The sequence below is a fragment of the Photobacterium sp. DNB22_13_2 genome, assembly GCF_052873915.1.
Genome location: NZ_JBNNXU010000001.1, coordinates 461,371 through 576,713 on the forward strand (window position 1 = coordinate 461,371; position 115,343 = coordinate 576,713).

At 47.9% G+C, this 115,343-nt stretch carries 92 protein-coding genes and 1 tRNA gene (1 of these 93 running past the window's edge); 47 read left to right on the forward strand and 46 right to left on the reverse strand.

The genetic code is table 11. The features are described 5' to 3' along the window. Nucleotides 1-263: the 3' end of a VolA/Pla-1 family phospholipase gene (locus tag ACVA58_RS01985; RefSeq protein WP_446508781.1), read on the forward strand. It extends 2,137 nt beyond the left edge of the window; the window shows 263 of its 2,400 coding nt (coding positions 2,138-2,400); the start codon falls outside the window, past its left edge; the stop codon is at nucleotides 261-263. A gap of 113 nt (nucleotides 264-376) precedes the next feature. On the opposite strand, the gene ACVA58_RS01990 is transcribed toward ACVA58_RS01985, so the two are convergent. Then, a complete protein-coding gene (locus ACVA58_RS01990) occupies nucleotides 377-982 on the reverse strand; it encodes a peroxiredoxin C (RefSeq protein WP_446508782.1) in 606 nt (201 codons plus the stop codon). Nucleotides 983-1,297: 315 nt separating this feature from the next. Between ACVA58_RS01990 and ACVA58_RS01995 the strand changes: the two genes are divergently transcribed. The 3 genes from ACVA58_RS01995 (at nucleotide 1,298) to ACVA58_RS02005 (ending at nucleotide 8,477) form a co-directional block, all read left to right on the forward strand. Next, entirely contained in the window at nucleotides 1,298-2,620 is a 1,323-nt protein-coding gene (locus ACVA58_RS01995; protein WP_255042025.1) for a Na+/H+ antiporter family protein, read from the forward strand. Nucleotides 2,621-2,776: 156 nt separating this feature from the next. Further along, nucleotides 2,777-4,129: a response regulator gene (locus tag ACVA58_RS02000; protein WP_446508783.1), complete on the forward strand. Its 1,353-nt coding sequence runs from the start codon at nucleotides 2,777-2,779 to the stop codon at nucleotides 4,127-4,129. A gap of 46 nt (nucleotides 4,130-4,175) precedes the next feature. Further along, nucleotides 4,176-8,477, forward strand: a complete 4,302-nt coding sequence (locus ACVA58_RS02005) for a transporter substrate-binding domain-containing protein (protein ID WP_446508784.1) — start codon at nucleotides 4,176-4,178, stop codon at nucleotides 8,475-8,477. 128 nt (nucleotides 8,478-8,605) lie between these two features. Here the strand turns inward: ACVA58_RS02005 and ACVA58_RS02010 are convergent, their stop codons facing one another. After that, nucleotides 8,606-8,947, reverse strand: a complete 342-nt coding sequence (locus tag ACVA58_RS02010) for a Grx4 family monothiol glutaredoxin (protein ID WP_107350132.1) — start codon at nucleotides 8,945-8,947, stop codon at nucleotides 8,606-8,608. A 297-nt stretch (nucleotides 8,948-9,244) separates the two neighbouring features. Here ACVA58_RS02010 and sodB point away from each other — a divergent pair, with 297 nt between their 5' ends. The 3 genes from sodB (at nucleotide 9,245) to ACVA58_RS02025 (ending at nucleotide 14,288) form a co-directional block, all read left to right on the forward strand. Beyond that, the gene (gene sodB / locus ACVA58_RS02015; RefSeq protein WP_446508785.1) at nucleotides 9,245-9,829 is read left to right on the forward strand and encodes a superoxide dismutase [Fe]; all 585 of its coding nucleotides are present in this window, start codon (nucleotides 9,245-9,247) and stop codon (nucleotides 9,827-9,829) included. 251 nt (nucleotides 9,830-10,080) lie between these two features. Continuing rightward, a complete protein-coding gene (locus tag ACVA58_RS02020; protein ID WP_446508786.1) occupies nucleotides 10,081-11,199 on the forward strand; it encodes an efflux RND transporter periplasmic adaptor subunit in 1,119 nt (372 codons plus the stop codon). After that, a complete protein-coding gene (locus ACVA58_RS02025; RefSeq protein WP_446508787.1) occupies nucleotides 11,199-14,288 on the forward strand; it encodes an efflux RND transporter permease subunit in 3,090 nt (1,029 codons plus the stop codon). The genes ACVA58_RS02020 and ACVA58_RS02025 overlap by 1 nt, the downstream gene beginning before the upstream one ends. 105 nt (nucleotides 14,289-14,393) lie before the next feature. On the opposite strand, the gene asd is transcribed toward ACVA58_RS02025, so the two are convergent. Then, nucleotides 14,394-15,515, reverse strand: coding sequence for an aspartate-semialdehyde dehydrogenase (asd, locus tag ACVA58_RS02030; RefSeq protein ID WP_446508989.1), 1,122 nt, complete (start codon nucleotides 15,513-15,515; stop codon nucleotides 14,394-14,396). A gap of 674 nt (nucleotides 15,516-16,189) precedes the next feature. On the opposite strand from asd, the gene nhaC reads away from it, so the two are divergent. The 7 genes from nhaC (at nucleotide 16,190) to fldA (ending at nucleotide 26,687) form a co-directional block, all read left to right on the forward strand. Next, nucleotides 16,190-17,767 (forward strand): Na+/H+ antiporter NhaC, encoded by a 1,578-nt coding sequence (gene nhaC, locus ACVA58_RS02035; RefSeq protein WP_446508788.1) that lies wholly within the window; start codon nucleotides 16,190-16,192, stop codon nucleotides 17,765-17,767. A 486-nt stretch (nucleotides 17,768-18,253) separates the two neighbouring features. After that, nucleotides 18,254-18,973: a nucleoside recognition domain-containing protein gene (locus tag ACVA58_RS02040; RefSeq protein ID WP_446508789.1), complete on the forward strand. Its 720-nt coding sequence runs from the start codon at nucleotides 18,254-18,256 to the stop codon at nucleotides 18,971-18,973. Then, complete coding sequence (locus ACVA58_RS02045) at nucleotides 18,973-19,437, forward strand: YjiG family protein (RefSeq protein WP_044622888.1); 465 nt, start codon at nucleotides 18,973-18,975, stop codon at nucleotides 19,435-19,437. Before ACVA58_RS02040 ends, ACVA58_RS02045 begins: the two co-directional genes overlap by 1 nt. A gap of 76 nt (nucleotides 19,438-19,513) precedes the next feature. Continuing rightward, complete coding sequence (locus tag ACVA58_RS02050) at nucleotides 19,514-20,635, forward strand: M20 family metallopeptidase (protein ID WP_446508790.1); 1,122 nt, start codon at nucleotides 19,514-19,516, stop codon at nucleotides 20,633-20,635. 414 nt (nucleotides 20,636-21,049) lie between these two features. Beyond that, a complete protein-coding gene (gene hcp / locus ACVA58_RS02055) occupies nucleotides 21,050-22,399 on the forward strand; it encodes a hydroxylamine reductase (protein WP_446508791.1) in 1,350 nt (449 codons plus the stop codon). A 134-nt stretch (nucleotides 22,400-22,533) separates the two neighbouring features. Continuing rightward, nucleotides 22,534-26,106: a pyruvate:ferredoxin (flavodoxin) oxidoreductase gene (nifJ, locus tag ACVA58_RS02060; RefSeq protein ID WP_446508792.1), complete on the forward strand. Its 3,573-nt coding sequence runs from the start codon at nucleotides 22,534-22,536 to the stop codon at nucleotides 26,104-26,106. A 92-nt stretch (nucleotides 26,107-26,198) separates the two neighbouring features. Then, complete coding sequence (fldA, locus tag ACVA58_RS02065) at nucleotides 26,199-26,687, forward strand: flavodoxin FldA (protein WP_446508793.1); 489 nt, start codon at nucleotides 26,199-26,201, stop codon at nucleotides 26,685-26,687. Nucleotides 26,688-26,800: 113 nt separating this feature from the next. Here fldA and ACVA58_RS02070 read toward each other — a convergent pair whose 3' ends face one another. The 3 genes from ACVA58_RS02070 to yejK all read right to left on the reverse strand — a co-directional run bounded on the left by ACVA58_RS02070 (nucleotide 26,801) and on the right by yejK (nucleotide 29,769). Beyond that, nucleotides 26,801-27,163 (reverse strand): nitrous oxide-stimulated promoter family protein, encoded by a 363-nt coding sequence (locus tag ACVA58_RS02070; protein WP_446508794.1) that lies wholly within the window; start codon nucleotides 27,161-27,163, stop codon nucleotides 26,801-26,803. 134 nt (nucleotides 27,164-27,297) lie between these two features. Continuing rightward, on the reverse strand, nucleotides 27,298-28,548 hold the full coding sequence (locus tag ACVA58_RS02075) for an Hpt domain-containing protein (RefSeq protein ID WP_446508795.1): 1,251 nt from the start codon (nucleotides 28,546-28,548) through the stop codon (nucleotides 27,298-27,300). Between the two features lie 207 nt (nucleotides 28,549-28,755). Then, nucleotides 28,756-29,769: a nucleoid-associated protein YejK gene (gene yejK, locus ACVA58_RS02080; RefSeq protein WP_446508796.1), complete on the reverse strand. Its 1,014-nt coding sequence runs from the start codon at nucleotides 29,767-29,769 to the stop codon at nucleotides 28,756-28,758. 84 nt (nucleotides 29,770-29,853) lie between these two features. On the opposite strand from yejK, the gene ACVA58_RS02085 reads away from it, so the two are divergent. Then, nucleotides 29,854-30,072: a DUF1414 domain-containing protein gene (locus ACVA58_RS02085; RefSeq protein WP_446508797.1), complete on the forward strand. Its 219-nt coding sequence runs from the start codon at nucleotides 29,854-29,856 to the stop codon at nucleotides 30,070-30,072. 49 nt (nucleotides 30,073-30,121) lie between these two features. Continuing rightward, complete coding sequence (locus ACVA58_RS02090; RefSeq protein ID WP_446508798.1) at nucleotides 30,122-31,966, forward strand: DUF3413 domain-containing protein; 1,845 nt, start codon at nucleotides 30,122-30,124, stop codon at nucleotides 31,964-31,966. A 70-nt stretch (nucleotides 31,967-32,036) separates the two neighbouring features. Here the strand turns inward: ACVA58_RS02090 and ACVA58_RS02095 are convergent, their stop codons facing one another. Next, on the reverse strand, nucleotides 32,037-32,312 hold the full coding sequence (locus tag ACVA58_RS02095; RefSeq protein ID WP_446508799.1) for a hypothetical protein: 276 nt from the start codon (nucleotides 32,310-32,312) through the stop codon (nucleotides 32,037-32,039). A gap of 118 nt (nucleotides 32,313-32,430) precedes the next feature. On the opposite strand from ACVA58_RS02095, the gene ACVA58_RS02100 reads away from it, so the two are divergent. After that, complete coding sequence (locus ACVA58_RS02100; RefSeq protein WP_446508800.1) at nucleotides 32,431-33,126, forward strand: SDR family oxidoreductase; 696 nt, start codon at nucleotides 32,431-32,433, stop codon at nucleotides 33,124-33,126. Nucleotides 33,127-33,474: 348 nt separating this feature from the next. Further along, complete coding sequence (locus ACVA58_RS02105; RefSeq protein ID WP_446508801.1) at nucleotides 33,475-35,124, forward strand: GGDEF domain-containing protein; 1,650 nt, start codon at nucleotides 33,475-33,477, stop codon at nucleotides 35,122-35,124. A 3-nt stretch (nucleotides 35,125-35,127) separates the two neighbouring features. Here ACVA58_RS02105 and ACVA58_RS02110 read toward each other — a convergent pair whose 3' ends face one another. The 5 genes from ACVA58_RS02110 to ACVA58_RS02130 all read right to left on the reverse strand — a co-directional run bounded on the left by ACVA58_RS02110 (nucleotide 35,128) and on the right by ACVA58_RS02130 (nucleotide 42,316). Continuing rightward, on the reverse strand, nucleotides 35,128-37,146 hold the full coding sequence (locus ACVA58_RS02110; protein ID WP_446508802.1) for a DNA topoisomerase III: 2,019 nt from the start codon (nucleotides 37,144-37,146) through the stop codon (nucleotides 35,128-35,130). Between the two features lie 153 nt (nucleotides 37,147-37,299). Then, nucleotides 37,300-38,394, reverse strand: coding sequence for a tRNA 2-selenouridine(34) synthase MnmH (mnmH, locus tag ACVA58_RS02115; protein WP_446508803.1), 1,095 nt, complete (start codon nucleotides 38,392-38,394; stop codon nucleotides 37,300-37,302). A gap of 2 nt (nucleotides 38,395-38,396) precedes the next feature. Further along, nucleotides 38,397-39,437: a selenide, water dikinase SelD gene (gene selD / locus ACVA58_RS02120; protein ID WP_446508804.1), complete on the reverse strand. Its 1,041-nt coding sequence runs from the start codon at nucleotides 39,435-39,437 to the stop codon at nucleotides 38,397-38,399. Nucleotides 39,438-39,558: 121 nt separating this feature from the next. Then, on the reverse strand, nucleotides 39,559-40,122 hold the full coding sequence (locus ACVA58_RS02125; protein WP_446508805.1) for an NAD(P)H nitroreductase: 564 nt from the start codon (nucleotides 40,120-40,122) through the stop codon (nucleotides 39,559-39,561). A gap of 181 nt (nucleotides 40,123-40,303) precedes the next feature. Beyond that, complete coding sequence (locus tag ACVA58_RS02130; protein WP_446508806.1) at nucleotides 40,304-42,316, reverse strand: NADPH-dependent 2,4-dienoyl-CoA reductase; 2,013 nt, start codon at nucleotides 42,314-42,316, stop codon at nucleotides 40,304-40,306. 311 nt (nucleotides 42,317-42,627) lie between these two features. On the opposite strand from ACVA58_RS02130, the gene sppA reads away from it, so the two are divergent. The 3 genes from sppA (at nucleotide 42,628) to ACVA58_RS02145 (ending at nucleotide 46,377) form a co-directional block, all read left to right on the forward strand. Then, entirely contained in the window at nucleotides 42,628-44,478 is a 1,851-nt protein-coding gene (gene sppA, locus ACVA58_RS02135; protein WP_446508807.1) for a signal peptide peptidase SppA, read from the forward strand. Between the two features lie 89 nt (nucleotides 44,479-44,567). Beyond that, nucleotides 44,568-45,578, forward strand: coding sequence for an asparaginase (ansA, locus tag ACVA58_RS02140; protein WP_446508808.1), 1,011 nt, complete (start codon nucleotides 44,568-44,570; stop codon nucleotides 45,576-45,578). Nucleotides 45,579-45,708: 130 nt separating this feature from the next. Further along, the gene (locus ACVA58_RS02145) at nucleotides 45,709-46,377 is read left to right on the forward strand and encodes a glutathione S-transferase family protein (RefSeq protein ID WP_446508809.1); all 669 of its coding nucleotides are present in this window, start codon (nucleotides 45,709-45,711) and stop codon (nucleotides 46,375-46,377) included. A 25-nt stretch (nucleotides 46,378-46,402) separates the two neighbouring features. On the opposite strand, the gene ACVA58_RS02150 is transcribed toward ACVA58_RS02145, so the two are convergent. Next, nucleotides 46,403-46,711 carry a YeaC family protein gene (locus tag ACVA58_RS02150; protein WP_446508810.1) on the reverse strand — a complete coding sequence of 103 codons (309 nt, stop codon included), beginning with the start codon at nucleotides 46,709-46,711 and terminating at the stop codon, nucleotides 46,403-46,405. A gap of 196 nt (nucleotides 46,712-46,907) precedes the next feature. Between ACVA58_RS02150 and ACVA58_RS02155 the strand changes: the two genes are divergently transcribed. Continuing rightward, nucleotides 46,908-47,720, forward strand: a complete 813-nt coding sequence (locus ACVA58_RS02155; protein WP_446508811.1) for a DUF2989 domain-containing protein — start codon at nucleotides 46,908-46,910, stop codon at nucleotides 47,718-47,720. Between the two features lie 98 nt (nucleotides 47,721-47,818). Here the strand turns inward: ACVA58_RS02155 and msrB are convergent, their stop codons facing one another. Beyond that, nucleotides 47,819-48,232, reverse strand: coding sequence for a peptide-methionine (R)-S-oxide reductase MsrB (gene msrB / locus ACVA58_RS02160; protein ID WP_446508812.1), 414 nt, complete (start codon nucleotides 48,230-48,232; stop codon nucleotides 47,819-47,821). A gap of 347 nt (nucleotides 48,233-48,579) precedes the next feature. Between msrB and gap the strand changes: the two genes are divergently transcribed. Both gap and ACVA58_RS02170 read left to right on the forward strand, forming a co-directional pair. Then, on the forward strand, nucleotides 48,580-49,575 hold the full coding sequence (gene gap / locus ACVA58_RS02165; RefSeq protein ID WP_446508813.1) for a type I glyceraldehyde-3-phosphate dehydrogenase: 996 nt from the start codon (nucleotides 48,580-48,582) through the stop codon (nucleotides 49,573-49,575). A 400-nt stretch (nucleotides 49,576-49,975) separates the two neighbouring features. After that, nucleotides 49,976-50,851, forward strand: a complete 876-nt coding sequence (locus ACVA58_RS02170; protein WP_446508814.1) for a D-hexose-6-phosphate mutarotase — start codon at nucleotides 49,976-49,978, stop codon at nucleotides 50,849-50,851. 99 nt (nucleotides 50,852-50,950) lie between these two features. Here the strand turns inward: ACVA58_RS02170 and ACVA58_RS02175 are convergent, their stop codons facing one another. Next, nucleotides 50,951-51,331 (reverse strand): VOC family protein, encoded by a 381-nt coding sequence (locus tag ACVA58_RS02175; RefSeq protein WP_446504814.1) that lies wholly within the window; start codon nucleotides 51,329-51,331, stop codon nucleotides 50,951-50,953. 575 nt (nucleotides 51,332-51,906) lie between these two features. On the opposite strand from ACVA58_RS02175, the gene ACVA58_RS02180 reads away from it, so the two are divergent. Genes ACVA58_RS02180 through ACVA58_RS02190 form a run of 3 tightly spaced genes read left to right on the forward strand, consistent with a single transcriptional unit; the run spans nucleotide 51,907 to nucleotide 56,699 of the window. After that, a complete protein-coding gene (locus tag ACVA58_RS02180; RefSeq protein WP_255040057.1) occupies nucleotides 51,907-53,841 on the forward strand; it encodes a PrkA family serine protein kinase in 1,935 nt (644 codons plus the stop codon). A 33-nt stretch (nucleotides 53,842-53,874) separates the two neighbouring features. Continuing rightward, nucleotides 53,875-55,146 carry a YeaH/YhbH family protein gene (locus tag ACVA58_RS02185; RefSeq protein WP_446508815.1) on the forward strand — a complete coding sequence of 424 codons (1,272 nt, stop codon included), beginning with the start codon at nucleotides 53,875-53,877 and terminating at the stop codon, nucleotides 55,144-55,146. A 23-nt stretch (nucleotides 55,147-55,169) separates the two neighbouring features. Continuing rightward, a complete protein-coding gene (locus ACVA58_RS02190; protein WP_446508816.1) occupies nucleotides 55,170-56,699 on the forward strand; it encodes a SpoVR family protein in 1,530 nt (509 codons plus the stop codon). 113 nt (nucleotides 56,700-56,812) lie between these two features. Here the strand turns inward: ACVA58_RS02190 and fadR are convergent, their stop codons facing one another. Beyond that, nucleotides 56,813-57,664 (reverse strand): fatty acid metabolism transcriptional regulator FadR, encoded by an 852-nt coding sequence (gene fadR / locus ACVA58_RS02195; RefSeq protein ID WP_446508817.1) that lies wholly within the window; start codon nucleotides 57,662-57,664, stop codon nucleotides 56,813-56,815. Between the two features lie 557 nt (nucleotides 57,665-58,221). Between fadR and nhaB the strand changes: the two genes are divergently transcribed. Together nhaB and dsbB are read left to right on the forward strand one after the other, a co-directional pair. Beyond that, complete coding sequence (gene nhaB, locus ACVA58_RS02200; protein ID WP_446508818.1) at nucleotides 58,222-59,814, forward strand: Na(+)/H(+) antiporter NhaB; 1,593 nt, start codon at nucleotides 58,222-58,224, stop codon at nucleotides 59,812-59,814. A 244-nt stretch (nucleotides 59,815-60,058) separates the two neighbouring features. After that, a complete protein-coding gene (gene dsbB, locus ACVA58_RS02205; RefSeq protein ID WP_446508819.1) occupies nucleotides 60,059-60,577 on the forward strand; it encodes a disulfide bond formation protein DsbB in 519 nt (172 codons plus the stop codon). A gap of 10 nt (nucleotides 60,578-60,587) precedes the next feature. Here dsbB and ACVA58_RS02210 read toward each other — a convergent pair whose 3' ends face one another. Next, complete coding sequence (locus ACVA58_RS02210; RefSeq protein ID WP_446508820.1) at nucleotides 60,588-61,319, reverse strand: PHP domain-containing protein; 732 nt, start codon at nucleotides 61,317-61,319, stop codon at nucleotides 60,588-60,590. Between the two features lie 161 nt (nucleotides 61,320-61,480). On the opposite strand from ACVA58_RS02210, the gene ACVA58_RS02215 reads away from it, so the two are divergent. Next, the gene (locus ACVA58_RS02215; protein ID WP_446508821.1) at nucleotides 61,481-63,970 is read left to right on the forward strand and encodes a Lon protease family protein; all 2,490 of its coding nucleotides are present in this window, start codon (nucleotides 61,481-61,483) and stop codon (nucleotides 63,968-63,970) included. Nucleotides 63,971-64,087: 117 nt separating this feature from the next. On the opposite strand, the gene ACVA58_RS02220 is transcribed toward ACVA58_RS02215, so the two are convergent. Next, nucleotides 64,088-64,175, reverse strand: a tRNA-Ser gene (locus tag ACVA58_RS02220). Nucleotides 64,176-64,422: 247 nt separating this feature from the next. Between ACVA58_RS02220 and ACVA58_RS02225 the strand changes: the two genes are divergently transcribed. Further along, the gene (locus tag ACVA58_RS02225) at nucleotides 64,423-65,010 is read left to right on the forward strand and encodes a UPF0149 family protein (RefSeq protein ID WP_446508822.1); all 588 of its coding nucleotides are present in this window, start codon (nucleotides 64,423-64,425) and stop codon (nucleotides 65,008-65,010) included. 67 nt (nucleotides 65,011-65,077) lie between these two features. On the opposite strand, the gene ACVA58_RS02230 is transcribed toward ACVA58_RS02225, so the two are convergent. The 17 genes from ACVA58_RS02230 to ACVA58_RS02310 all read right to left on the reverse strand — a co-directional run bounded on the left by ACVA58_RS02230 (nucleotide 65,078) and on the right by ACVA58_RS02310 (nucleotide 80,621). Continuing rightward, the gene (locus ACVA58_RS02230) at nucleotides 65,078-65,941 is read right to left on the reverse strand and encodes a bile acid:sodium symporter family protein (RefSeq protein WP_446508823.1); all 864 of its coding nucleotides are present in this window, start codon (nucleotides 65,939-65,941) and stop codon (nucleotides 65,078-65,080) included. A gap of 105 nt (nucleotides 65,942-66,046) precedes the next feature. After that, nucleotides 66,047-67,108 carry a quinolinate synthase NadA gene (gene nadA, locus ACVA58_RS02235; RefSeq protein ID WP_446508824.1) on the reverse strand — a complete coding sequence of 354 codons (1,062 nt, stop codon included), beginning with the start codon at nucleotides 67,106-67,108 and terminating at the stop codon, nucleotides 66,047-66,049. 120 nt (nucleotides 67,109-67,228) lie between these two features. Beyond that, complete coding sequence (gene ybgF / locus ACVA58_RS02240; RefSeq protein WP_446508825.1) at nucleotides 67,229-67,975, reverse strand: tol-pal system protein YbgF; 747 nt, start codon at nucleotides 67,973-67,975, stop codon at nucleotides 67,229-67,231. A 19-nt stretch (nucleotides 67,976-67,994) separates the two neighbouring features. Continuing rightward, a complete protein-coding gene (gene pal / locus ACVA58_RS02245; protein WP_187462083.1) occupies nucleotides 67,995-68,525 on the reverse strand; it encodes a peptidoglycan-associated lipoprotein Pal in 531 nt (176 codons plus the stop codon). A 35-nt stretch (nucleotides 68,526-68,560) separates the two neighbouring features. Further along, a complete protein-coding gene (gene tolB / locus ACVA58_RS02250; protein WP_446508826.1) occupies nucleotides 68,561-69,910 on the reverse strand; it encodes a Tol-Pal system beta propeller repeat protein TolB in 1,350 nt (449 codons plus the stop codon). Nucleotides 69,911-69,920: 10 nt separating this feature from the next. Further along, entirely contained in the window at nucleotides 69,921-70,964 is a 1,044-nt protein-coding gene (gene tolA / locus ACVA58_RS02255; RefSeq protein ID WP_446508827.1) for a cell envelope integrity protein TolA, read from the reverse strand. Nucleotides 70,965-70,977: 13 nt separating this feature from the next. Continuing rightward, entirely contained in the window at nucleotides 70,978-71,424 is a 447-nt protein-coding gene (tolR, locus tag ACVA58_RS02260) for a protein TolR (protein ID WP_446508828.1), read from the reverse strand. Between the two features lie 5 nt (nucleotides 71,425-71,429). Beyond that, entirely contained in the window at nucleotides 71,430-72,116 is a 687-nt protein-coding gene (gene tolQ, locus ACVA58_RS02265) for a protein TolQ (protein ID WP_446508829.1), read from the reverse strand. Continuing rightward, the gene (gene ybgC, locus ACVA58_RS02270) at nucleotides 72,113-72,520 is read right to left on the reverse strand and encodes a tol-pal system-associated acyl-CoA thioesterase (RefSeq protein WP_446508830.1); all 408 of its coding nucleotides are present in this window, start codon (nucleotides 72,518-72,520) and stop codon (nucleotides 72,113-72,115) included. The genes tolQ and ybgC overlap by 4 nt, the downstream gene beginning before the upstream one ends. Before the next feature lie 266 nt (nucleotides 72,521-72,786). After that, nucleotides 72,787-73,089 (reverse strand): cyd operon YbgE family protein, encoded by a 303-nt coding sequence (locus ACVA58_RS02275; protein WP_446508831.1) that lies wholly within the window; start codon nucleotides 73,087-73,089, stop codon nucleotides 72,787-72,789. Continuing rightward, on the reverse strand, nucleotides 73,082-73,195 hold the full coding sequence (cydX, locus tag ACVA58_RS02280; protein ID WP_317523376.1) for a cytochrome bd-I oxidase subunit CydX: 114 nt from the start codon (nucleotides 73,193-73,195) through the stop codon (nucleotides 73,082-73,084). Before cydX ends, ACVA58_RS02275 begins: the two co-directional genes overlap by 8 nt. 11 nt (nucleotides 73,196-73,206) lie before the next feature. Then, nucleotides 73,207-74,343, reverse strand: coding sequence for a cytochrome d ubiquinol oxidase subunit II (gene cydB, locus ACVA58_RS02285; protein ID WP_446508832.1), 1,137 nt, complete (start codon nucleotides 74,341-74,343; stop codon nucleotides 73,207-73,209). 17 nt (nucleotides 74,344-74,360) lie between these two features. Then, nucleotides 74,361-75,947, reverse strand: coding sequence for a cytochrome ubiquinol oxidase subunit I (gene cydA / locus ACVA58_RS02290; RefSeq protein WP_446508833.1), 1,587 nt, complete (start codon nucleotides 75,945-75,947; stop codon nucleotides 74,361-74,363). A 996-nt stretch (nucleotides 75,948-76,943) separates the two neighbouring features. Beyond that, the gene (gene nanQ, locus ACVA58_RS02295; RefSeq protein WP_446508834.1) at nucleotides 76,944-77,429 is read right to left on the reverse strand and encodes an N-acetylneuraminate anomerase; all 486 of its coding nucleotides are present in this window, start codon (nucleotides 77,427-77,429) and stop codon (nucleotides 76,944-76,946) included. A 68-nt stretch (nucleotides 77,430-77,497) separates the two neighbouring features. Further along, entirely contained in the window at nucleotides 77,498-78,979 is a 1,482-nt protein-coding gene (locus ACVA58_RS02300) for a sodium:solute symporter (RefSeq protein ID WP_446508835.1), read from the reverse strand. 56 nt (nucleotides 78,980-79,035) lie between these two features. Next, nucleotides 79,036-79,911, reverse strand: coding sequence for an N-acetylmannosamine kinase (locus ACVA58_RS02305; protein WP_446508836.1), 876 nt, complete (start codon nucleotides 79,909-79,911; stop codon nucleotides 79,036-79,038). Continuing rightward, nucleotides 79,908-80,621, reverse strand: a complete 714-nt coding sequence (locus ACVA58_RS02310; RefSeq protein ID WP_446508837.1) for an N-acetylmannosamine-6-phosphate 2-epimerase — start codon at nucleotides 80,619-80,621, stop codon at nucleotides 79,908-79,910. The genes ACVA58_RS02305 and ACVA58_RS02310 overlap by 4 nt, the downstream gene beginning before the upstream one ends. 273 nt (nucleotides 80,622-80,894) lie before the next feature. Here ACVA58_RS02310 and nagA point away from each other — a divergent pair, with 273 nt between their 5' ends. Next, a complete protein-coding gene (gene nagA / locus ACVA58_RS02315) occupies nucleotides 80,895-82,049 on the forward strand; it encodes an N-acetylglucosamine-6-phosphate deacetylase (RefSeq protein WP_446508990.1) in 1,155 nt (384 codons plus the stop codon). A 94-nt stretch (nucleotides 82,050-82,143) separates the two neighbouring features. Here the strand turns inward: nagA and ACVA58_RS02320 are convergent, their stop codons facing one another. Continuing rightward, nucleotides 82,144-83,016: a MurR/RpiR family transcriptional regulator gene (locus ACVA58_RS02320; RefSeq protein WP_446508838.1), complete on the reverse strand. Its 873-nt coding sequence runs from the start codon at nucleotides 83,014-83,016 to the stop codon at nucleotides 82,144-82,146. A 327-nt stretch (nucleotides 83,017-83,343) separates the two neighbouring features. Between ACVA58_RS02320 and ACVA58_RS02325 the strand changes: the two genes are divergently transcribed. Next, on the forward strand, nucleotides 83,344-84,240 hold the full coding sequence (locus ACVA58_RS02325; protein WP_446508839.1) for a dihydrodipicolinate synthase family protein: 897 nt from the start codon (nucleotides 83,344-83,346) through the stop codon (nucleotides 84,238-84,240). A 74-nt stretch (nucleotides 84,241-84,314) separates the two neighbouring features. Here the strand turns inward: ACVA58_RS02325 and ruvB are convergent, their stop codons facing one another. From ruvB to aspS, 6 genes are all read right to left on the reverse strand, one after another. Next, nucleotides 84,315-85,331, reverse strand: a complete 1,017-nt coding sequence (ruvB, locus tag ACVA58_RS02330; RefSeq protein WP_446508840.1) for a Holliday junction branch migration DNA helicase RuvB — start codon at nucleotides 85,329-85,331, stop codon at nucleotides 84,315-84,317. Between the two features lie 48 nt (nucleotides 85,332-85,379). Further along, nucleotides 85,380-86,003, reverse strand: a complete 624-nt coding sequence (ruvA, locus tag ACVA58_RS02335; RefSeq protein ID WP_446508991.1) for a Holliday junction branch migration protein RuvA — start codon at nucleotides 86,001-86,003, stop codon at nucleotides 85,380-85,382. Between the two features lie 105 nt (nucleotides 86,004-86,108). Continuing rightward, nucleotides 86,109-87,572 (reverse strand): methyl-accepting chemotaxis protein, encoded by a 1,464-nt coding sequence (locus ACVA58_RS02340; RefSeq protein ID WP_446508841.1) that lies wholly within the window; start codon nucleotides 87,570-87,572, stop codon nucleotides 86,109-86,111. Nucleotides 87,573-87,800: 228 nt separating this feature from the next. After that, nucleotides 87,801-88,322: a crossover junction endodeoxyribonuclease RuvC gene (gene ruvC, locus ACVA58_RS02345; protein WP_107350185.1), complete on the reverse strand. Its 522-nt coding sequence runs from the start codon at nucleotides 88,320-88,322 to the stop codon at nucleotides 87,801-87,803. Nucleotides 88,323-88,334: 12 nt separating this feature from the next. Continuing rightward, on the reverse strand, nucleotides 88,335-89,078 hold the full coding sequence (locus ACVA58_RS02350; protein WP_446508842.1) for a YebC/PmpR family DNA-binding transcriptional regulator: 744 nt from the start codon (nucleotides 89,076-89,078) through the stop codon (nucleotides 88,335-88,337). A 226-nt stretch (nucleotides 89,079-89,304) separates the two neighbouring features. Beyond that, nucleotides 89,305-91,089 carry an aspartate--tRNA ligase gene (gene aspS, locus ACVA58_RS02355; protein ID WP_446508843.1) on the reverse strand — a complete coding sequence of 595 codons (1,785 nt, stop codon included), beginning with the start codon at nucleotides 91,087-91,089 and terminating at the stop codon, nucleotides 89,305-89,307. Between the two features lie 416 nt (nucleotides 91,090-91,505). Between aspS and ACVA58_RS02360 the strand changes: the two genes are divergently transcribed. After that, on the forward strand, nucleotides 91,506-92,390 hold the full coding sequence (locus ACVA58_RS02360) for a DUF72 domain-containing protein (RefSeq protein ID WP_446508844.1): 885 nt from the start codon (nucleotides 91,506-91,508) through the stop codon (nucleotides 92,388-92,390). A 97-nt stretch (nucleotides 92,391-92,487) separates the two neighbouring features. Here the strand turns inward: ACVA58_RS02360 and ACVA58_RS02365 are convergent, their stop codons facing one another. Beyond that, entirely contained in the window at nucleotides 92,488-93,885 is a 1,398-nt protein-coding gene (locus ACVA58_RS02365) for a cytochrome-c peroxidase (protein ID WP_446508845.1), read from the reverse strand. A gap of 441 nt (nucleotides 93,886-94,326) precedes the next feature. On the opposite strand from ACVA58_RS02365, the gene cmoA reads away from it, so the two are divergent. The 8 genes from cmoA (at nucleotide 94,327) to ACVA58_RS02405 (ending at nucleotide 102,285) form a co-directional block, all read left to right on the forward strand. Then, the gene (gene cmoA / locus ACVA58_RS02370) at nucleotides 94,327-95,055 is read left to right on the forward strand and encodes a carboxy-S-adenosyl-L-methionine synthase CmoA (RefSeq protein WP_255040092.1); all 729 of its coding nucleotides are present in this window, start codon (nucleotides 94,327-94,329) and stop codon (nucleotides 95,053-95,055) included. A 14-nt stretch (nucleotides 95,056-95,069) separates the two neighbouring features. Beyond that, entirely contained in the window at nucleotides 95,070-96,044 is a 975-nt protein-coding gene (gene cmoB / locus ACVA58_RS02375) for a tRNA 5-methoxyuridine(34)/uridine 5-oxyacetic acid(34) synthase CmoB (RefSeq protein WP_446508846.1), read from the forward strand. An 87-nt stretch (nucleotides 96,045-96,131) separates the two neighbouring features. Next, on the forward strand, nucleotides 96,132-96,899 hold the full coding sequence (locus ACVA58_RS02380; protein WP_446508847.1) for an ATP-dependent zinc protease family protein: 768 nt from the start codon (nucleotides 96,132-96,134) through the stop codon (nucleotides 96,897-96,899). 20 nt (nucleotides 96,900-96,919) lie between these two features. Further along, entirely contained in the window at nucleotides 96,920-98,425 is a 1,506-nt protein-coding gene (locus ACVA58_RS02385) for an inactive transglutaminase family protein (protein WP_446508848.1), read from the forward strand. Between the two features lie 9 nt (nucleotides 98,426-98,434). Beyond that, on the forward strand, nucleotides 98,435-99,403 hold the full coding sequence (locus tag ACVA58_RS02390; protein WP_446508992.1) for an alpha-L-glutamate ligase-like protein: 969 nt from the start codon (nucleotides 98,435-98,437) through the stop codon (nucleotides 99,401-99,403). A gap of 111 nt (nucleotides 99,404-99,514) precedes the next feature. Further along, the gene (locus tag ACVA58_RS02395) at nucleotides 99,515-100,696 is read left to right on the forward strand and encodes a MalY/PatB family protein (protein ID WP_446508849.1); all 1,182 of its coding nucleotides are present in this window, start codon (nucleotides 99,515-99,517) and stop codon (nucleotides 100,694-100,696) included. 97 nt (nucleotides 100,697-100,793) lie between these two features. Continuing rightward, nucleotides 100,794-101,300, forward strand: coding sequence for a VC2046/SO_2500 family protein (locus ACVA58_RS02400; RefSeq protein WP_446508850.1), 507 nt, complete (start codon nucleotides 100,794-100,796; stop codon nucleotides 101,298-101,300). Between the two features lie 298 nt (nucleotides 101,301-101,598). Beyond that, complete coding sequence (locus ACVA58_RS02405; RefSeq protein WP_446508851.1) at nucleotides 101,599-102,285, forward strand: SDR family oxidoreductase; 687 nt, start codon at nucleotides 101,599-101,601, stop codon at nucleotides 102,283-102,285. Between the two features lie 123 nt (nucleotides 102,286-102,408). Here ACVA58_RS02405 and adhE read toward each other — a convergent pair whose 3' ends face one another. After that, nucleotides 102,409-105,108, reverse strand: coding sequence for a bifunctional acetaldehyde-CoA/alcohol dehydrogenase (adhE, locus tag ACVA58_RS02410; RefSeq protein WP_446508852.1), 2,700 nt, complete (start codon nucleotides 105,106-105,108; stop codon nucleotides 102,409-102,411). 709 nt (nucleotides 105,109-105,817) lie between these two features. Here adhE and ACVA58_RS02415 point away from each other — a divergent pair. The 3 genes from ACVA58_RS02415 (at nucleotide 105,818) to ACVA58_RS02425 (ending at nucleotide 110,879) form a co-directional block, all read left to right on the forward strand. Beyond that, nucleotides 105,818-106,456 carry a YchE family NAAT transporter gene (locus ACVA58_RS02415; protein WP_446508993.1) on the forward strand — a complete coding sequence of 213 codons (639 nt, stop codon included), beginning with the start codon at nucleotides 105,818-105,820 and terminating at the stop codon, nucleotides 106,454-106,456. 219 nt (nucleotides 106,457-106,675) lie between these two features. Beyond that, nucleotides 106,676-107,494, forward strand: coding sequence for an ion transporter (locus tag ACVA58_RS02420; protein WP_446508853.1), 819 nt, complete (start codon nucleotides 106,676-106,678; stop codon nucleotides 107,492-107,494). Between the two features lie 286 nt (nucleotides 107,495-107,780). Continuing rightward, nucleotides 107,781-110,879, forward strand: a complete 3,099-nt coding sequence (locus tag ACVA58_RS02425; protein WP_446508854.1) for a hypothetical protein — start codon at nucleotides 107,781-107,783, stop codon at nucleotides 110,877-110,879. A gap of 75 nt (nucleotides 110,880-110,954) precedes the next feature. Here the strand turns inward: ACVA58_RS02425 and glpQ are convergent, their stop codons facing one another. Further along, entirely contained in the window at nucleotides 110,955-112,040 is a 1,086-nt protein-coding gene (gene glpQ, locus ACVA58_RS02430; protein ID WP_446508855.1) for a glycerophosphodiester phosphodiesterase, read from the reverse strand. A 260-nt stretch (nucleotides 112,041-112,300) separates the two neighbouring features. Continuing rightward, entirely contained in the window at nucleotides 112,301-113,683 is a 1,383-nt protein-coding gene (cysS, locus tag ACVA58_RS02435) for a cysteine--tRNA ligase (protein ID WP_446508856.1), read from the reverse strand. Between the two features lie 318 nt (nucleotides 113,684-114,001). Here cysS and ACVA58_RS02440 point away from each other — a divergent pair, with 318 nt between their 5' ends. Beyond that, nucleotides 114,002-114,499: a peptidylprolyl isomerase gene (locus tag ACVA58_RS02440; RefSeq protein WP_255040108.1), complete on the forward strand. Its 498-nt coding sequence runs from the start codon at nucleotides 114,002-114,004 to the stop codon at nucleotides 114,497-114,499. 40 nt (nucleotides 114,500-114,539) lie between these two features. Continuing rightward, nucleotides 114,540-115,271: a UDP-2,3-diacylglucosamine diphosphatase gene (gene lpxH / locus ACVA58_RS02445; RefSeq protein ID WP_446508994.1), complete on the forward strand. Its 732-nt coding sequence runs from the start codon at nucleotides 114,540-114,542 to the stop codon at nucleotides 115,269-115,271. The last annotated feature ends 72 nt before the right edge of the window (nucleotides 115,272-115,343 follow it).

The window sequence follows — 115,343 nt, forward strand, 5'->3', positions numbered from 1 at the left end:
AGCCACTAGTGAAGCAGCTAGATCTGACCGCGTTAGCAGGGAGTGTTACAGGGGAAGTTAAACACATCGCCCGTTTCAATGCTGATGTTTCAAAAGCCCAGCACAGTACGGTAATTGGTCCACAACTTGTAGACGGTGAAGGTAACCCTATTTCACCTTCTGAAGCTCAAGCTGCAACTAATGAAGCTCAACTACAAGTCGCCACCTTCTCAGCGAACGCGGGACAAGGCGTGGTGGTCGGTAATGACACGCTGATAAAATAACTCGATTGACATAAGTCTCAACCAAAAAGGCTAGCCATTCGGCTAGCCTTCTTTTTATCTACCCTCACCACCAAACCGAATTAATGCTCAGCAGCAAGTCAGCGCACACGAACTTATAGGTCGTCGGTGTGCTCAGACAGGTACGCCGCTACACCCTGTGGAGACGCGTCCATACCCTCTTTACCTTTCTCCCACTGCGCAGGACACACTTCGCCGTGCTCTTCGTGGAACTGAAGGGCATCAACCATACGCAGCATCTCATCGATATTACGGCCCAGTGGTAGGTCATTAACGACCTGATGGCGAACCAAACCTTCTTTATCAATCAGGAACGAGCCTCGGAATGCAACACCCGCTTCTGGATGCTCAACATCGTAAGCTTGGCAGATTTCATGCTTAGTATCGGCAATCAGCGGGTACTGAACAGGGCCGATACCACCGTCTTCTACGGCTGTATTACGCCATGCATTGTGAGAGAACTGAGAGTCAATGGATACCCCAATCACTTCCACACCTTTAGCTTGGAAATCAGCTAAACGCTTGTCAAAGGCGATCAGCTCCGATGGGCATACAAAAGTGAAATCAAGTGGATAGAAGAACAGCACTGCAGGCTTGCCTGCAATATGGCTGTGTAGGTTGAAGGCATCAACAATTTCACCGTTACCAAGTACTGCCGCTGCAGTAAAGTCCGGAGCCGGACGGCCAACTAGAACACTCATAACAAACTCCATGTTGTTGGTTTGGGTTATCTTTGATCCGAAACCCAAAACCAAGATAAGATCACGCCGTAATACTTATGTACTACTGCCGAATATTCATACCAAAATGGCGAAACCAGTATAGACAGGGTAATGTGACAAGGCTTAGACCTGCTGCACAATAAAAGAAAATTCCCTCACAACATGAATTTTTATTCTACATGTTGTAAATTGATTTACTTTGAGCAAAACAGCCAAAATAAATAAGAAATATTGCGCATAACGTGCAAGCTTCAAGCAATTCACGACATAACACAATGGACGGATCTTAAGTTTATGAACCCAGTAGTAATTTCGGTATGCGTCATGCTTTTACTCGCATTATTGCGAGTAAACGTTGTTGTAGCGCTTACCTTCAGTGCCATTATTGGTGGCCTGATTGGCGGGATGCCTCTTTCGGAAACCATTTCAGCTTTCGAAGGCGGTTTGGGTGGCGGTGCCACCACAGCATTGAGCTATGCCATGCTAGGTACTTTTGCTGTTGCGATTTCTCGCTCTGGCATTACCGATGTCCTAGCGCAAAAAGTGATCAAGCGAATCAGTGGCCATGACAATGCAGCTGCTGCCACGGGCGTTAAGTATTCTGTTTTAATCATTCTTGTGCTTCTAGCCATTTCTTCTCAGAATGCGATCCCTGTTCACATTGCGTTTATCCCAATTGTGATCCCCCCCCTACTTCACGTTTTCGCCAAGCTAAAAATTGACCGCCGACTAATTGCCTGTGTGCTGACATTTGGTTTGGTGACACCTTATATGGTTCTGCCTGTTGGCTTTGGTGGTATTTTCCTTAACAATATCTTGTTGAAGAACTTACACGATAACGGCCTAGACGTTACCGCTGGCCAAGTGCCAGTTGCTATGTTGCTGCCTGCATTAGGAATGGTATTCGGCTTGCTGCTGGCAACATTCTTCACCTACCGTAAACCTCGTGAGTACTCGGAAGAGAAAATCCTCGCGTCAGAGCCAGAACACAAAACAATCAACATGCAGCATGTTTACATCGCTGTAGGCGCAATTGTCGCGGCTCTCGGTGCCCAGCTATATAGCGGCTCGATGATCGTTGGTGGCCTTGTCGGCTTTATGGTTTTCACCTTCGGTGGTGTGATCAAGTGGAAAGAAACCCACGATGTATTCACCAAAGGTGTTCACATGATGGCGATGATCGGCTTTATCATGATTGCCGCAGCGGGTTTTGCTTCTGTAATGAAAGCGACTGGCGGTGTAGAAACACTGGTTAACTCACTGGCTGATATTATCGGTGACAACAAGCCTCTGGCTTCACTACTAATGCTTGTTGTTGGGCTTCTTGTAACCATGGGTATCGGTTCTTCGTTCTCGACTATCCCAATTCTGGCTACCATTTACGTACCGCTATGTCTGACCTTTGGATTCTCTCCACTGGCCACAGTTGCACTGGTCGGTACCGCAGCAGCACTGGGTGACGCCGGCTCGCCAGCCTCTGACTCCACACTCGGTCCAACAGCGGGCTTGAACGCAGACGGACAACACGAACACGTATGGGACTCGGTTGTCCCAACATTCCTGCACTACAACCTACCGCTTATTGCATTTGGTTGGCTTGCTTCTATGGTGCTGTAGCACAAGTAAATCAGGTTCTACACCTAACAATTACATAGGCCAGCCGGTTTTCCGGCTGGCTTTTTTTTCACCTAATAAAACCAGTTAAATTAAATGGTTATTTAGACATTTCCTGTTCTATAGTTTATACAAGGAGTTTTATATCAAGGATGAAATATGGAGATTATTGCGCAGTCCTCTTATCTGATTATTGATGACAGCAACATAATTCAAACTACAACGCGAGCGCTGCTGATGAAGCTGGGCGTACCAATGAATAACATCATTAGTACCGCCAATGCCAAAGGAGCAGTGATCGCATGTAGTAAACGCAAATTTGACATTCTGCTGATTGATCATAATCTGGGTACAGGTAGTACTGGGTTGCAACTGCTGGAATATCTCCATCATAAAAAACTAATTTCGCGTCGTACACTGGTCTTCATCGTTACAGGTGATGACAGCCAAGAAGTCTTCTTCGGTTACTCGCAACATGAGCCCGATGGTTACCTGATCAAGCCGATTCGATCTGGAGATATAATCAAACGAGTCTCAGCGGGATTATTGAAACGTGAATATTGCGATACTCTGCAACAAGTCTATGTCAACAATGGCCTTCCTAGCGTCAAACCTTTATTTGCCAAAGCACCGGATACTGCAGCGTTAAAAAGCGGCATTTTATTTGTCGCTGATCTACTGACCGAACAAAAACAATTCGATGATGCGCAAGCCATGTTGGCCGGCCTATTACAGGTTCATGACGTCCTACAGGCGAAAGTCAAACAAGCAGAAATCTATGTTGCACAACAGCAATACAAGCAAGCATTAGAACAAGTAAACCGCCTAATCAAAACAAACCCTTTTAATGTTCGCTTGCTAAAGCTCAAAACCACCATCAGCATCTTAACCGAGCAGTGGGATGAAGTAGAGGAATCAATCCAGCGCCACATCCAGTTGCACAGCGGTAATATCGAGCAAACGTTAACCCTCATCTGGGTTCATCTTGCTCATCAAGAGTTAGATAAAGCAAGCCCTTTACTGATCAAAACAGCGCAGCTCTTGCCTCATTCAATGTGGGATAACCCCGGTCGTCGCGGGATGATTTTGCTTGCCGACCTAATGGCATTAAAGAAAAAGAATGACAGCAGCGGACTAAAAAATTGGCGAATCGATGGCGCTTGGAGCAGGCTGTGTAAAGACCCTAAAAGTAGACTTCGTGGCAAAGGTGCGCAAAAAGCGCTACTGGCAATCCAAGCACAATTGATTGAACAAACAGAGAAAGCACAGAGCATACTTGCGTTGATCGAAGATAAAGAAGTCATTGATACCGAGACAGCCTTTCTGGTTTGCTGGGCCTATAGCCAACTGGGGGAGCAAGAGAAAATCTCGCGTTACCAACAGCTACCCCAACATAGCCAGACACCTATCAGCGAAGAGCTTGCCAATCTCCAGCGCATCGCCGTGACGAACATGACCAAACTCAGGGCGACTAACGAGCAAACAGATATTGTATTAGACGAAGCCACATAACAGGATCTTACCGAACTACTTTCACTTCTTTACAAGGACGTAAAGTATGCCGCCCAATACATTGGCAAAAATTGTTTATCATATCGTGCTAGCTTTTTGTTTTTTCTTCAGTTCGTTAAGCGTAACGGCTAGCCAGGCGACGGTTGAAAGTAAAGAGACAATCGCCAGTAAAGCTGACATTAACTCCCCCCTCATACCACAGGAAGCACAACCGATGGTACGCATCGGTTTTCCTGGATTCAATCTCCCCCCCTACATTTATATCGATCCGGCGATAGAGCAACATATCACAGCCGCTGGCTACCGAGCTTCACCGGATAGCTATAGCGGGTTACTCATGGATGTGCTCAAACAGGTCTCACGTCTAGCTGAATTTGAGTACCAGGTCGTGTTCTACCCGACCTTTGAAGATGTTACCAACGCATTTAAAGCTGGCGAGCTTGAATTATTAGCAGGGGTCACATCAACTTACAGCCGGCAAGAGTTTATGTCGTTCAGTGAGCCGATATTTTCATTGCGCCGTGGTGTCATCACCCTAAACAAGCCTATTAACCACTATCAAGAACTCGACAACGAAATCATTGCCATTGAGCAGGGGTTTGCCTTGCAAGAATTGCTACCCACAATTCTACCTTGGGCACAACTACTCCCAGTCCCTGACAGTGCCGTTGCCCTAACCAGCATTTTGCAAAGAGAAGCCAAGGGCTATATTGGCGATGCTGTAGTTTTATCAAACCTCATGAAGCAAATTGGTGATAGACAGCTGACCTTATCCATCTTGCCCGATTTACCGACCAATCATCTTCACTTTGCTACCCAGAAAGGCAAGCATCGGTTACTCAACCGGATTAATTTTGCACTCGAAGACATCAAAGATGACAGCATCAAGTCTATCTACAACCAGTGGCTTACCCCCGATCAGCACAATATGTTTGCCCAGTACGGACACCTCAATTTAAGCCAAGAGGAAAGAAGCTGGCTTGAGGCTAACCCGACCATTTCAGTAGGTGTTCACCAAGATTGGGCCCCCTACGATTTCATCAACGAACAAACACACCACGCAGGACTTACCGCCGATCTGTTGAAGATCATTGCCAATGAGTTGGGGGTTAAATTTGAAGTCATTTCGAAACCGTCATTCGCTGCCTTGCAAGAAGCCTTCATCGAGGGTGATATCATGATGTTATCTGCATTAGCGGAGACCCCTGAAGATGCACTGCAAATGCATTTTTCCACTCCCTATGCAAATGAACCTTGGGTGCTTTTTAGTAATGCCAGTTCAACATTCACCCAACTGCTAAGCCAAGGTACACCCCAAGTTGGTATCATCAGTGGAACCTCTGGTGATAGCTTGCTCTCGTCACTATGTAAAGGTTGTGAAGTGACATCCTTCCCCCACCAGCAGGCGGCTTTTCGGGCATTACAAGCAGAAGAGATCGATCAGGTACTCACGTCCTTGCACCATGCTTCCCCAATGCTGCAAAGTGACTACATTGGCCAGTTCAGAATGCAGGGGCAGATACAGCAGGAAAACCTACTTCCATTGCGCTTTGCTATCAACTACCGCCATCCTATATTGTTGAATATTATCAACAAGGCGCTTGCCTCTATTCCTCCGAAAGAGTACTCGAGACTGGAACACCAATGGCTCACCTTTGACTACCAAGAAGGGTTAGCCCCATTGGAAGTTGCCAAGTGGGCCGGCTTGCTCTCAACGTTAGGAATTGTGGTAATCGCCAGCATCATAGGCTGGAACCGCAAGATGGCTAAAGAGATCCTGCAAAGAAAAGCCGCCGAGCACCGGGCCAAAAAAGCCGAACAGCGCTTACAACACCTAGCCGATAACTTGGATGGAATTGTACTGCAGCATATCCAGCCCGACCCAGCCAAACCACTCCAATTTCAGTTCACTTTTGTCAGTGCCAGCATCCAGGATTTACTGCAGGTCTCGGCCAGCCAACTATTTCAGGCCCCACAAGTGTTATTCGATAAAATGGCGATTGAAAATATCAAAGAACTGGAGCAAAGCATGCTCAATGCCTGCCAGCAAGGTCATTGGGATCATGAACAAGCCATCGACACCACCAAACCAGCCCCTATGTGGGTACAGTTCAAAAGCCGAATTACGCCCCATGAAACGAAAGGGTTCTACTGGAATACCGTCATCACTGACATTTCGCTGCTCAAGCAACAGCAACTTGCACTCGACATCGCAAGGCAAAAAGCAGAGAGCGCCACCGAGGCTAAATCCCAGTTTCTGGCCACTATCAGCCATGAAGTGCGCACCCCTATCAGCGGCATTCTCGGCCTGCTCGAGTTAATGGCAGATCAACCGCTCAACGAGGAAACCAAAAACTTGCATGACGGTCTGACCCAATCTGCGAGGAATATGCTGCATATCGTCAATGATGTACTGGATTTTTCAAAAATCGAAGCCGGAAAACTAGATCTCAGCCCAGTAGAAATAGAGCTCGGCACTGTCCTACCGCGTATCATCCAGCCGCAGTCAATCCATGCTCAGCAAAAATCACTGGCATTCCACTACTGGCAAGACCCTGCATTGGCACAATGCCATTTCCTTGATGATATTCGCCTGCAGCAAATCCTGAATAACTTCCTCAACAACGCGATTAAATTCACCCAGCAAGGCACTATCTCCCTTAAAGTCGATGTCATCGAAAGCCATAAGGCCAGTCAATATCAACGCTGCCAAACAGTCCGGTTCAGCGTCAAAGATACCGGTATTGGCATATCAAGAGAAAAGCAACAGGCGCTGTTCCAGCCATTTGCCCAAGCAGACCAATCCACCAGTCGGCAGTTTGGTGGTACCGGGTTGGGACTAGCCATTGCACGAAAACTCGTTGAACAGATGAATGGCAGTGTTGATTTAGACAGTGAAGAAGGCAAAGGCAGTACTTTCAGTGTCACCCTTCCCTTACCTGTTGTGACACATAACGACAATACTGCTGTCCAACCATTTGGCATGAAGACTGCTGGCGTTTTCGGCTATTTCTTGCAACGGGAAGAGCTATGCCAATACCTTGAAAGCCTAGGCATTAAGCCTGATATCGCAACCCTCGATAACCCATCGACAGTGCGTGAAAAAATTCGCCAATCTCAACCTGATTTTGCCTTCTTAACCCTGTCGCTCTGGCAGCAACTGACGCGACCAGAAATCTGGTTTGCCCAGTATGCCCCTGCGACCAAGGTGGTCATCATAAACCAGAACCCGATGTTGTCACCGGAGCCACTGGATGAACATTGGTGTCTGTCGGTCAACCCGCTATTTCCTGATAATTTACGTCACGTTATGACTCAAAAGGTCACGCCACTTATTCCCCCATCAGAAGAGGCATTACATGACGAAGTCACCGCAGAGACCCGAGAGTATGCCGAGCAAACTGGTCGACTCGTTTTAGTTGCTGAAGACCACCCCATTAACCAGCAAGTGATTGCCAAACAACTAGAAAAACTAGGCGTTGTGGCCGATATTGTCGACAACGGCATTCAGGCATTACAAGCCCTAGAACAACACCGGTATGGCTTGTTACTCTCTGACTGCCATATGCCAGAGATGGACGGCTATACGCTAGCCGCTACCATCCGCCAAAAAGAACAACATGCCCGTGAGTTGTATACCCAATTCGAACAATATGATGAAAGTACTGAAGATGTGATGAAGCGTTTGGCATCCACGGCCGGAACGGCAATTGCCCATTCCTGCCTGGAGCAAGGTTTACCTATCATTGCGCTAACCGCCAATGCGGTTCAGGGTGAAGATAGTCGCTGTTTTGCCGCAGGCATGAGTGACTTTGTGGTTAAGCCCGTATCGATAGAACAACTCAAAGAGAGGATTGAGAAGTGGTTACCGTCAAAGAGTGAACCTTCGTCCACGCCAGAAGCAGACTTGCTGGCCGATGAGTTTGGAGCATTGTTTGGTGGTATTACTGCAGCGCTAGAGGTGGAAGTTCAAGACGAGGAAGCTAAAGGGCTAAGTACCCCAAAGACCAATGATCTATTGGTTAAGCCTGATCACGATACCTCAAACCTGCTCGATATAAAGAAACTAATCGAAATGTTTGACGATCAAGTACTAGCTGAACAATTAATTGCCGAGTTCAAGGAAACGCATCAGCGAGATATGGCCTTATTGGAGTCAGCACTGAGCGCAAAAGATCAACCGCTTACCGCTGATATTGCCCACCGAATGAAAGGGGCGTCCAAAATGTTGGAGTGTGAGGCCCTTGCCAAGCCCTTAGCCGATATCGAACGCCATGCTAATTTGAAGACGGTCGAACAAGCACAGACATCGATTGAAACACTGAGGGCGCTGAGCGAACAGCTTTAGTCCTTAATATCTCGTTACCTTCATACAAAAACACCCCGGCGATGAAGAATCCCCGGGGTGTTTCAAAAAAGTGGTCAATAGCAACAAGGCCACAGCCTTCTTCTATAAGCCAACTTTATCTTTAACGATTACTCTGCAGATGCTTCGCCGTCGCGACGCTCAGCCGCTTCTTTAACCAATGGCTGAAGTTCACCTTTCTGGAACATCTCGATGATGATGTCACAGCCGCCAACTAGCTCACCTTCAACCCATAATTGAGGGAAAGTAGGCCATTGTGCGTAGGCTGGAAGCTCAGCGCGGATATCTGGGTTTTGCAGGATATCGACGTAAGCAAATTTTTCACCACATCCCATCAGCGCTTGAGCCGCCTGAGAAGAAAAGCCACAGCTTGGTAGTTTTGGTGAGCCTTTCATGTACAACAGAATAGCGTTTTCAGAAATCTGTTGTTTAATTTTGTCGATGGTTTCCATAGCTTCCTCTTACGACTTTGCTTATAAGTTGACTATCACAGACATCATTCTACTTGGTCACGCGCCGGAAAAAAACGCCTAAAGAAAATAAGGATATTATTTTTCACTTCTTTTTGGCCTTCAGATCTTTTAATAAAGAAAAAACTTGCTAAAATGATTTCACTGTCACAATTTGGACCAATACCTAGCGGTATAGTAATTCAGTGACGATAGTCAGTTTCAAATAATAAGTTGGCCTTAGCCAACTGGAAGCAATGTCAAGGGAAACGCCCCTTAACCAAAATGGAGAATCGAGCAATGGCATTCGAACTACCAGCTCTACCTTACGAAAAAAATGCTCTTGAGCCACACATCTCTCAGGAAACTCTAGAGTTTCACCACGGCAAACACCACAATACTTACGTGGTTAAGCTAAACGGTCTTATCGAAGGTACTGAGCTTGAAGAAAAATCACTAGAAGAAATCGTTAAGACTTCAACTGGTGGCGTATTCAACAATGCAGCTCAAATCTGGAACCACACTTTCTACTGGCACTGCCTAGCACCAAACGCAGGTGGCGAACCAACAGGTGAAGTGGCTGATGCTATCAATGCAGCTTTCGGTTCTTTCGAAGCATTCAAAGCGAAGTTCACTGATTCAGCAATCAACAACTTCGGTTCATCTTGGACTTGGCTTGTTAAGAAAGCTGACGGCTCTCTAGACATCGTTAACACGTCTAATGCTGCCACTCCACTAACAGAAGAAGGTGTAACTCCTCTTCTAACTGTTGACCTGTGGGAACACGCTTACTACATCGATTACCGTAACGTTCGTCCAGACTACATGAACGGTTTCTGGGCACTGGTTAACTGGGACTTCGTTGCGAAGAACCTAGCAGCCTAATCGAGCTAGCAATCCCCCCTAATTCAGCTCAACAAGTTGTCTTAAGTTTGATAGAAACGCCTGCATTTGCAGGCGTTTTTTTATTTTCCACCTTCAGATTTTTTAAGTAATTGCCTCATTCCTGATTTGTGCTAAAAAGCTATAAAAAATATAAAATCTCTTTTTTTCATAAGCTTGATTGACGCTTACCTGACAATTCCCTGAACACATAACAGTAAAAATGCGGGAGTATTCAGCAAGAAGATACCCTTATGACCAGATATTCAACCTGCAAAATGATTGCCTCGACTGTCCTTTGTTTAGCTCCAAACATAGCGATGGCCAATGCTGTTGAATCTTCAACGATCCCAGTTACCGTGGAGCCCGTGTCCACCCAAAGCATCGCGCAAAAAATCGAGGAAGTGGGAAAAATCACCGCACTTGATAATGCCAACCTTACATTCAGTGCAGGGGCAAAGATTGAAAAGATCGCCTTCAATGATGGGGATGCCGTTAATAAAGGCGATGTCATTGCCGAACTCGATAGCACCAAAGCCAAAGCGGACTTGGACAAAGCTCGCAGCACACTCAACTTGGCAAAAACCAAACTCCAACGAACCCGTGATCTACTCGCCAAGCAACCTGACGCCCTATCGCCGCAAGATGTCGACGAGCTACAAGAACAAGTTAACCTAGCCGCTGCCGACTTCCGCCAGCAAGAAGCAACCCTCAAAGACTACACCATTGTTGCACCATTTGATGGCAGGCTAACAACCTTTAGCCACTCCATTGGCAGCCATATCGATGCCTCTACGGCACTGGTGAGCCTTTACAAGTTAGATCCAGTTAATGTTACTTATGCCATCAGCCAGGAAGATCTTGGTACTGCCCAGATTGGCCAAACCGTGACGGTTAGCGTCTCGGCATTTCCCAACCAGACGTTCACGGGTGAAGTGAACTATATTGCACCAGCTGTTGATGAAAGTTCAGGCCGAGTTGAAGTTCATGCCACTATAGAGAACCAAGAGCTGATACTGGCACCGGGCATGTTTGCCAACGTCAGCCAGCAGCTGCAAAGGGGACAATCTCAGCTTGTCGTACCACAAAACGCCATTTTGGCTAACAACGAACAACGCTATCTTTGGGTTGTTGAAGGCGACAAACCACTACGCCGCCAGGTTGAATTAGGTGCCAATACCAATGATGGTTATGTCATCATTAAAAGCGGGCTGAGAAAAGGCGAACAGATTGTCACGACAGGGCAACAGAAATTAAATGATGGTCACACGGTCAATGTTCTATCGTCTCAACCTTCTGGACAGCCAATTTCTAAAGAAACAAGAACGATAGAAACAGGCTCAGAACAGACTAACAACAAGGAGGCAGGATAATGCGCTTACCTGAAGTTTGTATTCGCCACCCTGTTTTTGCGTCGGTACTCAGCATTGCTCTCGTGTTGCTGGGGATCTTGTCATTCCAGAAACTCTCCATCCAGTATTTTCCTGAGCACCAGACAGCCACCGCCACAGTTAGCGCCAGTATCACCGGTGCCAGTGCCGAGTTTATGTCTCGCAATGTCGCCGACAAACTGATCGATGCCGCAACCGGCCTAGACAGCGTCGATACCATGACTACCGACTGTGTCGAGGGTAGCTGTACCCTGAAAATAAACTTCAGCGACGATGTCGATGATGTTGAATACACCAACCTGATGAACAAACTGCGCAGCAGTGTCGAAGCGGTGACTGATTTCCCACCGAGTATGACTGACAAGCCGACAGTCACGGACAACTCGTCAGATACCAGCACTACCAGTAATGTCATCTCTTTCGTCAATACCGGAGGTCTTGAGCAGCAGGAGATGTATGACTACATCAGCCAGCAACTTGTCCCGCAGTTCCGTCATATCCAAGGTGTTGGCAGTGTCTGGGGACCATACGGTGGCTCTTCCAAAGCAGTTCGGGTGTGGCTCAAACCTGAACGGATGAAGGCGCTGAATATCAAGACCGCCGACGTTGTCGGTACCTTGAGCACCTATAACAGCACATTCACAGCCGGTACCATCAAAGGCGAAGCGCGAGATTTTTCTATTAACCCTGTCAGTCAGGTCACTTCGCTAGAAGATGTCCAGGAACTAGTGATTAGGGTTGAAAATGGCCAAATCATCCGGGTCAAAGACATTGCTGATGTGGTTATGGGTGAAGAGAGCCTGACTCCAAGCAGGTTGACGGTTAATGGCAACCAAGCCATGTCGCTACAAGTCCTGCCGTTGAAAACCGAAAATCCGGTCGTGGTTGCCGAGCGAGTTAAGGCGGCCATTGCGTCGATGGAGGACAAACTGCCTAACGGCATTGAAATGAAGATGGTTTACAACCAAGCCGACTTCATTCAATCAGCCATAGATGAGGGCTTTGCGACATTGGTCGAAGCGGTTGTATTGGTATCTATCGTGGTGATGTTGTTCCTTGGCTCTTTTCGTGTCGCCTCTGTGCCTATCATTACCATACCTGTTTGTGTCATCGGGGTGTTCTCTGTCATGGCACTGCTCGGTTTTAGTCTCAATGTGCTAACTATCCTCGCTATTATTCTAGCCATTGGACTGGTAGTTGATGACGCTATTGTGGTGGTCGAGAACTGCTACCGCCATATTGAACAAGGAGAAACACCTTTCAATGCCGCACTGAAAGGCAGCAAGGAGATCATCTTCCCGGTTATTGCGATGACACTCACCCTAGCCGTTGTCTATCTGCCAATTGGTTTGATGTCTGGCTTAACCGCCGATCTTTTTCGTCAGTTTGCTTTTACCCTCGCTGCAGCCGTGATCATTTCCGGCATGGTTGCTCTTACCCTTTCGCCAATGATGAGTGCATACCTGATCAAACCAATCAGCCAACACCCCAAATGGTTTGCTCGTATTGACCATCAACTTAACAGTCTGGCCGATAGATATACCCTTGAACTTGCTAAGTGGATGAATCGTAAAACGGTCATGGCAGGTTTGTCCTGTCTTTTACTGTTGCTATCGGGCTTTGCCTTTGTCAGCATACCGCAGGTTCTGCTGCCAACCGAAGACTCCGGTTTTATCGAAGTTACCTCAACCTCGCCGACAGGCGTCGGCCGCCAATATCACCAGTCTCATAATGATGAGCTAAACAGTGTGATGACAGGGCAACGCGCTATCGAAGCTAACCTATCTTATATTGAAGGGACGCCAACCAACCATGTATTGCTCAAGCCATGGGGTGAGCGCCAGCAAACCGCAGATGAGGTGATTGCCACGCTTAGCGACAAAGCAAGTCGCACCGTATCGGCTTATGACATGTCCTTTGCCGTCCGATCTGCCGATAACCTTGGGATTGCATCGAACTTGGTCCTTGAGTTGACCACCGTAGACCGAAATACCGACGCCTTGGCGAAAACTGCCGAACAGGTCACCACCCTGCTCAAGCAATACCCAGGGGTCACCAATGTGAAGAACTCTACCCTTCGCGATCAGCTCACTTACGATCTGGAAATCGACAGAAATGCCATTATCTTATCAGGGGTGAATTACAGCGACGTCACCGATGCACTATCAACGTTCATGGGTTCAGTCAAAGCAGCTGATTTGCAAGCCGATGACGGGTTTACCTACCCTATTCAGGTACAGGTTAACCGCCAGGATTTGGGCAGCTTCAATGTCCTCGATAAACTTTATGTCAGTTCAGACTCCGGACAAAGCTTACCGCTGTCCCAGTTTGTCAATATCAAGCAGACAACGGCGGAATCGAGCTTCAAGACTTATATGTGGAAAGACAGTGCAGAAATCACCGCAGATTTGATGCCGGGCTACACAGCCAGTGACATCAAAGCCTATATCGATCTGGAAGTGCCTTCCCTGTTGAGCAGTGCGCAAGGTTATGCTTTCAATGGAACAGTAAAATTGCTGGACGACTCGCAAGCCGGAACGCAATTACTTTTCCTGCTGGCCTTAATTTTCGTTTACCTGATTTTGGCAGCACAGTTTGAAAGCTTTATCGATCCACTGGTCATTATGCTGACGGTTCCGTTATGTATTGTCGGGGCTCTATTGACGCTGTCGCTGTTTGATCAAAGCCTAAATATCTACTCGAAAATCGGCTTGCTGACATTAGTCGGCTTGGTGACTAAACACGGCATCTTGCTGGTTCAATTCGCCAACGAACAACGCCGGCATGGCGCCACAGCTATTACTGCTGCACTGGAAAGTGCCCGCTCCCGCCTGAGGCCAATTCTGATGACCTCACTGACGATGATCCTCGGTTCGCTGCCGCTAGCATTTGCCTCTGGGCCGGGCTCTCTGGGTCGGGTAAATATCGGCTTGGTGCTCGTTGGCGGTCTGGTTGCCGGTACTTTCTTCTCGCTGTTCGTGGTACCTGTCGCCTATGTGGCCATGGCTAAGTTAAAAGAGAAAGATGTACTGGCCATCTGGCGTCGTACCCGCCAAGCACCGGTAAGCTAGGCCTTGAAGCTAAAGAGTTTAAGCTAATAAACAACACCATAAAAAAACACCTGCCCCTCTGTTAACCAGAGTGAGCAGGCGTTTTATATCAGTGGTTATTCTTAATTAAACTGATTGCTTCTCAGCCAAGATGATACGCAAAGTACGGCGAAGCGGCTCAGCAGCACCCCACAACAACTGGTCACCCACAGTGAACGCATTGAGGTAGTCATCACCCATCGCCAGTTTACGCAAACGACCAACAGGGACAGAAAGAGTACCGGTTACTTTAGTTGGGCTCAGCTCCTGGGCTGTCACATCACGATCATTCGGGATCACTTTCACCCAATCGTTATGTGATGCAATGATTTCTTCCACTTCGTCCATTGGAACAGCTTTCTTCAACTTCAGAGTCAACGCCTGACTATGACAGCGCATTGCACCGATACGTACACATGTACCGTCGATTGGAATAGGCTTGCTATCAAGACCGAGGATCTTGTTGGTTTCCACCGACGCTTTCCATTCTTCCTTGCTTTGGCCATTATCGCGCTTCACGTCAATCCAAGGGATCAATGAACCTGCTAGCGGTACACCAAACTCTTGAGACGGGAAGCTATCGGAGCGCATGGTTTCAGCCACCTTGCGGTCGATATCCAAAATAGAAGTAGAAGGATCAGCCAGTTCACTAGAAACAGCGTCGTTGATCACGCCCATCTGACTGATTAGCTCACGCATGTTTTTCGCTCCGGCACCAGATGCCGCCTGGTAGGTTTGAGAGGTCATCCACTCAACCAAGCCTGCTTGGTACAAGCCACCGACAGCCATAAGCATTAGGCTCACGGTACAGTTACCACCAGCGAAAGTACTCACACCCTTGTGCAGACCTTGTTTCATCTGTTCGTAATTCACAGGATCAAGGGCAATAATGGAGTCTTCTTTCATGCGCAAGGTTGATGCCGCATCAATCCAATAGCCTTTCCAACCTGCTTGACGTAGTGCTGGGTATACTTTCTCGGTGTAACTACCACCCTGACAGGTGATAATCGCATCCAACTGTTTCAGGCGCTCAATATCAAACGCATCCTGAAGGACGCCGGCATCCTTACCAAAATTCGGGGCTGGGATCCCAATTTGGGACGTAGAGAAGAAAACTGGCTCGATGACATTAAAATCACCTTCTTCCACCATACGCTGCATCAGGACAGAGCCCACCATGCCTCGCCAACCCACTAATCCTACTTTCATCATCTGCACTACTCTCCCTGATCATTGTTCTATCGGTATAACTATCGATACTTCTGGTATGACCATTTCAGTAGAAACAAGCGATAGTTATAACGACAGACAGACCCCCATCTATAGTAATTTCAGCCCCGAAACTCAAGCATAAGTTGCAAAAAACCTGTAAAAAAAATCACCACACTGTGAACAAAACCAGCAAACAATATTACACCTTACGATACTGAATGATAAATCCCCACATTATCTTTGGTGAAATTTCGGGCTAGAAGACAAACAAACATCGCTCAAATTGCACTCCAAGTGTTAAATAATGGTCAATAATAAGACTGAAAGATGAAATCTTAATTAAATCTTCACAACCAATAATCATTACTTATTTTGATCATTTCGCGACACATTGATAACCTACCATAGCTCGATATGGCAAAACTTAATTCTAAATTACCACCATAAGTGCGGTTGTATCATCTATCTATTAATGGAATATCACACATGGAAACAATATGAAAAGCAGTCAAAAAACATACAACACACAAATCAAGTACGCTAATTTAACAAAAATTCAAAATACAAACGTACTTTTTCAAAGGGTTTAGACTTCATTTTGCATCAGATCACATCTATAGACATTTTCTATCGTGAGCATGAAATCTATCCGCTAGAGTAGCAGCAAATCAATGCTAGCACTCTTTAACTGGCCATTTTGGTCATCAAAATTATTAAAAAATAATCCCTTGGGGCGAAAATACACCGCTCAAAGGAATAATCATTATTTACAGGCTCGAACTTACAAGGTTAGAAGTATGAACAAACAGACTGTAAAACTACCGTCGCTGACTCAGGTCTTTATCGCTCTCGGTATTTTTCTTGCGCTGGCTTTCTCTTTTACTGCGAAACTCGATTTACCTATCCAGTTAGCGCTTTACATCGGCTGGTTCGTGATCATGGCTCTGGGCATTAAGCTTGGCCATGATTATAAGTCGTTAGAAACAGCAGCAACCAAAGGCATCGCTAACGGCTTGGGGGCCGTGCTCATTTTGCTGGCGGTGGGTGCGCTTGTCGGTACTTGGATTGCAGGTGGTATTGTTCCAACCATCATTTATTACGGCCTAAAAGCCATCCACCCTTCCATCTTCCTGTTGGCAACAATGTTGATCTGTTCAATGACTGCATTGGCAACCGGTACTTCTTGGGGTGCGGCAGGTACTGCCGGTATTGCGATGATGGGTATTGGCCAAGGCTTGGGGATCCCTGCTCCAATGACAGCTGGTGCAGTGCTGTCCGGCTGTTACTTTGGTGACAAGTTGTCACCACTATCAGACTCGGTAATTCTGGCTTCATCGATGTCTAATGTTGAAGTTGTCGAGCATATCAAAGGTATGCTGCCAATTGCTCTTATCAGCTACATAATTACCGGTATCCTCTTTACCGGTGTTGGCATCCACTACGCCGGCAATGTCGATATGTCTCAGGTTGAGTCTGTTATCATCGCGATGGAGCAGCAGTTCGTGATCTCGCCATTCTCATTCGTACCTGTGATCATAGTTCTTGCTCTACTGGCTTTACGTCTGCCTTCTTTCCCAGTTATTTCTCTTGGTTCACTGCTGGGCATCATCTGGGCAGTAATGATTCAGGATATGGACCCACTGGTTGCATTTAACACTGCTTGGGCACCGTTCTCTATCGACTCTGGGGTCGACTTCATCGATGCAATCCTTAATCGTGGCGGTATGTCATCGATGCTGGGCTCGGTAGCAGTCATCATCTTCGGTCTTGGCTTCGGTGGCCTGCTGGACAAAGTTGGCGTATTGCAGACCATTGCTAAGATATTCGAGAAACGTGTTAACTCGGCGGGCAGCCTGTCTGTATCGACGATTGCCACCGCCTTCCTGGGTAACGTCTTCGGTTCAGCGATGTATGTATCACTGATCCTAACGCCAAAAATTTGTGCCAAGAACTATGACCGCCTCGGTTACCAGCGTAAGAACCTCTCTCGAAATGCAGAGTTCGGCGGTACCCTAACATCAGGTATGGTCCCTTGGAGTGATAACGGTATCTACATGGCAAGTATTCTGGGTGTAGCCACCTTCTCCTATGCACCGTTCATGTGGTTGAGCTTTGTGTGCATTATCGTCACTATTGTCTCGTCGTATATGGGTTGGTTCGTTGATCGCTGCCCTCCAACAGTAACCACCGACGAAGCTGAAGAAGATAGCCCGTTACAAGCGACTCAGAGTCCACAACAAACAGCTTAAATTTCTTCTATATAAAATTGTAAGGGCGCCATAGCGGCGCCTTTTTTGCACCTAGTCAAGAATATAGTTGTAAACAAATATTAATTGAACTTATACTAACCAACCAGCAACAACACGCAGAATTATCATTCCTATCCTGCCCAAAAAACACTTATCACACACTAAAAACACACCATGGAAATGATTAATTAATAATAAAAAAACAATCAATCATGATTAAAAACATCCACTATGAATGTTATGTTTTGTGAATAGGATATTAATGTAGATCACGATCACAAATACCAGCCATTAGCCCTATCGGGTTAGCATTCAGTAGCACATATTGACCCCCGTCAATTATTTCCCCGATAAATCATGGACAATGACCTCGTTTCTTATTTTGAGGACTCTGTAACAGCTCAATTTGCAGTGAAAACCTGTGAAGAATTGTTACAGATTCCTTATTTTGGCCAATCGGCCTTTTTGATTCCTAAGAGGTTACATATGAGCAATCCAGCAGAGAAAAACCAAAAGGTAACGATAGGTGCATACATTGCCCTAGCGTTCGCTTTTGTGTTCTTTTCAGGTTTACTACAAACCAACGAGTGGTACGGTGTTTTTGATTTCAATACCCTGAACGGTTCTTTCGGTACCATGGCGAACACTGTCACGACAGCTGCTGACGGTGCTGTAGAAGTGACAAAAACAACTATGCGCGGTACTGGCGGTAGCGGTGCACGTGACGGCTTCCTTTTTGCCCTAACGCTTGTACCTACTGTTATGTTCGCACTGGGCATGATCAACGTTCTTGAGCACTACGGTGCTCTAGACGCTGCTCGTAAGCTACTGACTCCACTACTACGTCCACTTGTTGGCCTACCTGGTGATACTGGTCTGGCGCTTATCGCTTCTCTACAGAATACTGACTCAGGCGCTTCTATGACACGCCAGCTTCAGGAAGCAGGCCACATCAACCAGCGCGAAACCGATGTGTTCGCGATGTTCCAGTTCTCTGCCGGTGCCACCATTGTTAACTTCTTCTCTTCTGGCGCGGTATTGTTCACCCTAACCTACGCTGACGGTAGCAATGCAGTTACCTCTTCAATTGGTCTGGCTGTTGTCATCATGTTCGTGATGAAAATTGTAGGCGCGAACATCTTCCGCCTATACCTGAAAGCCACTGATAAGAAAAACAACGTTTCTACTGAGAAGGAGACCGCATAATGTCTCAAGCAACTAAAAAACCAATGGTTACTGATATCTTCGTAGAAGGCGCGAAGAAAGGCTGGGCTATCTCAACAAGCTCTACGATTCCAAACGTACTGATGGCATTCGTGATCATCAAAGTACTTTCTCTTACTGGTGCACTTGACGCTATGGGCGTTTTGTTCTCACCTATCATGGGTGTCTTCGGCCTGCCAGGTGAAGCCGCAGCGGTATTGATCGGTGCGTGGATGTCGATGGGTGGTGCGGTTGGTGTGGTAATCACTCTGTTTGACAGTGGTATCCTTGACGGTAACCACATCGCAATCCTTGCCCCTGCTATCTACCTAATGGGCTCTCAGGTTCAGTACCTTGGCCGTATCCTCGGTGTTATCGGCACAGAAGGCCGCCACATCCCTGTGATGGTTGCAATTTCGGTCCTGAATGCATTCGTTGCCATGTTCGTAATGAACATCCTTGTGTAAATATCTTTAAGGGGGCTTTGCCCCCTTTTTCCTGTCGCTATTCATACCCCTTATAGGGTTTCTCTCAGGAGCTAATATGAGTTTCTCACTGCAAGATTACTTGGAAGAACTACGCCCGCTAATCGATGTCGACTGCGGTACGCTAACCAAAGAAGGCATTGAAGTTATTGCCAACCAGATGGAACAAAAATACGTTGATCTGGGCTGGAATGTGAAGCGTGTAGATTGCGGTATTGCCGGAACCGGCCTTGAAGTTCGCAATAAGCCTGACGCTGAACACATTGACGTGATGCTTATTGGCCACATGGACACCGTTTTCCCTGTTGGCACAGTGGCAGCTCGCCCAATGACATTTGATGACAAACGCGCTTACGGTCCAGGCGTATCTGACATGAAATCTGGCCTGCTGAACGTTGTTTACACCTTACGCGGCATGGATCAGGAAACACTAGATAAACTGTCTATCTGTGTATGCATGAACCCAGACGAAGAAATTGGTTCGCTACACTCAGAAAAATGGCTAAAGAGCGTTGCCGTTAATGCTAAAAATGTATTGGTGGCAGAAGCTGCCCGTGCTGACGGTTCTTTGGTTAAAGCTCGTAAGGGTATGGCTCGCTACCGCCTGACATTTGCAGGTAAAGCTGCACACGCAGGTAACGAACCGCAAAATGGCCGCAGTGCAATCACTGAGATGGCAAACTGGATTCTGGCGATCAACAACCTAACTAACTTTGAGTCAGGTACTACCCTGAACGTGGGTGTGGTTAAAGGTGGTGCCGGTGCCAACATCGTTCCTGATCATGCAGAAGCCGTGGTTGATGTACGTTTCTGGGACAACGACGAATACGCCGATGCCGACGCGAAAATTCGTGCAATGGCTGAAACACCATTTGTTGACGGTGTTGCTATTACTATCGACCGTGAAGCTCACAAACCATCAATGGTTCCTTCTGAAAAGACTGAATCTCTGATGGCCTTGGTTGAAGAAGCGGGCCAAGAAGTAGGCATCAACATCACATGGCAAGAAGTCGGTGGCGGCTCAGATGCAAACCTAACTGCAGTGCTAGGTATTCCAACACTGGATGGCCTTGGCCCTGCCGGTGCTGGTTTCCACAGTGCTGATGAATACCTTGAGCTTGAAACTATCGAGCCGCGTATCCAGCTACTGAAAAAAGTACTGACCAAAATCGCTGGCTAATTAACAATAGATTAGCTCGAATCGAGAAAAGGGCGCAGAAGCGCCCTTTTTTGTGCCTATCCGGTGACTCCTTAGCTATCCCTGTCAGCGCGCCCGACCCTTTTCATTCGCTCGGTATGCCGCTAGATATTTTTTTCGCACTTTATCCAAATGTGCCTGAGCCCTCAGGGATATACTCATATCCAATCCATAATAGTTAACTGACTATATATAGGCTACATAGATACAAAACACTGTTCAATAGTGCGGGGGCAATCCATACATTCCGATACAATCCATAAACCTACCTCTCATAAGTAGTATTTTATATGGTGGTTACTGGCAGAAATGATCTCGATCAATGACGTTGCTTCGCTTTCCTCGTATGCTCGCACCATAAGTTGCAAAACAAATACACCTTTAAGGAATGCAATAATGTCGAACTTAGCAATGTTTTGTCATCAGTGCTCGATGGCCCAAACTGGCGGCTGTGGTAGCACAGGAAAAACCCAAGGCACTTGTGGTAAAGACGAAAACCTTTCGCGCCTACAAGATATTATGATTTTCGGCCTGAAAGGCCTTTCTGCTTACCGTACTCACGCCGATGATCTAGGTGCAGATACTAAATCTGTTGATGACGTAATTGCCGAAACCCTATATTTCACGCTAACTAACGTTAACTTCAGCTTTGACCAGCACATTGCCCAATTGATGAAAATTGGTGGTGCCGGTAGCGAGATGATGTCTCGCTTGGGTGAGGCCCACCATGGCCGCTTAGGGATCCCTACTCCTGTATGCGTGCCACAAAACAAAGCTGAAGGTAAAGGTATCCTAGTTACCGGTCACGACCTTGAACTGCTTGAGCGCCTGCTTATTGCGACCGAAGGTAAAGGTATCAATATCTATACCCACTCAGAGATGCTACCTGCACACGGCTATCCTGAACTACGCAAATACAGCCACCTAAAAGGTAACGTTGGTAAAGCGTGGTTCGACCAAAAGCAGCTATTCCAAAAGTGGAACGGTACCATTATCGTGACCACTAACTGTATTGTTCCACCAACAGGCCGTGCAGATTATGCCGACCGTCTATACAGCTACGGTATTGTCGGCATCGATAACTGCCGCCAGCTTGAAGACGACTTTGGCCCACTGATCGAGCAAACATTGAGCCTACCGGATATCGAAGGCTTCAACAGTGAAGACACCCTGATGACCGGCCACAACTACAAGACGATTCTTGGTTTGGCACCGCAGATCCTAGAAGCGGTTAACGAAGGCAAGATCAAGCAGTTCTTCGTCGTAGCAGGTTGTGATAAACCAGGCAAACCGAACGATTACTTCCGTGAGTTGGCTCTGTCTATCCCTGACGATTGCATCATCCTGACGTCTTCATGCGGTAAATTCCGTTTCAACGACCATGACTTCGGTACGGTTCCGGGCACGGAGATCCCACGCTACCTTGACCTTGGCCAATGTAATGACAGCTACGGTGCGGTAATGATCGCATTGGCACTGAGCGATGCGATGGGTGTTGCCGTTAACGATCTGCCGGTGAACATCGTTCTGTCTTGGATGGAGCAAAAAGCGGTGCTTATCCTACTGGCACTGTTCAACTTGGGTATCCAGAATATTTACCTGGGTCCAAACCCACCAGAGTTCGTCAACGAAGATATCTTTGCCTTCCTACAGCAGCAGTTCAACCTGCAGCTAACGGGCAATGCCAAAGATGATTTGGCCCGCATGCTAAACCCTCAACCGCAGCTAGATGTGGTTGAAGTGTAAATCGCAGTAATGCCCTCGGGCCGGCCCTCTGCTACCCACTAGGGGTCGGCCCACCCTATTTAAAAAATCAAAAAACGCAGCAACCTGTTTGCCTGTGTCGATTACCTGTACCTGTTAGCCCGATGGAGCTACTCATGTCTACTCATCAAAAAAACCAATCGCAGTTTGTTACCATGGACGGCAATGAAGCCGCCGCGTCTATTGCTTACCGCTGCAATGAAGTGATCGGTATTTACCCTATCACTCCATCTTCTCCGATGTCGGAAGCCTGCGAGACATGGGAATCCCAACAGAAAGAAAATATCTGGGGCCAAGTTCCTCGTGTTATCGAGATGCAATCAGAAGGTGGCGCTGTCGGTGCGGTTCACGGCGCCCTGATGGCCGGCGCGATGTCGACGACCTTTACCTCTTCACAGGGGTTACTGCTTAAAATCCCCAACATGTACAAAATTGCCGGGGAGCTTACCCCGTTTGTCATGCATGTTGCCGCCCGTACCCTTGCCACCCATGCATTATCGATTTTCGGTGATCACTCAGATGTTATGGCTGTACGCCAAACAGGTTTTGCCATGCTGGCAGCTGGTAGTGTCCAGCAAGCCCATGACTTTGCTCTTATTAGCCAAGCGGCAACATTAGAAAGCCGAGTACCCTTCGTGCACTTCTTCGATGGTTTCCGTACCTCGCATGAAATCAATAAAATCAAACTGATTGATGATACGACACTGCACACCATGGTGGACAACGAGCAGGTCAATGCCTTCCGAGAACGCGGGTTGACCCCAGATGCACCGAGCATTCGTGGTACTGCGCAAAACCCAGACACCTTCTTCCAAGCCCGTGAAGCATCAAACCTGTTTTATCAGGCGTGTCCTGATATTGTCGCTAACAAAATGGCACAATTTGCCGAGTTGACTGGCCGCGAATACCGCCCGTTTGACTACTACGGCCACCCGCAGGCCAATAGCGTTATAGTGGTGATGGGTTCAGCCTCTTCGACGGTAAAACAAGCCGTTGACCACCAGCTGGCCCTGGGCCAAAAAGTCGGCGTAATCACCGTACACCTATACCGTCCGTTCTCTTTAGCGCATTTGATAGAAGTGCTACCTACTTCGGTCACAAATATTGCCGTACTTGATCGCACCAAAGAGCCAGGCGCCGTAGGTGAACCGCTGTACTTGGATGTCATGGCAGCCTTGCAGCAAGCCGTAGCCAACCAGCAGTACCCGCAAATGCCAGCAATTGTGGGCGGCCGTTATGGGCTTTCTTCCAAGGAGTTTACCCCATCCCATGCCGCGGGTATTTTCAATACCATGCGTGAACAGCAACTCAAGCATTCATTTACCGTAGGGATCGTTGACGATATCACCCATTTGTCACTGCCGCAGCCAGCCTCTATCGATGTAGAGCCCGCAAGCCGTTTACGTGCATTGTTCTATGGTATTGGTGCCGACGGTACGGTCAGCGCCAATAAAAACACCATCAAGATCCTCGGTGAAAATACTCCTCTTCACACCCAGGGGTACTTTGTCTATGATTCAAAAAAATCAGGTGGCATCACTACCTCGCACTTGCGAATCGATCCTCAGCCGGTTGAAGCCCCATACCTGATTGAACAAGCAGACTTTATTGCCTGCCACCAATTCCAGTTCATCAACAAATTGGAAATGTTCGAAAAAGCCGCGCCTAAAGCTACCCTGCTTCTCAATAGCCCGCATGATGCCGATACGATTTGGCAGCATCTGCCGTGTGAAGTCCAACAGGTCATCATCAGCCGTCAACTAAAACTGTATGTCATCGATGCGGTAAAACTGGCCCGCAAACTTGGGCTGAAAAACCGCATTAATACCATCATGCAGGCAGGATTTTTTGCACTTAGCAACCTGATGCCACTTGAAGATACACTCGGGCAATTAAAAACCGCCATTGAGAAAAGCTACAGCAAACGCGGACCAGCCATTGTCGAGGCTAACCATGCTGCGGTTGATGCAGCCGTCGAACACCTCCAGGCTGTCGCAATTCCAGATGAAGTCACCAGCATCTTCCGTCGTCCGCCGGTAGTGAGCGAAAATGCACCAGAGCTCGTCAAACGTGTCAGCGCGATGATGATGGCCGATAAGGGTGATCAACTACCGGTCAGCGCCTTCCCGGTCGATGGGGCATGGCCAACCGCAACAACCCAATGGGAAAAACGCAACATTGCCCAGGAAGTACCTGTTTGGGAGGAAGACCTCTGTACCCAGTGTAATATCTGTACCTTAGTGTGCCCGCATGCCGCGATCAGGGCCAAGACTATTGCACCGGGTGAGCTTGTCGATGCGCCTGACGGCTTCAAGCATACCGACTACAAACAGCGGGACTTCAAAGGCCAAGCATACACCTTGCAGGTGTCGCCGATGGATTGTACCGGTTGTAACCTGTGTACCACGGCATGTCCGGCCAGTGACAAAGATAATTCGGCCCGCAAGGCCATCAATATGGTACCGAAGCAGCAAGTCATTGAGCAGCAAAGCACCAATTACGATTACTTCCTGCAACTGCCGGAAGTCGAGCGTATCGATATCAAACGTATCGATGCCCGTACCAGCCAGCTTCTCCAGCCGCTATTTGAATACTCTGGCGCCTGCTCGGGCTGTGGCGAGACATCCTATGTCAAACTACTCACTCAATTGTTCGGTGACCGATTATTGATCGCCAATGCGACCGGTTGTTCATCGATTTATGGCGGTAACCTGCCGACCACACCTTATGCGGTTAACAGTGATGGTCGAGGTCCAGCTTGGGCCAACTCGTTGTTTGAAGACAATGCTGAGTTCGGCTTGGGGATGCGCTTGGCATTAGACAGCAAACGCCACCATGCTCTGTCATTGCTCGACACGGCCTGCGATATTATTCCTGCAGATTTGATTGAACAGATCCGCGAGGACGCTTTCGACAGCAGCGAAGCAGCCGTCGTCCGCCAGCGCGACAACCTCACTCGCCTACGTGCAGCGCTACCTTATTCGCTTCGCCAGCTAGATGCTTGTGCAGATGATTTGGTTGCCAAAAGCAATTGGATTGTAGGGGGGGACGGTTGGGCCTATGACATTGGTTATGGTGGCCTTGATCATGTCCTTGCCGGAGGTGACAACGTCAACGTTCTGGTAATGGATACCCAAGGCTACTCCAATACCGGTGGCCAACAATCCAAAGCCACACCGACCGGTGCCGTTGCCAAGTTCGCAACCCAGGGCAAAACCAGCCAAGGCAAAGATTTGGCGCTTAATATGATGATGCATGGCAACATCTATATCGCCAAAATCGCGCTGGGTGCCAATATGAACCAGACCATCAAAGCCCTCCAGGAAGCTGAAGCCTACCCGGGGCCATCCTTGGTGATCGCCTACTCGCCTTGCATCACCCATGGTTTTGACATGGCCGAAGGCGTTGAACATCAGCAGCTATTGGTCGACTCCGGTCTGTGGCCATTATTCCGCTTCGATCCGCGCCGGATTGCCAAAGGCCGCGCAGCACTGCAAATGGACTCGAAGCCAGCGAAAAAGGACATCGAAGAGCTGATCGGCCGTGAAGCGCGCTTCACCCAGATCAAACGAAAAGATCCGGAGCGCTACGAACAGAACCTCAGCCGCCTTCGTCAGCAGGTAAGCCATAAACATCAGCTACTTGAACAGCTAGCTCAATGGAAACCGACGCAAGACACAAGCAAATAACCAACAAAATTATCATAAAGATCACAAAGCGGCTGGCTAAACCGTGTAAAAGACTAAAGCCAGCCTGCCCCAAAAGTTAGGAGAAAATCATAATGGCTAACATCGGTATTTTTTTCGGTAGCGACACCGGCAACACTGAAAAAGTCGCAGAGAAAATCGCAGCGAAACTGGCATTGGAACCACAAGATATCGCAGGCAACAGCAGTGACATCTTTGATGACTATGACCTACTGATCCTTGGTACGCCAACCGCTAACTACGGTGAAATGCAGCCGGATTGGGATTATTTTGTACCTGAAATGGAAGATGCTGATCTTAAGGGTAAAAAAGTCGCACTATTTGGCCTTGGTGATCAGGTTGATTACCCTGACAGCTACCTTGATGCCATGGGCGAACTGGCAGAAATGGTTGAAGAAGCCGGTGGTGAATTGATTGGCGAATGGCCGACTGATGGCTATGAATTTAATGATTCCCGAGCCGTAAAAGACGGGAAATTTGTCGGTCTGGCACTGGATGAAGACCGCCAGCCAGAGCTTACCGATGATCGCATCGCAACCTGGCTTACAACTTTAGGCCTGTAAGACAACAGACAAAGTAAGCTGTAATAACAAGGGCTGCGCAATGCAGCCCTTTTTTAATCCTATCTTTCAGCGTCTTAGTCAATAGCGAGCAAAAGAGGTTATGTCAACGTAAGCTACTGCTGTAAAGAAGATGAAGAAGTATCAACCGGCTCGCCACGACGCAAGCAGTCAAACTTGAATTTTAGTATTTGAAATGGACGCCGCCATACCAGTTTAGGCATAGCCCAACGCGACACATGGTTGAAGTGTAAGCGTTTTGCTGGTTGATAGCAGTTGCTCTTACACTGGTTACAGTTAGGCTTTTCATTGCCAAGGCGACATTTTTGTACGCGGTGTTCGACATATTCAATTAACCCTTCGCATTCAGGGCACATGATGGCACCACGGTGCAGCGTTTTGCAGTAAAGGCGAATCATCGCCTTTGCGGTATCCAACTCACGCTGCTGTCGAGCTGGACCAGAAGTTTGAACGATCATAGTGGCGCTATTATCCACTGCAGCGGCGGTATTTATATGATCTCGATCAATTCAGACTGGCGAACCAAACAATCACCAGTCTAAAGCGAACTTAACTAGCACAATAACCTGTTCGTCAGCATTTCGCCCGACTTCTAAGCGCGGATCGTCGTTTTAGCAAGATAAGCCTCAGCTGTGACAATCGTCAGGTTCAATACTCGTTCTATTTCTCGGCATTCATCAACAGATACCGACTCATTATATTTGAATTTCGCCTCTGCCTCCCCACAGCACGCACGTAACGGTGCTGCGCTAAGGTTTGCCGCAACGCCCTTCAATGCATGGACAATATTCAATGCATGATCTTGCTGTCCCGGCTCTGACACTGCCGCAACCAACACCTGCCCCTTACCAACGTTATCCTCAATGAAGATCTCCAGTAACATACACACTGTCTCCTCGTCACCGTCCATCGCTTCACGCAGTGCATTGACATCTAGCCAACCACCTGACTCTGCACCATTATCAGAACTCTCTTCCTGAACCTGTTCTAGTATGGAGCCGCTACCTGATGCAACGACATCGACTGTCTCTTCTTTAATAAGCCTTGAGACTATACTTAACTGATCATGCTGGGATTTCTCTTGGCTGGCAGCTTCTGTGACAGATATATTTTGAGTGGATAGATGTTGAGAGGACGCCCCTTGGGTGAGTACTTCTTTGCGGCTTCCCTGTAGCGATTTAATGTTGGCACTTTCATCGAGAAAAGATTGGATTTCCAATGCGGCTGGCGTAAAGACCATCTTCAGCAACTCACACAAGTTTTCCAGCTTTTCACTATCAGCCTGAGTTTTGGCTTCGCGCTCAACCTTCTCAGCTAACGCATTTATCTGCTCAACCCCTAAGCTGGCTGAAACCCCTTTCAAGCGATGGGATAGCATCTGAACTTGGTCCACGTCGCCGGTTTTTAGTGCCATGACGATTTTATGGCCATCATCAAAATGCTCATCGACAAATACCTCCAATAGCATGGTAACCATGTCACGGTCACCATCCATGGTATCAAGCAGGTAGTCACTGTCGAAAACGGATAAAGACTCTACATCAGCAGAGAGACTCAATGTCTCAAAATTACGGCTGACACTGGTCTCAACCATAGATTCGTTATTAGGTTCTCTGCGCTCGTCTCCTCTAGGCTTTAGCAGCAAACTATAACCAATACCCAGTGCGGCAACCAACGCCATGATCGAAAATACAATGAGTGAGTAGCCAATGACGCCTAACATCCTGCTCCCAAGATACAAACTTGGTAGTGCGGCAACAATCAGTGCAATGCCAACAAAGCTGTTCGTTGAACGATTAGATGGCTTGGAGGAAGTAGCACCTTTGCTGGAATCCTTTGTCATGGTCACTCCTGTCCATTCTTACCAAAGGCAACAAAATCACCTCAATATTGGTATGTGAAAACAATCATCAAGGCATGGAAACCCATACAGAAACTGTAGGCAAAAAAAGTAGAGAGGTACAACCAAAATCAGGCGCTGATTAAAAGATAAGTAAAAATGGCAGTAAAAAGTACGAACAGCGAGGAGAGCTGTTCGTACTACAAGGGATTAGTTGTCGCTATTTAGCCGACGCAACAACTGATCCTTAAGGTTTGGCGGGGTCCCCTTCAAGGTCAGCGTATCTGTTTCAGCATCATAGAAGATACGCTCACCAAGCAACATGCCATCAAAATTGATGGTTACGCCACCACCGGAACCCACGAATTTGGTCAGTTTACGCATCGCCGTTCTATCAGCAGGGAAGCTTTCCTCCAGCTCATAACCTTGCTGTGAAGTGAACTGGTAAAAATCGGTGCCATCATCAGACTCAGGTAATTCAGCGGCCAGTTCCTTGACCGTCACTTCATCGCCTGACTGCAGCTGACCGTTGCAGTAGTCATAAACCTGTTTGCGGTACTCCTGCTTCTCTTCTTTATCCATGCGCGAATCGGCGCAGAAATCTTCCACCGCCTGCATCAAGACCTGATTTTGCTCTTTAACATCCAGACCTACTTCGGCCTGCAGGAAATCGAGGAAAAAGTCTGCAATCTTACGGCCAACACGCCCTTTGATGTAAGTCAGGTAACGATTCGAGTCCGCGTCGGTTTCCCACGATGACAAATCAATGCGGGCTACGATGTCCATTTTAGATACATCAAGATAATCAGTCGCACTAATATCCAGTTGCTCTGTCACCTTCATGCTGTGGCAGGTCGGTAGCAAGCCGATAAAGAGGTAATCTGTCGCTAAAGATTGGTATTCCGCAATGACTAAGGTGCCAGACTCTGCAAACGGATATTTCACCAATTCAGCCTGAAGTCGCTGGGCTGATTGGTTAGAAAATGTAAGAAAGTCCAACTCGCCGCGACGAGACTGTTTCAGCCAATGGCCAAATTCGCTATCTTCAGAGAAGTGACCAAAACCTTTTGCTCCCTTGCTGCTGTATACTCGATGTAGCTCGGATACCAGCTCCTCAGTCGAGGAATTGTTTTCAAGGGATTGTTTTCTAAGATGAATTTCCAATTCATCGTTTTCATTCTTGACTAATTGATGAAGAATGACGTTGGAAAGTGTGAGGCTCATAATGGAAAAATTTCAGTTAATCTAAAGTGTAGGTTATTATAAGTCGCTTTCCTTAACATTAAACAAGATTAAACAAGACTTCCTATGCCAATTACTTCAAAATACACCAATAAAAAAGTTGAACAAATCATTGATGATATGTTCGATGTATTAGAGAAGCATGATGCTTCTGCAGAACTCGCTCTGATGATCGTGGGCAACATTGCGACTAACATCATCAATGCCGATGTTCCTGCATCGCAAAGGAAAGCAATTGCAGACAAATTTGCGCACGCTCTACAGTCTTCAATCAAAGAAGACTAATCTTGTTTGCTGTGCCACAGCTATATAGGACTGGGAAACACTGACATCTATGGTCTCCAGCGGTAACAATTACAAAGACAAAGTCTCTCAGCTTATCAGCTGGGGACACTGGTTCAGTTTTTTCAATATTATCGCCGCCATGCTTTTGGGGTCGCGGTATATTGTCCATTCCGAGTGGCCAGCGTCTCTGATTGGCCAATTCTACCTGCTGCTTAGCTGGGTTGGCCATTTTGGCTTTTTGGTATTCGGATTTTACATCCTGATACTCTTCCCAGCCAGTTTCCTGATCCCATCACAACGCTTGATGCGGATTTTTGCTGTGCTGGTGGCCACCACTGGCTTGACTGCATTGCTGCTCGACACCCATGCCTACGAAACGCTGGAGCTTCACCTGAGCCCTCTGGTATGGGATTTGCTGCTGAGCGGAGAACGTACCGAGCTCAATGCTCGCTGGCAATATCTGTTTATTACCGTTCCAGTAATATTCCTGTTCCAGCTCGTGCTTTCTGAGTGGCTGTGGCGCAAACTCAGAAAACTTACCCGCAAACACGTCGGGATACCTATCGCAACGGTCTTTGGGATCTGCTTTATAAGTAGCCATTTAATGTACATCTGGGCGGATGCCAATTTGTACCGTCCCATCACCGCACAACGATCTAATTTCCCGCTGTCCTACCCAATGACAGCGAAAACCTTCATGGAAAAGCATGGCTTGCTTGACCGTGAAGAATATGCCGAACGCCTCAATGCCCAGGGGGTGGAAACCAGTGAACAGCTGCGTTACCCACTGGAGAAAATGACATTCGATGACCCAGGTACTGGCAAAAACCTGTTAGTCGTGGTGATTGATGGGCTACGAAGCGATATGGTCGAGGCAGAAACCATGCCTTACCTGTCAGCTTTTGCCACCCAAAATATGGATTTCGAGAACCACTACAGCAGTAGCAACGAAAATACGGCAGGTATTTTTGGCCTGTTTTATGGTTTGCCAAGCAGCTATATCAACAGTGCCCGTTCGAGCAATACCAAACCACTGCTCGTCAGCACCCTTGAAAAACGTGGGTACCAATTCGGCTTGTTCGGCGGCGATAATCTCAGCCAAGACCCGATTTATACCGAAGCTATCTTCAACGGCCTTGCGCTGGAGGAAATAACCGGTACCAGTCAAGATGCAGAAGCGGTGGATAACTGGGCTTCATGGCTTGAGTCTGAAAAGACCAATTCCCCATGGTTTAGCTATATCGAGCTAACCTCAGTACAAAACTTTGAGGAAGGCGGTGATTACTCACCAAAATTTGAACCGTCACTGGGCTCGAGTAATATCTCGGGCCAGAACACGAATCTGATTTTGAAAAATAGCTATCGTAATGCCGCCTATTTTATTGATGAGCAGCTGATCCGTATTTTTGACCACTTAGTCAACCAGCAGTTGATGGACGATACCATTGTCATTATTACGGCCAATCACGGAACAGAGTTCAACGAAACCGGGAGCAATAGCTGGGGTGCCAACAGTAACTACAGCCAATATCAATTAAAAGTGCCATTGGTGATCCATTGGCCCGGCAGTGTCTCGTCAGTGAGCGATAGGCTAACCAGCCACCTCGATCTCGCGCCAACGCTGATGGAGTCGCTTTTAAATACCACCACGCCTGCGACTGCCTACAGCAGTGGGAACAGCTTGTTTAGCAATTCGACCAAGCGTCGCTGGATTTTGGCAGGTAACGAGAAAGATATCGTGATGATCCAGCCTGAGTCCACCACCGTTATCGATAAATACGGTAACTACATGGTGTATAATCAAGACTATAAACGGTTGGATTCAGCTAAGCCTAAACTCTCCACACTGATGCAAGCAATGCACGAGATGAAACGCTTTTACAAAGCTGACTAATCACAGATCAACAAATGAAGAGGGCAGCCATTGGCTGCCCTTTTTTGTATTCGCGGTTATTAGCAATTCATTATAAATAATCTTTATTGTCGGCATAGCATTGCTCGTAGCCATCCTGCCAGCCATAAGCATATTTTTCCTCGACCTCCATTCTTTCGGGATCTTGGCGAAACCCCTCCAAATGCGTCGCTGGTTCATTCGTACGGCTGTAACACCCATCTTGGTAGCCATCAAGATATGGCCGGGTAAAGCCCAACTCGGATAACGTTTCATGCCGGGTATCTGCACAGCCGACAAGTATCAAGACCATGAAAGCAATACCCATAGAATTTGGTGAAAAGATCATAAATATCCATATATGAATATAAACACCTAAAATGTAGTGGAGCACACCTCTTTGGCCTGTCTTAGATCCGATACTTCCGCTATCTTATATCTCAAAGCAGTGTATCAAGGACAATAAAATGAGTAAGACTGTCTTAATAACCGGTGCAAACCGTGGTGTGGGACTGGCTCTCACCGTGGCCTATCTAGAGGCTGGCTGGCAGGTGTACGCCAGTTGCCGCGACATTGCCAGCGCAAGTGAGCTGACCCGCCGGCAAAATATATTTCCTCACCTATCCATCGTAGAGCTGGATGCCACCGACCATGAAGCGGTTTTACACCTAGCGCAATCAATGGAAACCACTAGCCTGGATCTCCTTATTAATAACGCAGGGTATTACGGCCCCAAAGGATACGGCTTTGGTAACACCGATGTCGATGAATGGCGGAAGGTATTTGAAATCAATGCGATTGCGCCGTTAAAAATTGCAGAAGCTTTTTATCCCCAGCTAAAACAAGGCTCTCCCGGTGTTATTGCTTGTATCTCCTCAAAAGTTGGTAGCATGGCCGAAAACACCAGTGGAGGCGGTTATATCTACCGCTCTTCCAAGGCAGCACTCAATTCTGTGGTCAAGAGCCTATCCAACGATCTGCAGCCTGAAGGCATAATTACTGTTGCCTTGCACCCGGGTTGGGTACAAACCGAGATGGGCGGGCCGAATGCACTTATCGAGGCGCAGGCATCCGCCGCTGGCCTTAAGAAAGTCATCGATAACCTCACCCCGGCCGATTCTGGTTTGTTCATGGATTATCAAGGTAATTACTTACCTTGGTAAACTATTCACCTTGGTATGCCCGACGTTACCTTGGTCGCCCAAAGTGGTGATGACTTAGCCACATACCATTTCTACAATCTCTCTTACTTTTAGCTGGCTGAGTAATTAGCCAGTTACACCTAGCCGTGTAGTTCGTCGCATTTTCAAAAACCAATCCATCAAAAAGCGCCAATTTGCTGTATTCATAAGCCTTTTATCGCAAAAATTTCGTAACAATAGTATGAAACAAACTGCGTTTACGGCTTTATAAGCCCATAGTCCATGCCGAATACACAACTTCAGGGACACCTAGAGTGCTTCAATGCGGTTATGTAACAAATCAATATCCAAACTAATTGGGAAGGTCACTTGGCTCAAGGTTCTCACATTCAAGACTTTTACGACCGGGTACTCTCCCTCTCAGGAAAGTCACACGGTTTAAGGGCAACCTGTGAACAAATCTGCAGAAACCTTCTGCTGAGCTTTTCCGTGCAAGATGCCACCTTGGTCATCGCAGACGACTCTGAATGGAAAGTTCTACTGACCATGGGTAATGCAGGGATCAAATACCTATCCCCGCCAATTAAATACCAAGAAAACAAGATATTACCATTTGATCGGGTCACTCAAGCCGTGCAGCTACAAGTGGCCACCATTACCGAATTAGACAATGCCTATCGCCTTTCCCTCCCGTTAGAGAAACGTTCGAGGATAATCGGCTGTTTCATTGCCGATTTTCCCAAAAATGAGGTCCCTAAACAGTTTACAGCCAAGGACTTCAATCTTCTGGGCGTTTTGTTAGCATCTGAACTCAATACCTCGATGACCGATGCTATCATCCAAGATGAGCACAGTGGTCGGCGTATTGCAGAGCGGGAGCTTAAAATTCGTCAGCACGAGCAGCACAGCTTGCAGAAACAGCTCCAAGCCCTGCATGATATCTCGTTCAGGCTATGGCGTGCCGACTCTATCGACAACATGTTGTTTACTGCCGTTGACGAGGCCAAAAAGCAACTCAACATCGACAGAATGGCGATATTCCTGTTCAAACCTGGCAACCGGATGCAGGGCACTTATGGTTCTGATATATACGGTAAAACAGTTAATGAATATTATTTTGAGACACAAATCCCCGACCTATGGTTTTCAGTCCATGCCTTGCAGAAAAATGAAGAATATCTGGCGATAGAAGAAAACACCCCGCTGTACCATAACCTCAAGGTGGTTGGGTTTGGCTGGAGTGCCTATATTTCACTGTGGGATGAAGATACACCGATCGGTTGGATTGCCTGTGATAACTTGCTCAGCGGAATGCCGCTGCCTTCCCATTTGCATCAGCTACTCAAACAGTTTGCCTTCATTGTCTCCCAGCACTTGGTCAGGCGCCAAGCAGAAGAGAAGCTTATCCAGCTCAATACCGAGCTGGAACTAAGGGTTGCAGAGCGAACCCAAGCGTTGCAACAGGCCAACGAAAAACTAGAAAAAGTATCCCGTGAAGACCCACTAACTCAAGTGGCCAATCGGCGCCAGTTTGACGAACGTTTTTTGGATGAGTGGCGACGGGCCGAACGACATAGCCTACCAATTTCGCTACTTATTATTGATGTTGATCACTTTAAGGACTACAACGACAGCTTCGGCCATGCTGCAGGCGATCAGTGCTTAAAAATTATTGCTACGACGCTTGCCCCGCTGGAACGGCGGGCGGGCGCGCTTTTTGCCCGCTACGGCGGCGAAGAATTTGTCTTGCTACTGCCTGGCCAAGACCAACATGCGGCGCAATATGCTGCCGAACGGGCACTGGAAGCGATCAGGGAACTTGCCCTGCCGAGGGAAACACAACAACCTGGCACCGACGATATTGTCACCATCAGTATTGGCGGATGCACCCTCATACCTTCAGGCAACAGCTCAGCCGAGACCTTCTTTAAGTTAGCTGATAGTGCACTCTACGAAGCGAAATCCTGCGGGCGTAACCAGTTTTTTATGACTTGCGACATGCCCGAAGATCCCCATTAATCACTATTTGTTCGCGGCACGTCGGCGAGGAGCTCGAGTTTTCCCGGGTGCAGAGTTCCCCGAAGCGGCCTTTCCACTACTGGTGCCAGCAGACTTACGGCTTCCCTTGCTGCCACCTTTGCTATAACGGCGCTTCTTAAAGGGTTCTGGAGACTTCAAGTCACGCAGGCTCTGAGGAACCTCACTGGTTTTCACCTTTTCCATCAACTGTGTTACCTGTACTTCCAGCGCATCCATGAAAGGCTTGTAGGCGCACTTTTTATCGGCCATATCCTGCAATTGGTGCTCCCAGTGTGCAGTCATATCAGGATAAGTCGCCTCATCCGGCAAGGCATAGATCAATCCCTTGCCAGCCTCGGTCGCATGGATGCTTTTTCCTTGCCGCATCAACAGTTGTCTTTTAAACAGGATATCGAGGATCCCGGCACGGGTTGCTTCAGTACCGAGGCCGTCGGTATCGCGAAGGATTTTTTTCAGCGAGCTATCAGAAACAAAGCGGGCGATCCCCGTCATCGCCTGTAACAAGGTTGCTTCAGTAAAAGCTTTTGGCGGTTCGGTCATCTTGTCCAGGATTTCACCATCACGACAGGTCAATACCGTTCCCTTTTCAAGCGGAGGGACTTTATCGGCCAAGTCAGCCTCTTTATCTGCCGGATCATCCCTCCCCAACAACGTACGCCAACCCGCAGACATTAACTGCCGGCCACGAGCAATAAACAGCCCGCCGGTAATGGTGAATTCCAACTTGGCCTCGCTGTATATCGCCGCCGGGTAAAACTGCATCAGGTATTGCCTTGCGATCAGCTGATATACCTTCTGCTCACCGCCACTGAGGCTAGCGCTATTGACTGATTTAGGGGTCGGAATAATCGCGTGGTGTGCATCGACTTTTTTATCATTCCAGGCTTTTGATTTCAGGCTAGTATCTGCGCCTGCCACCGCTTTGCTCAACGGGTTATCTGTATTGGCAATCGCTTGGCAAACATCCCCGGCCTGCTTGAAATGATCTACTGGCAGATAGCGGCTATCAGAACGTGGATAGGTGATGATTTTGTGCTTCTCATACAATGACTGACAGGTGGCTAGAACATCAGCGGCACTCATGCCAAAACGCTTGGCGGCATCAATCTGAAGGGCCGACAGGGAATAAGGTAAAGGAGGAGCCTGGCGGGTTTCCTTGCGCTCAGACGCTGTGACTTCTGCGGGCTGGCCTTTTATTCGGCTAACCACGTTTTCACAAAGTTTGCGGTTCAGGATCCGGCCATCTTCATCCTGCCAAGGTTTGCACGACTCACTCGGCTTCCATCTCGCCCGAATCTCTTGCTGCTGGTAAGGGATCAAGGCAAACAGCTCATAGAAGGGCTTCGGTACAAAATTGGCAATCTCATCATCGCGACGAGTCACCAAGCCCAATACCGGTGTCTGTACTCGACCAACCGATAACACACCTCGGTAGCCTCCTTTCTGGCCAAGCAGGGTATAAGCGCGCGTCATGTTCATGCCATACAGCCAGTCGGCACGGGATCGGGCCAGCGCTGATACTGATAGCGGAATAAAATCGCGGTTACTACGCAGTTTCCCCAGCGAACGCTTCACCGCGGCAGGGTTGAGATCTGAAATCAGAAGCCGTTGCATTGCTGCCTTTTTGCCTTGGGCTAACTTGACATAATCAATCACCTCATCCACCAGCAACTGCCCTTCCCTGTCCGGGTCACCCGCGTGGATCACTTCCCCAGCTTGCTTGCAGAGTTTCCTTACTACACCTAACTGCTTCTTGGCCGTTTTACGGGGCGATAGCTGCCATTGCTGCGGTACTATCGGCAAGTCGAGTATATTCCACTTTTTATATTTCTCGTCATAAGCATCCGGCTCGACTTGTTCGAGCAAGTGACCAATGCACCAAGTGACAATATCACCGTTGCCCGCTTCAATATAACCGTCATGGTTCTTGTGGGGCCGAGGCAACACAGCGGCAATGGCACGCCCTAGGCTGGGCTTTTCTGCAATATATAGACGAGGCATAGTTGGAATTCAGTTGAATAACGTTGGCAAGTATTGGCTGAACTATAAGAAAAAAGCGCGGAGAGAACAAGAAAATACTGGATATAGATACAGGTTTGGAGTAAATAAAATCGAGTCCAGTCGCTAGGTACTACTGGACTCGTGTTTAAGAGATTAGCTGCTGTTTTCTATCAGCCAAGCTTTAACATCGGCGTATTCGCCACGATAAGCAATACGGTCTGCCTTCTTGCTTAGCTGGTAAGTATACATCGGATCGTAGTACTGCTCGAGCAACAAGCTGAGCCAGTCATAATGACCAGACAGTTCACCACTGGACTGCATGACCTTGACGGCCTGTTGCTGCACCAATAGCAGCTCTTCATAGCGCTGGAAGCCAAGGCGCTTGCGGATACTGAACATACCTCGCTCAAGATACTGGGCAAAACGCTCCCATCCTTCCTGCTCACCGAATTCAGTACAGTAATCACGCTGCATCCTTACCACGTAGTCTTCCAGCAAACGTTCGAGTCGAACATCAAGCGGATCATCAACAATCGCTATCGGCGCATCCTGCATAGCCTGGATAATAGGCAAAGGTACACCGACCGAGCCAATGATCTTCCCTTCATCTTCATAGACAAAATGCGACACGCCAGCGGCTTGCTTTTTAAGCATGGATATCGCCAGCACATTTTCGAAATTAATCTGGGTACGCTGGGCTGATACGTAGCGGCCAAATGATGAACCACGGTGATTCGCCGCACCTTCCAAATCGATACCATTGGTAAGCTCATTGACCATGATCGTCTTGCCGCAACCCGTATTGCCGCCAATCAGGGTCATCGGCTTAGTCGCTACGTCATCGATAATCTCGAGCAAGAAACGTCGTAACGCCTTGTAACCTCCCTCGACAAACGGATAATCAATACCCACTTCTTTCAGCCACTGTTGGGTAATGCGCGAGCGTAAGCCGCCGCGGAAACAGTACAGGTAACCATTTGGGTTTGCCTCACAGAATGCTTTCCACTGCGCGACACGCTCGGCTTTGACCTCGCCGTTGACCAATTCATGACCGAGGGCAATCGCCGCTTCCTGGCCTTGTTCTTTATAACAAGTCCCCACCGCTTTGCGCTCTTCGTCTTGCATCAAAGGGAGGTTAAGAGAAGAAGGATACGCACCTTGTGCAAATTCCACCGGCGCACGCATATCCATCAGTGGGGTATCGTTGATGAACAGCTGGCGGAAATCTTGGCAATTAGGACGCGACATATTTAGCAGATCTCAATCAGTACAGTGTCATCGGCTGCAGCTGCAACCAGCTCACCGATAGCATTGAGTTCAATGTCATGTTGCTGTGCCAAGGCTTTGACCTCAGCTTCTGCATCAGGCGCCACAGCCAGTAGCAGACCACCAGATGTCTGCGGATCGCAAAGTAGGGCTTTTTGCTGATCAGTCATGCATCCCAAACGGTGACCGTAGCTGGCAAAATTGCGTTCAGTACCACCCGGTACACAACCTTGCTCGATGTAATCAAATACGCCCGGAAGGCTCGGTACCTGTGCGAAATCAAGTTTGGCTTTCAGACCGCTGCCTTCACAAATTTCATTAAGGTGCCCCATCAAGCCAAAGCCAGTCACGTCAGTCATGGCTTTCACGCCTTCAACGTTAGCAAAATCAACACCGGGTTTGTTCAATTGACACATCCAGTCACGAGCCAAACCATGGTGTTCATCAAGCAACTTGGATTTTTTCTCTGCGGTTGTCAGCACACCAATACCAAGTGGCTTGGTCAGATAAAGCTTACAGCCCGCTTCCGCTTGGTTGTTACGTTTCACACGGTCTGTATCGACTATACCGGTTACCGCCAAGCCGAAAATTGGCTCAGGCGCATCTATCGAGTGACCACCCGCCAATGAAATTCCTGCTTCACGGCAAACTGCACGACCGCCTTCAATCACTTGCTGGGCAATTTCAGGCGCCAGTACATTGACCGGCCAGCCAAGGATAGCAATGGCCATGATAGGCTTACCGCCCATGGCGTAGATATCACTAATTGCATTGGTTGCCGCAATACGGCCAAAGTCATACGGGTCATCAACAATCGGCATAAAGAAGTCTGTAGTACTGACCACTGCAGTACCATTGCCAAGGTCGTATACCGCGGCATCATCCTTACTTTCATTGCCCACTAACAGGTTAGGATCGGCAAACGGAGCGAGCTGCGTTCGTAGAATTGTATCAAGAACTTGAGGAGAGATTTTACAACCACATCCTGCTCCGTGGCTGTATTGAGTTAGGCGAACATTTTCCATGACACGCTCCGATAATTTTACAAGAGCGATGGATTCTACTCCTGCTGCCAGATCCTGTCATCAACCTGGATCAAAAAGGGAAGCCTATTAGCTCCCCCCTCTTTAATCAATCAAATAGCGGCTACAGGTATTCGACATATTGGGTAAGATCCCGCTCTGGCGCTTTTGCATCGCGGCAACCGGGCGTTCCCAGATACAGAAAACCGACAATCATATCATCTCCCTGTATCCCCAGAGCCTGTCTCACAACAGCGTGATAGGCCCATTTTCCGGTACGCCAGAATCCGGCAAATCCCTGAGCAACCGCCGCTAGCTGCATCGCCTGCACCGCACACCCTGCCGATAGATACTGCTCTATCACCGGCACCTTGACATGTTCAGAGACTTTAGCCACCACTGTTATAACCATCGGAGCCCTAAAAGGGGCTTTGCCCGCTTTCTGCAAGGTAAGTTCATCAGCACCCTCACTGTTCGCGGCTTCGACAAAAATATCAGCAAGCTTTTGTCGACCATCGCCTTGAGAGCAGCCCTCTTGAGAAACAATAAACCGCCAAGGCGTCAGACCAGCATGGTCCGGTGCTCGCAGTCCAGCACGGAGAATAGCGTCCAATGCTGCTCCCTGTGGCGCTGGTGCCACCATTTTTGGCAGCGACCGACGGTTGAGCAATAAGGAAAGTGCGTCCATAACAACCTCAGGATGATAATTATTCTTGTGAAGACGATAGCATAGTTTTGATACGGAAAGTCCATGGTAAGCACGCGGGATTATGGAGTTGAGCTCCTAGAACCTAGATTCTGGTTCCTAGAGAGCAAGGAACATGCTTTGCTCTTCCTAGGAACTAGGATCCAGGAACTCGTTTCTGATGTTAAAGCTTCGCCGCCAGCTCAACCCCTTGGCGGATCACCCGCTTAGCATCAACCTCGCCAGCAACATCGGCACCACCAATCACATGGACATTGATGTTCTTGGCCTTGAGCGCATCGGAAAGTTCATCCACCGACGTCTGCCCGGCACACAGAACGATATGGTCTACATCCAATACCCGCGACTGGCCTTCGACAGTAATATGTAACCCTTCATCATCAACTTTGTCATAACCCACTCCGCTGAGCAGCTCAACGCCACGTTTTTCCAACACTTTCTTATGGATCCAGCCAGTCGTCTTACCCGGTCCCTTACCCATTTTGCCCGGACGACGCTGCATCAACCACACCTGCCGCTGGCTGACATACTCTTCATGCGGATACAGACCACCAGCATGTTCAATCGACTTGTCAATTCCCCAGTCTTTCAGCCAGTCGTCCAAGTTCTGGTGTTCAGGCTCTGTCAGCATCGTAGACACATCAACACCGATACCACCGGCACCTATCACCGCAACTCGCGAACCCAACTCGACCTTGTCACGGATCAAGGTCTGGTAATCAACCACCTTTTCATGGTCGATACCCGGGATAGGCGGACGGCGCGGCTGAACACCGGTAGCAACAATCACTTCATCATAGCCTTGCAGCTCATCTACCGAGACCGCCTGACCTAACTTCACATTCACGCCGGTTTGCTCAAGACGACGACTAAAATAACGGATCGTTTCTTTGAACTCTTCTTTGCCCGGGATCTGCATCGCCAGATTGAATTGACCACCAAGGTAGTCATTTTTCTCGAATAAATCGACGGTAAAGCCCCGCTCGGCAGCTGCAACCGCTGTTGCCATGCCAGCAGGCCCTGCCCCGACCACCGCAATACGGCGCTGACCCGCCGCCGGAGACAGTATCAACTCAGTCTCATAACACGCCTGCGGGTTAACCAAACAGCTGGCACGCTTACCAACAAACACATGATCCAGACAGGCTTGATTACAACCAATACAGGTATTGATGTCATCCGCCCTGTCTTGCTCTGCCTTCATCACAAAGTCTGGGTCGGCAAGGAATGGCCTTGCCATTGACACCATATCGGCTTGACCAGTGGACAGAATATCTTCAGCCACTTGTGGGGTATTTATCCGGTTACAAGTCACCAAAGGAATAGAAACTTCAGACTTGAGCTTTTCAGTCACCCACGCGAAGGCTGCTCTTGGCACCTGGGTAGCGATGGTCGGGATCCTAGCTTCGTGCCAGCCAATACCGGTATTGAGAATCGTCACACCGGCTTGTTCTAACTGCTTGGCAAGCAACACCACTTCCTCGTGAGTACTGCCTTGTTCAACCAAATCGAGCATCGACAAGCGGAAAACAATAATGAAATCGCGACCAACCCGTGCGCGTACCGCCTTGACCAATTCAAGGGGGAAGCGCATACGATTTTCATAACTGCCGCCCCACTCATCGTAACGGTGATTCGATCGTTTACAGATAAACTGGTTGACTAGGTACCCTTCCGACCCCATCAATTCGACTCCGTCATACCCCGCCTCTCGAGCCAACTCCGAACTGCGGGCAAAGGCCTCTATGGTTTTATTTATTTGTCGGGTACTCATTTCTTTGGGCGTAAATTTTGAAATAGGCGCCTTAATTGCCGAAGCACTGACGGCAAAAGGATGCATGGCATAACGACCAGCATGGAGCAGCTGCAAGGCTATTTTCCCACCCTCTTGATGCACGGCATCGGTGATCACACGGTGCGCCCTGGCGGCGCGACCCGAACTAAATTCAGCACTTAGTGGGTGAAGACGACCGCGGAAATTCGGTGAGAAACCGCCGGTAACAATGAGACCGACACCGCCCTTGGCCCGGGCTGCGTAGAAAGCCGCCAACTTTTTGAATCCATCACGGGACTCTTCCAGACCAGTATGCATCGATCCCATCAACACACGATTACGTAATTGAGTGAAACCAAGCTCTAGCGGCGCTAACAGATGAGGGTAAGATTTATCGTCCATGGCTTCCATTCTTTATGTTGTTATGGTCTGACCAGTATACGAAGCAGTCAAACATATTTCAAACAATCGTTTACATAAACGCAACAATATATTGATTTAGATCTAACTCTTTGTATAAAAATACTCCGTCATCATTTTACTGATGACTATCACGCATTTGTTGGTTAAGTCTTTCACCTAATTCTATTACTTACTGTAATTCCTTGATTAGTCGGTTAGCATATAGAACTAAATCAGTATTATTACGTCCAATCTTCTATAAATAATGAAAGAAGCAGGCCACTGGCCCTTGCGAAAAATCAGGAACCTTCATGAAAGTGATCTTTAAAGGAATTGGAAAACTCTTCCGTTGGATATGGAAACTAATCAGCTTTACTCGCCAGCTGATCATCAACCTACTTTTCCTCATCATCATCGGTGCGCTTTTCTTTGCCTTTACCGAAAGCGGTAAAGAACCAGAGTTACCGGAGCAGGCAGCATTAGTCTTAGACCTTTCAGGGCCAATCGTCGAACAACGGACCAATACAAGTCCGCTAGATAGCCTCACCAGCAGTGCCTTTGGTAATGAACAGACGCAAGAAAACGTGTTGTTCGACATTGTCGACACCTTGCGTACCGCAGCCACTGACGAGCGTATTACAGGACTGGTCCTCAATCTCCGTGACATGCAAGAGACTAACCTGACCAAGCTGCGTTATATCGCCAAAGCGCTAGAGGAATTCAAACAATCAGGCAAACCGGTCTATGCTATTGGCGATCATTACAAGCAAAGCCAGTACTACCTGTCGAGCTACGCCGATAAAATCTTCATGTCACCTGATGGTGGTGTGATGCTAACCGGTTATGGCACCTACACCCTTTACTACAAGAGCCTGTTCGAGAAACTGGACATCAACACCCATGTCTTCCGTGTCGGTACCTACAAATCTTTCGTCGAACCTTACACCTTGGACGGTATGTCTGACGAAGCCCGAGAGGCAAACACCGCATGGCTCAACCAGCTTTGGGGGGCTTACACTTCTGATGTTGCCAGTAACCGCCAGATTGTAGCCGGCACACTAACACCAGAGCTTGAGCAGTTTGTAATCGAGCTGAAAAGTGTCGATGGTGACTTTGCCAAGCTGAGTAAAAAGATGGGCTTAGTCGATGAACTGGTCAACCGCCCGCAACTTCGCCAGCAGCTTGTGGATGCCTTTGGTGAAAATGACGATCACAGCTTCAACCAAATTAGCTACTACGATTACCAGCCAACAATTGGTGATATCCAGCTACCGAGCGACAACCAAATTGCTGTTGTGGTAGCCAGTGGTGCCATCATGGATGGCACCCAACAGAGAGGTAACGTAGGTGGCGACACAACAGCAGCCCTGCTGCGTGAAGCTCGCCTTGATGACAAAGTGAAATCGGTTATCCTTCGCGTCGATAGTCCAGGTGGCAGCGCCTTTGCTTCTGAAGTGATCCGCAATGAAGTTGATGCCCTGAAGGCGGCAGGTAAACCAGTTGTGGTCTCAATGTCGAGTGTCGCGGCATCTGGCGGTTACTGGATTTCGGCCTCTGCTGACAAAATCATGGCCCAGCCAACCACGATCACCGGTTCAATCGGCATCTTTGCCATTCTGACCACTTTCGAGAATGGGTTGGAAAAAATGGGGATCTACAGCGATGGTGTTGGCACAACCCCATTCACTGGAGTAGGTGTTACCCGCGAGTTGCCGCAAGGCATTGCCGACATTTTCCAGCTTGGTATCGAAAACGGTTACCAGCGTTTTATCGGCTTGGTCAGCCAATACCGAGGCATGACCCTTGAGCAAGCAGATAGCGTTGCACAAGGTCGAGTATGGACAGGCAAAGATGCCTTAGCCCTTGGCTTGATTGACGAACTCGGGGACTTTGATGATGCCATCACCAGTGCTGCAGAACTGGCTACACTGGGTGAAGACTATGAGGTTCGCTGGATGGCCAAGCCATTGAGTACAGCCGAGATGTTCATGCAGCAATTCAGCTCTGAAGCCAAGGTATTCTTCCACCAGTTAGTCTGGGGAGAGTTGCCAGAAGCTATGCAGCCAGTTACACAAAAAGTTGTAACAGACCTTTCTACCCTTGGTAACTTCAATGATCCAAAAGGGCAATATTCCTTCTGCGTAAATTGCCCAGATCTATAAAAGTGAGATCAGCCCGGCGTCGCCGGGCTTTTTTTACGCTACATACCCCGTATAATGCGCCCACCAAACCGATAATTCTGTACCTTCATATGGAAAGAAAACACATTTACATCGCCTACACTGGCGGCACAATTGGTATGCAGAAGTCAGACCATGGCTACGTACCAGTTGCTGGTTTTATGGAACAGCAATTGGAAAGCATGCCAGAATTCCATCGTGCAGAAATGCCAAAGTTCACCATCCACGAATACGATCCCCTGATCGATTCGTCGGATATGACGCCAGCGGATTGGCAGCGCATTGCTGATGATATTAAAGCGAACTACGACAAGTACGACGGTTTTGTGATCTTGCATGGTACGGATACCATGGCATACACCGCCTCAGCCTTGTCTTTCATGTTCGAAAACCTCGACAAGCCAGTGATTGTCACCGGATCGCAGATCCCGCTTGCGGAGCTGCGCTCTGACGGCCAGAGTAACCTACTCAACGCCCTTCACGTCGCGGCAAACTACCCGATCAATGAAGTCACTGTGTTCTTCAATAACAAACTGATCCGTGGTAACCGCAGTACGAAAGCTCATGCAGACGGATTCGGTGCCTTTATTTCACCAAACCTACCGCCATTGCTAGAAGCCGGTATCAACATTCAAACGAATAATGTTGAAATCGACAAAAAGCCCGAAGGGCCTTTCAAGGTTCATAACATCACACCTCAACCGATTGGCGTGATCACCATGTACCCGGGGATCTCACCAGAGGTAATCCGCAATACCCTCCGCCAACCAGTCAATGCCATGATCCTGCTGACATTTGGTGTGGGGAATGCCCCGCAGAACAAAGAATTGCTGGATCAGCTAAAAGAAGCGAGCGAGCGTGGTGTTATCGTGATGAACCTTACCCAATGTCTATCAGGTAAGGTCAACATGGGCGGCTATGCAACAGGCTGTGCCCTTGCCGATGCCGGTGTCCTTAGTGGATATGACATGACGCCAGAGGCCGCACTGGCCAAGCTACATTTCCTTCTGAGCCAAGATCTACCAGTAGAAAACGTACGCAGTCTAATGCAACAAGATTTGCGAGGCGAGCTAACGCTCTAATCCTCAATCTCGCGACAAAAATAAATATAAACGGCAGCCATTGGCTGCCGTTTTTTCTAGTTCTTCCCGCATAAACAGCAACTCGGCTACACTTTGACTATTCCTGTCAGCGAAAGGCCGTACGTACATTATGATCCTACATGGCTCCTCTATTTCACCCTTTGTCAGAAAAATCATGTTGGCCCTTGCCTATAAAGGGATCACCTATGAGCTGCAGCCGCTTAATCCCTATGTCGAAAAAGAACTAGCCCAAAAGCGCCACCCGTTGGGAAAAGTTCCCGTATTGGAAATTGAGCAACACAGCATCATGGACTCCACGGTTATTGCCCATTATCTGGACGACCAATACCCTGTCCCGCCGTTGTACCCCGGAGATGCGATCACGAGAGCCAAAATCCGTTGGCTGGAAGAGTATGCCGATACCCGCCTCACATCGCTCATTGGCGGGGTATTGTTCTACCAAAAAATACTCAGGGGCAAGATGCTGGATAAAGATGTCGATGAAGAAGCCGTCGAGCAATGCCTCGAAATTCACCTACCAAGGGCAATACAATACCTAGAAGAGCAGCTACCAGAACAAGATTACATCGGTAATCACCTGTCGATGGCAGAAATAAGCTTATGGAGCGTATTACGGAGTGGTTGGATGGCAGGGTTGAGGTTTTCGCATTACCCGCGGTTAGAAGGCTACCTATCGCGTATTGAGCAAGAGCCCTGGGTTGCCAATCTGGTTGGCGAGGAAGACCACGAGTTATCAGGCTTCTATTGCCCGCCCGTGGTACTCGCCAGCATCAAATAGTGCAGCTAGTGTATGGAGCTACAACTCAAAGTTGGTCGTGGTCAAAGCGAGCAATATCGTCTGCCGTCATTTCAGCGCTTGCGGCATTGTCGCTTGCAAATTCCTTTTTCAGCTCTGCCTTCGATTTAAATTTTATCTCTCCCCCTTTTTCAACCGTCATGTGGGCAGCATCGGCATTGTGACGTGACTGGTATAACATTACCGCCTGCATTGAAGAGTCGCGCTGTTCAGGGGTCAAGGCCGTTCCATCGGGCCACTTTCCCGTTTCAACTGCAGTTGCTAGCCGTTGGTACACTTCTGGGGTCATGGCGTTGAGCAAAGTTTCAAGATCCATCGCGATTCACTTTTTCCATTTAATATTGTCGTTGCCCGCAGTAATAACAGTTTCTATTAAAGCTCGCCAAGGATACGTCGATAAACTGCTTGGGGGATCACACTGCTGAAAACCGGCGGCCCGCCGCAATCTTTTATCTCTTTTTTGATAAACTCGTTAGTTAAGATCACCTTTACCGAAGTCACTGAAAAGCCAAATGAGAAAAGCCACGTTAAAACTTATCCTACTGCTGGCCAGCATTGCATTCCTTAGTGGTTGCTTTGAACGCCATCGCTCGACCGACAGTTTATGTCAGGCAGAGCCGCAGCTTTGTGCCGATACCAACCTCAATGATGGTCAGTGCCGCCTGCAACGGGTCAACCTCATTTGGCAACGATACGATGTGTTGAAAGATCCAACCGACAAAGAAAAATTTAAAGAGCTGCAATATACCTACGATTACCAAAAGTGCCTTGAGTATGCAGCCCGGATCGAGCCCACGGAATTGAAAGAGCGTAAAACCCACCGCACACAAGCCATGCTCAGTGCCTATGACTCAATTAAGCGGCTCAACGAAGAGCTTGCTGAATCGAACGATCCTGAAATTCTATATTTCCGTTGGAGCCAAGGAGATAAAGGGGCACTGCGAAAATTCTTGAGGCTCGAGGGGTCTTCTGAAATGGAAACCCCGGAGATGCAGTTGGCGTTAGCCACCTTCTATACCTCAAAGGATCAAGAGAAAACCATCCGCCTGCTCAAACGGGCGCTTGAGCTATATTCTCGCCAACCGAAGGTAAAGCCAGAAATCCTTCAAGGCTTGGCTACTTTATCTCATCAGCAAGGCGCCACGGAACAAGCCTATCTATGGGCTAAGGTCGGAGGGGCGTTAGCAATGCCGGTTGCTAACCAGGACAAATTAAATGCGTTCTACCCGATGAGCGACGAGCGACGTAATGAATTGAATGGCCAGGCAGAGAAGATTGCCCAGGCTCTTTATGACGGTGACTTCAGCGCCAGCATGGTTGAGTAGCGCCAATCAGTAAAGAGGCTATTAGGCATTTCGCAACGACGCCCCGTATCGGATGCAGGGCGTCGCGTTGGACATTGGTATGAGTATCCAACGGATGACTACTCACCCTGCGTCTCGGTATCCATACTCTCGTTATTAAAAATTAAAGATACTGAATTAACACAATACCGCTCCCCGGTGGTTTTTGGCCCATCGGGAAAAACATGACCAAGATGACTATCGCACTGAGCACAGCGGATCTCAATCCGGTGCATGCCATGGCTGTTATCCTCTATATATCGAATCGCATCACGCTCAGCCGGCGCATCGAAGCTCGGCCAGCCACAGCCGGAATCATATTTATTGCTCGAGTGGAACAATGGGGCTTGGCAACAAGTACAACTATAAACCCCGGTTTCACGGTTGTGCAGTAGCTTGCCCGAGAAGGGCGCCTCCGTTCCTTGTTCCCGACAGATGTGATACTGCTCTTCCGACAGCTTTTCACGCCAATAAGAGTTTGATTTAACTGACATTATATTCCCTTCATTGAATTTTCACGTTATCTATCTGAAAAATGGTTGCCATTTACGTCAACTGTGGCACATACTTTCTGCTCGAAAGGATTTTACATCTTCACTGCTCATTTAAGCATATTTTGGGTGGGCTTCGTGTTGATATTAAAAGTTAATAACAGCTATGATTGATATTCATACAACTTCTGTACAAATTTGCAGCGTTGTAGTAGGAATGTAAAAAAGATCCGAACTTTTTTTTGACCTCACGCAATTTAAGTTCGTTTTTCACTTGCAGGGTCACGTTATATTCTGTAATTTTACTACCAGTTATCTTTCATTAGAAATTAAGTTGTGGAGCAACTGTAATGACTATCAAAGTAGGTATTAACGGTTTTGGCCGTATTGGACGTTTTGTTTTCCGTGCTTCTGTAGAGCGTAACGACATCGAAGTTGTTGGTATCAACGACCTAATCGACGTTGAGTACATGGCTTACATGCTTAAGTACGATTCAACTCACGGCCGCTTCAACGGTACTGTTGAAGTTGAAGGTGGTAACCTAATCGTTAACGGCAAAACAGTTCGCGTAACTGCAGAGCGTAACCCAGCTGACCTTAAGTGGGATGCAATCGGTGTTGACGTTGTTGCTGAAGCAACAGGTATTTTCCTAACTGACGAAACTGCTCGTCAGCACATCACAGCTGGTGCGAAGAAAGTAGTTCTTACTGGTCCATCTAAAGACGCAACTCCAATGTTCGTTATGGGTGTTAACCAAGATTCTTACGCTGGTCAAGACATCGTTTCTAACGCTTCTTGTACTACGAACTGCCTAGCGCCAATCGCTAAAGTTCTTAACGACAAGTGGGGCATTGAATCTGGTCTTATGACTACTGTTCACGCTACTACTGCTACTCAGAAGACTGTTGACGGTCCTTCTGCTAAAGACTGGCGCGGTGGTCGTGGTGCTTCTCAGAACATCATCCCATCTTCAACTGGTGCTGCTAAAGCTGTAGGCGTTGTTCTTCCAGAACTAAACGGCAAGCTAACTGGTATGGCTTTCCGCGTACCAACTGCTAACGTTTCTGTTGTTGACCTAACAGTTAACCTTAAAGAAGCTGCTTCTTACGACGAAATCTGTGCTGCTATGAAAGCTGCTTCAGAAGGCGAAATGGCTGGCGTTCTTGGTTACACTGAAGATGCAGTTGTATCTCAAGACTTCATCGGTGAAGTTCAGACTTCAGTATTCGATGCTAAAGCTGGTGTTGCTCTGACTGACAAATTCGTTAAAGTTGTATCTTGGTACGACAACGAAATCGGTTACTCAAACAAAGTTCTAGACCTAATCGCTCACATTTCTAAGTAATGTAAGCTTTTAGCTAGATAATAAAAGGCGACGCTACGGTGTCGCCTTTTTTGTATCTGGCTTATACCAAGCAACATAGAGTTTTGATAAACCTTGTTGGTTACAACCCCCCCTGTTCTCGGTGTGAGATAATTAATTATTAGGGTTACTCATTAGTGCAGTATCAGCCTTGAAACAATCATTTTTTAAAGCAATGATATGATCAATGGCTTGCCCTGCTCAGTCTTAATGTCTCAAGGCTTAGAAGCAACAAATCCCAGCTAAAAAATAATTACAAATTTAACAAATATTTTTTAATAGTGACACTTAATTATTAAACAAAAATAAGTATATAAATAACTGTTACTTTTACGTCAAAGTGGCAATTATTTATACATTGCTACAACCAAAGGATAGTCTGATGGATTTCAATACTCTTCCAACAGTGGCAGCCTTATCGGATGCTGTCACCATCTGTGAACACCAAGGGATCAAGATAGTAAGAATCAACCATGCCCAAGCAGAGGCCGGTATTTCTCTTCATGGCGGGCACCTGATTTGGTTCAAACCACGAGGCGAAGAAGACGTAGTTTGGCTGAGCGAAAAAGCTGAATTCGATACAGCCAAGGCGATTCGTGGGGGAATTCCTGTCTGCTGGCCTTGGTTTGGCAAAGCAGCAGCACCATCACACGGTTTCGCCCGTAACAGTGAATGGACTCTTCAGGAGCACCGTGAAAATGACAGCGGCGTTATTATCGCCCTGACACTGTCCGACTCAGAAGCAACCCGCGCTATCTGGCCGCATAAATTCCACAATGTGCTGACCTTCGAAATCGGTACAACCCTAAAAGTCTCGCTAACCTCGACCAATACGGATGATACGGCGTGGAGCTTCTCAGGTGCGCTGCACACTTATTTCAGTGTCGCAAATATCCATGATACCCACGTAACCCAAATGGGCAGCGAGTATGCAGACAGTACCCAAGCAGGGCAACTCAGCCAAGGTGGCGAGAAACTGAGCTTTGAGGGTGAAGTAGATAGCGTCTATACCCAACCAGAGCCAACGGTAATGATCCATGACGGTAATAGCCGTAAACTTGCCGTCACCAACAGCGGCCACAATGCCGCGGTGATCTGGAATCCGTGGCAAGCACTGTCAGAAAGCATGGGTGACATGGCCAACAACAGCTTTGAAACCATGGTATGTGTTGAGTCAACCATCCATAACAGCCAGAGCATAACCCTAGCGCCAGGTGAGATGCATACACTTACCACGGAAGTCAGTGTAAAACGCTAACAACCACTGCAGGGCTGGCATGTAAATCAGCATATTGAATACCTGTACGGCAGTTTGCCGGCAGGTATCTTTTCGCGCTCACGACCCGGCTGTAATACATCAAGCTAGCATCTGCGAGTTAGCTTCAATAAGTACCCAGCCATTACCATCAGGGTCTGCAAAGGTCGCAAAACGACCACCAATCAGAGTGACAATCTCCGACAGCGACACACCACGACTTGAGAGCTCATCATAAGTCGAGTGAATGTCATCTGTTTGCACCACCAGCCCCTGTACAGATCCGGCTTTCATCCCACCAAAAGGCATCACCAAACTTATTGTGGTCTCTGCCCCTTTCGGTGCCAGTTGGATCCAACGCTTATGCTTATCCGCTTGGTGGTCACGTATCAGCTCGAAGCCCAGTGCATCACGATAAAACGTCAATGACTGGCTTTGATCAGACACCGGGATCGAAACAGTATCAACACGAGAAATACTCATTAATTAGGCTCCCCCCAAATATCGGCACTTTTTTATCTTAAGCCAGAGTTTTTGATTTAGCTCTCAAAATAACTCCTTATCGCAAATTTTTGACACTTAAGCCAGACCAAAACATCACCACATAATTGCTTTGGATTTCCCGCTTTTTTGCAAAAATCAGCCTTGTAAATCCGTCATTTTGCAAAAAAGCCATCATGCACTAGCCAGCGCATCATTTGTTACCCGTTTGGAACAATGAAATCCTTTACATTCAGTAAATAACTCTGTAATGGAAATAAATTTCACCATTTATGACTGTCTATTTTTACAAGCAGGATAAGTCACAACACATCAACATTTTTGTGATTTTTTTTAAACATACCCTCTTGCAGAACCTGATTTATAGGAGGATAGTAAACAAATGAGCAAAATTTATTCAGCTTGTAAGGAACATCGAAAAAGGAAATTTAGTTTATAAACCAACAACTCAGTCAAGCACTTTAATCAGTTAGGTCTAGTCTTAAGATGTGGGGGATGTGAAAGATTTGTGTTTTCGTCCTTTCTAATTGATTAAAGAACGATTCAGGGGGCATACCATGAGTATTTTTGACCACTATCGTCAACGCTATGAAGAATCCAAGGATGAAGAGCTTTCATTGCAAGAGTTCCTTGAGATCTGCCGTAACGATCGAAGCGCTTATGTCAACGCAGCAGAACGTCTGTTGATGGCTATTGGCGAACCCGAAATGATTGACACCGCTCAAGACCCGCGCTTGAGCCGCCTTTTCTCTAATCGCGTAATTTCCCGCTATAAAACCTTTGAAGATTTTTATGGCATGGAGGAAGCGATTGAGCAGATCGTCTCCTATCTAAAACATGCCGCGCAGGGCTTGGAAGAACGTAAACAGATCCTCTATTTATTAGGTCCTGTCGGTGGGGGTAAATCATCTCTGGCTGAAAAACTTAAAAGCCTAATGCAGAAGGTTCCAGTTTATGTACTAACAGCCAATGGCGAGAGCAGTCCGGTAAACGACCATCCATTCTGCCTATTCGATAAAACTGAAGATGGAGATATCCTCAAGAAAGAATACGGTATCCCCGAACGATACCTTAACAACATCATGTCTCCTTGGGCTGCTAAGCGCCTTCATGAATTTGGTGGCGATATTACTAAATTCAAGGTTGTGAAAGTACGTCCATCCATTCTTGATCAGGTTGGTATCGCCAAAACAGAACCAGGCGATGAAAACAACCAAGATATCTCATCTCTGGTGGGTAAAGTTGATATTCGTCAGCTTGAACATTTTGCCCAAGACGATCCAGATGCCTATAGCTACTCAGGTGCACTGTGTAAGGCTAACCAGGGTTTGATGGAATTCGTCGAGATGTTCAAGGCACCATTGAAAGTGCTCCACCCGTTGCTAACCGCAACGCAGGAAGGTAACTACAACGGTACCGAAGGTCTTTCAGCCCTACCATTTGACGGCATTATCTTGGCACACTCCAATGAATCTGAGTGGCAGACATTCCGTAATAATAAGAACAACGAAGCATTCTTGGACCGAGTCTATATTGTTAAGGTTCCATACTGCTTACGCGTTTCAGAAGAAATTCGCATCTACGAAAAACTCCTGCAAAGCAGTGAACTATCAGCAGCACCTTGCTCGCCAAGCACGCTGGAAATTCTGGCCCGTTTCACTGTGCTTTCGCGCCTGAAAGAGCCAGAGAACTCGAGCCTGTACTCGAAAATGCGTGTCTATGACGGCGAAACACTCAAAGATACCGATCCGAAAGCCAAGTCTTATCAGGAATACCGGGATTATGCCGGTGTCGATGAAGGAATGGCCGGACTATCAACCCGTTTCGCGTTCAAGATCCTATCACGGGTGTTCAACTTCGATCATTCAGAAGTGGCGGCCAACCCTGTTCACCTCTTCTATGTGCTTGAGCAGCAGATTGAGCGTGAGCAATTCCCTCAAGAGCTGGCTGAGAAGTACCTTGAATTCCTCAAAGGCTACCTAACGCCGAAATACGTTGAATTTATCGGTAAGGAAATTCAAACCGCCTATCTCGAGTCTTACTCTGAGTACGGCCAGAATATCTTTGACCGCTATGTCAGCTATGCCGACTTCTGGATCCAAGATCAGGAATACCGTGACCCAGAAACTGGCCAGCTGTTCGACCGCTCAGCATTGAACAACGAGTTGGAGAAAATCGAGAAGCCAGCCGGGATCAGTAACCCGAAAGATTTCCGAAACGAAATCGTCAACTTCGTGCTCCGTGCTCGTGCCAGCAACGCAGGTAAGAACCCGAACTGGACCAGTTACGAGAAGCTGCGCACGGTTATTGAGAAGAAAATGTTCTCTAACACCGAAGAGCTACTTCCAGTTATTTCATTCAATGCCAAAACATCAACGGATGAGCAGAAGAAACATGACGACTTCGTTGCTCGTATGATGGAGAAAGGCTACACCCGCAAACAGGTCCGCCTACTTTCTGAGTGGTACCTGCGCGTTCGTAAGTCTTCATAAACTGAATGGTTGGGATGAATAAGGGGAGAGCTTATGGCGCATTTTATAGACCGCAGGCTCAACGGTAAAAACAAAAGCACGGTAAACCGTCAGCGTTTCTTGCGTCGTCACAAGCAACAGATTAAAGAATCTATTGCTGACGCGGTAAATAAACGCTCGATTACCGATGTGGAAAGCGGTGAGGATATTACTATTCCAAACCGTGACATCCGCGAGCCAAGCTTTCACCAAGGCCGTGGTGGACAACGTGAAGTTGTCCATCCGGGCAATGACCAGTTCAGCCCCGGAGATCGCATTGAACGCCCCCAAGGAGGGGGCGGGCAAGGCGGAGCCGGTGAAGGACAGGCTAGCCCCGATGGTGAGGGCCAGGATGAATTCGTGTTCCAAATCTCCAAAGATGAATATCTCGATCTACTCTTTGAAGATTTAGAGCTGCCAAACCTTGAGAAAAACCAGCTCAACAAAATTGTTGAATGGAAGACGTTCCGCTCGGGCTTCAAGTCTTCCGGCGTACCGGCCAATATTGCCATTGTAAAATCGCTCCAGAATTCTCTGGCTCGACGTACCGCAATGACCGCCGCTAAACGTCGCCAGCTTCGTGAGCTTGAGAAAACACTGGATCTGTTAATGAATACCGAACCAGCCCAACCTTTCGAGGAAGAGCGGGTGAAAAACGAGATCCAGGGATTACGCCAGAAAATTAGCAGCGTACCGTTCATTGATACCTTTGATCTACGCTATAAAAACTACGAGCGTCGGCCACAGCCTAGCAGCCAAGCCGTTATGTTCTGCTTGATGGATGTCTCCGGTTCGATGGATCAGGCAACCAAAGATATCGCCAAGCGCTTTTATATCTTGCTGTACCTGTTCCTCAACCGGACCTATAAAAATGTCGACGTGGTATTTATCCGCCACCACACACAGGCCAAAGAGGTAGATGAACACGAATTCTTCTACTCCCAGGAGACTGGGGGCACCATAGTGTCCAGTGCACTGCGGTTGATGAATGAGATAGTGAAGAAACGCTACTCCCCTGCCGAATGGAACATTTATGCGGCACAAGCGTCAGATGGGGATAACTGGGCGGATGATTCACCGGGCTGCCGTGAACTATTGAACAAAGAGCTTCTACCGGTCACCCGCTACTATTCGTATATCGAAATCACACGCCGGGCACACCAAACACTATGGCGGGAATATGAGGCACTACAAGCCAGCCACAGTAACTTTGCGATGCAGAACATAAGGAGCGTGGAAGACATTTTCCCTGTATTCCGGGAGCTTTTTAAAAAGCAAGTCAGTTAACGTCGCTTTAGGGGGAATGTGCTATGGAGACAGTCGCTAAATCAAAAACACTCAGTGACGGTCCAGATTGGACATTCGATTTGTTGGATCAGTACCACAAGGAAATCAAGCGGGTAGCCGACCACTACCGGCTTGATGCCTACCCCAACCAAATCGAGATCATCACTGCCGAACAAATGATGGATGCTTATTCCAGTATTGGTATGCCTATCAACTACCATCACTGGTCATTTGGTAAGCGCTTCATCGAAACCGAACGAGGCTACAAACACGGTCAAATGGGCCTCGCTTATGAAATCGTGATCAACTCTGATCCCTGTATTTCATATCTGATGGAAGAGAATACCATCACAATGCAGGCGCTTGTTATGGCCCATGCCTGCTATGGTCATAACTCGTTCTTTAAAGGTAATTATTTATTCAAGACATGGACAGATGCCAGTTCCATCATCGACTACTTGTTGTTTGCCCGTAAATACATCACCGAGTGTGAAGAAAAATATGGCGTAAATGACGTTGAAAGGCTGTTGGATTCCTGCCATGCATTAATGAACTACGGCGTCGACCGCTACAAGCGACCACAGAAGATTTCTATGGTTGAAGAAAAGGCACGCCAGAAAGCCCGGGAAGACTACCTGCAAACGCAGGTCAATTCATTATGGCGAACCATTCCGGTTACCCATGAGGAAGAAGTCGAAACGGCAGAAATACGATTCCCAGTAGAACCGCAGGAAAATATCCTCTACTTCATCGAAAAACATGCCCCTTTATTGGAGCCATGGCAGCGTGAAGTGGTCAGGATTGTGCGGAAAGTAAGCCAATATTTCTACCCGCAAAAACAGACTCAAGTGATGAACGAAGGGTGGGCAACATTCTGGCACTACACCATTCTCAACCATCTCTATGATGAGGGTCTGGTAACCGACCGCTTCATTATCGAGTTTTTGCATAGCCATACCAACGTGGTGGCGCAGCCGGACTACAACAGCCCGTACTACAGCGGTATTAACCCCTACGCGTTGGGTTTTGCGATGTTCCAGGATATCCGCCGGATCTGTGAAAACCCAACCGAGGAAGATAAACACTGGTTCCCTGATATTGCGGGCAAAGATTGGCTAGATACCCTTCACTTTGCGATGGAGAACTTTAAAGACGAAAGCTTTATCAGCCAGTTTCTGTCACCGAAAGTGATGCGTGACTTCAAGTTGTTTGCCGTCGATGATGACGACCGGCATAACTATGTCGAAGTCAGTGCAATTCACAATGAGGAAGGTTACCGGGCTATCAGGGAGAAGCTCTCATCACAATACAACCTCAGCAACAATGAGCCGAATATCCAAGTATGGAATGTCGCACTGAAAGGTGACCGCTCGCTAACCCTACGCTATGTGCCGCATAATCGTATCCCGTTAGCCGACAGCCACCAAGAGGTTCTGAAACATATGCACCGTCTATGGGGTTTTGACGTCACTCTAGAGGAAGAGCTCGCCGATGGCCGTTCCCATATATTAGGAACCTGTCCAAACCGTGCGCAGTACAATACGGAAATCTGATCAAAAGATCACATTGCCTGTCTGTTTTACCGCCACATACTTTTTAATACTTAGAAACAAAAAGGAGATGCTATATAGCATCTCCTTTTTTATTCCAGCGCGATCCGCTTGGCTTACTGTTCTTCTTCGTACAGGTGGCGAGCAATTTCAATACGGTTAGCGTACCAAATCGCCCCACTCTCACGGCCGTATTTACGGATACGATCGGCGACCATCTCTGGCTGACGATTATCACAGTATGACTTCATGTCTCTGTAAAATTCTAGAGCAAGCTCACAAGCTTCTCTCGACATAAAGTAGTAACCACCGACACGGGTATAGATTTTTCGTAGACCATTGATTGTGAGTACATACAGGGTATTGCCTGATTTCGTCGCCAAACCTTGGAACATACGGTAATCGAAGTAATTGAAAGCACGGGCGCGGCTAATAGCTTCGCACAGCTCAGGATCGTCTTTACCATATTTATCGACGATCTTTTTTACTTCCTGCATCAAGTCAGCTTTGTCTTCACTGTGTTCAATATAATCAGCGAAGCTATCAGCCTTCAACAAGGCTTCACACTCTTCGATGACATGATCAATCAAAGTAGAAGATTCTTCCGGGTTACCCTTAACGGCATAGCGCATGTATACACTGCTGATGTCTGTGCGTGCAGAAAGAAGATCTTCCATCACGCCTTGAACATCTTGGCCATCAAGTGTAATTAGGGTATCGAGAATACTCAGCCCCGAGGTGTCCATGTAGTTGTTCACCCGAGTCGGTTTACCATGCTGGATTGTCAGCCAACCATCACGAGCGAGACGCTGCAATACCTCACGAAGAGTCGTCCGTGTAACACCAATTAGTTCTGACAACTCTCGTTCTGCGGGAAGGATTGAGCCCTGTGGGAAGTGATTATTCCAGATACTCTCAATAATATATTTCTCAGCAAATGTTGCTGGGCTATCAGCCTTTATAACCATCTGATCAGTTTTCCAGTTGCTTCTTGCTCTATTTTTATTAACTCATCATACCACCAGTCTTTACTTATTGCCCACCTAATTACCAAAAGAAGTATCTCGGTTATCTATTTATAACCATGCACACTCATGTGAATGATATGCATCGAGCATATCCATGGCACGCAAAATTCCGCTCAAAGATTCGTCGAACTAAAAATTGACGAAGCTCAACGCAAAATGAAAATTGTAAGCATATATTTCATAACGACGTAGAAAATACCTGTACAAGCCGTGTTTTGCGATGAATTTTCACAATCTTAAATAAGTTCATCTCGAAGCACTTGACTGCGACGGATCACGCGGTAGAGTTAGCACGTTTTCACTCTGGGAGCTGAACGGATGCTGCTGCCTGCTTTAAGTTAAACACCATCAAGGAAATGGTTTTTAGCTTAGAGGGTCTCTATAGAACAATTAACCAAAACAATTACATAATGGTTATCCTCTCTCGGACTTCAAAGGCAAGATAGCAACGCAGCTCATTATTATTAGTATTTGCGTATATCAAGAGACTCGAACACATGGCAATTTCGCTAGGGAACGCTTTTATAAAAAACTTCCTCGGTAAAGCACCCGACTGGTACAAAGTCGCCATCATTGCTTTTCTGATCATTAATCCCTTTGTTTTCTTTTTGGTTGACCCTTTCGTTGCAGGCTGGCTACTCGTTATCGAGTTCATCTTCACCCTGGCAATGGCATTAAAGTGTTACCCATTACAACCTGGTGGCCTACTCGCTATCGAGGCGGTCGCTATCGGGATGACCAGCCCTGAAATGGTCAAGCACGAGCTGGTCGCCAATATCGAAGTGATGTTGCTACTGATCTTCATGGTTGCTGGCATCTACTTCATGAAGCAGTTGCTACTTTATATCTTCACCAAGATATTGATCGGCATCCACTCCAAGACCTTACTATCACTGGCGTTCTGCGTAATGGCTGCTTTCCTGTCAGCTTTCCTTGATGCGCTGACGGTAATTGCCGTTGTGATCAGTGTCACTATTGGTTTCTACAGTATTTACCACAAGGTCGCTTCTGGTCAGGAGCCCCACTCCTCGCACGACCATACTTCAGATTCGAATATTCTTGAAGTCAGCCGTGACGACTTAGAAAACTACCGTGCCTTCCTGCGTAGTCTGCTGATGCACGCCGGTATCGGTACTGCACTTGGCGGTGTAATGACCATGGTGGGAGAGCCGCAAAACCTGATCATTGCCGATCAGGCCGGTTGGCTGTTCGGTGAGTTCATCATCCGCATGTTGCCAGTAACCCTACCCGTGTTCCTATGCGGAATCGTTACCTGTGTATTGGTCGAGAAATTCCAGATCTGCGGCTACGGTGCCCGCCTGCCAGAAAACGTCCGCCGTATCTTGGTTGACTTTGACAATGAAGAGCGCAAACGCCGTACCAACTTAGATTACGCCAAACTGATCATCCAAGTGGTTATTGCAGTTTGGTTGATTGTCGGCCTTGCTATGCACTTGGCAGCAGTGGGACTAATCGGTCTGACAGTGATCATCCTAGCAACCTCGTTCACTGGCATTACCGAAGAGCATGCACTGGGCAAGGCGTTTGAAGAAGCCCTGCCATTTACCGCTCTGCTTGCTGTTTTCTTCTCGATTGTCGCGGTGATCATCGACCAAAAGCTATTCGCTCCTATCATTGAAATGGTATTGAGCCTAGAGGGTAGCGCCCAGATGACCATGTTCTATATTGCCAACGGCCTGCTGTCGATGGTCTCTGACAATGTGTTTGTCGGTACGGTATATATCAATGAAGTCAAATCAGCACTCATTGACGGCATCATTACCCGTGAACAGTTCGACATGCTGGCTGTTGCTATCAATACCGGTACCAACCTGCCATCGGTTGCTACGCCAAACGGTCAGGCTGCATTCTTATTCGCATTGACCTCGGCACTGGCTCCGCTAATCCGCCTGTCCTACGGACGCATGGTATACATGGCACTGCCGTACACTATCGTGCTATCACTGGTTGGCTTGGCCTGTATCGAGTTCACTCTGGTACCTATGACACAGTGGTTCTATGACCTGGGTTGGATCACTCAGGCGACAGTGGAGGCGGGTTCACACATTGCCCCGGCGCTTGGCCATTAATTGAATTTTTCTAACATCTGATTGTCTGTATTAAAGCCCTGTACTGTCAGGGCTTTATTGTATTTTTCGTAATTATTTGGTGCTAATATTTATCTTTAAGACCAAATAGATGACAGAAATTTATATTAATTTGGTCTTTATATAACCAAGTGACAGTTAAGTGCTAAGTCGACTGAAAGCTTTATGGTCTTCGGTAATCTAACAACGTCGTTTTAGCAGTTAACCTTTCAACCAGGAACCCCGTATGTATTTTCTGAATACTTTTTCAAAGAGTCGACTTTCATGGGCTATATTACTGGCTTTCATTATCTTCTTTGAAGCCTGTGCCCTGTTCTTCCAGCACGTAATGAAACTCGACCCGTGTGTGATGTGTGTCTATGAGCGCGTTGCCATGATGGGGATTGCTTTTGCTGCAATATTGGGAATGATCGCGCCAAAAAACAATATTATTCGCTGGGCGGGCCTCGCTGGCTGGGCTTACAGTTCTTACCAGGGTCTTGCGCTGGCTCAGGAGCATGTCGCCTACCAGTTCCCGGAATTCCCATGGTCAGCCACCTGCGCGCTGGACGTAAACTTCCCGGCATGGGCTCCGCTCAACCATTGGGTACCATGGATGTTTGAAGCCTCAGGCGATTGTGGCAAGATTGTATGGCAATTCTTCGGCCTTTCAATGCCACAGTGGCTAGAAATTATCTTCGCGGCTAACTTGGTTGCCGTTGCCATTATCGTTGTCGCGCAGATCCTAGGGACCAAGAAAAACTAACCCCCTCCATTCATTGCCCAGCCCAAGGCTGGGCAAGCCCATATCCCAGCGGGCTTCTGAAGAAGCTGTCTAGTAGACGGTGGTGGCGCTTTTCCTCTTGGTCGAGATAGCGACAAAAGGACAATAGATCGCTGTTGATCAATGCACTACTGCCAAATGTTGCCTCTAATTGGTAAGAGCGCCGGATGATCTGCGCATTAATATTCCGGTTCTTCGGTAATGCATGATTATAGGTTTCGATGGCATCTACCCTTTTAATCACATTTTTCACATAAGGCACACTTTTCAGGAAGTTCTTTTCAGCCAAACCATTGATATGTGGAATCGATAAGTAGCAATCCCTCTCAGACAGGAGGTCCAAATAATAGCCGATATCCTTATTCGTCCTTGCCGTCAGGTAACAGTGCGTATTTCTTTCGACTTCCTTGGTATAAAACACTTCTAGCTCTTTCAACGTTTTAAAATAGACAAGCAACTCAAAGCCATCTTTACAAACCAACTCGATACCCGGGATGTTAGTCATCCCTATTTCACATGCCACTGCAGCCCCCCTGATATCATTGTGATCCGTAATAGAAATCAAATGGGGTTTATCTGAAAGGAAAGACAATAAAGAGGGAGAAATGGTGATTCCCTCAGAGACTGTGGTATGTAAGTGGAAATCAAGATAAATAAACCTTTCCCTTGGCTTAAAAGTATAAAAGCCAGAGAAAAAACCAGATAATTTATCAAATTCAATCATAGTTCATGCCCCCTCCATAAAGATAGGAGAAATTCCCTACTCTAAACGCCATACACCAATATTTAACTCTCTATTATGTCCTACAAAAGTTGAGTCACCCAATTGCTCTATTGATTATTATACTTAGCGATATCTCGATATCTGCCGGATCAGCCGATGCTATGAAGGATTTACGCTCTAAGACCAACCAACAACGTATAGCAATGGCTCTTCCCCGCCATTCCGCTAAAACCGGCCAAGTGACAGCGGCAACCAAACTCAAAGCAACCGAACTATTCCACCCTTGCGATCCCGCTATTTTCGACTTCAAGACGACAGAAGAAATAGACTCAACAGACACCCCTCTAGGGCTAAAACGCGCCGCTGAGGCTATCAAGCTCGGCATAGGGATCCCGAATAAAGGGTTCAATATCTTTGTCATGGGTTCTGCGGGACTCGGCAAGCTTTCGATGACCAAACAGCTACTATCCCAACATTTCGATACTGATAAGACACTCTCTGACTGGTGTTACGTCAATAACTTCGCTAACAACAGCAAACCCGTTGCTCTCCAGTTACCTGCGGGAATGGGGCTCCGGCTAAAAGAGAATCTTCAGGTGCTGATCGAAGGGCTGAAAAAAACCGTGCCTTCATTATTACAAAACGACAAATTCATCAACAGCATCGACAAACTGCAAAATGAGCTCAACAACAAAGAAATCGCAGCGTTCCAGGCAATCGAAGCACGAGCTAAAGCCAAAAGTTGTATCTTAAAGCGCTCACATAAAGGCTATGTCATTCACCCGGTCAAAAAAGACAAAGTTATCAGTAAAGAGGAGTTCGAGAAGCTCCCAGAAGACGAACGGAAAGTGATCGATAAATCGGTCGAAGAGCTAAGGCAGATGCTCGTCAACCTGATAAAGCAAGTACCGTTTTGGGATCAGGAAATGAGGGGCAAAAAGGATCAGCTGGAAAGAGAGTTTGTAGCCGGTACACTCGATTACCTTATTGGGCAACTCCCTGCCGATATCATGGCCGTCGAATGTATCGAACAGCACATCGAAAGACTCAAGCAACATATCCTTAATAACATCCCTCTGTTCAACGGCAGCCTTGAGGCCGAGGTGAACGAATATACCGGACAAAAGCTTAGCTTTAGTCCCTTCACCATCTACGAAGTCAATATTATTGTCGATAACAGTCAGCACAATTCCCCCCCGGTGATATATGAAGATAATCCGACCTACGCCAACTTAATCGGTCGGATCGAACACAAGGGTGAACTCGGCACTTTCATCACCAATTTCACCTTAATCAAGCCTGGGGCGTTTCATCAAGCCAACGGCGGATACCTGATCATCGACGTGCTCCAACTGCTCAACAAGCCCTTTGTTTGGGATGTTTTCAAGCGCACGTTGCTGTCTGGAGAAATCAAAATCCAACCGCTCGAACAACAACTCAGTGTCACAGCACTTACCGCGCTAGAGCCGGATGCAATACCTATCGATATCAAAGTTATCTTGGTCGGCGATCGTATGACCTACTACCTGCTCAAGCGTTACGATCCCGACTTTGGACAGATGTTCAAAGTCCAGGCCGATTGTTCAGAAGAGATCAGCCGTACACCGGAATCCTGCCGGCTCTTCTCGAGATTTATCAAAGCGCTGCAAACGGAGGTACAGGCACGGCCACTCGACCGTAGTGCGGTAGCAAGGCTCATCGAGCATGCTTCTCGGCTAGTTGAAGACGGCGAAAAAATGACACTGCATCGGGACACGATAAGCGGGATCATACTCGAAGCGAATTACTGGGCAGAGCAACAGGCCCTTAAGCTGATCACCGCCGCTGCGGTTGAACAGGCAATTGACACCCGCCGATTTAGGAGTAGCTATCTCAAGGAATGCATAACGGATAATATTCATCGCGGGATCAACCAGATTGAGGTTGAGGGTGAAACCATCGGCCAAATAAACGGCCTATCGGTGATCTGCCTTGACGACTGCCTGTTTGGCCGTCCGAGCCGGATCACCGCGGCGGTGCATCTAGGTCAAAGCAGTGTTATCAATATCGAGCGGGAGGTTGATCTCAGCGGTCCGAGCCACTCCAAGGGAGTAATGATCCTGACCGCCTTCCTGCGCGAAAAATACGAGCAGCAGCAACCACTCGCCTTTTCGGCCACCCTCACCTTCGAACAGTCCTACGGTATTGTCGACGGTGACAGTGCATCAGCTGCCGAACTCTGTGCACTGCTATCAGCGATTGCACAAATCCCTCTAAAACAAAGTATTGCCGTAACCGGTGCCATTGATCAACATGGCAATATCGAAGCCATCGGCGGGGTCAACGAAAAAATCGAAGGGTTCTTTGATATCTGCAACGCTGATGGCCTGACCGGGGAACAAGGCGTAATCATTCCGAAAACCAACACCGTCCACTTGATGGTCAACCAACAAGTCCGGCAGTCGATGGCCAAGGGCCAGTTTCATATATGGGCTGTGGATCATATTCATCAGATAATGGCACTGCTCACCGACCAACAAATGGGAACACCAAATACCAAAGGCCACTATCCGCCCCATAGCATCAATGCCGCAATTGTTTTAAGGATCAAGCAAATGAACAAGGCACTCAGCCATGCAATAAACGGTTCCCGAACGGGATCAAAACGCTAAGGTAAAGGACGAAAAAAGGCGTGTCTGCCCACTAAATAAGCGGGGACCAAAATTCTATTGATCAAATATCAGAGACGAAAAAGCCCGTTGATAATCAACGGGCTTTTTCATGAAATGTGGCGGTGAGTGAGAGATTCGAACTCTCGATACGTTGCCGTATACACACTTTCCAGGCGTGCTCCTTCAGCCACTCGGACAACTCACCAAATTGTACTGTCTAGGCATGTTGCCTCAACAGGGTCGCTACTATAGTGGCTGGGGTGGTAAAGGTCAACAAAAAACACTGCACAATCAATCAGGTGTTCATAATTACAGCAAAGGTCTTGATTTACATGTGAACAGTCCCACCTTCTTCACTAGCCTGTTACTATATGGGTATAAACCTAAATCGTGTTCATCCAGCGACAATTTACGTTGGACAAACCCTGATACAAAATTTACGAGAGCGAATTATGTCTTCATCTTTACGCACACTGCTGGAAAATCCACAACTGGCTCAACAGTTGCTTTCTGAAGCCCAGACCCGTGGTTTTGTTACCGCAATGGCGGCGGCACCGCACCTGATCAACCCATCCGAATGGCTGGCTTTCATGTGGGGTGGCGAAGAAACCTCTCCTTTTAACAGCCAAGAAGAGCTAGAAGTCTACGCTAATGCCATCATTGATCTATGGAACGAAAGCCGTGAAGCCTTGCTGGAAGGTAGCTGGCACTGGCCGGAAGGCTGTTCTCTAGATGATAAAGAGCTGGTATCTACCGATACCCGTGAATTTGCAGAAGGGCTACTTCAAGGCTGGCAGCTATGCCGTGATGACTGGGAAACTATCATGCCAGAAGAGAGCGAGAATAATGCCCTGCTTGGTGGCGTGTTGCTTTGCTTCAGCCTGCTGTACGATCCAGAAAATGCGATGGAAGCCCTTTCTCAGGAAGGTGCGGACGGCCTTGCCCAGTTCGAAGAAATCTTCGCTTCTGTCCCAACCATGCTATGTGGCCTGACAATTCGTGCCTATCAGCTGGTCAACGAAGACGAAGCAGAAGCTTAGTCGCACAAATCCCAAAGAAAAGGCGGTAATTGAGTTACCGCCTCTTTTTTCACTACCGCAAACTTGGCTAACGAGCAAACAGTGAGCGCAAACGTCCTCTCTGATGGCGGTAGATCATCACCGTGACCGGAATATTCATCAATACCCCGTACAATAATGGCGTCAATGCCAACTCTGGTTGCTTGAGCTGAACTACAGCGACAAAAATCGCAGTCCCCGCATTCTGGATCCCCACTTCTATCGCCAGCGTCTTGGTCAACGTTTCCCCGCCTTTGAGCACACGAGCAACGATAACCCCTAGCACCATGCCCATTAAGCACAAAGCAATCGCGACAATCGAGGCACTGGAAAATAGCTGCTGGAATACCTGATGATTAACAGCCAACGTAATAGCTACAGTAAACATCAAGACCCAAATTGATGAGCGCCCTGCCCACTTGGCAAAGCTTGCGAACCACCTGCCACGACCAAAGTGATGGCAAGCCATACCAATTGAAACGGGAACTAAAGTCACCATCACCAACTGTAAGATTGCCGTTTTAAGTGGCAATACCAACTGGGAATCGCTAAGTACCACAGGAAGCATCAGAGGAAGGCTAAAAGGAATAATTAAACTGCTCACTGCGGTCATCGAAATGGATAGTGCGGTGTTACCTCCGGATAGGTGGGTGATGACATTGGACGACGCCCCACCTGGTGCCAACGCCAGTAACCACAGGCCAACGGCCACCACTTCCGGCAAGCCAACAAAATGTATTAGGCTCAGCGCAATCAGCGGCAAACCAACCAACTGTGCAGCAAGACCGGAAAAAATAAACAGCGGATATCGGCCAACTCGTTTAAAGTCAGCCAAAGACAGTGTCAGGCCAACACAAAACATCATCCATGCCAGCGCAATAGGCAAAGCGACAGTCAGCATTGTCTGTCCCATTTGAAATCTCCTTATTTAAACGTAGAGTCTACTCCAATATGCGCTGTGGCACATAGAAAAAGAGCGACCAATGGTCGCTCTCTTATCTGTTCGCTTTACGGTTTCTTACGCATTACCTTTCACATTAACCTGCAGTTGGGCTGCAAAGTCCAACATACGGTTAAGCGGGATCAAAGATTTTTCGCGTAGTGACTCATCGACAAAGATTTCATGCAGCTCTCCGCCTTCACGCAAGCCCTGCTCAATCGCTTTGAGGCCATTCATCGCCATCCACGGGCAATGGGCACAGCTACGGCATGTCGCACCTGCACCTGCCGTTGGTGCTTCGACAAGTTCTTTATCCGGTACCATCTGTTGCATCTTAAAGAAGATGCCTCTGTCGGTCGCGACAATTAGCTTCTGCTGAGGTAACGACTTGGCAGCCTTGATCAACTGACTGGTTGAACCTACTGCATCAGCCAATGCCACTACGCTTGCTGGTGACTCAGGGTGGACTAGAATCGCCGCCTCAGGATACAAGTGCTTCATATCGCGCAAGGCTTTTGCCGAGAACTCGTCGTGGACGACACATTCGCCTTGCCACAGAAGCATTTCAGCACCGGTTTCTTTAGCGATATAGCCGCCTAGGTGACGGTCTGGACCCCAGATGATTTTCTTACCTTCGCTATCTAGCTGTTCGACGATTTCCAGTGCGATACTCGAGGTCACGACCCAGTCAGCACGGGCTTTTACCGCCGCAGAGGTGTTGGCGTACACCACTACAGTGTGATCCGGGTGGTCATCACAGAATTTGCTGAATTCATCAATCGGACAACCAAGATCAAGCGAACATTCAGCTTCCAGTGTCGGCATCAGTACGCGTTTTTCTGGCGTCAGGATCTTGGCCGACTCACCCATGAAGCGTACGCCACAGATCACAAGTGTCTTGGCTGGGTGCTGGTTACCGAACTTGGCCATTTCCAGCGAGTCACCAACGAACCCTCCGGTCTCTTCAGCCAGAGCCTGGATCTCAGGATCGGTATAATAGTGGGCCACCAGCACTGCATCTTTTTCCTTTAGCAATGCCTTGATTTTTGCCTTGTACGCCTGCTGCTGATCAACAGTTAGCGGCGTTGGCTTAGGTGGAAACGGATAGACCATTTCAGAGGGATCAAAAGTAAGACTCATAGCTCGGTTGCTCTATTGCTGTCCATGTACAATCCGCGCATTATACACCGCAAACGTTCAAATATCATGGATCAAAAAAGGCCGGTTAACCGGCCTTCTTCAATACCTGCGAGCAAGTGCTTATAGCTTATCGAGATTACTTTGCGCCTGGCGCGAACTGGTTGAGTCCGGGTAGGTCGAAATAACTTGCTGGTAGTATTTCTTCGCGTCTTCCGGCTTTTTGCTGCGCTCGGCAATAATGCCTAGCTTCAACAATGCATCGGCACGCTTATTGGACTTCTCAACACTGGCAACCTCGGTGAATTGCTCTGCAGCTTCAGAAAGTTGGTTTTGAGTAAAGTAGAGTTGGCCAAGCCAGTAATGAGCATTCGGCTTGTAACTTGATTCAGGGTACGTGACCAAAAACGCCTTGAAAGCGGTGATCGCACCGGAGTAATCCTTTTCTTTTAAGATAAGGTTAACCGCGGATTCATATGCTTCGTTCTCGCCCACATTACTAGAGTATACTTCAGTGCTTGCTTTATCCGATGCTGGCTCTTCAGTCGCCTTAGCTTGAGGCTGTCGACTAAGGCTGTCAACCTCACGGTAAAGCTCGCGCTGACGTTCAAGCATCTGGCTGAGATCATAGCTATTTCTCTCTACAATCCCTCGTAGCTCATCCATTTCGGTTGCCAGCTGATCCAGTTGCCGTTGCATATCCAACTGCACCTGGTTGCGTGCCTCAATCATCCTTTCCAGACGTTCCAGGCTACCGCCCTGCGCACTGTTACCACTGATTTCAGTAACAGGAGCAGGTGCGGCGACCACTTGGGTCGCCGCACCAACCAGCAACGTTAATGCGAGCGTTCGCATTGTGTTACTGTTCATCGTAATTACCTATTATGGCTTAGTAAACCAGAACCGAACGACGGTTCTTGGCGTAGTCAGCTTCAGTATGGCCAAGGACTAGTGGCTTTTCCTCACCGTAGCTAACAATTGAAATCTGGCTTGCAGATACGCCTAGTGCCTGAAGGTACTTAGCAACTGCGTTAGCACGACGCTCGCCTAGGGCGATGTTGTACTCAGGTGTACCACGCTCATCGGCATGACCTTCAACAATCACTTTTACTTCTGCGTTATCGCGAAGGTATTCAGCGTGAGCAGTCAGCATATCCTGGTAGTCAGGCTGGATTTCAGCGTTGTCAAACTTGAAGTAAATAGTTTGTTCCTGACGTAGCTGCTGGCTGCGTAGTTCCTGCTCAGAAAGCACTGGCTCTTGCTCAACTGGCGATGTTACGACTGTCGATTGCTCTGTCGTTGAACCTGTGTTGGTTTCTGAAGCTGCGGAGCTATCAGTACTGTCACTAGAGCTACACGCCGCTAGAGTGAACATTGGCAGCGCAATTGCCAAGCCCTTTAAAACTTTGTTCAGTTGCATTTTATTTTCCTTTTTTATTGCTAGTTGCTACTAACTTAGAGGAAAGGTCCCCAGGACGGAGCCCTTACACGCCCATTAGTAGCAGGTAATCTTGCCTTAAATCGCCCATCAATCGACACTAATGACAGCTCGTTAGACTTGTTATTAACCGAGCTGTAAATCACCATGCCACCATTTGGCGCAATGCTTGGTGATTCATCCAAAAATGTCTTGGTCAGTACCTGCACGGCATTAGTTTTCAAGTCTTGTTTAGCAATGTTGTAGCCAGAATCAGACCTGTTCACCATCACCAGATACCGGCCATCAGGCGTCAATTGACCACCGAGGTTCTGACTTCCTTGCCAAGTCAGGCGCTTAGTCGAACCGTCAGCTAAATTTACTCTATAAATCTGTGGGTTACCACCTCTGTCTGAGGTAAAAATTAAAGAGTCGCCGCTCGGATCCCAAAATGCTTCTGTATTGTTAGCTCGACCACGGGTGATCTGCTTCAATTCCTTGGTTTCCAAATCTTTAATGTAAATTTGCAAGCTACCGCTCTTCGACAAAACAATGGCCAGCTTCTTACCATCCGGCGAGAAGCGAGGGCTACCGTTGTGGCGAGGGAACGACGTTACCATCTCACGGGTACCTTTGTAGATATCCATAATGAAAATCTGTGCCTGCTGGTTCTCGAAGCTGACATATGCCAACTTACTACCATCTGGCGACCATGATGGGGACATCAACGGCTGCTGGGATTTCAATACCAAACGTTCGTTGAAGCCATCGTAATCAGCGACACGTAGCTGGTACGGGTATTGGGCTTTATCATCAATCACGACATAGGCGATTCGGGTAAGGAAAGCCCCTTTCTCACCAGTCAATTTTTCATACACAATATCGGAGATGCGGTGAGCGTAGTGTCGAAGACGTGATTCTTTAACCGTGGCGCGATTATTTAAAAGAAGATGATCTTTGGTCAACACCAACTCACCATTCTCCAGGCCACGGCTCTGACCGCTGGTCAACTGACCACGCACTACATCAATAAGCTGGTAATTGATCACATAATTACCTTGCTCATTCATCGTCACCGTACCTGTGACCAAGGCATCAACCCCCATTGAAGTCCAGGCATTGTAATCCACCTGCTCTTCGTTAGAAGGTGTTTGCGGCATGTTACTGGTCGACACCGGTGAGAACTTACCACTTCGACGGAGATCAGAAGCAATGACCGCTGAAATATCAGTCGGCATTTTGCCAGCCCCTTCCCATTTGAAAGGAACGACACCGATAGGACGGGCTGAGTCCACCCCTTCAGTGATCACCAATTCCAGCTCTGCATGGGCGATTTGGCTGAAACTCAGCAACGCCACGCATAAACCCATTAACCAACGTTTCATCATTACTCCTTCCTTATTGCGGGCTTACTGTTAGTCTGATGTTGCGCAGCTGCTCTACAACCGCTTGGTCTTCCGGCATCGGGAACTGGCTAACCTTGACCACCGCGGCTTTCGCCGCCCGGCAAAGTGCACTGTCACCGCCATCTTCCGACGCATCAAGAACCAAACCATTGCTCGACAAGCGCATGCGGATCACACACTCCTTACCGATAAAGCTCTGCTCAACCAACAAGTTCTGCTGGATCATCTGTCTATAGATAGCGCCGTAGCGGTCTCTTTCATCAGCCACAAACTGGCCGCGGGCACCGCCGCGCAGCTCAGACTCGGCTTCAAGGCCGGCAAACATATCGTTTAATGCCGCTTCCTGCTGGCGTTGAGTTTCACGGGCTTCTGCCGCCTTGCGCTCGGCTTCCTTACGGGCAGCCTCGGCTTTGCGAGCTTCTTCTTCCGCTTTTTTCTTCGCTGCTACTTGGGCCTGGCGTTCGGCTTCTGCTTTCGCTGCTGCTGCTTCGGCTTGACGTTTCGCTTCCTCGGCCTTGCGTTGTTCAGCGACTTGACGCTGGCGCTCTTGTTCAGCTTTGCGTGCCGCTTCCTGCTTCACCTTACGGTCAGCCTCAGCCTTGGCCGCTTGCTCTCGGGCTACACGGGCCGCCTCATCGGCTTTACGCTTCTCTTCCGCCGCCTTAGTCCGTTCCGCCGCCACTCGCTTGCGCTCCTGCTCGGCATCACGCGCTTCTTTCTCGGCTTTGAGTTTATCCGCTTTGAGCTGACGCAAACGTTGCTCTTCTTCCTGACGCATTTTTTCCAACGCATCAGCTTGTTGCTCTAAACGCTTCAACCTGTCTTGCTCAGCGGCTTTGGCCGCTTCGCGTTGCTGGCGAATACGCTGCGCCTGTTGGTTCACCAACGCAGGATCGACCACCACCGCCTGAACGATGTTGCCCGACGGCTTGGGTTTTGTCATGACGAAATCCGATCCCCACAACAACATCACGACCAGTGAACCATGCATAAGTAACGAAATAATGAAGGCAGCACTGTAATCTTTCTTTTTCATCCTGCCAGCCTACTTATTGCTCTAATGGCTCGGTCATCAGGCCTACCGACCCAACACCAGCTTGATTAAGGGCATCGAGGGTTTCGATGATATAGGCATAGGGAGCACGCGCATCGCCGCCCACCAGTACCGCCGACTCTGGATTCAACTGTAACTCGGCACGCACCCGGGTTAGCAGGTCATTAAGGCCAAGCCCGCGCTGCATTTCCCTGTCATCCACACTAATACCGAGGTGGCCATCTTGGCTGACCTCGACAATAATCGGTGGCTTTTCGTTGTTCTCGCCAACCAACTCAGCCGCTGTTTTGGCCGAAGTGGTACTCGGCAAGTCAACATCAACCCCCTGAGTGATAAATGGCGCCGTCACCATAAAGATGATCAACAGCACGAACATCACGTCGATATAAGGTACAACATTGATCTCGCACGTGACTTTACGCTTCTTCGGTTGATAAGCCATGCTATTTACTCCTGGTAAGCAGCAAATGCCTGGCGGTGCAAGATGCTAGAGAATTCTTCCATAAAGGTCGCGTAAGAATGCTCAAGCTTAGACACCTGATTGGTCAGCTTATTGAAGAACATTACCGCGGGGATTGCCGCAAATAGACCGATAGCTGTCGCAATCAATGATTCAGCAATACCCGGAGCAACCATTGCCAAGGTTGCTTGTTTCACTGCACCAAGGGCGATAAAGGCGTGCATGATCCCCCAAACGGTACCAAATAGGCCGATGTAAGGGCTGATAGACCCGACAGTGGCCAAAAACGGCAAATTGGTTTCCAGCTCTTCCACTTCACGTGAAAGTGCTACGCGCATCGCTCGGCCAGTGCCTTCCATTACTGCTTCTGGCGCTTTGCCATTATTGCGGTGCAAACGGGCAAACTCTTTAAAGCCAGCATGGAAAATTTGTTCGGTACCAGTCAGGCTATCTTTTCGCGCTTCCACTTCTTGGTAAAGCTGCGACAAGTCGACGCCAGACCAAAAGCGGTCTTCAAAGCGGTCCACATGATTTTTTGCCTGCGACAAGACTTGGGATCGTTTAATGATCATTGCCCAAGACGTAACCGACATACCCAGCAAAATGAGTACGACAGCCTTACCCAGCAGGCTCGCCTGTAGGAAAAGATCTAAAATCGAAAGTTCAGCAGTCACTTAGTTATCTCCGATAAAATGTGTTCTGGGATCTTGATAGGTTTCAACGTATCGGGGTGGACACAGGCTACCTGAATCGATGCTCTACACAAGGTTTGCCCGTTATTGTTAACTAAAACCTGACAAAATTCGATCGATGCCCGGCGTATAGTATTAGGCCAGGTCCGAACAACAAGTTGGTCGTCTAGCTTGGCACCTTTGAGGTAATCGATCTCTAGATGCCGAATGACAAAACTGGCTTTTTCAGCGAACAAGTCGTTAAGACTGACACCGATGGACCGGAAGAGTTCCGTCCTCGCCCGCTCAAAAAACTTAATATAGTTAGCATGATAAACCAGGCCGCCTACGTCCGTATCTTCGTAGTAGACCCTAATCGGCCATTCAAATGGGTGCTCTTCGGTCATTATCATTCCAACCTTTCTTGCAATGTATTCAGGCTTTTACTCAATCGCTTACTATACCTAACTTGGCTACCTGATTGGAATCATGCATTGCTAGTAAACACGCAGAGTTTTACTTTTTGATGACCTTGTCACTGCCAATCATCCGTGCCAATACGTTATCTGCTTGTATTTTATCCAGATATAAAAAAACAGCCCATCACTCAATTGCAATGGGCTGTTTCAATTGTATATTTTTGTATCAGCGTGAACAGTTTGAAATCAATTCGCTACGCTAAACGCAGAAACAAAATATAAGCCAATATTGGCAACGAGATGTACGGGGTGAAAAACACCTGCCCGTACCAGCGGCGCGGCACAAAGCCAACACCGAAGACCATCGCGGCACACGTTGCCCATATTAGGGCTGGCGAGATAATCGGTCCGAATCCGCCAATCGCCTGGGCGAAAAGTGTAGGTTCCCACACCACCAGTCCTGCTGATGCCAATGACATCAGCAGCGCCACTATGCGCAGTAGACCGAAGTCTACCCACTGGTGGGCACGCTTCACCCAGTGATCGAGGTTACTCACCAGTATCCTCTTTATCCATATTTTCTGTCGCTTCAAGCCACAGCGCGTTGATGATACCGAATGAGCAAGCAAGAAGCACACCCAGGATCCAAGCGAAATACCACATAGTCTGTCTCCTTAGTACAGTGAGTTCTTGTTGTCTTCGATATATTTGGTATCAAGACGGCCAAACATCTTGTAGTAACACCAAGAAGTGTACGCCAGGATAATTGGAACCATTACTGCCGCTACACCAGTCATGATGTTCAGCGTCAGTTCTGATGACGTCGCATCCCACATCGTCAAGCTATGACCCGGGATCAGGCTTGATGGCATGATGAACGGGAATAGAGCAAAACCAGCAGTTAAGATGACACCCGCCATGGTCAGGCTTGATGTAATAAACGCCAGCGCCCCACGGTTTGCACGAGAGCAAAGTACTGTCAGGACAGGCATAGCAACAGCCAGTAGCGGTGCAATCCATAGTAGCGGGTACGCATCGAAGTTATTAAATAGTGCACCTGACTGGCGAACAACCTCTTTCGTCAGCGGGTTAGAAGGCGCATCTTTAATAATTTCAGATGTAATCACGTAGCCTTCAAGGCTCTGAGCCCAAAGACCAGCAATTGCAAAACATACTGCAGTACCTACTGAGGTAAGCATTGCTACACGACGAGCACGCTCACGGATAGCATCAGTTGTTTTCATCTGCAGGTATGCCGCACCTTGCGTCGTGATCATCAAGATGCTCACGATACCGCATAGCAGGGCAAACGGGTTCAGCAGACCAAAGAACGAACCTTTGTACGTAGGGACCATGAACTCATTCAGTTCAAACGGTACGCCCTGCATCAGGTTACCAAATGCAACACCGAAGATGACTGGCGGAACAAAGCTACCGACGAAGATGGCTTTATCCCACGCTTCACGCCATTTTGGATCTTCAATCTTTGAACGGTAGTCAAAACCGATCGGACGAAGCCAAAGTGCCGCTAGTGTGATGATCATGGCAAAGTAAAAACCAGAGAACGCAGTTGCGTAAACCAGTGGCCATGCCGCAAACAGCGCACCACCAGCAGTGATCAACCAAACTTGGTTACCGTCCCAGTGCGGGGCTATCGAGTTGATCATAACTCGACGTTCGCTGTCAGTCTTACCGATAATACGGGACAGAACACCTACACCCATATCAAAACCATCAGTGACTGCAAAACCGATGCAAAGCACACCGATTAGCGCCCACCAGATAAATCGCAATACTTCATATTCAAACATTGCTTAACTCTCCCTGATTATGCTTCAACCTGACGCGATACCACATTCTGCGGTGCATCGTTAGTTTCAAAGTGGTAGCGGCCAGTTTTCAGGCTACTAGGACCTAGACGAGCAAACTTGATCATCAGGTACAGTTCAGCAATCAGGAACACTGTGTACAGTGCGATAATTGCCAGTAAAGAAGTAATGATGTCTGAAGGCGTCAGATTAGACACCGCCATCGACACTGGTAGAATTTCACCCACCGCCCATGGCTGACGACCGTACTCAGCAACGAACCAACCAGCTTCAATTGCAATCCATGGTAGAGGTAAACCAAATAGTGCCGCTTTCAGTACCCACTTGTTTTCAGTGATCTTGTGACGACAAGACTGAACAAATGCCGCACCAATGATACCCAGCATCAAGAAACCACAAGCAACCATGATGCGGAAACTCCAGAACAAAGGCCATACCGTTGGAATAGAGTCATCTGCAGCTCGTGCAATATCTTCGTCAGTTGCATCGACAACATTGTCCGCGTAAGGTTTGACCAAATAACCGTAGCCTAGATCGTGTTTAACCTCATCGAATGCTGCGATATTTTCGGGGGTCTTATCACCGGCACGCAATTTTTCCAGCAGGCCGTAAGCAACCATACCGTTACGGATACGCACTTCGTGTTCATCTTTCAGATCACGCAGGCCGGTTACTTCCGTATCGATTGAACGTGTTGCGATAATACCCATTAAGTAAGGGATTTTGATCGCATAATCCGTTTCCATGGTTTCCTGATTTGGAATACCGAACAGCGTGAAGGCAGCAGGCGCTTCTTCTGTGTGCCATTCCGCTTCAATCGCTGCTAGTTTAGTTTTCTGAACGTCACCAAGCTCATAGCCTGATTCATCGCCCAATACGATAACAGATAGGATTGATGCCATACCGAATGCCGCAGCAATCGCGAATGAACGGCGAGCGAAGGCAATATCACGACCTTTAAGCAGGTAGTAAGAACTGATAGCAAGAACGAACATCGCACCGGTTACGTAGCCAGACGCAACAGTGTGAACGAATTTCACCTGTGCAACTGGGTTAAGTACCACTTCTGCAAAGCTTACCATTTCCATACGCATGGTTTCGAAGTTGAACTCTGCACCTACAGGGTTCTGCATCCAACCGTTTGCAACAAGAATCCATAGCGCCGAGAAGTTAGAGCCAAGAGCAACTAGCCAAGTAACAGTAAGGTGCTGACGCTTGGATAGACGATCCCAACCAAAGAAGAACAGGCCAACTAAGGTAGATTCAAGGAAGAAAGCGATAAGCGCTTCGATAGCCAGTGGCGCACCGAAAATATCACCTACGTAGTGAGAGTAATATGCCCAGTTAGTACCAAACTGGAACTCCATGGTAAGACCCGTGGAAACACCCAGGGCAAAGTTAATGGCAAAAAGCTTACCCCAGAACTTGGTCATGTCCTTGTAGATTTGCTTTCCAGTCATTACGTAAACCGACTCCATGATGGCTAGCAAGAAAGCCATGCCGAGAGTCAGTGGGACGAACAAAAAGTGATACATCGCAGTTAATGCGAACTGTAACCGCGATAGTTCGACGATATCAGTGAACATTGAGAACTCCTTCTTTCGTCAGGCTGACTGACGACAGTACAACACAGTGCACTTATGGTTGGGCTTAGCAAAATGTAGCCAAACGTCGTCGCAATTTTGCCACCTTCCTGGTTGCCATCATTTTAATTTTCAACGGCATCCTTGATATGTTGCGACACTGTACCAAATTAGTTAATTTGTTGTTAAGCTACAGCTAATAAAGTCATTGCTAATATTACTGACATTCGCTCTCGGGCTCAATGGATTTATCGCACAATTTGCTTTGATAAATATCAATAAAGACTGTTCATTTATTAATCACACGCACCTTGGTTGACTTAGATCAAAAAATTGAGAGTCGTTCAGGCGTCTGGAAACAAAACAATAAAAGCTGGCTTTTTCAAAACAACAGGCGCTGTATTAATGCTAATTCACATTCTGTTTTAACCCTTCATATCATCGCTGTTTATCCTTAGAAAAAAAACGATTGAAGCTTACATTTTTGGTCAAAAAACCAACTCATCTCGGTTGTCGTTACTGATAGAACAGTGTTTAGAGATCGTAAATCCCATACTAATTAATTAGATTAACTAATCCGAAATTTAAATTTAACTCGCTTTTGGATATATGAAAAATGCCTATAATCAGCTCCAGAAACAGATAAGGCCGCCCAGAGACTAAAAGTCTTCTTTTTGGCGGGTTGTAGGCTGTTTCCCCAACCATGTTGATTTAGATTGAGGAAGTAGATATGGCTCGTATTTTTGAAAAAATCGTTGCACTTTACCAACCAAGCTTTGCTGAGATGTACAAAAGCAGCTGCTAAAAAATGCCCACAAAGCAAACAAGTGCTCAAACAGCTGTTCAGTAGACACTATATTCACTCTGTGGATCTCGCTCGACTTGTCACAGAGTTGTAACCATAGAAACAGAAGTGAAACAAAAAACAGTTGTGCTAGGTGTAAAAAAACAAAAACGAGGCCATATGGCCTCGTTTTTCTTTCCAGTAAATTTAACGCTTTATTCAAACAGGCGGCGGTGCACTTTCACCACCGCCTTTTTAATGGCTGTAGGTGTTTGCACCTCACATCCCGGCTTATGGGGCTGGTTTGGCAAAAAAATCGCAAACATTCCCGGCTCCATCACCACTTCAGATTCCATATTTAACTGCCCAGCTAACCAATAGTCATTCTCTGCATCATAGGTTTTCTCAACCGTATGGCTATCATTTGCTAAGGCAAAGCCTATACGTTCCTCACCAGTGATCAGATATTGGATATCCAAATACTCTCGATGGACTTCATGTAACTTGCTGTTTGCGCAAGCCGTGTCAAATTCCATCACATTAACAAAAATATTGTCCCCGTCGATATCATGGCGGCCGACGGATAGTTCCGCCATATTTGTCTCAGACAAAAAAGCCAAGCTTCGGTGCACTGCTGCAGGAAGATAGGAATAAGTCTCTAGCTGTTCAATATGACCAACAATCATAAGTTCTCTCGTCATAAAATAAGGCCCGGCCTATATGGCACGGACCTTAAAGGGGGAATAGATTTTTTCGTTTTAGATTAGGGTTAGATAGTCAGCGCTTTAACTTCTTCATCGCTGTGGCTATTTTTGAACAGTGGAGCAGTGATAAAGCCCACCAGAACCACAACCAAAGTACCAATGACGCCATAGAAGAAGAAGTTCAAGTCGGTGCTTGCACGCACCCACAAGATTGCAGCAACTGCGGTAACGACACCCAGCAAAGCGCTGTTCGCATTAGCACGGCGGACAAACACACCCAGCATGAACAAGCCAGTCATTGGGCCCCCCATCAAGCCAATCAAGCTGTTGAAGGCATCCCACAGCTCACTTTCGTTCGACATGATGAGGTAGGTAGAAGCAATCACACCAAACACACCGGCAGCAACAGTCACTAAGCGGCCGACTTTCAGTTTTTGCTCAGGCGTTTTCTCACTGCTGAATCGAGCATAGATATCTGAAGTAAAGCAAGCAGAAATACTGTTGAGGCTACTTGAGATGCTTGATTGCGACGCCGCGAAAATAGCAGCAATGATCAAACCTGCAATACCCGCTGGCATCTGGGATATAACAAAGAATGGCAAGATCCCACCGGTGTTGAAGTTCTCAGGCATTAATTCAGGATGCTGAGTATAGTAAGCGTAAAGCGCAGCCCCGACAGCGAAGAAGAATACAGGGATACACGCAACCAACTTGGCATTGGTCACCAGGGCTTTCTTCGTTTCCTCAACCGAATCCGTCACAATATAGCGCTGCACAACATCTTGGCTAGCCGTAAACTGCTGCAAGCTAGCAAATAGGAAACCAATCATCAAAACAGGTACGGTGCTTTCAGACCAACTCCAAGCCATTTTGTCTGCCGGGAAGTATTTATCCGCTTCAGCTGACAGGCGGAAAATCTCGGTCATACCACCATCGACGTTGAAACAAATCATCACAAAGATCATCACAGCAGCGACAGAGAGCATGACGCCCTGAATCACATCCGTCCAGATCACCCCTTCGATACCGCCCATGAAGGTATAGACAATACACAGCACACCGATCAAAAACACAATGGTCAACGGATTAATATCGATGAACGGCATCAGTGCCAGTGCTGTCAGATAAGTGATAATCGCAATACGACCTATATGGAAGAGCATAAACGATAGGCTGGCAAATAACCGCATCCGGACATCGAAGCGCTTTTCCAAATATTCGTAGGCTGACGTCAAATTCAGCTTACGGAAAAAGGGAATGTAGTAAATGAAGACAAACGGCAGAATAATAATCGCAATATACTGCCCTAGTAGGAATGTCCAATCCTCGGTATAAGCTTTGGCCGGGATAGACATAAAGGTAATCGAGCTTAGCGTGGTAGCAAAAACGCTGATCCCCGCCGCCCAGCCTGGAATTCGTCCACCCGCTTTAAAGTAATCGTCTGCAGACTTCTGCCGCTTGGCAAAGTACATTCCCACCATCATGATTGCCGCCAAATAGACGATCAGGACGATATAGTTCAGGGTTCCAAAAGCATGCATTTCCATGCGCTAGCTCCTCTCAAGAGTGTAGGTTGAGATAAAATGTCTATATGTTTTTATGTTTAGCTGCAGGCTTGTGCCCACAGGGCGACACCGATCAGTCCTGCATCGGTTCCGCATTTAGCTGGTACTAATTTGGGTTGGTAGATAGCTGGCATTGTATTTAACACTGCTTGCACTAACTCAAGATATTGGTCTGCTAAACCAACTCCCCCGCCGATCACAACGGCATCTAGATCATTGGTGATAGTTAAATCCGCCACCAACTGGGCAATGGCTTTTGCAGAGCGGGTAACGATTTCCTGGGCATTAGGATCACCCGCCAAAAAACGTTGGTATACGTCCCGGCCGCTACAGCCAGCTCCGAAGAATTCACTCCCCTGCAGGCCAATAGCCGTACCCGAAGCAATCGCCTCCACACAGCCAGTCCGGCCACAGCCACACACCGGACCCGCGGGATCGGCAAGGGTATGGCCTGCGTGCCCTGCAATACCACGCGGGCCGATTTGTAATTGACCGTCCAAGACAAGGCCTGCACCGACTCCCGTCGAGACGGTAATGAACGCCATATTGGAATAGTGCCCGGAAGCAGCCTTAAATTCAGCCCATGCCGCCGCCTGTGCATCATTAATCACCAAGGTGTTCAGCCCGGTAATGGCCTCAACCTCAGCTTGAAGCGGGAACTGATCCAACCCACCCAGATTTAATGGGTTGAGCGCAGTCAAATGCCCGTTTTGTATGATCCCGGTAGAAGCGACCACCACTTGGTCAGCCAGTCCTTGAAAAGGAGTAAGTAAAGTGGCCAGGTTATCTCTCAGTACCTGCGGAGACCTATCCGACTGGGTATCAATTTGCCGGTGACCGCTGGCCACACCATTGGTGACCAATGCAGCAGCTAACTTCGTGCCACCAAGGTCAACAGCTAAGTAGGTCGTCATACAATGGCCTCTTTCTCCGGTAAACAAGCTTGTGAGACTTCGTAACCAAACCACTGGCAAATGTGTTCAATACGGGTGATCGCAGAGCCGACTGTCACACACGATGCACCGGCTTCAATAGCCTGGCGGGCAAGCAGTGGCGAGTTGTAACGCCCTTCAGCCATAACAAAACAGCCAGCTTGATCCAGTTTTGTCACCAAGGCAAAATCCGGCTCCTTCGGCACCTCGCCGCCGGTATACCCGGACAGTGTAGAACCAATGATCTCAACCCCTAATTGCAGACTGGCGATCCCTTCCTCATACGTAGCGCAGTCAGCCATTGCCAGACACCCCAACTCTTTAATCGCCGTCACCAGCTCCTCGACTGGTACAGGACGAGAACGTTGTGTTGCATCAATAGCAATAATGTCTGCCCCTGCTTGGGCCAGCGCCTCCACATCTTCAACAAAGGCTGTGATACGGACATCACTGTCTGCCAGATCGCGTTTAACAATCCCGATAATCGGTACCGACACCTTCGGCCTAACAGCTCTAAGGTTGTCAATTCCCTCAATCCTCAATGCGGCCGCACCGCCAGCGACGGAGGCTTGTGCCATCGCTGCAACAATCTCGGGGGCATCCATAGGCCCATCATCCACTGGCTGGCATGAGGCTACAAACCCATGCTTCAGCGTCGCCAGAACAGTATTTTTAACAGTAGAAACTGTCATAAAGCAGAACTCCAAAAAACAATTTAGTGGTGAAGTTTTATTCCAATCTATTTTTTATGGAGCAAAACTTCAACCTGCATTATTCAAAAAGGAGATCAACACCACAATTATTAGCCCAAGGTATAAATACCCCTCGATACCGTACTGAAGTTTCATTAAAGTTCCTCGAAAAATGGAGTAATACTCCACCAGTAAGCTTCATAGACCGTAGCAAAGCCCCTTAAACCGTTTTAATCCCTTTGGATCACAAGAAAGGACGAGGAAGAAAGGATGATGGAAAACAGCAACGCTTCCCAAACACCCTTTGCGCTAACCCACGCAACCGTATTTGATGGCGATACCCTATTAGATAATCAGGCCGTTATTATTCAAGGTGACACTATCGTAAGTGTAGTGCCTATGGCACAAGCCCCTTTGTTACCCCCTTGCTGCATCGATGTCGAAGGGCTACTCATCACGGCAGGTTTTATCGATTTACAGCTTAATGGCTGTGGCGGGGTATTGTTTAATTCTGATCTCAGCCTCGAGACCTTAGTCGTCATGAACCAAACCAACCTGAAATCAGGTACCACTCAGTTCCTGCCGACCTTAATCACCTGCCCGCAGCAACAAATGGCTCAAGCCATCACTTTGGTCGATTCGATCCAGGATCGGAATAACATCGGCGTCCTTGGCCTACACCTAGAAGGTCCGTTTATCAATGTCACAAAGAAAGGGGCCCACCATGCTGACTTTATTCGTCCTTTAGGGCTTGAAGAAGCGAAGCGGCTGGCTGAAAATCAGGATGCCATCAAGATGATCACTCTCGCCCCCGAATGTGTTGAGCAAGCGGCAATTGATGCACTGGCAGAAGCTGGGATTAAAGTGTCTATCGGCCACACCAATGCTACTTACCAGCAACTCAATGACAAACAGGGGTTAACCATGGCAACCCACCTCTACAATGCCATGACCCCACTCGCCTCTCGCGAAGTCGGTGCCGTGGGCTACATCGCCGAACACAAGCCCGCAACCGGAATCATCGTTGATGGTATTCATGCCGCCTATCCAGCAGTACGCATAGCCAAAGCCTTGTTGGGAGAGCAGCTATTCCTCGTCACCGATGCCGTTACCCCTGCAGGTACTAATATGTCGAGCTATGATATGGCTGGCCAACCCGCCTATGTCACCAACGGAAAGTGCCACTACAAAGACGGCACCATTGCAGGCGCTGCCATTACGATGATTGACGGGATAAAAAATCTGGTTGAACACGTTAGTGTCAGCAAGGAAGAGGCCCTGCGCATGGCAAGCCTATATCCAGCTAAAGCGATGGGCATTGATGGGGACTACGGCAGAGTAAAAGCCGGATATAAGGCCAATATCGTCATGCTTGATCCTGCCCTTGATGTAAGAGGGGTGTATCAAATGGGGATAAAGCGTCACTAAAAATCCAAAGCAGTTACATAAGCTCGCTGTATACAAAACAAAAACGGCAAGCCAGAAAGCTTGCCGTATAATGATTGTGAGGCGTTTCTAAAGCTTATGATTCGAGAGCTTGCGTGGTTCGTAGTTTCTTGGCCAGCGCCCCGTCCACATCATCTTTGACGAGCAGGGTATAAACCAGATCAAGCACGAACAACTGGGTGATTTTTGTTCCTATCGAATCGCCTTGAAGCTGGCCCTGGCGGTTACCGTTAAGCAGAACCCAATCGGCGTATTTGCAGATCCCTGATTTAGGGTTATGGGTCAGTGCAACCGTACTCGCTCCGGCTTCTTTTGCCAGCATCAAGGCTTTCGTTGTTTCCAGCGAATTACCAGAATGGCTAATACCAATCGCCAAATCGCCTGGCTGCAGCAGTGATGCTTTCATATACATAAAGTGGTTATTGGTTAGCGCATCGACATTATAGCCAACGCGCATAAACTTGTTCTTGGCATCTTCTGCGGTGATCCCCGATGAGCCGACACCGAAGAAATACACCGCTCGGGCATCGCTTATCTGCTGAGCGACATCTTCCAATGCCTCAAAGTTCAGCAGGTTTAATGTCTCAGCAAGCACATTGTGGATCGTCTGCTGCAGCTTCTGGCCAATCAGTTCTGCACCGTCTCCCGCCGTAATATCGGTATCAAGTAGCGACTTGTCACCTTGACTTTGGTTGGACAACTCAATGGCAAGATCCATTTTAAAGTCCTGAAACCCTTTAAAGCCCAACATCCGGCAAAAGCGGATAATTGTCGCTTCCCCAACATTAACAGCTTGAGAGAGCTCAGCGATAGAAAGTTTGGTGACCCCTGCGGGGTTGTCCATCACAAATTCAGAAATACGGCGGGCGGAAGGCGTCATGCTCTCTTGCATGCTTCCCATCATATCGAGCACTTTTCCTGATTTTACCGGTAAGTGATTTGCAACCATTCTTCCATCCTACGGTGCTTGAATGCCAACCTGTATCAATACTTGTTCTGCGACTCATTCAGGTTGGACTAACTCATTTATTTGTATCGATTCTCCCATTAAAAAAGCTTTTTGTGAAGTAAAGCTCCATCGATATGGGGTCTTTAATGTCAAGCTGAAGCCATGCAGCTACAATCTACTTAGGATGATACCTTCATCACAATTTCGGTGTGTCGGACATTTTTCCTGATTATATCGATTGCTAAATGAAGCTTTACTCCATAGGATAACAATCAAACTCCACTATCAATATTATTTTTGAAGTATAACTTCACAGGTGTTTGAACTATGCAAAAACTAACCGGGCTAATCGCCGCTCCACATACTCCATTCTCAGCGAATGGCGACGTCAACTTCGCTGCTATTGACCAGATTGCAGCCCACCTGATCCAAGATGGCGTCCAAGGTGCATACATCTGTGGCACAACAGGTGAAGGTATCCACTGCTCTGTTGAAGAGCGCAAAGCGATTGCCGAGCGTTGGGTTTCAGCTGCAAACGGCAAGCTGAAACTCATTGTTCACACCGGCGCACTTAGCATCGTTGATACACTAGAGCTAACCCGCCATGCTGACACCTTGGACATCCTCGCCACATCAGCAATCGGCCCATGCTTCTTCAAGCCGGGCTCTGTTGCCGATCTGGTTGATTACTGCGCAACTGTTGCAGCCGCAGCACCGTCAAAAGGCTTCTATTACTACCACTCAGGCATGTCTGGTGTGAATCTCGATATGGAACAGTTTCTGATCCAAGCTGAATCACGTATTCCGAACTTGTCCGGGCTGAAGTTCAACAGTGGTGACCTATACGAATACCAACGCTGCCTACGTGCTTGCGACGGTAAATTCGATATTCCATTCGGCGTCGATGAACACCTACCAGGTGCACTGGCGGTGGGTGCCACTAGCGCAGTTGGCAGCACCTATAACTACGCAGCTAACCATTTTATCGACATTATTAGTGCGTTTGAGCGTGGCGAACATCAGCAGGTGATCGAAGGAATGGATACCGTCATCGCGCTTATCCGAGTTCTGGTTGAGTATGGCGGTGTCGCAGCAGGTAAAGCGGCAATGGCATTGCATGACATCGATGCCGGTGATCCGCGCCTACCGCTAAAAGCACTAACCCGCGAACAAAAAGACGATGTGATAGCCAAGATGCGAGCAGCTGGTTTTCTGAAAGCTTAAAGCGTTGCGAAGAAATAAATATTAAAAAAGCGAGGCAGTTGCCTCGCTTTTTACAGGTTTATTTAAGAATCGTTTTACTTGGTTTCCGGCACATCAAACCCGAAATGCAAGTAGGCACGGTGGGTGGCAATTCGACCACGCGGCGTGCGTTGCAAGAAGCCTTGCTGGATAAGGTATGGCTCAAGCACATCTTCAATGGTATCACGCTCTTCACCGATAGCCGCCGCAAGGTTGTCCAAACCAACTGGCCCCCCCATGAACTTATCGATAATCGCCATTAGCAACTTACGGTCCATGTAATCAAAACCGCTACTATCGACATCCAGCATGTCCAACGCTTTGGCAGCAACATCCGGACAAATATGACCATTGCCTTTCACTTCGGCATAATCACGTACCCGGCGCAATAATCGGTTGGCAATACGTGGTGTGCCGCGTGCACGCATCGCGACTTCCATCGCACCGGCTTCTTCCATCGATAAATCTAGGCAATTAGCACTACGCTGGACAATACCTTTCAGATCTTCCACCTTGTAGTATTCAAGACGCTGAGTAATACCGAAACGGTCACGAAGCGGTGATGTTAATGAACCGGCACGGGTGGTCGCACCAATCAAAGTAAACGGTGGTAGATCAATCTTAATAGAGCGAGCTGCTGGACCTTCACCGATCATAATATCCAGCTGGTAATCTTCCATCGCCGGATATAGCACTTCTTCGACCTGCGGGCTGAGACGGTGGATCTCATCAATGAACAAGACATCATTTTCTTCGAGGTTGGTCAGCAGTGCCGCCAGATCACCGGCTTTTTCCAATACCGGACCTGACGTAGTACGGATACTCACCCCCATCTCATTGGCAACAATGTTGGCCAAGGTGGTTTTACCCAAACCCGGAGGACCAAAAATCAGCAAGTGATCCAAGGCTTCGTCACGTAGCTTGGCTGCCTGAATAAAGATCTCCATCTGGCCACGAACATGATCCTGCCCCTTGTAGTCTTCGAGCAACTTCGGGCGAATCGCGCGATCAATAATGTCTTCTTCGCGTGTGGTAGGAAAATCATTTGCGACCAATCTGTCTGCTTCTATCATCAAGCTTACCTAAATACCGAAACCTAAAACTAAACAAGCAACCACGAATTACACCATTGAACGCAGGGCGTCACGAATGATCATTTCGCTGGTCATCTCCGGCTTGGCAACCTGAGCAACCACTTTTGATGCTTGCTGAGGTTTGTAACCCAGTGCAACTAGGGCACTGACCGCTTCATCTTCGGCTCGTGCCTGTGATGTCGTATCTTGTACTGGTGCATTCGATGCCGCCGTATCCAGTGCCGGCGTGAACAGATCGCCCTCACCCCAACCTTTGAGACGGTCTTTCATTTCTACGACCAAGCGCTCGGCGGTCTTTTTGCCGACACCAGGGATTTTGACCAAAGTCGTGACATCTTCGTTTTCAACACTCAGGACAAACTGGCTCGCCGTCATTGCCGATAAGATAGCCAAACCCAACTTAGGGCCAACGCCATTGGCTTTGATCACTTCGCGAAACAGATCACGCTCGCTTTTTTTGTTGAAGCCATAAAGCAACTGAGCGTCTTCACGTACCACAAAGTGGGTCGAAACGATCGCTTCCTGACCGACTTCCGGCAGCTCGTAAAAGCAGCTCATCGGCATCTGGACTTCGTAGCCCATGCCGTTCACCTCAAGCAATACTTCAGGTGGTTGTTTTTCAATGATGATTCCACGTAGTCGGCCAATCACAGCAAGATCTCTTTTCTCAATCCACAAAATTGGCTCTAGGATAGTAAAGAGCTGGATGTATATCCAGCTCTTTTTTCACATCCAGTCCCCGTTGGAACGCAAATCCTATGCCATGTGCTGACGCATACCCACCACCTGATTCAGGCTCTCAGCCAGTGAATTCAACCGCTCAACCTGCTCGGCCAACATCGCCCCTTGTGAGGCAACGGCATCTGAAACTTGATTAGTTTCGACCACACTGCTGGCGACAGCCTGGCTGGCTGAAGTCAGCTCCCTGAGCGCTTCAACTTGCTGGCTAATGGTTTCAGCCAACTGGGTAACGTCTACCGAAACACTGCTGACTTGTTCGATGATCCCGCTCAGCTCTGATGTGCTGCTTTCAATAACGGCCTGCCCTTGTGATACCTCTCGACGGCTTCGCTCCAATAAGGCACGGATATCCACCGCCGAGCTGTTACTTTTGGCCGAAAGCTCGCGGACCTGATCAGCCACAACGGCGAATCCCCTGCCCTGCTCACCGGCCCGTGCCGCTTCAATCGCCGCATTCAGAGCCAATAAGTTAGTTTGCTCAGCCACTGAAGTGATCACATCAGCAACCGACATGATCTCATCATTGCTACTCTGGATCCGAGCAATAGCCTCTTTCGAGGCTTGCAGGGAATCGGAACTGGTTTCCGCTTGGCGGTAGATAATATCGCTGCGTTGTTTCAGCTCGGTCACAAATTGATCAGAAGCTTCCATCCCTTGGGTTAAATGTCTGACCTGTTCACTCATTTGCTCTGCGGCACTGGCTTGCGACTCACAGTTGATATTCAAGGTACCCACCTGCTGATGCAATGCTGATGATTGCTGCTCAATCACACCCGAAACCTGGGTTAAGGACTCCGCATTGCCGCTGGCTTTCTCCAACACATTAGATAACTGGCTTTCCCCTTGCTTGGCTTGCTCAGCAATCGCTTCACTGGATTGATGGGCTGACTCTGCCTGCGCTATGGCCAGATCCCGCTGGCGTGATGCCCATGCCTGGGCAATAACAATCACCACCAGAGGCAGCAAGAAGCCTGACCAAGTCTCAATAGCAAGGGATGTAGGGGTAAGCTCAACGTTAGGAAAAACCTGTCCCGACAAGTGGCCATTCACCATCCAGCCGGTCACCAGCACCACCAGCAATGACCATGCGGTTGCCATGAACAGCCTTGCCGAGAGGTAGAAAGCCACAATCAACAGCGGTAACCAGAAAGCCTGCGTCGACTCCACAATACCGCCAGTCTGGTAAATAATATTGACTGCATGGATAACCATGCCGAGAAACCCGACATTCAAAGCCGCTTCGGGCTGCTTGCTAAAGCGAAAGATCACTCCCGCAATGCACTCCATTGTTACCAGCAAAATGGAGGTCATCACCAACGCACTGTGGCCATGATCGACCCACTTGAACAGGCTGTAGATCCCAACAAAGAAAGAGGTTAGCGTAAAAAACAAAAAGGTATCGACGTAGCGCGCGTCTTCGCCTTGCCAACTTGAGGTCGTCGGCATAAACAGCGCTCGCCAAAGTGCCAATGGCGTCATGGAATCCGTTCCTTATTTTATTTGGATTATTGTTATCAGGTATTGTTTCGAGTATTTATGGATTTACTCAGAAGTAGTCACCATCACTGGGTAATATGACCTCTGACCAATATATGCCAATAGACAATATCGTTACATAATAAAAAAGCAGCCAAAGGCTGCTTTTTTGATCAAACACTCATTATGCAAGTAAGATACTAGTGAGATAACGCTTTGTATTCTTGATGATTATCGATAGCGTCCTCGACGGGCCCCACGGGCTTGACCTGCCATGGCGATCAGTGTTTTATGAGTATGGGCATGACAGATCGCCACCGCCAGTGCATCGGCGGCATCGGCCTGGGGTTTACCCGGTAACTTGAGTACCGAGCAGACCATATGCTGGACCTGTGCTTTGTCAGCCCCACCGGTTCCGACTACCGCCTGCTTAATCAAGCGAGCAGCGTATTCACTGACCGGTAAATCAGCATTCACCGCGGCGACGATGGCACTGCCACGAGCTTGTCCTAACTTCAGCGCCGAGCTGGCATTTTTTCCCATGAAGACTTCTTCGATGGCAAAGGCATCAGGCTGGAATTGGGTAATGACCTCACTCACACCGGCATAAATTTGCTTGAGGCGACCCGGAATATCCTCGACAGAAGTACGAATACAACCACTACCGAGGTATTCAAGATGTCGCCCAACCTGACGGATCACACCGTATCCGGTGATCCTTGAGCCGGGGTCGATCCCCAAAATAATAGACATACTTTTCAGGCGTTACAGCAACGCTGCAACCTCATCAGAAATTTCACCGTTATGGTAAACTTCCTGAACATCGTCCAAGTCTTCTAGTGCATCGATCAAGCGAAGTAATTTAGGTGCTGTGTCCGCATCAAGATCAGCTTTTGTTGAAGGAACCAAAGTCACTTCTGCATTTTGTGCTTCAAAACCCGCAGCGTCCAACGCATCTTTTACCGAACCAAACTCAGCTGGCGTCGTAAACACGTCGATAGACCCATCATCATTCGTTTCAACATCGTCAGCACCGCCTTCCAACGCTGCTTCCATAACCGCATCTTCGTCTAGGCCTGCGGCATAAGATATCACACCTTTCTTATCAAACAGGTAGCTAACACTGCCATCGGTGCCGAGATTACCGTTCGCCTTTGAGAATGCATGGCGTACACCTGATACGGTACGGTTGCGGTTGTCAGTCATACACTCAACCATCACCGCAGTACCTGCAGGACCGTAACCTTCATAGATCACGGTTTCCATATTCTCATCACCCTCGCCACCGGCACCGCGGCTAACAGCCCGGTTTACCGTATCACGGGTCATGTTGTTTGATAATGCTTTATCAACGGCTGCACGTAAACGTGGGTTATTGTCAGGTTCGGCGCCGCCTTCTTTTGCAGCAACAACGATTTCACGGATTAGCTTAGTAAAAATTTTACCGCGTTTCGCATCCTGTGCCGCTTTACGGTGTTTGATATTGGCAAATTTACTGTGACCAGCCATTTCATTCTCCGGATTTTAATAGGCATCTATGCCCAAGTTTCACAAACTGTAGGGTTATATACCCAAGTAACCTCAAGAAAGCCTCTTTACGCCTGGGGGTCAGCCCACCCACTCCTTCGTTGAATGAATTGACAACCCTCTGAAGCCTGCACCTTGAAATCACTTGGGTATATAGGTTAGAAAAAAAGACTGGCCTTTCGGCCAGTCTTTTTTGTTCGCTTATTGCTTATTCTTGCTCGGCTTTTTCTTTCTTCGCCAAGTTAACCGCAATCGACAACTCTTCAAGCGCGGCTGGGTTTGCCAGGCTCGGCGCATCTGTCAGTAGACATGATGCCGCTGTTGTTTTAGGGAACGCAATAACATCACGGATATTATCTGTACCACAAAGAAGCATAACTAGACGGTCAAGACCGAATGCAAGGCCGGCGTGTGGTGGCGTACCGTACTTCAATGCTTCAAGTAGGAAACCGAACTTCGCTTTTTGCTCTTCAGCTTCAATACCTAGAATGCTAAATACTGCTGATTGCATGTCTGCATTGTGGATACGAACAGAACCACCGCCGACTTCGTAGCCGTTGATAACCATATCGTAAGCATTTGAGTTAGCCGCTGCAGGATTAGCAGCAAGCTCTTCTGGGCTTACGCCAAGCGGTGAAGTGAACGGGTGGTGCATCGCGTGTAGGTTACCTTCGTCGTCTTCCTCAAACATTGGGAAGTCGATAACCCATAGTGGTTTCCATGCTGACTTATCAGTCAATTCAAGGTCTTCACCTAGTTTAAGACGAAGTGCCCCCATCGCTTCAGTTACAACACGGTTGCTATCTGCACCGAATAGAATGATATCACCCGTTTCAGCTTCAGTGCGATCAAGAATTGCGTTAACAACGTCTTCGTTTAGGAACTTAGCAACAGGAGATTGAACACCTTCTAGGCCCGCAGCACGGTCGTTCACTTTCATCCAAGCTAGGCCTTTCGCACCGTAGATACCTACGAACTTAGTGTATTCGTCGATTTGCTTACGAGACAGTGAAGCGCCACCTGGCACACGAATAACCGCTACACGGCCTTTTTCATCGTTCGCAGGACCAGAGAAGACTTTGAATTCAACATCTTTCAGAATGTCAGCAACATCAACAAGCTCTAGAGGGTTACGTAGATCTGGCTTATCAGAACCAAAACGACGCATCGCTTCTTCAAACTTCATGATTGGAAATGCACCAAGATCTACGTTTAGTAGTTCTTTCCACATTTCAGTGATCATACGCTCAGTCACTTCACGCACTTCAGGTGCAGTTAGGAAAGAGGTTTCGATATCGATTTGAGTAAACTCAGGCTGACGGTCAGCACGTAAATCTTCATCACGGAAACATTTAACGATCTGGTAGTAGCGATCGAAGCCAGACATCATTAGCAGCTGCTTGAATAGCTGTGGTGACTGAGGCAGTGCGTAGAAGCTGCCTTTGTGAACACGGCTCGGTACCAAGTAGTCACGAGCACCTTCCGGTGTCGCTTTAGTCAATACTGGTGTTTCGATATCTAGGAATAGGTTGTCATCAAGGAAACGACGCACAAAACTTGATGCTTTAGCACGTAGCTTGATGCGGTCACTCATTTCTGGACGACGAAGATCAATGTAACGATACTTTAAGCGTTGCTCTTCAGAGTTCGTTTGGTTGAAATCTAGAGGAAGCGCTTCTGAGCGATTGATGATCTCAAGGCCCGTTGCTAGTACTTCAACTTCACCAGTAGCCATGTCTTTGTTTACTTGGCTTTCAGGACGAACACGTACTTCACCAGTAAAACGAATACAGAATTCGTTGCGCAGCTGGTTCGCGACTTCGAATACTTCTTTCATATCCGGATCAACGACTACCTGAACAATACCTTCACGGTCTCGCATATCAACGAAAATTAGACCGCCTAAATCACGGCGACGGTTAACCCAGCCGCATAACTCTACTGTTTGCCCTGCTAGGGACTTGTTCAGGTGACCACAATATTGGGTGCGCATATGAAATTCCCGATCTGTTTACTAACTTTCCTGTGCGTATGGCTGCGCCCGAAGCACCAGCCATACACAAGCTGAATCCTTCCCGGCCAATTTGATTAAACTTAACGCAACAATGGCGCTGAGTCGGACCGAGAGACAAAAATAACGACGCATTATATACCCAAGCGCCTTCAACATACATGATCAGCGAGAATTAATTGGCAAACAACCACAACAGCGAACCATTGAGCTGGCAGCTACTCTCAGGCATAGCACTTTGTATTTTGAAAATACTAGGGGAATAAAGCGAAATACCACTTTAGGGAAAAGTACCTAAGAAGATCAAGGAAAAACCCATTTTCGGTGACCTAAAAGATTGACCTAGCACTAAAAGCCTTTGCACAATGGGCGCTACATCTCAGTTTGGAAGCCTTGCTATGCCGTCAACTCAAGCCAACCTCCCTATTCGCCTTGGCCTTGCCATGTGGTCTCACAACCATTGGCAACAGAGCCTATACGGTAGTGGTTGCAAAGCAGGCGAGCGACTCGCGAAGTATGCCGAGGTTTTTCACACGGTCGAGGGTAACACCACCTTCTATGCCACACCCGGGATCCCCACGGTAAAGAAATGGCATCAAGCCACCAGCGATCACTTCCGCTTTACCTTCAAACTGCCCCAAGCCATTACCCATCAGAACCAATTAGTACACTGCGATCAGCTGCTGGCTGACTTCTTTACCACTATGGCACCACTCGAAGGCAAGGTAGGCTTATGGAAAATCCAGCTACCGGCACAGTTTGGTCCTGCCGCCCTGCCTGCGCTGGAAAAATTTCTTAAAAGGTTGCCAAGTCATTACCCTACTGGTGTCGAAGTACGCCATCCGGCTTTTTTTGCCAAAGGCGAGGAAGAAAAGCAGCTCAATCGCTTGTTAGTCGAACACGGAGCCAACCGCATAATCATGGACAGCCGCCCTGTGTTCGCTGCACCACCCAACACAGAGGCAGTGATTGATGCCCACCAAAAAAAACCCAAGGTGCCAGTGCATGCCATAGCAACCGCTGACTATCCGATGATCCGCTTTATCGGCCATCCCGACGATGCCAGCAACGATGCTTTTTTTGCCAACTGGCTGGTTCGCCTGCCCCAATGGCTACGAGACGGCAAACAGCCTTACCTGTTCATCCACACCCCAGACAACAACCGCGCCCCAGAGTTAGCGACTAGGCTCTATCGCTTGCTGCAGCAAAAAGCCGCAGACGCTAACTTGCCCGCAGTCGAACTCCCGAAAGCCGAGCCGGATCCGCAAATAACGTTACTGTAAGCTCCTAAAGCTAGATTCTGGGTTCTCATGATATAAAAAACACCCCGCAGGCTTAAACTACGGGGTGTTGTCATTTTGCAGCGACAGCGTGTTGCTATTACTGCAAAATTTCTCCGTTGTACTCACCGTTCAACGTTTCCAGATAAGCGGTGATCTTGCCAATTTCTGATTCACTTAGTGTTACGCCTACTTGGTAGTACGCCATTTTGCCAACGGCATCTGCCAGCGTCTCTACGCTACCATCATGGAAATACGGTGCGGTCAGGGCAACATTACGCAAAGTTGGTACCTTGAAGCGATGCATGTCATTAGCTTCGCCGGTTGCATTGAAGCGGCCATTATCCACCTCGGTAACATTACCGCGATCGGCAAAGTAGTCTTTCTTCAGGCCCATAACCTCAAAGCTCTGACCCCCCATAGCTTCACCAACATGACAGGTGCTGCATTTGTACTGCTTAAACAGCGCATAGCCTTCTTGCTCGTCGTCAGTTAGCGCTTCGTGGTTACCACGCAAAAACTGATCAAAGCGGCTGTTCGGAGTCACCAACGTCTTCTCAAACTCAGCAATGGCATCTGTGATACTGTGCTCGGTGATCCCTCCGGTATAAATCGCAGCAAACGCCGCATTCATTTCTTCGTCTACCACCAGCTTATCGATGATCTGATCCCACGATTCTGATGCCATCTCCAATGGGTTCAACGGTGGACCGCCAGCCTGCGCTTGCAGATCATGCGCGCGACCATCCCAGAACTGATGAGTATTGAATACCGAGTTAAATACTGTTGGCGCATTGATTGGGCCAATCGCACCATTAACCCCAACAGAGCTAACCAAGCGGTCAACCCCTCCGGTTTCAAGGCCATGGCAACTCGCACAGGACACCGTGTTATCACCAGACAAACGGGTATCGTGATACAACAAATCACCCAACTCGACCTTTGCCATGTCGACATCGAAAGTCGTACGGATAGGCTGCACCACCTCGTATTTAAACTCTTCGGTGATCTTTGCCTGACCCTCATGGTGGCGTAAACGCTCCTGCTTCACCCAGTCTTGAAGCGTTGCGGTTTCTTCCTGGGAGAGTTTCGAACGCCAGTGCATCGTCAAGTACATGGCCGGCGGCATCGAGTTGTCTTCCATCACTGATTCCAGTTTGGCAAGATCAACTTCCGAGATTCGCTCACCCGCTGAAACCTGCGCTATCATGGCTTCGATATTGAAATGGCGCATACCGCGAGTGATATCTGCTTCCATCAACTGCTTGGCAACCGGCAGCTCTCCATAAAATGGCATCTCACTGTCGCTGGTGTGGCAGTACGAACAGCCATTCTTATTCAGTACATCAAAAGCGGCGTACGACAGCGGATCAACAGCTTGTTCCGAAACTTGATGGTATCTGCTGGCGGCAAGTTGCTGATCTGATTTATCAACCACATAGACAGAGGCTAGATAACCAGCAAGGCCAACACCAACCGCATAATATAATTTACGCATTTACTACTCCCCTAAAATTGCGGGGAAGATAAAAGTAACCGCCATCCTTTACCAATTGAAAAAAGCGAAATGGCTAATTGATTTATCCGATAAAACATTAACTTAACATCTATCAATCATATAATAAGCAGTTAAGTGCACTTGCAGTGCCGAAATTGTTATTAATCTACAGCTTCGCAACAAATATTTTGTTACAGCTTTACTTGGTGGGATGAGGGAGAGTAGAGAGGCCAAACATTGCAGTGGATTCTATCGAACTATCGCAAAAGGTCTAGGCTACGGGCAAAATCTATAAAGACAAATGCGCTCATTTTCACTACAATACGCGACCTTTCAGCGGTGATGGATCACCCCAGTATGGAGATTGGCGCCAAAGGCGTGAAAAAGTTCATACTTATCATTTGGGATTTCTGTTTTTTTGTATAGATGAGGCTCGTGAAGATGGCCGGTCACGACAATATTTTTTCTGCACCGATAGATAAAATCGGTGATTTTACGTTTGACGAACGCGTCGCTGAAGTTTTCCCGGATATGATCCAGCGCTCGGTACCGGGTTACAGCAATATCATTTCAGCGATAGGTATGCTGGCTGAACGCTTCGCCAAGCCGCATTCGAAAGTGTACGATTTGGGCTGTTCGCTAGGAGCGGCAACCTTGTCAATGCGCCGCCATATTCAGCAAGAAGGGTGTGAAATCATTGCCGTGGATAATTCCAGTGCCATGGTTGAACGTTGCCGTTTGCATATTAACGCCTACCGCTCTGACACCCCGGTGCAAGTAGTGGAAGCTGATATCCGCAACATCGATATCAACGATGCTTCTGTCGTGGTGCTGAACTTCACCCTTCAGTTTCTGGTTCCAGAAGATCGTCAAACCTTGCTTGAAAAAATTTATGCCGGCCTGCGCCCGGGAGGGATATTGATCCTTTCGGAAAAATATATCTTCGACGATGAGCGTGCCCACGAGCTACTTATCGACCTGCATCACGACTTCAAACGTGCCAATGGCTATAGCGAGCTGGAAATCAGCCAAAAGCGCAGTGCCATTGAAAACGTCATGCTGCCAGACAGCATTGATACCCATAAGCAGCGCTTTGAAAAGATTGGCTTCACTAGCTCAGAAGTCTGGTTCCAATGTTTCAACTTCGGCTCGATGTTCGCCATAAAATAAGGTTTCTATTGTCTATGTTTACTTTTGCTGAGTTTTACCAGCTCCTTGCCCAGCATGAAACACTGCGCCCATGGCTTAACACCCTGCCAAAACAGCTGAGTGACTGGGAAGAGCAAGCCCATGGTGACATGGGTCGCTGGATGCGTGCTCTGAAGAAATTCCCAACTGACAAGCCGGATATCATCGACTTGAAAAATGCGGTCAGTGTTCGTAATGAAACCGCTATTGTCGATGGCGAGCAAAAACGCCTCGAAAGTCTACTGCGCTTGCTACACCCATGGCGTAAAGGCCCTTACGAGATGCACGGTATCCACATCGATACCGAGTGGCGCTCTGATTGGAAGTGGGATCGCGTTCTGCCGCATATTTCGCCGTTAAAAGGCCGTACGGTCTTGGATGTTGGCTGTGGTAACGGTTATCACATGTGGCGCATGCTAGGTGAAGAAGCCAAGCTGACAGTCGGTATCGACCCGTCGAACCTATTTCTGATCCAGTTCGAGGCAATCAAACGCCTGATGGGAATGGACGAACGTGCCTACTTGCTGCCGCTGGGCATTGAGCAGCTACCTGAGCTTAAGGCCTTTGATACCGTGTTCTCGATGGGCGTGCTTTACCACCGCCGCTCGCCATTGGATCATATCATTCAACTGAAGAACCAACTGCGTAAAGACGGTGAGCTGATCCTAGAAACCTTGGTGATCGATGGCGACGAAAACGATGTGTTGGTACCGACCCACCGCTACGCCCAGATGCACAATGTCTACTTCTTCCCGTCAGCCAAGGCGTTGAAGGTGTGGATGGAAAAATGTGGTTTGGTCGATGTGAAAATTGTCGATGAATGCGTCACCTCCATTGACGAACAACGCTCGACAAGCTGGATGACCAACAATTCCCTACCGGAATATTTGGACCCTGCCGACCCATCAAAAACGGTCGAAGGATACCCCGCACCGAAGCGTGCCGTGCTAATTGCGCGAAATCCTGACTAACTACTGACAAGGGGGTGCTGTTCGCGTCCCCTTTTCTACGCTAAAATACTGCCGCCTAAGAAAAAAGAAGTACCTCCGGGAGATAAAATGCTTCGCCGCTTTGTACCATTACTGACCTTTGCTGTCCTTTCTGGCTGTAGCCTTACCCAGCCACAACAAGATCATGAACAAACTATGCAAGCAATTAATGTCATGGAAGATCGTGTAAATTTCCAGCTTGCAACCATGATCAAACAAATTGATGACCAAAACGCTAATATTGATAAGTTAGAGAAGCAAATATCTACCTTGTCGGAAGACATGAGCCAGCGCTACACTGATTCGACCCTTTTTGCTTTCACGGAAGAGGAAGAAGAGGAAGCGCCAATACCGGTTATCACCGATAACGACCCGCGTATTGCCCACGGAAAAGTGATTCTAGGGGAAGAGGAGTGGGTTTGGCTGGACGCGACCATGAGCTTTTACAAAGCCCGGATTGATACGGGAGCAACGACCTCATCGGTCAGTGCAACCAACGTTCAGATTTTTGAGCGAGATGGCAAAGAGTGGGCTCGCTTCAACATGAACCACACCTCGGATGAAAACCCGAGCGAAGCCGATATCATCGAGGCACCAGTGGTTCGTTGGGTCAAGATCCGCCAAGCCAGTGCTAACGGCGTAAACCGTCGTCCGGTGATAGAAGCATGGGTAAAACTCGGTCAGCTTCATGAAAAAGCACAATTTACGTTGGCAGATCGCACACAAATGACCTATCCAGTATTATTAGGGCGAGAGTTTTTCAAAGACATAGCGCTTGTTGACGTAGGTAAAAAGTTTGTTCAGGGAATGAATGAACAACAAATACAACAAAACTAATAACAAATGATGAGGACGTCATGACATCAAGAATCCCGTTTTATTTTCTTATTACTCTACTCGTCATCGCAGGCGCGGCATTAAGTATGTACCGCCACGATGTCTACGGGGTGCCATGGACGCCAGGTGAAGAACGTGCGCTATGGGAGCTAGAGTCCCGCATTGAGTTTGATGCCATCGGTGATCCAGTCAAAGTCTCCATGGCTGCACCGGAGACCCAGCAAGGGTTTACCCAGATTGATGAGAGTACCTCATCGCCGGGTTATGGCGTTGCTCTCATTGATACGAATAAGGGCCGCCGCGCTGAATGGTCTATCCGCGAAGCAACCGGCAAGCAGATCCTTTATTACAAGACCCAAATGCTGGTCGATGATCAGGCAAGCTTTAATATGGCGCCGCCTAAAGGCGATACCGTTGCGGTTAGCCTTGATAACCCACAGCAAACAGCCGCTAGCGCCCTACTCGACCAAGCTCGCAGCCTGTCTTCCGACAACATCACCCTTACCCGCGAGCTAATTAAGCAATTCAACGACCGCAACAACCAGAATTCAGCCTTGTTGCTCAATAGCCTCAGCCGCGAGCAAGCCATCATCAACCTGCTTTCGCTGGAAAAAATCCACGCCCGTATTGTCGGTGGCTTGCAGTTGGAAGATGGTCGACGTCGCCAAAGCATAACGCCAATGGTAGAGGTGTGGGGTGGCCAGACTTGGGAATTGTTTGACCTTCAAACAGGCCAAGAAGGCAAACCTGACAACATTCTGCTTTGGAACCAGCAAGGACATTCGCTGCTGGATGTGATTGGTGGCCGCAACTCTAACATCAGCTTCTCGATCATTGCCCAGGACATCACACCGCAGCAAGCAACGCGCGAAAAAGTGCAGGCTGAAGACTTACTGAACTTCTCGATACACAGCCTTCCGGTTGAAGAGCAGGCAATGTTCAAGACCATTATGCTGGTGCCAATCGGAGCGCTGATTGTGGTATTCCTGCGGATTATTGTCGGTCTGAAGACCTCAGGTACCTTCATGCCGGTTCTGATCGCAGTAGCCTTTGTCCAGACCCAGCTAGTGACGGGTATTCTTGGCTTCCTGCTGATCGTTGGTACTGGCCTGGTGATCAGGAGTTACCTGTCCAAACTCAACTTACTTCTAGTAGCGAGAATATCCGCGGTGATCATTACGGTTATCATGATTATCTCGGTATTTACCGTTGTCGCCTTCAAGATTGGTTTGGTGGAAGGCCTTACCATTACCTTCTTCCCGATGATCATCCTATCGTGGACCATCGAACGTATGTCTATCCTGTGGGAAGAAGAAGGGGCGAAGGAAGTCCTTGTCCAAGGTGGTGGCTCGCTACTTACCGCTGTATTTGTGTACCTGGCAATGACTAACCCGTTGATCCGCCACCTAACGTTCAACTTTATTGGTATTCAGCTGCTTATTCTGGCACTGATCTTGATGCTAGGTAACTACACTGGCTACCGTTTGAGTGAGCTACGACGCTTCAAGCCACTAGCGGAGGACTAAACTATGTCACTGTTTTCACAGTTTACGTCTCCGTTCAAGCTGCGTGACCGTGGCATCATGGGGATGAATCAGCGCAATCACAGTTACATCGGCCGTTACAACGATCGTAGCCTGTACCCGTTGGTTGACGACAAGTTAAAGACCAAGCTGATCGCCAAGCAGGCCGGAGCCACTGTTCCCGAGCTGATTGGTGTCATTGACAGCCAGGTTTACGTCAAACGCGTCCATGATATGGTCAAAGACTGGCCGGGCTTTGTTATCAAGCCAGCCCAAGGCTCCGGTGGTAAAGGGATCTTGGTTGTGGTCAAGCACAAGGATGGGGTGTACGTAAAACCATCCGGTGCCGAAATTAACAAACAAGATGTCGAGCGACACATCACCAACACCTTGGCGGGACTGTTCTCGCTGGGGGGAAAAAACGATGTGGCGATGGTCGAAAACCTGATCCAGTTTGATGACGTTTTCGATGGCTTTAGCTATGAAGGTGTGCCCGATGTGCGGGTTATCGTTTTCAAGGGCTATCCGGTGATGGCGATGATGCGCTGCTCTACAGCGGCGTCTGATGGCAAAGCCAACTTACACCAAGGCGCAGTCGGTGTGGGTATTGATATCGCCACAGGCAAGGCCATCCGTGCCGTACAGTTCGACCAACCGGTTGAACGACACCCGGATACAGACCGTCTGCTTAGTGAACTAGCAGTACCTAATTGGCTTAAGCTACTCGCCTTGGCCTCCAGTGCCTGGGAAATGACAGGGTTGGGTTACATGGGTACCGATATGGTACTTGATAAAGTCCAAGGGCCAATGGTGCTTGAGCTCAATGCTCGACCGGGACTGGCGATTCAAACGGCCAATGGTGCAGGCCTACTGCCTCGCCTTCGGCATATAGAAAACCTTGGAGTGCCTGCCAAGCCGCCAACACCCGAAGAACGGGTCGCCTATGCGGCCGAACAATTTGGTTCGAAATCAAAGTTCTGACACCCATTTTGTTAATATATATATATGAAGCCCCGGCCTTGTGCTGGGGCTTTTTTCTTTGGCCATCATATGGCAATAATAAGTCTTTCTGACAGCTCAAAGGACTCATGAATGCACTCCGACACTCGGCCACTCGATCCCCTGTTTGATCAACATATCGACCGTACCAGCAGCAATAGTATCAAATGGCAAAAATACCAAGGCCAAGATATTCTGCCAATGTGGGTGGCCGATAGCGACTTCAAGGTACCTCAGGCGATCACCGATGCCCTGCATCAACATGTCGACCATGGTATCTTCGGCTACGGCAGTGCACCAACAACGCTGACCGAGTTGATTGTCGAACGGATGCAACGCCTCTATCAATGGCATATTGAGCCTGAATGGATTGTCTATCTACCGGGGCTGGTTTGCGGTATCAACTTAGCAGTTCGCTCGGTCTGCCAACCAGAACAAGGGGTTGTTTGCCCGAGTCCAATTTATCCGCCATTTAAATCATCGGCCAAACTGGCCAAGCGACCACTGAGCAAATTGCCTGTTACGCTTGAGGATCAACGCTGGTTAATGTCACTAGATGACAGCACCTTATTGTCCGATACGCGGTTGTTGTTATTCTGCAACCCACTCAATCCTGGCGGCACGGTATATCGCAGGAAAGAACTAGAAGCGGTCGCTGACTTTGCTAGGCAACAGGAACTGATTGTCTGCTCCGATGAAATCCACTGTGACTTATTGCTAGCCCCCAATTGCCAGCACATTCCCTTTGCCAGCCTCAATGACGATGCCGCGCAACGTTCCATCACCCTGCTCGCACCAAGCAAAACCTTTAATATCGCTGGGCTCGGAGCCTCGATGGCGATTATTCCCAATTCAAGTTTGCGACGAGAGTTCGTTCGGGCCAAGGCCGGCGTCGTGCCCGACGTCAATGTGCTGGCCTATACCGCCGCAGAAGCCGCCTATTCACTGGGTCAGCCTTGGCTGGAAAAACAACTTGCTTACCTAAGGCGCAACAAAGCCACGGTTGAACAGGCCATCAATAACATGCCCTATCTCACCATAGCCCCTATTGAGGGAACCTACTTGGCATGGATCGATGCAACAGCCTTACCTGTTAGCTCCCCGTTTAAATTTTTCGAGCAAGCCGGTGTGGGGTTATCACCCGGTGCTGATTTCGGCAACCCTGGCTTTGTCAGGCTCAACTTTGGCTGCCGCCATCAAACGTTACTCGAGGCTTTAAAGCGAATGGAACAAGCCGTCACAACATTACAAGAACAGCAAATGGCGAAAGAGTAACCATTCAATTGCCAACACGCACTTTTTATTAAAGAAATCACAAGCTGTACCGATACAAATGCCATAACACTGGTTTGTTTTATTCGGTACAGTTTCAATGCAAATTCATTCACTCGACAAAGCGCAGCTGATCAATGAAGTTCAGCTTGGCAGCCAACTCAGCCATGCGGTTGAGGGGGGACGTCGTGCCGATTTTGCCTTGATGCTGGCCCTGCTCTCTCCCGAGCAACTTGAAACCACCCCCGTCGACGCACTTCCAGCGCCAGGCAAAACCGAGAGCGAGCTTCGCGCTTACTTTGAATTACCCGAGCCACAACCGCTTTCGGCCAACGAGAGCAGTTATCAAAATGCCGCCCAGCAAGCTAAGGCCTTTCATGAAAGTGGCTTGGCCGATGCACGCCTGCTTGATGGACTCAAGCCAACTCCACTGAGTTACCCACCACAAGGCACCAAAGGCATGCCGGAAGAGGTGTACCACAACCTTTCTGGCCACGAACGCCGCCTGCTACCACCAACCGAAGATGCAACGATCAAGGCATCACCTCAGGATCTATACCTATCGCTAGTTCAAGCCAAGCGTTTCGCTGAAATGTACGGCGTATAACCTTCACCTTTGCAGCACGATAAGCATATTTGCCTGATTTTCAGGGCAGGATCGGCCAATTTATCACTAAGAGTATTGATAGAGCCGTCATTACGAAATTAATTTCGTGACCGCCTTCATAGCTTTGTTACTTGAATGCTGCACAGCGATCACGTTTCACTAACATTTTAATGCTGGGTCACGAGTTTGGGGGATTATTCACAGACATGCTTTCAATGACTACGTAACCTAAGTATATGATTTGTAAGTTGGCTTTTTGACAGTAACAGTGTGTCGGCAGCCTAATATAGGAAGAGCTATGAATATCGCACATTCAGTCATCCTCATCACTGCGGCAGGCAGCCCTTTGGGTAAAGCCCTGTGTCTCCATTTTGCCTCGTTGGGGGCAAAACTGGCGCTGGTTGATGAACGCCAACATGCCTTAGGGCAAACACTACAGGCTTGCCAAGCTGTCGGAGCCATATGTCAGTCCTATCAGATCCCAGACCAAAGTGAGCGAACCATTGGTACACTAATTAACAATGTTCATCAGCACTTTGGCAAAATTGAAGTCTTGGTCAACTGTTGGGTCGGCTCGGAACTACCGTCGTTGCTTAGCCCATCATCAGTGGATCAATTCAATCGTTCGATGAACGAAAAAGCGACCCCGTTCTTCATATTCGGCAAGCAAACCGCCCATTATATGCGGGATCACAATTGCCACGGCGTCATTATCAATCTGGCTGCGAATGAAGAGTGTATCAATAGCTCTGTCCACTCAGGCTCAAAAGCCATCGTCTCTGGCCTGACCCAGAGCTGGGCCAAAGAGCTTGCTGAGTTCAAAATCCGGGTCGGAGGTGTCGTGCCACTCACTATCGAGTGCGCCTGTAATAATCATCCCAGCAAGCTAAGTTCACCGCTTCAATATGAGATAGCCAGAAGTGCCGAATATATTGTCGCTAATGACTATTTCAACGGCCGGATGATTGAAGCAGAAGTAAGCTAACTGTTGATTATACCGAACACAGTTTGAGCACTTTCTAACGCAGAAATATATATTGCATACACAAAAAAGCCCGCCAAAATGGCGGGCTAAAAATTAGTTTTTATGCGCTAGCTAATACAATGCTTAGGCTTCAGCTTTCTCTTTCTTCGCTTTTGCAGCTGGTTTTTCTGCTGCTGGCTCAGATTTCTTGATAACTGAAGTACCTTCGAATGTCTCACCTTCAACGTATGGCTTACCGTAGTAAGCAGCTGTTAGTACTTCTTTCAGCTCGCTGATCAGCGGGTAACGAGGGTTTGCACCAGTACATTGGTCATCAAACGCTTCAACAGATAGCTCGTCTAGTTTCGCTAGGAAGTCAGACTCCGGAACACCTGCTGCCTGAATTGACAGTGGGATATCTAGGTCGCCTTTCAGCTCTTCTAGCCATGCTAGTAGACGCTCAATCTTCTGCGCAGTACGGTCGCCAGCTTGGCTTAGGCCTAGGTGGTCAGCAACTTCAGCGTAACGACGACGTGCCTGTGGACGGTCGTACTGAGAGAATGCAGTCTGCTTAGTTGGGTTATCGTTCGCGTTGTAACGTACAACGTTCGAGATTAGTAGTGCGTTCGCCAGACCGTGTGGAATGTGGAACTCAGCACCAATCTTGTGCGCCATTGAGTGACAAACACCTAGGAAAGCATTCGCAAACGCGATACCAGCGATAGTTGCTGCATTGTGTACTTTCTCACGAGCGATTGGGTCATTAGCACCATTCGCGTAGCTTGAAGGTAGGTACTCTTTTAGCATCTTAAGTGCTTGTAGCGCCTGGCCGTCAGAGTATTCGTTAGCAAGAACAGATACGTATGCTTCTAGTGCGTGAGTAACCGCATCGTAACCACCGAATGCTGTTAGCGACTTAGGCATGTTCATGACTAGGTTCGCATCAACGATAGCCATCTGTGGTGTTAGCTCGTAATCAGCTAGTGGGTACTTAGCACCAGTTTTGTCATCTGTTACAACGGCAAAAGGTGTAACCTCAGAACCTGTACCAGATGTAGTCGTGATACATACAAGCTCAGCTTTCTTACCCATTTTCGGGAACTTGTAGATACGCTTACGAATGTCCATAAAGCGCATTGCTAGTTCTTCGAAGTGTGTTTCTGGGTGCTCGTACATTACCCACATGATCTTCGCAGCATCCATTGGTGAACCACCACCAAGCGCTAGGATTACGTCAGGCTGGAAGCTCTTCATTGCTTCAGCACCTTTCTCAACAACAGAAAGCGTTGGATCTGCTTCTACGTCGAAGAAAGTCTGTACTTCAATACCCTGCTGCTTAAGAAGACTAACAACTTCATCCGCGTAACCGTTGTTGAATAGGAAGCGGTCAGTAACTAGGAATGCACGCTTCTTACCTTCTAGGTCGCTTAGCGCGATTGGAAGGCTACCACGACGGAAGTAGATTGATTTAGGTAGTTTGTGCCACAACATATTTTCAGCTCGCTTCGCTACTGTCTTCTTGTTGATAAGGTGCTTAGGACCTACGTTCTCAGAGATAGAGTTACCACCCCATGAACCACAACCAAGAGTTAGAGAAGGTGCTACGTTGAAGTTGTAAAGGTCACCGATACCACCGTGAGTTGTCGGGATGTTTACAAGAATACGTGCAGTTTTTAGCTTGTCACCGAAGTAACGGATACGGTCTGCGTTCACGTCTTGGTTAGTGTAAAGACCAGATGTGTGACCGATACCACCGATCTCAACCATAGTTACAGCTTGAGCAACCGCGTCTTCGAAGTTGTCAGCACGGAATAGACCTAGTGTTGGAGACAGTTTCTCATGAGCAAATGCGTCATCGTAAGACACTTTACCCAGGCCTTCACCAACAAGTACTTTCGTGTCTGCAGGAACTTTAACGCCCGCCATCTCTGCGATAGCTGCCGCTGGTTGACCAACGATTTTTGCGTTTAGGTTACCGTCGATAAGCAGTACTTTACGTACTTTATCGGCTTCTGCTTTGCTTAGTACGTAAGCTTTGTGCGTAGCGAAACGCTCTTTCACTTCGTCGTATACTTCGTCAACTACGATTGCAGCCTGCTCAGAAGCACACACAACACCGTTATCGAATGTCTTAGACATTAGGATAGAAGCAACAGCACGCTTAACGTCTGCAGTTTCGTCGATAACAACAGGAACGTTACCCGCGCCAACACCGATAGCTGGTTTACCAGAAGAGTAAGCCGCTTTAACCATACCTGGACCACCCGTCGCAAGGATAAGGTTAATGTCATTGTGCTTCATCAGTGCGTTAGAAAGCTCAACTGAAGGCTGGTCAATCCAACCGATGATATCTTTCGGAGCACCAGCAGCAATAGCAGCATCAAGTACTAGCTTAGCAGCATCGTTTGTTGAGTTTTTAGCACGTGGGTGTGGCGAGAAGATGATCGCGTTACGTGTTTTAAGTGAAATTAGAGATTTGAAGATTGCAGTAGATGTTGGGTTAGTTGTCGGTACGATACCGCAAATAATACCTACTGGTTCCGCGATGGTCATGGTGCCGAACTCTTCGTTCTCGTCCAAGATACCGCAGGTTTTTTCGTCTTTGTATTTGTTGTAGATAAATTCTGAAGCGAAGTGGTTTTTAATAACCTTATCTTCAACAATACCCATACCAGATTCGGCTACAGCTTGTTGAGCTAGAGGAATACGTGCATTGTTCGCAGCAAGAGAAGCTGCGCGGAAGATTTTATCTACTTGCTCCTGAGAGTATGTAGCAAACTCTTTTTGAGCCGCTTTTACGCGTGCAACCATTGCATCTAGTTCAGCCATATTAGTAACAGGCATAGTTAACTCCTAACTTAAGATTGAAAACTTTTTAGTAAGGATGCGTTCACATCCTTTGAGGTTATCCGGGAGCCATCCTGCTCAAAAAGCCGGTAACACACATACTTAGTAAATTGCTTTCAAAACTGATTATATTCTTTCACAGCTCGAAAAAAATTGATTTAGATCACTTGTAACCATTTAGAGTTACACTTTGTTATTTTTTGACGCATATCACCCAAAAACAATAACCTTAGCGATGAAATTGTGACCGCATCGCTTGATAGCCAACAAAGGATAGCTAAATCTCGCCAACATCAAGCCATAATATTACGTAATAAAGCTACGCATTTTGTCACATTCGAGTCATAACGAGAGCTAATTCACATTTTTCACTGGTATCTCATTCAGTTTTGTTTCATTAATGTAGCACACGAGCTACCCATCAAAGAGTAACCTAAACCAACACCTTTTACACCACCGCAACAAGATAATCATAAATAACTTAAAATAGGGGTAGTTATAACTATTTTTAATTGGTGAAATACAGACAATTGGCTTAAAGTATCGCCGATCAACAGGTTTATACTGTTTTAATCGAAGGTTCGATCACGGAATGAACAAGCCTTGCTGGCTTCACCCCCCATTCCCCGCAATGCAATTACCTAACCTTTGGCTATTCTTGTTACCTGTTGGGCTTAAAACTCCCATAATGAATACTAAAATCGATATGCAACCACTTGAATTAGCCATTTTTCTGCAATTTTTTGTCGGCTTGATCGCTGCCGTCAACCCAATCGGTATTATGCCGATTTTTGTCTCATTGACTGGCCACATGAGCCCGGAAGAAAGAAATAAAACAGCCCTAACAGCCAACATTGCTGTAACTGTTATTCTTACCGTATCGCTACTTGCGGGTCAGTTCTTGTTGGATATGTTCAGTATTTCTCTCGACTCATTCCGGGTTGCCGGTGGTCTGCTGTTGTTGACTATCGCCTTCTCGATGATGAGCGGTAAGCTGGGTGAAGATAAACAGAATAAGCAGGAAAAATCAGAATCTGTAAGTCGTGAACAAATTGGCGTCGTGCCGCTGGCGATGCCATTGATGGCTGGTCCAGGTGCGATCAGTTCAACTATCGTCTATGGCTCACGCTATCCTGGGATGACCAGCACCGTTGGCATTGCGCTGACTATCGTTGCCTTTGCGACCTGCTGTTGGCTGCTATTTCGCGCGGCACCGATTATCGTCCGTTTCCTAGGCCAAACCGGTATCAACGTGATCACCCGTATTATGGGCTTGATTCTGGCCGCTCTGGGGATTGAGTTTATTGCCAATGGTCTACGTGCCCTATTCCCTGGTCTCGCATAATTCAACTTATAGCCCCCCTATTTTCTAAAATGGCTGGATGTTCTCTCCGGCCATTTTAATTCTTCCTCTTATTCTTTCCTTCCCCTCAGCTTGTCTATCCAGTCAATATGCTTGCACAATTGCGCCGTTCTTCTCAGTAAAAGAGCGATTGCACTTACTCAGCCGAATTAGTTTGGTTTATTATTTATAGACTTATACTGTTACTAGAGACTAATTGCCTTGGTTACCCTGACCCGTAAACAGCGCCTTTACCAAATCATCTTCGGCACCCAAACCAAAGCTGGCCGCAATTTTGATATTGCGCTTATCGTGGCAATCCTGTGTTCAGAGTTGATCCTTATCCTCTCGACTATCCGCACCGTTGAATTCAAATACAGCGAGGCGCTGACAGTGCTTGAGTGGGTCTTCACGCTGTTATTTACCGTCGAGTATCTGTTACGGCTGTACTGCTCACCCAAGCCATGGGCTTACGCGCGCAGCTTTTATGGCGTCATTGACTTGATTGCCGTACTGCCAAGCTACCTTGCTTTCTTATTTCCGGGCTCGAACTACCTGCTCATCATCCGACTAATCAGAGTCATGCGTATTTTCCGGATTCTCAAACTTGCTCGCTTCCTGAAAGATTCCAATATCCTGTTGCGATCGCTGCTAATGGCACAGCGAAAAATCTTGGTTTTCTTCAGTTCCGTGGCAATTTTGGTAACGGTACTAGGCTCCCTACTCTATATTGTCGAAGGGCCAAACAACGGCTTTACCAGTATTCCTGCCAGCATCTATTGGGCTATTGTCACGATTACTACCGTTGGCTATGGTGATATCGTGCCGCAAACCGATATCGGCAAGGCTATCGCTTCTATTACCATGTTATTGGGCTATTCCATTCTGGCAGTACCAACCGGGATCATCACCGCAGAGCTCAGTCAGGAGATGCAAACCCAACGCCACTTGATCCGCTGTACCAACTGTTCGTCCAGCGGCCATGAAACCGATGCCAACTTCTGCAAGAAATGCGGGACCGAGTTGCCTGAACATTTATAAATCATATAGATAAGCCCGATCAAAGAGGGAAACATTGATTACGCAAATGCAATGCTTGCAATACCGCCACGTCAACAAATACCCCTACCCTACTGAGTTGATTAGTATTTTGGCTATTTTCAATTCAACCAACAATTAAAGGCGCATCCCAAGCGCACCTTTCTATTAATTTCAGTACGTTGAATCTTCTCTCCACTGGCCTTAGAATCCGCGGTAAATAAAACAGCGTTCACAACCTTCATGGATGAATTTTGCTTAACGCCTAGACCATGGAGAAATGAAAACAATGACAACGAAAAGCTACACCTTGCTTGCGTCACTTTTGTTTAGCGGCTTAACGCTATATGGCTGCGGAGGAGGCGGCGGTGGCAGTACTCCCGATAAAGTTCAAGAAAAACCCGCCTCACCCAAACAACCTCGCCAGGCATTGAGCTGTGAAGACAGACAACTTAGCTTTGTAGATGGCCTGCACTTTATTCCAACTTTTGACAACCAGTTTGGCACTGCACAGCTTTCCATTATCGATAGTCAACCTGAAAATATGGCTATCATCGGCACAGATAACCACAGCATCACTGTTCTCAAGCCTGGCATGTTGACTATCAAGGCAACAGATACCAGCGATGGTTACCAAGACTCTGAAACAACCTGTACCATCGATGTTGCCAAAGGGACCAATACCGCTTTTCATGTGCCCAATCTGACCTTGAACCTTGGGGACTCCACTACCCATCGGGTGATTACGGAACATCATTACGGCACACTACACTACTCTGTTGACCCAAGTAGCCAGTATCTGATTGATATCGACCCTTCGAGTGGCATTATCACCCCGCTAGCTACGGGCACAGCAACGATTCATGTCACCGATAGCGGCAATGACTATTACGAACCGGCCTCCTCCAGCGCTTCGGTGACTATAAAGGCAATAGAGAGCCCAGATTTAGTTTTTGCCCCAATAAGTGAACCCTACTCTACCAATTTGAAGCTGCTCCCTTGGAAGATCAGTGGTAGCTCCGACGCGGACTATTCTTATACCCTCAGCGAAGATAGCCGAACCGATGTTGTGAAAGTTGATAAGGAGTCAGGACTTATTTCAGTGCTTAGTGTCGGTGAAGCCACAATTGACGTAGTGGCGTTCAATGGCGCAGACTTCGACACCCCTGAGCAACAAGCCAAAATTAGTGTAAGCATCACCCAAGGTACCCGTGTTGCCATGGAGGTTGACCCGATTTCTGTACCATTCAAAGAAGGGGATATCATCACACCTGTTGTCCGTCATACCATAGCTACCCCTCGTTATGTCATAGAAGGCGATAGTTCAGCTGTCATTATCAATGAGCAAACAAGGTTACCTCAGATCTTCGATACTGGCAGCGTCAGTATCACGGCCATCGACGACAGCAACCCCAACTATTACCCTTCTAACTTTACCTTTTCAATGACGGTTACTAAGGGAACCCACCCGGGGTTGGCAAAAACATCGCAGTTATCTACGACCTATGCTTTGGACAAAACGCTGCACCCGCACCTCGAGGGGCAGGAAGGGACACTGAGCTTTGAATATGCCAAAAGCCGCAATAACAATGTCGTTGCGATTAATGGTGATAAGCTAACAGCCCTGCATGCGGGTACGGCCTCGCTTTCGGTGACGGATTCAGGCGGTAGACACTTCCACCCGTCAGCCCCAGCCATACTGAATATCACTATCAACAAGGCTGAACACCCTGAGCTGACAATCAAAGATCTGGAACATCAATTCGAAGAATCAGCGTGCTTTTCGATCTCACAATTTATAAGCGGTAACAAGGGCAAATTAGAAGTTTCAGCCATCAGTAACCCTAGTGTGGTTGAATACGATGCAGGTAATCAATGTCTGAAAGCAATAGGACCAGGGCACGCTGTATTAACCGTTAATTCGGGAGAAAACCAAGATTACCTCGCCTCTAAATCCCAGCCCTTACTGGTTACGTTAAACCCAGCCGATACCAAACTCATAGCTAGCAACATTGAAGTTACCTACCAATCAGGAGATAAGGCCCTCCAACCACCATACATCTCGGGTCACCACGGTACCCTGAGCTATGCCCTGGCTGACGGTGCCGACATTAATGTTGTTCGTGTCGATAGTGCCAGCGGACAAATGACCGTGCTGAACGCAGGCAAGACCACTATACGAGTTACGGATAGTGGCACCAAGTTCTACCAACCCGCGGAAACCTCTTTTACTGTCAACATAATGAAAGCGGTGGCTCACCTTCATGTAAACTATCCAAGCAGCAGCTACGCACAGGGCAAAACTATCCTGCCGACACTCGATGACATACCAACTGGTGCGGTATTACGTTACAGCCTTATAGAGAGCGGAAACAGCCCAGTTGAGCTTATCAATGCTACTACCGGCGAGCTTAAAATCAATGCGGCAGGGAACTACTCTGTGCTAGTGAGCGCAGAATCCAACAACTATAATATCGACCCACTTACCATCAACAATATCATCGCCAAAGCTGAACATCCGGGCCTATACGTAGAACCGTTTGAAGTGAACTTCTCTCCCCTCAAACAGGTAAGCTTGCCAATTAAACAAGCCCCTATCGGTAAACGATTATATGCCGAGAACGGCTCAAGTACTTTGCTCGACATTGATAGCAATACCGGCCTGATTACGCTTCAAGATTATCAATATATAAAATCCAAAGCCGGTATCGTAATCAGTGAAGGAGGGAACGACAACTACTGGCCACTCAAAGAGAATGCAATGCCCACTGTTACCATCCACCCACCGGCGTTAGGAGACTCAAACCGCGATATAACCTTAGACGATGACGAATTCCAGCTCGAAAGCCGGCTCAATACTTCTCCGAGCAATGAGAACTTCAAGAACTTGAACGCGACAAAGGTGATGTTTGCAGGGGTATCGCATTTTCCAGCGACTGGTGAGCAGCTGGAACAATACGGCCCTGGAGAAATATTGAAAGTAATGATGGTACCGGAAGGTATGGAGCCGACAGCAACCAATACTCGCCCAGTACTGTTCATTGCCCAACGCTTTGACGGGTGTACAACCGACGTCGACAGCCAAGCGGTGCTTGACCACACCGCAGAAGCCCAGCCAATGGGCAATTACACCTATTGCGAAGACGGCACCACTAAACGCTTTTTGACCTTCAAAATGATTGATGATAGAGCGCTTAAAAGCGGTACTTGGCAATCCGCCGTCCCAATTGTGGTGTACCGCCAATCGCCCGTCCCTTTCAAGCCAACCGTCAATGGTGGTTGCTACGACGGAACAGGTTTAGATGGAGCTAAATGTGAGGAAGAAGGCATTGACCCTGCTTCTGAAGTCGTCGAGTGGAACCGAATTGACGTCAGGTTAATCAAATAACTCTGCTCCTACCAACGATAAAAAGCCAGCTCAAGGGTGGGCTGGCTTTTGTATATTTTATAACAGTGCTGGTCGTTACTGCCGGTTCAAGTAGCTGACCGCTTTATCGGGGAAATCGGTAAACACGCCGTCAACATTGGCTGTTTTGTAGAAGATATCCAACATATCATTGAAATCATTGGCGTAAGCTGGAATACGGCCTTCGTCAGAGCGGAACGTATAAGGGTGGACCTGCATCCCAACTTCATGGGCAGCCTTGACTAGGCCCGTCAGCTTGATATTGCCTTTTTCTGAGTCATCAGACACCACCATCGGTTTCCATGGACCAATACCGTCAGCGTATTTTGCCACCGCAGCCATCCCTTCTGGCTGAAACATCCAATCGTAGCTGTATGGTGTCGCACTACCGTCTTTACCATACACCATGGTCTCATTCCAATCGGTGTAAGCCATCAGCTGAACCAGCTTGACGTCCATACCCAAGGCCGGCATCAACTCATCGTGAATGCGCTTGAGTTCGTTGAAATCGAAGGTTTGCAGGTACACCTTGCTGTCTTTGCTGATATATCCGTATTGCTTAAGCACTTTCAGCACTGCAACACTGATATCTTTGCCTTCATGGCGGTGGAACCATGGCGCTTTGATTTCTGGGTAGATACCAATATCGTAACCCAAGGTTTTGTTCAGCCCGAGAATCATTTCGATCTCTTCTTCAAAGGTTGGTACCTTGAAATCTGACTGCCAGATCGGGAAACGCTCAGGGAAACCCTGGACCTGCTTACCGTCTTTGATATTAAAGCCTTCCGTCACACTGAGCTGTTTTATTTCAGCAAGAGTAAAGTCAATCGCATAATAGCGGCCATCCTTACGGGCACGCTCAGGGAAAACCTCAGCCACATTGGTTACACGGTCAAGGTAGTGATCATGCAGTACCACCAACCTGTCATCTTTGGTCATCACCACATCTTGCTCGATATAGTCAGGTTTCATGGCATAAGCCAACGCTTTGGCAGCAAGGGTATGCTCTGGCAAATAGCCCGACGCACCACGGTGGGCAACCACCACTTTTTCATTATTGGCTTGATCAGTATTGGTTTGGGCGAAACTTGGGGAAGTGAGTAGAGCACTGCCGATCAGGGCAGCGAGGCAAGCTGTTTTCATTATTATTGTCCTAGTCAACGCGTTGTTATTATCTTCTAGGTAGTATGCAATATAAGAGTATGCAACATACCTGACATACGAGCATCATAGTGATTCGTTTTTATTTCAACAGCATGACGGTTGGATTGCGTGATCAATAACGCTCGCTAACGACCATGTTTATTTCGAATGGTGATATTGATGTAAAAATTTAAGAAGCAGTTATATAAAAAAAGCCGGAGCAAAAACTCCGGCTTTTCAATTTCGAAAGAGGTTAACTTTTACTTACGGCGCCAAGTGGTACCTTGAGGGCCGTCTTCCAGAATGATACCCATCGCTGTCAGCTTGTCACGGGCTTCATCCGCTGCCGCCCAGTCTTTTGCTGCACGAGCATCCAAGCGCTGCTGGATAAGCACTTCAATTTCAGCAACATCATCGTCTTCACCTGCACCACTCTGCAGGAAGGCTTCAGGATCTTGGGCCAGTAGACCTAGTACATCAGCCAATTCACGCATGCGTGCACCCAGTGCTGATGCCGCTGCAATATCTTCGGTTTTCAGACGGTTGATTTCACGCGTCATGTCAAACAGTGCCGAGTAAGCTTCTGGTGTGTTGAAGTCATCATCCATCGCTTCTTTGAAGCGTGTAACAAACTCATCACCACCAGCGGCTTCAACGGAGCAATCAAGACCACGAAGTGATGTGTACAGGCGCTCAAGTGCAGAACGAGCCTGCTTCAGGTTATCTTCGCTGTAGTTTAGCTGACTACGGTAGTGGCCAGACATCAGGAAGTAACGCACAGTTTCAGCATCGTAGTGACCCAATACATCACGGATAGTAAAGAAGTTACCCAGAGACTTAGACATCTTCTCGCGATCAACCATTACCATGCCGCTGTGCATCCAAGTATTTACATACTGAGAGCCAGTAGCACAGCAAGACTGAGCAATTTCATTTTCGTGGTGTGGGAACTGCAAATCTGAACCACCGCCATGGATATCAAAGTGATCACCCAAAATCGCAGAGTTCATCGCAGAACATTCGATGTGCCAGCCCGGACGGCCTGCGCCCCATGGGGATTCCCACGTCGGCTCACCTGGCTTGGACATCTTCCACAGTACAAAATCAAGTGGGCTACGCTTAGCCGTTTCGATATCAACACGCGCACCAGCTTGCAGCTGATCAAGATCTTGCTTAGATAGCTTACCGTATTCGTCAAACTTGCTCACTTCGAACATCACGTCGCCATTGGTAGCAACATAAGCAAAACCGCGTTCGATCAGGCGCTCACACATCGCAATAATTTCAGCAATAAACTCGGTTGCACGCGGCTCGATATCCGGACGTTTCATGCCTAGCGCATCAAAGTCAGCGTGCATTTCGCCGATCAGGCGCTCGGTCAAAGAATCACAGCTTTCGCCGTTCTCTGCTGCACGTTTGATGATCTTGTCATCGATGTCGGTGATGTTACGTACAAAAGTCAGATCGTAACCCGAGTAACGCAAGTAGCGAGAAACCACATCAAATGACACAAAAGTACGACCGTGACCGATGTGACAGAGATCGTAGATGGTAACCCCACAGACATACATGCCAACTTTACCTGGCTGAATGGGTGTAAATTCCTCTTTTTGTCTTGTCAGTGAGTTATAGATCTTCAACATGTCTCTTCGGTACTCATTATTTGGGTTACGGTATAAGGCTGTAATTACACCTTTATTGGCAAGTTAAGGCAAGGAAAAATACCGTTGTGACGGCTTATGCCCGTGTAAAGTATATCGCCCAGCTGTAAATTTGCGCACCATACCTTGCCAACGCATGCCATGCGAACTAAACGACCTTCATCTATAGTTATGCAAAAGGCTAATTTTCCACCTATTTAAGCCAGAGAAAGCGAACAACGTCGGTTAATATTGACGCCTATGTCGGTTAAGATAGAATCCAATGTTTAAAGCAATATACACCTATTAAAGGACAAGCTCATGGTAACGCTTCACACTACTTTTGGTGACATCAAAATCCAACTAAACACTGAGAAAGCGCCGGAAACCTGTGCAAACTTCCTACAGTACTGCCGTGACGGTTTCTACAACGGTACTTTGTTCCACCGCGTTATCGATGGTTTCATGGTTCAGGGCGGCGGTATGTCTTCTGGTATGGAAGAAAAAGAATCTCGCGCTCCTATCAAGAACGAAGCAAGCAACGGCCTAAGCAATAAAATTGGCACGCTAGCAATGGCTCGTACTATGGAACCGCATTCTGCAAGCTCTCAGTTCTTCATCAACGTGAACGACAACAAATTCCTAGACTTCAAATCAGAAACACCTGATGGCTGGGGTTACTGCGTATTTGCTGAAGTCGTTGAAGGCATGGACGTAGTAAACAAGATCAAGGGCGTTGCGACTGGCAACTGGGGCTACGTGCACCAAGACGTACCGGTAGAAGAAGTTGTTATCAACAACGTCACTATCGAAGAGTAATGCTTCACAAAGGGTGGCCGTTGTGCCACCCTCCCCGCCTATGACCACACTTTTTATTTCTGATCTGCACTTAAGTGCCGACAGGCAAGATATTACCGCCTGCTTTCTTCATTTTATGTCCACAGAGGCTCGTGGTATTGATGCCCTCTATGTATTGGGCGATCTATTCGAAATGTGGATCGGCGATGACGACGACTCCCCTTTTCACCAGCAAATTAAAACGGCCTTCCGCCAACTGACCGACAGCGGTGTTCCTTGCTATTTTATCCATGGCAACCGGGATTTCCTCATTGGTAAGCGCTTTAGCCAAGAAACAGGTGTCCAGCTACTACCAGAGCATACGGTCGTCGACCTTTATGGTACACCAAGCTTGATCCTGCACGGGGATACCTTGTGTACTCTGGATGAAGGGTATCAGCGCTACCGCAAGAAGGTACATAACCGCTTTATTCAATGGCTTTTCTTCCGCCTGCCACTGAGCTATCGACAACGTATCGGTGATAAAATGCGTAGCGGCAGCAGTCAAACCAATCAAAGCAAAAGCCAAGCGATTATGGATGTCACCCCGAATGAAGTCGTCCATGTGATGGCTGAATATCAGGTTAAGCAGATGATCCACGGTCATACCCACCGCCCTGATGTCCACGCTCTGTCTGTCGATGGGCAAGCAGCCAGCCGTATCGTACTGGGTGATTGGTATGATCATGGGTCTGTATTGGTTTGTAACCCGCAGGGCTGCCAGCTCGAAACGCGTGATTTTCAACCGCAATAGCTCCCGGGTCATAATAGTTCCCTTATGAATATAGAGTCATTTAGAAAACAAAAAAGGTACGCCACCGCGTAC

Coding starts and splice junctions, on each gene's coding strand:
- ACVA58_RS01990 (WP_446508782.1), bottom strand. CDS start 982: ATGAGTGTTCTAGTTGGCCGTCCGGCTCCGGACTTTACTGCAGCGGCA.
- ACVA58_RS01995 (WP_255042025.1), top strand. CDS start 1,298: ATGAACCCAGTAGTAATTTCGGTATGCGTCATGCTTTTACTCGCATTA.
- ACVA58_RS02000 (WP_446508783.1), top strand. CDS start 2,777: ATGGAGATTATTGCGCAGTCCTCTTATCTGATTATTGATGACAGCAAC.
- ACVA58_RS02005 (WP_446508784.1), top strand. CDS start 4,176: ATGCCGCCCAATACATTGGCAAAAATTGTTTATCATATCGTGCTAGCT.
- ACVA58_RS02010 (WP_107350132.1), bottom strand. CDS start 8,947: ATGGAAACCATCGACAAAATTAAACAACAGATTTCTGAAAACGCTATT.
- sodB (WP_446508785.1), top strand. CDS start 9,245: ATGGCATTCGAACTACCAGCTCTACCTTACGAAAAAAATGCTCTTGAG.
- ACVA58_RS02020 (WP_446508786.1), top strand. CDS start 10,081: ATGACCAGATATTCAACCTGCAAAATGATTGCCTCGACTGTCCTTTGT.
- ACVA58_RS02025 (WP_446508787.1), top strand. CDS start 11,199: ATGCGCTTACCTGAAGTTTGTATTCGCCACCCTGTTTTTGCGTCGGTA.
- asd (WP_446508989.1), bottom strand. CDS start 15,515: ATGAAAGTAGGATTAGTGGGTTGGCGAGGCATGGTGGGCTCTGTCCTG.
- nhaC (WP_446508788.1), top strand. CDS start 16,190: ATGCTAGCACTCTTTAACTGGCCATTTTGGTCATCAAAATTATTAAAA.
- ACVA58_RS02040 (WP_446508789.1), top strand. CDS start 18,254: ATGAGCAATCCAGCAGAGAAAAACCAAAAGGTAACGATAGGTGCATAC.
- ACVA58_RS02045 (WP_044622888.1), top strand. CDS start 18,973: ATGTCTCAAGCAACTAAAAAACCAATGGTTACTGATATCTTCGTAGAA.
- ACVA58_RS02050 (WP_446508790.1), top strand. CDS start 19,514: ATGAGTTTCTCACTGCAAGATTACTTGGAAGAACTACGCCCGCTAATC.
- hcp (WP_446508791.1), top strand. CDS start 21,050: ATGTCGAACTTAGCAATGTTTTGTCATCAGTGCTCGATGGCCCAAACT.
- nifJ (WP_446508792.1), top strand. CDS start 22,534: ATGTCTACTCATCAAAAAAACCAATCGCAGTTTGTTACCATGGACGGC.
- fldA (WP_446508793.1), top strand. CDS start 26,199: ATGGCTAACATCGGTATTTTTTTCGGTAGCGACACCGGCAACACTGAA.
- ACVA58_RS02070 (WP_446508794.1), bottom strand. CDS start 27,163: ATGATCGTTCAAACTTCTGGTCCAGCTCGACAGCAGCGTGAGTTGGAT.
- ACVA58_RS02075 (WP_446508795.1), bottom strand. CDS start 28,548: ATGACAAAGGATTCCAGCAAAGGTGCTACTTCCTCCAAGCCATCTAAT.
- yejK (WP_446508796.1), bottom strand. CDS start 29,769: ATGAGCCTCACACTTTCCAACGTCATTCTTCATCAATTAGTCAAGAAT.
- ACVA58_RS02085 (WP_446508797.1), top strand. CDS start 29,854: ATGCCAATTACTTCAAAATACACCAATAAAAAAGTTGAACAAATCATT.
- ACVA58_RS02090 (WP_446508798.1), top strand. CDS start 30,122: ATGGTCTCCAGCGGTAACAATTACAAAGACAAAGTCTCTCAGCTTATC.
- ACVA58_RS02095 (WP_446508799.1), bottom strand. CDS start 32,312: ATGATCTTTTCACCAAATTCTATGGGTATTGCTTTCATGGTCTTGATA.
- ACVA58_RS02100 (WP_446508800.1), top strand. CDS start 32,431: ATGAGTAAGACTGTCTTAATAACCGGTGCAAACCGTGGTGTGGGACTG.
- ACVA58_RS02110 (WP_446508802.1), bottom strand. CDS start 37,146: ATGCCTCGTCTATATATTGCAGAAAAGCCCAGCCTAGGGCGTGCCATT.
- mnmH (WP_446508803.1), bottom strand. CDS start 38,394: ATGTCGCGTCCTAATTGCCAAGATTTCCGCCAGCTGTTCATCAACGAT.
- selD (WP_446508804.1), bottom strand. CDS start 39,437: ATGGAAAATGTTCGCCTAACTCAATACAGCCACGGAGCAGGATGTGGT.
- ACVA58_RS02125 (WP_446508805.1), bottom strand. CDS start 40,122: ATGGACGCACTTTCCTTATTGCTCAACCGTCGGTCGCTGCCAAAAATG.
- ACVA58_RS02130 (WP_446508806.1), bottom strand. CDS start 42,316: ATGGACGATAAATCTTACCCTCATCTGTTAGCGCCGCTAGAGCTTGGT.
- sppA (WP_446508807.1), top strand. CDS start 42,628: ATGAAAGTGATCTTTAAAGGAATTGGAAAACTCTTCCGTTGGATATGG.
- ansA (WP_446508808.1), top strand. CDS start 44,568: ATGGAAAGAAAACACATTTACATCGCCTACACTGGCGGCACAATTGGT.
- ACVA58_RS02145 (WP_446508809.1), top strand. CDS start 45,709: ATGATCCTACATGGCTCCTCTATTTCACCCTTTGTCAGAAAAATCATG.
- ACVA58_RS02150 (WP_446508810.1), bottom strand. CDS start 46,711: ATGGATCTTGAAACTTTGCTCAACGCCATGACCCCAGAAGTGTACCAA.
- ACVA58_RS02155 (WP_446508811.1), top strand. CDS start 46,908: ATGAGAAAAGCCACGTTAAAACTTATCCTACTGCTGGCCAGCATTGCA.
- msrB (WP_446508812.1), bottom strand. CDS start 48,232: ATGTCAGTTAAATCAAACTCTTATTGGCGTGAAAAGCTGTCGGAAGAG.
- gap (WP_446508813.1), top strand. CDS start 48,580: ATGACTATCAAAGTAGGTATTAACGGTTTTGGCCGTATTGGACGTTTT.
- ACVA58_RS02170 (WP_446508814.1), top strand. CDS start 49,976: ATGGATTTCAATACTCTTCCAACAGTGGCAGCCTTATCGGATGCTGTC.
- ACVA58_RS02175 (WP_446504814.1), bottom strand. CDS start 51,331: ATGAGTATTTCTCGTGTTGATACTGTTTCGATCCCGGTGTCTGATCAA.
- ACVA58_RS02180 (WP_255040057.1), top strand. CDS start 51,907: ATGAGTATTTTTGACCACTATCGTCAACGCTATGAAGAATCCAAGGAT.
- ACVA58_RS02185 (WP_446508815.1), top strand. CDS start 53,875: ATGGCGCATTTTATAGACCGCAGGCTCAACGGTAAAAACAAAAGCACG.
- ACVA58_RS02190 (WP_446508816.1), top strand. CDS start 55,170: ATGGAGACAGTCGCTAAATCAAAAACACTCAGTGACGGTCCAGATTGG.
- fadR (WP_446508817.1), bottom strand. CDS start 57,664: ATGGTTATAAAGGCTGATAGCCCAGCAACATTTGCTGAGAAATATATT.
- nhaB (WP_446508818.1), top strand. CDS start 58,222: ATGGCAATTTCGCTAGGGAACGCTTTTATAAAAAACTTCCTCGGTAAA.
- dsbB (WP_446508819.1), top strand. CDS start 60,059: ATGTATTTTCTGAATACTTTTTCAAAGAGTCGACTTTCATGGGCTATA.
- ACVA58_RS02210 (WP_446508820.1), bottom strand. CDS start 61,319: ATGATTGAATTTGATAAATTATCTGGTTTTTTCTCTGGCTTTTATACT.
- ACVA58_RS02215 (WP_446508821.1), top strand. CDS start 61,481: ATGAAGGATTTACGCTCTAAGACCAACCAACAACGTATAGCAATGGCT.
- ACVA58_RS02225 (WP_446508822.1), top strand. CDS start 64,423: ATGTCTTCATCTTTACGCACACTGCTGGAAAATCCACAACTGGCTCAA.
- ACVA58_RS02230 (WP_446508823.1), bottom strand. CDS start 65,941: ATGGGACAGACAATGCTGACTGTCGCTTTGCCTATTGCGCTGGCATGG.
- nadA (WP_446508824.1), bottom strand. CDS start 67,108: ATGAGTCTTACTTTTGATCCCTCTGAAATGGTCTATCCGTTTCCACCT.
- ybgF (WP_446508825.1), bottom strand. CDS start 67,975: ATGAACAGTAACACAATGCGAACGCTCGCATTAACGTTGCTGGTTGGT.
- pal (WP_187462083.1), bottom strand. CDS start 68,525: ATGCAACTGAACAAAGTTTTAAAGGGCTTGGCAATTGCGCTGCCAATG.
- tolB (WP_446508826.1), bottom strand. CDS start 69,910: ATGATGAAACGTTGGTTAATGGGTTTATGCGTGGCGTTGCTGAGTTTC.
- tolA (WP_446508827.1), bottom strand. CDS start 70,964: ATGAAAAAGAAAGATTACAGTGCTGCCTTCATTATTTCGTTACTTATG.
- tolR (WP_446508828.1), bottom strand. CDS start 71,424: ATGGCTTATCAACCGAAGAAGCGTAAAGTCACGTGCGAGATCAATGTT.
- ybgC (WP_446508830.1), bottom strand. CDS start 72,520: ATGACCGAAGAGCACCCATTTGAATGGCCGATTAGGGTCTACTACGAA.
- cydX (WP_317523376.1), bottom strand. CDS start 73,195: ATGTGGTATTTCGCTTGGATCCTGGGTGTGCTTCTTGCTTGCTCATTC.
- cydB (WP_446508832.1), bottom strand. CDS start 74,343: ATGTTTGAATATGAAGTATTGCGATTTATCTGGTGGGCGCTAATCGGT.
- cydA (WP_446508833.1), bottom strand. CDS start 75,947: ATGTTCACTGATATCGTCGAACTATCGCGGTTACAGTTCGCATTAACT.
- nanQ (WP_446508834.1), bottom strand. CDS start 77,429: ATGACGAGAGAACTTATGATTGTTGGTCATATTGAACAGCTAGAGACT.
- ACVA58_RS02300 (WP_446508835.1), bottom strand. CDS start 78,979: ATGGAAATGCATGCTTTTGGAACCCTGAACTATATCGTCCTGATCGTC.
- ACVA58_RS02305 (WP_446508836.1), bottom strand. CDS start 79,911: ATGACGACCTACTTAGCTGTTGACCTTGGTGGCACGAAGTTAGCTGCT.
- ACVA58_RS02310 (WP_446508837.1), bottom strand. CDS start 80,621: ATGACAGTTTCTACTGTTAAAAATACTGTTCTGGCGACGCTGAAGCAT.
- nagA (WP_446508990.1), top strand. CDS start 80,895: ATGGAAAACAGCAACGCTTCCCAAACACCCTTTGCGCTAACCCACGCA.
- ACVA58_RS02320 (WP_446508838.1), bottom strand. CDS start 83,016: ATGGTTGCAAATCACTTACCGGTAAAATCAGGAAAAGTGCTCGATATG.
- ACVA58_RS02325 (WP_446508839.1), top strand. CDS start 83,344: ATGCAAAAACTAACCGGGCTAATCGCCGCTCCACATACTCCATTCTCA.
- ruvB (WP_446508840.1), bottom strand. CDS start 85,331: ATGATAGAAGCAGACAGATTGGTCGCAAATGATTTTCCTACCACACGC.
- ACVA58_RS02340 (WP_446508841.1), bottom strand. CDS start 87,572: ATGACGCCATTGGCACTTTGGCGAGCGCTGTTTATGCCGACGACCTCA.
- ruvC (WP_107350185.1), bottom strand. CDS start 88,322: ATGTCTATTATTTTGGGGATCGACCCCGGCTCAAGGATCACCGGATAC.
- ACVA58_RS02350 (WP_446508842.1), bottom strand. CDS start 89,078: ATGGCTGGTCACAGTAAATTTGCCAATATCAAACACCGTAAAGCGGCA.
- aspS (WP_446508843.1), bottom strand. CDS start 91,089: ATGCGCACCCAATATTGTGGTCACCTGAACAAGTCCCTAGCAGGGCAA.
- ACVA58_RS02360 (WP_446508844.1), top strand. CDS start 91,506: ATGCCGTCAACTCAAGCCAACCTCCCTATTCGCCTTGGCCTTGCCATG.
- ACVA58_RS02365 (WP_446508845.1), bottom strand. CDS start 93,885: ATGCGTAAATTATATTATGCGGTTGGTGTTGGCCTTGCTGGTTATCTA.
- cmoA (WP_255040092.1), top strand. CDS start 94,327: ATGGCCGGTCACGACAATATTTTTTCTGCACCGATAGATAAAATCGGT.
- cmoB (WP_446508846.1), top strand. CDS start 95,070: ATGTTTACTTTTGCTGAGTTTTACCAGCTCCTTGCCCAGCATGAAACA.
- ACVA58_RS02380 (WP_446508847.1), top strand. CDS start 96,132: ATGCTTCGCCGCTTTGTACCATTACTGACCTTTGCTGTCCTTTCTGGC.
- ACVA58_RS02385 (WP_446508848.1), top strand. CDS start 96,920: ATGACATCAAGAATCCCGTTTTATTTTCTTATTACTCTACTCGTCATC.
- ACVA58_RS02395 (WP_446508849.1), top strand. CDS start 99,515: ATGCACTCCGACACTCGGCCACTCGATCCCCTGTTTGATCAACATATC.
- ACVA58_RS02400 (WP_446508850.1), top strand. CDS start 100,794: ATGCAAATTCATTCACTCGACAAAGCGCAGCTGATCAATGAAGTTCAG.
- ACVA58_RS02405 (WP_446508851.1), top strand. CDS start 101,599: ATGAATATCGCACATTCAGTCATCCTCATCACTGCGGCAGGCAGCCCT.
- adhE (WP_446508852.1), bottom strand. CDS start 105,108: ATGCCTGTTACTAATATGGCTGAACTAGATGCAATGGTTGCACGCGTA.
- ACVA58_RS02415 (WP_446508993.1), top strand. CDS start 105,818: ATGCAACCACTTGAATTAGCCATTTTTCTGCAATTTTTTGTCGGCTTG.
- ACVA58_RS02425 (WP_446508854.1), top strand. CDS start 107,781: ATGACAACGAAAAGCTACACCTTGCTTGCGTCACTTTTGTTTAGCGGC.
- glpQ (WP_446508855.1), bottom strand. CDS start 112,040: ATGAAAACAGCTTGCCTCGCTGCCCTGATCGGCAGTGCTCTACTCACT.
- cysS (WP_446508856.1), bottom strand. CDS start 113,683: ATGTTGAAGATCTATAACTCACTGACAAGACAAAAAGAGGAATTTACA.
- ACVA58_RS02440 (WP_255040108.1), top strand. CDS start 114,002: ATGGTAACGCTTCACACTACTTTTGGTGACATCAAAATCCAACTAAAC.
- lpxH (WP_446508994.1), top strand. CDS start 114,540: ATGACCACACTTTTTATTTCTGATCTGCACTTAAGTGCCGACAGGCAA.